Annotated in this window: 92 protein-coding genes (2 of these 92 running past the window's edge); 76 read left to right on the top strand and 16 right to left on the bottom strand. The window is 44.0% G+C overall.

The window, feature by feature from the left end:
* The 21 genes from ABIE26_RS13535 to ABIE26_RS13435 form a co-directional block, all read left to right on the top strand.
* On the top strand, positions 1–646 hold the 3' portion of the coding sequence (locus ABIE26_RS13535; protein ID WP_310142132.1) for a c-type cytochrome. It extends 644 nt beyond the left edge of the window; the window shows 646 of its 1,290 coding nt (coding positions 645–1,290); its start codon lies off the left edge, out of view; the stop codon is at positions 644–646.
* Between the two features lie 49 nt (positions 647–695).
* Entirely contained in the window at positions 696–3,776 is a 3,081-nt protein-coding gene (locus tag ABIE26_RS13530) for a TAT-variant-translocated molybdopterin oxidoreductase (RefSeq protein WP_310142133.1), read from the top strand.
* Between the two features lie 41 nt (positions 3,777–3,817).
* Entirely contained in the window at positions 3,818–5,290 is a 1,473-nt protein-coding gene (nrfD, locus tag ABIE26_RS13525) for an NrfD/PsrC family molybdoenzyme membrane anchor subunit (RefSeq protein ID WP_310142137.1), read from the top strand.
* Positions 5,291–5,292: 2 nt separating this feature from the next.
* Entirely contained in the window at positions 5,293–5,829 is a 537-nt protein-coding gene (locus ABIE26_RS13520) for a DUF3341 domain-containing protein (protein ID WP_012780469.1), read from the top strand.
* Positions 5,813–6,424 carry a c-type cytochrome gene (locus ABIE26_RS13515; RefSeq protein WP_235012506.1) on the top strand — a complete coding sequence of 204 codons (612 nt, stop codon included), beginning with the start codon at positions 5,813–5,815 and terminating at the stop codon, positions 6,422–6,424. The genes ABIE26_RS13520 and ABIE26_RS13515 overlap by 17 nt, the downstream gene beginning before the upstream one ends.
* A gap of 15 nt (positions 6,425–6,439) precedes the next feature.
* Positions 6,440–7,654: a quinol:cytochrome C oxidoreductase gene (locus tag ABIE26_RS13510; RefSeq protein ID WP_310142146.1), complete on the top strand. Its 1,215-nt coding sequence runs from the start codon at positions 6,440–6,442 to the stop codon at positions 7,652–7,654.
* A gap of 68 nt (positions 7,655–7,722) precedes the next feature.
* Positions 7,723–8,952 carry a cytochrome c oxidase subunit II gene (locus ABIE26_RS13505; protein ID WP_310142149.1) on the top strand — a complete coding sequence of 410 codons (1,230 nt, stop codon included), beginning with the start codon at positions 7,723–7,725 and terminating at the stop codon, positions 8,950–8,952.
* 20 nt (positions 8,953–8,972) lie between these two features.
* Positions 8,973–10,862: a cytochrome c oxidase subunit I gene (locus tag ABIE26_RS13500; RefSeq protein WP_310142151.1), complete on the top strand. Its 1,890-nt coding sequence runs from the start codon at positions 8,973–8,975 to the stop codon at positions 10,860–10,862.
* An 84-nt stretch (positions 10,863–10,946) separates the two neighbouring features.
* Positions 10,947–12,011: a COX15/CtaA family protein gene (locus ABIE26_RS13495; RefSeq protein ID WP_310142152.1), complete on the top strand. Its 1,065-nt coding sequence runs from the start codon at positions 10,947–10,949 to the stop codon at positions 12,009–12,011.
* A gap of 11 nt (positions 12,012–12,022) precedes the next feature.
* Positions 12,023–12,925, top strand: a complete 903-nt coding sequence (cyoE, locus tag ABIE26_RS13490; protein ID WP_310142153.1) for a heme o synthase — start codon at positions 12,023–12,025, stop codon at positions 12,923–12,925.
* Between the two features lie 2 nt (positions 12,926–12,927).
* Positions 12,928–13,518, top strand: coding sequence for a cytochrome c oxidase subunit 3 (locus ABIE26_RS13485; RefSeq protein WP_310142155.1), 591 nt, complete (start codon positions 12,928–12,930; stop codon positions 13,516–13,518).
* A gap of 30 nt (positions 13,519–13,548) precedes the next feature.
* A complete protein-coding gene (locus tag ABIE26_RS13480; RefSeq protein ID WP_310142156.1) occupies positions 13,549–14,256 on the top strand; it encodes a cytochrome c oxidase subunit 3 in 708 nt (235 codons plus the stop codon).
* Positions 14,257–14,275: 19 nt separating this feature from the next.
* The gene (locus tag ABIE26_RS13475) at positions 14,276–14,635 is read left to right on the top strand and encodes a cytochrome C oxidase subunit IV family protein (RefSeq protein ID WP_310142157.1); all 360 of its coding nucleotides are present in this window, start codon (positions 14,276–14,278) and stop codon (positions 14,633–14,635) included.
* Positions 14,635–15,342 (top strand): SCO family protein, encoded by a 708-nt coding sequence (locus ABIE26_RS13470; protein ID WP_310142158.1) that lies wholly within the window; start codon positions 14,635–14,637, stop codon positions 15,340–15,342. The genes ABIE26_RS13475 and ABIE26_RS13470 overlap by 1 nt, the downstream gene beginning before the upstream one ends.
* 12 nt (positions 15,343–15,354) lie before the next feature.
* Positions 15,355–15,891, top strand: a complete 537-nt coding sequence (locus ABIE26_RS13465; RefSeq protein WP_310142160.1) for a DUF420 domain-containing protein — start codon at positions 15,355–15,357, stop codon at positions 15,889–15,891.
* Between the two features lie 160 nt (positions 15,892–16,051).
* Complete coding sequence (locus ABIE26_RS13460; RefSeq protein ID WP_310142162.1) at positions 16,052–16,672, top strand: RNA polymerase sigma-70 factor; 621 nt, start codon at positions 16,052–16,054, stop codon at positions 16,670–16,672.
* 77 nt (positions 16,673–16,749) lie between these two features.
* Positions 16,750–17,979, top strand: a complete 1,230-nt coding sequence (locus tag ABIE26_RS13455; protein WP_310142164.1) for a FecR family protein — start codon at positions 16,750–16,752, stop codon at positions 17,977–17,979.
* Positions 17,980–18,245: 266 nt separating this feature from the next.
* Complete coding sequence (locus tag ABIE26_RS13450; protein WP_310142166.1) at positions 18,246–21,821, top strand: SusC/RagA family TonB-linked outer membrane protein; 3,576 nt, start codon at positions 18,246–18,248, stop codon at positions 21,819–21,821.
* 11 nt (positions 21,822–21,832) lie between these two features.
* Entirely contained in the window at positions 21,833–23,326 is a 1,494-nt protein-coding gene (locus ABIE26_RS13445) for a RagB/SusD family nutrient uptake outer membrane protein (protein ID WP_310142167.1), read from the top strand.
* Positions 23,327–23,337: 11 nt separating this feature from the next.
* Positions 23,338–24,702 (top strand): substrate import-associated zinc metallohydrolase lipoprotein, encoded by a 1,365-nt coding sequence (locus ABIE26_RS13440; RefSeq protein WP_310142168.1) that lies wholly within the window; start codon positions 23,338–23,340, stop codon positions 24,700–24,702.
* Between the two features lie 29 nt (positions 24,703–24,731).
* The gene (locus ABIE26_RS13435; protein WP_310142170.1) at positions 24,732–26,063 is read left to right on the top strand and encodes a DUF4302 domain-containing protein; all 1,332 of its coding nucleotides are present in this window, start codon (positions 24,732–24,734) and stop codon (positions 26,061–26,063) included.
* A gap of 72 nt (positions 26,064–26,135) precedes the next feature.
* Here the strand turns inward: ABIE26_RS13435 and ABIE26_RS13430 are convergent, their stop codons facing one another.
* Positions 26,136–27,215, bottom strand: coding sequence for a hypothetical protein (locus ABIE26_RS13430; protein ID WP_310142172.1), 1,080 nt, complete (start codon positions 27,213–27,215; stop codon positions 26,136–26,138).
* A 341-nt stretch (positions 27,216–27,556) separates the two neighbouring features.
* Here ABIE26_RS13430 and ABIE26_RS13425 point away from each other — a divergent pair, with 341 nt between their 5' ends.
* On the top strand, positions 27,557–27,973 hold the full coding sequence (locus tag ABIE26_RS13425; RefSeq protein WP_310142173.1) for a hypothetical protein: 417 nt from the start codon (positions 27,557–27,559) through the stop codon (positions 27,971–27,973).
* 63 nt (positions 27,974–28,036) lie between these two features.
* Here the strand turns inward: ABIE26_RS13425 and ABIE26_RS13420 are convergent, their stop codons facing one another.
* Entirely contained in the window at positions 28,037–28,261 is a 225-nt protein-coding gene (locus tag ABIE26_RS13420) for a DUF6266 family protein (RefSeq protein WP_310142175.1), read from the bottom strand.
* On the opposite strand from ABIE26_RS13420, the gene ABIE26_RS13415 reads away from it, so the two are divergent.
* Positions 28,245–28,820, top strand: a complete 576-nt coding sequence (locus ABIE26_RS13415) for a hypothetical protein (protein WP_310142176.1) — start codon at positions 28,245–28,247, stop codon at positions 28,818–28,820. The two genes, ABIE26_RS13420 and ABIE26_RS13415, sit on opposite strands and share 17 nt — an antisense overlap.
* Before the next feature lie 271 nt (positions 28,821–29,091).
* Here ABIE26_RS13415 and ABIE26_RS13410 read toward each other — a convergent pair whose 3' ends face one another.
* Positions 29,092–29,823 (bottom strand): hypothetical protein, encoded by a 732-nt coding sequence (locus tag ABIE26_RS13410; RefSeq protein WP_310142178.1) that lies wholly within the window; start codon positions 29,821–29,823, stop codon positions 29,092–29,094.
* 262 nt (positions 29,824–30,085) lie between these two features.
* Between ABIE26_RS13410 and ABIE26_RS13405 the strand changes: the two genes are divergently transcribed.
* The 7 genes from ABIE26_RS13405 (at position 30,086) to ABIE26_RS13375 (ending at position 41,016) form a co-directional block, all read left to right on the top strand.
* On the top strand, positions 30,086–31,081 hold the full coding sequence (locus ABIE26_RS13405) for a virulence protein RhuM/Fic/DOC family protein (protein WP_310142181.1): 996 nt from the start codon (positions 30,086–30,088) through the stop codon (positions 31,079–31,081).
* A 259-nt stretch (positions 31,082–31,340) separates the two neighbouring features.
* Positions 31,341–31,874 (top strand): RNA polymerase sigma-70 factor, encoded by a 534-nt coding sequence (locus tag ABIE26_RS13400; protein ID WP_310142183.1) that lies wholly within the window; start codon positions 31,341–31,343, stop codon positions 31,872–31,874.
* A 57-nt stretch (positions 31,875–31,931) separates the two neighbouring features.
* Positions 31,932–33,089 carry a FecR family protein gene (locus tag ABIE26_RS13395; RefSeq protein ID WP_310142184.1) on the top strand — a complete coding sequence of 386 codons (1,158 nt, stop codon included), beginning with the start codon at positions 31,932–31,934 and terminating at the stop codon, positions 33,087–33,089.
* A gap of 198 nt (positions 33,090–33,287) precedes the next feature.
* Positions 33,288–36,869: a SusC/RagA family TonB-linked outer membrane protein gene (locus ABIE26_RS13390; protein ID WP_310142185.1), complete on the top strand. Its 3,582-nt coding sequence runs from the start codon at positions 33,288–33,290 to the stop codon at positions 36,867–36,869.
* 11 nt (positions 36,870–36,880) lie between these two features.
* Complete coding sequence (locus tag ABIE26_RS13385; RefSeq protein ID WP_310142186.1) at positions 36,881–38,326, top strand: RagB/SusD family nutrient uptake outer membrane protein; 1,446 nt, start codon at positions 36,881–36,883, stop codon at positions 38,324–38,326.
* 18 nt (positions 38,327–38,344) lie between these two features.
* A complete protein-coding gene (locus ABIE26_RS13380) occupies positions 38,345–39,673 on the top strand; it encodes a zinc-binding metallopeptidase (RefSeq protein WP_310142187.1) in 1,329 nt (442 codons plus the stop codon).
* Between the two features lie 8 nt (positions 39,674–39,681).
* Positions 39,682–41,016, top strand: coding sequence for a DUF4302 domain-containing protein (locus ABIE26_RS13375; protein WP_310142188.1), 1,335 nt, complete (start codon positions 39,682–39,684; stop codon positions 41,014–41,016).
* An 84-nt stretch (positions 41,017–41,100) separates the two neighbouring features.
* Here ABIE26_RS13375 and ABIE26_RS13370 read toward each other — a convergent pair whose 3' ends face one another.
* Together ABIE26_RS13370 and ABIE26_RS13365 are read right to left on the bottom strand one after the other, a co-directional pair.
* Complete coding sequence (locus ABIE26_RS13370) at positions 41,101–41,826, bottom strand: hypothetical protein (protein WP_310142189.1); 726 nt, start codon at positions 41,824–41,826, stop codon at positions 41,101–41,103.
* An 87-nt stretch (positions 41,827–41,913) separates the two neighbouring features.
* On the bottom strand, positions 41,914–42,999 hold the full coding sequence (locus tag ABIE26_RS13365; protein ID WP_310142190.1) for a ligand-binding sensor domain-containing protein: 1,086 nt from the start codon (positions 42,997–42,999) through the stop codon (positions 41,914–41,916).
* A gap of 103 nt (positions 43,000–43,102) precedes the next feature.
* Between ABIE26_RS13365 and ABIE26_RS13360 the strand changes: the two genes are divergently transcribed.
* From ABIE26_RS13360 to ABIE26_RS13320, 9 genes are all read left to right on the top strand, one after another.
* The gene (locus tag ABIE26_RS13360) at positions 43,103–43,996 is read left to right on the top strand and encodes a winged helix-turn-helix domain-containing protein (protein ID WP_310142191.1); all 894 of its coding nucleotides are present in this window, start codon (positions 43,103–43,105) and stop codon (positions 43,994–43,996) included.
* Positions 43,997–44,043: 47 nt separating this feature from the next.
* Positions 44,044–44,952: a helix-turn-helix domain-containing protein gene (locus ABIE26_RS13355; protein ID WP_310142192.1), complete on the top strand. Its 909-nt coding sequence runs from the start codon at positions 44,044–44,046 to the stop codon at positions 44,950–44,952.
* An 82-nt stretch (positions 44,953–45,034) separates the two neighbouring features.
* Entirely contained in the window at positions 45,035–46,036 is a 1,002-nt protein-coding gene (locus tag ABIE26_RS13350; protein WP_310142193.1) for an aldo/keto reductase, read from the top strand.
* 163 nt (positions 46,037–46,199) lie between these two features.
* Positions 46,200–46,781, top strand: coding sequence for a YdeI/OmpD-associated family protein (locus ABIE26_RS13345; protein WP_310142194.1), 582 nt, complete (start codon positions 46,200–46,202; stop codon positions 46,779–46,781).
* 250 nt (positions 46,782–47,031) lie between these two features.
* Positions 47,032–47,427 carry a nuclear transport factor 2 family protein gene (locus ABIE26_RS13340; protein ID WP_310142195.1) on the top strand — a complete coding sequence of 132 codons (396 nt, stop codon included), beginning with the start codon at positions 47,032–47,034 and terminating at the stop codon, positions 47,425–47,427.
* A 936-nt stretch (positions 47,428–48,363) separates the two neighbouring features.
* Positions 48,364–49,641 carry a thioredoxin family protein gene (locus ABIE26_RS13335; protein WP_310142196.1) on the top strand — a complete coding sequence of 426 codons (1,278 nt, stop codon included), beginning with the start codon at positions 48,364–48,366 and terminating at the stop codon, positions 49,639–49,641.
* Between the two features lie 265 nt (positions 49,642–49,906).
* Positions 49,907–50,407, top strand: coding sequence for a hypothetical protein (locus tag ABIE26_RS13330; RefSeq protein ID WP_310142197.1), 501 nt, complete (start codon positions 49,907–49,909; stop codon positions 50,405–50,407).
* A 149-nt stretch (positions 50,408–50,556) separates the two neighbouring features.
* Entirely contained in the window at positions 50,557–51,279 is a 723-nt protein-coding gene (locus ABIE26_RS13325; protein ID WP_310142198.1) for a LytR/AlgR family response regulator transcription factor, read from the top strand.
* A gap of 89 nt (positions 51,280–51,368) precedes the next feature.
* On the top strand, positions 51,369–52,019 hold the full coding sequence (locus tag ABIE26_RS13320) for a cupin domain-containing protein (protein WP_310142199.1): 651 nt from the start codon (positions 51,369–51,371) through the stop codon (positions 52,017–52,019).
* Positions 52,020–52,144: 125 nt separating this feature from the next.
* Here the strand turns inward: ABIE26_RS13320 and ABIE26_RS13315 are convergent, their stop codons facing one another.
* The 4 genes from ABIE26_RS13315 to ABIE26_RS13300 form a co-directional block, all read right to left on the bottom strand.
* Complete coding sequence (locus tag ABIE26_RS13315) at positions 52,145–52,555, bottom strand: hypothetical protein (protein ID WP_310142200.1); 411 nt, start codon at positions 52,553–52,555, stop codon at positions 52,145–52,147.
* A gap of 66 nt (positions 52,556–52,621) precedes the next feature.
* Entirely contained in the window at positions 52,622–53,395 is a 774-nt protein-coding gene (locus ABIE26_RS13310) for a helix-turn-helix domain-containing protein (protein ID WP_310142201.1), read from the bottom strand.
* A gap of 126 nt (positions 53,396–53,521) precedes the next feature.
* Positions 53,522–54,184 (bottom strand): hypothetical protein, encoded by a 663-nt coding sequence (locus tag ABIE26_RS13305; protein WP_310142202.1) that lies wholly within the window; start codon positions 54,182–54,184, stop codon positions 53,522–53,524.
* On the bottom strand, positions 54,181–55,527 hold the full coding sequence (locus ABIE26_RS13300; protein WP_310142204.1) for a B12-binding domain-containing radical SAM protein: 1,347 nt from the start codon (positions 55,525–55,527) through the stop codon (positions 54,181–54,183). Before ABIE26_RS13300 ends, ABIE26_RS13305 begins: the two co-directional genes overlap by 4 nt.
* 176 nt (positions 55,528–55,703) lie before the next feature.
* Here ABIE26_RS13300 and ABIE26_RS13295 point away from each other — a divergent pair, with 176 nt between their 5' ends.
* The 14 genes from ABIE26_RS13295 (at position 55,704) to ABIE26_RS13230 (ending at position 74,409) form a co-directional block, all read left to right on the top strand.
* Entirely contained in the window at positions 55,704–55,958 is a 255-nt protein-coding gene (locus tag ABIE26_RS13295; RefSeq protein ID WP_084237957.1) for a hypothetical protein, read from the top strand.
* Positions 55,942–56,340, top strand: coding sequence for a DUF983 domain-containing protein (locus ABIE26_RS13290; protein WP_310142207.1), 399 nt, complete (start codon positions 55,942–55,944; stop codon positions 56,338–56,340). Before ABIE26_RS13295 ends, ABIE26_RS13290 begins: the two co-directional genes overlap by 17 nt.
* Positions 56,337–56,999 (top strand): DUF2461 domain-containing protein, encoded by a 663-nt coding sequence (locus ABIE26_RS13285; RefSeq protein ID WP_310142208.1) that lies wholly within the window; start codon positions 56,337–56,339, stop codon positions 56,997–56,999. Before ABIE26_RS13290 ends, ABIE26_RS13285 begins: the two co-directional genes overlap by 4 nt.
* An 81-nt stretch (positions 57,000–57,080) precedes the next feature.
* The gene (locus tag ABIE26_RS13280; protein WP_310142209.1) at positions 57,081–57,923 is read left to right on the top strand and encodes an OmpA/MotB family protein; all 843 of its coding nucleotides are present in this window, start codon (positions 57,081–57,083) and stop codon (positions 57,921–57,923) included.
* Between the two features lie 111 nt (positions 57,924–58,034).
* Positions 58,035–58,586: an RNA polymerase sigma factor gene (locus ABIE26_RS13275; protein WP_310142211.1), complete on the top strand. Its 552-nt coding sequence runs from the start codon at positions 58,035–58,037 to the stop codon at positions 58,584–58,586.
* Between the two features lie 58 nt (positions 58,587–58,644).
* A complete protein-coding gene (locus ABIE26_RS13270) occupies positions 58,645–59,766 on the top strand; it encodes a FecR family protein (RefSeq protein ID WP_310142212.1) in 1,122 nt (373 codons plus the stop codon).
* 182 nt (positions 59,767–59,948) lie between these two features.
* Complete coding sequence (locus ABIE26_RS13265; protein ID WP_310142213.1) at positions 59,949–63,254, top strand: TonB-dependent receptor; 3,306 nt, start codon at positions 59,949–59,951, stop codon at positions 63,252–63,254.
* Between the two features lie 11 nt (positions 63,255–63,265).
* Complete coding sequence (locus ABIE26_RS13260; protein WP_310142214.1) at positions 63,266–64,738, top strand: RagB/SusD family nutrient uptake outer membrane protein; 1,473 nt, start codon at positions 63,266–63,268, stop codon at positions 64,736–64,738.
* A 190-nt stretch (positions 64,739–64,928) separates the two neighbouring features.
* Positions 64,929–69,104 carry a Rid family hydrolase gene (locus ABIE26_RS13255; RefSeq protein WP_310142216.1) on the top strand — a complete coding sequence of 1,392 codons (4,176 nt, stop codon included), beginning with the start codon at positions 64,929–64,931 and terminating at the stop codon, positions 69,102–69,104.
* Between the two features lie 15 nt (positions 69,105–69,119).
* Positions 69,120–70,292, top strand: a complete 1,173-nt coding sequence (locus ABIE26_RS13250; protein WP_310142218.1) for a plastocyanin/azurin family copper-binding protein — start codon at positions 69,120–69,122, stop codon at positions 70,290–70,292.
* A 1-nt stretch (position 70,293) separates the two neighbouring features.
* Positions 70,294–71,814: a PQQ-dependent sugar dehydrogenase gene (locus ABIE26_RS13245; protein ID WP_310142219.1), complete on the top strand. Its 1,521-nt coding sequence runs from the start codon at positions 70,294–70,296 to the stop codon at positions 71,812–71,814.
* Entirely contained in the window at positions 71,801–72,622 is an 822-nt protein-coding gene (locus ABIE26_RS13240) for an amidohydrolase family protein (protein WP_310142221.1), read from the top strand. Before ABIE26_RS13245 ends, ABIE26_RS13240 begins: the two co-directional genes overlap by 14 nt.
* A gap of 16 nt (positions 72,623–72,638) precedes the next feature.
* Positions 72,639–73,613 carry an amidohydrolase family protein gene (locus ABIE26_RS13235; protein ID WP_310142223.1) on the top strand — a complete coding sequence of 325 codons (975 nt, stop codon included), beginning with the start codon at positions 72,639–72,641 and terminating at the stop codon, positions 73,611–73,613.
* Positions 73,603–74,409, top strand: a complete 807-nt coding sequence (locus ABIE26_RS13230) for an amidohydrolase family protein (protein WP_310142224.1) — start codon at positions 73,603–73,605, stop codon at positions 74,407–74,409. Before ABIE26_RS13235 ends, ABIE26_RS13230 begins: the two co-directional genes overlap by 11 nt.
* Before the next feature lie 3 nt (positions 74,410–74,412).
* Here the strand turns inward: ABIE26_RS13230 and ABIE26_RS13225 are convergent, their stop codons facing one another.
* The gene (locus tag ABIE26_RS13225) at positions 74,413–75,924 is read right to left on the bottom strand and encodes a hypothetical protein (RefSeq protein WP_310142225.1); all 1,512 of its coding nucleotides are present in this window, start codon (positions 75,922–75,924) and stop codon (positions 74,413–74,415) included.
* 398 nt (positions 75,925–76,322) lie between these two features.
* Between ABIE26_RS13225 and ABIE26_RS13220 the strand changes: the two genes are divergently transcribed.
* The 8 genes from ABIE26_RS13220 to ABIE26_RS13185 all read left to right on the top strand — a co-directional run bounded on the left by ABIE26_RS13220 (position 76,323) and on the right by ABIE26_RS13185 (position 88,065).
* On the top strand, positions 76,323–77,159 hold the full coding sequence (locus tag ABIE26_RS13220) for an N-acetylmuramic acid 6-phosphate etherase (protein WP_310142227.1): 837 nt from the start codon (positions 76,323–76,325) through the stop codon (positions 77,157–77,159).
* A 124-nt stretch (positions 77,160–77,283) separates the two neighbouring features.
* Entirely contained in the window at positions 77,284–79,422 is a 2,139-nt protein-coding gene (locus ABIE26_RS13215; RefSeq protein ID WP_310142228.1) for a hypothetical protein, read from the top strand.
* 160 nt (positions 79,423–79,582) lie between these two features.
* Positions 79,583–80,749, top strand: a complete 1,167-nt coding sequence (locus tag ABIE26_RS13210) for an alpha/beta hydrolase family protein (protein ID WP_310142230.1) — start codon at positions 79,583–79,585, stop codon at positions 80,747–80,749.
* A 75-nt stretch (positions 80,750–80,824) separates the two neighbouring features.
* The gene (locus tag ABIE26_RS13205; protein WP_310142232.1) at positions 80,825–84,022 is read left to right on the top strand and encodes a SusC/RagA family TonB-linked outer membrane protein; all 3,198 of its coding nucleotides are present in this window, start codon (positions 80,825–80,827) and stop codon (positions 84,020–84,022) included.
* Positions 84,023–84,042: 20 nt separating this feature from the next.
* Positions 84,043–85,881, top strand: coding sequence for a RagB/SusD family nutrient uptake outer membrane protein (locus tag ABIE26_RS13200; protein ID WP_310142233.1), 1,839 nt, complete (start codon positions 84,043–84,045; stop codon positions 85,879–85,881).
* Positions 85,882–85,902: 21 nt separating this feature from the next.
* Entirely contained in the window at positions 85,903–87,006 is a 1,104-nt protein-coding gene (locus ABIE26_RS13195) for a DUF5017 domain-containing protein (protein ID WP_310142234.1), read from the top strand.
* Positions 87,007–87,063: 57 nt separating this feature from the next.
* Positions 87,064–87,531 carry a hypothetical protein gene (locus ABIE26_RS13190; protein ID WP_310142235.1) on the top strand — a complete coding sequence of 156 codons (468 nt, stop codon included), beginning with the start codon at positions 87,064–87,066 and terminating at the stop codon, positions 87,529–87,531.
* A gap of 72 nt (positions 87,532–87,603) precedes the next feature.
* Positions 87,604–88,065 carry a hypothetical protein gene (locus ABIE26_RS13185; protein WP_310142236.1) on the top strand — a complete coding sequence of 154 codons (462 nt, stop codon included), beginning with the start codon at positions 87,604–87,606 and terminating at the stop codon, positions 88,063–88,065.
* A 110-nt stretch (positions 88,066–88,175) separates the two neighbouring features.
* On the opposite strand, the gene ABIE26_RS13180 is transcribed toward ABIE26_RS13185, so the two are convergent.
* Positions 88,176–88,814, bottom strand: a complete 639-nt coding sequence (locus ABIE26_RS13180; protein WP_310142237.1) for a DUF6266 family protein — start codon at positions 88,812–88,814, stop codon at positions 88,176–88,178.
* Between the two features lie 379 nt (positions 88,815–89,193).
* Between ABIE26_RS13180 and ABIE26_RS13175 the strand changes: the two genes are divergently transcribed.
* Positions 89,194–90,246 carry a Gfo/Idh/MocA family protein gene (locus ABIE26_RS13175; RefSeq protein ID WP_310142238.1) on the top strand — a complete coding sequence of 351 codons (1,053 nt, stop codon included), beginning with the start codon at positions 89,194–89,196 and terminating at the stop codon, positions 90,244–90,246.
* 34 nt (positions 90,247–90,280) lie between these two features.
* On the top strand, positions 90,281–91,762 hold the full coding sequence (locus tag ABIE26_RS13170; protein ID WP_310142239.1) for a sodium:solute symporter family protein: 1,482 nt from the start codon (positions 90,281–90,283) through the stop codon (positions 91,760–91,762).
* Between the two features lie 24 nt (positions 91,763–91,786).
* On the opposite strand, the gene ABIE26_RS13165 is transcribed toward ABIE26_RS13170, so the two are convergent.
* Positions 91,787–93,748 carry a hypothetical protein gene (locus tag ABIE26_RS13165; RefSeq protein ID WP_310142241.1) on the bottom strand — a complete coding sequence of 654 codons (1,962 nt, stop codon included), beginning with the start codon at positions 93,746–93,748 and terminating at the stop codon, positions 91,787–91,789.
* Between the two features lie 208 nt (positions 93,749–93,956).
* Here ABIE26_RS13165 and ABIE26_RS13160 point away from each other — a divergent pair, with 208 nt between their 5' ends.
* From ABIE26_RS13160 to nagA, 9 genes are read left to right on the top strand one after another with little or no spacing between them, the layout of a single operon-like run.
* Positions 93,957–95,324 (top strand): DegT/DnrJ/EryC1/StrS family aminotransferase, encoded by a 1,368-nt coding sequence (locus ABIE26_RS13160; protein WP_310142243.1) that lies wholly within the window; start codon positions 93,957–93,959, stop codon positions 95,322–95,324.
* Positions 95,324–96,706: a hypothetical protein gene (locus ABIE26_RS13155; protein WP_310142244.1), complete on the top strand. Its 1,383-nt coding sequence runs from the start codon at positions 95,324–95,326 to the stop codon at positions 96,704–96,706. Before ABIE26_RS13160 ends, ABIE26_RS13155 begins: the two co-directional genes overlap by 1 nt.
* A gap of 4 nt (positions 96,707–96,710) precedes the next feature.
* Positions 96,711–98,111 carry a DegT/DnrJ/EryC1/StrS family aminotransferase gene (locus tag ABIE26_RS13150; RefSeq protein WP_310142245.1) on the top strand — a complete coding sequence of 467 codons (1,401 nt, stop codon included), beginning with the start codon at positions 96,711–96,713 and terminating at the stop codon, positions 98,109–98,111.
* Complete coding sequence (locus tag ABIE26_RS13145; protein ID WP_310142247.1) at positions 98,111–99,478, top strand: neutral/alkaline non-lysosomal ceramidase N-terminal domain-containing protein; 1,368 nt, start codon at positions 98,111–98,113, stop codon at positions 99,476–99,478. Before ABIE26_RS13150 ends, ABIE26_RS13145 begins: the two co-directional genes overlap by 1 nt.
* A gap of 14 nt (positions 99,479–99,492) precedes the next feature.
* Complete coding sequence (locus tag ABIE26_RS13140; RefSeq protein WP_310142248.1) at positions 99,493–100,467, top strand: amidohydrolase family protein; 975 nt, start codon at positions 99,493–99,495, stop codon at positions 100,465–100,467.
* Between the two features lie 31 nt (positions 100,468–100,498).
* On the top strand, positions 100,499–101,788 hold the full coding sequence (locus ABIE26_RS13135; protein ID WP_310142249.1) for a hypothetical protein: 1,290 nt from the start codon (positions 100,499–100,501) through the stop codon (positions 101,786–101,788).
* A 12-nt stretch (positions 101,789–101,800) separates the two neighbouring features.
* Positions 101,801–103,948: a PVC-type heme-binding CxxCH protein gene (locus tag ABIE26_RS13130; RefSeq protein ID WP_310142250.1), complete on the top strand. Its 2,148-nt coding sequence runs from the start codon at positions 101,801–101,803 to the stop codon at positions 103,946–103,948.
* Positions 103,949–103,975: 27 nt separating this feature from the next.
* Positions 103,976–104,392 carry a hypothetical protein gene (locus ABIE26_RS13125; protein ID WP_310142252.1) on the top strand — a complete coding sequence of 139 codons (417 nt, stop codon included), beginning with the start codon at positions 103,976–103,978 and terminating at the stop codon, positions 104,390–104,392.
* A gap of 21 nt (positions 104,393–104,413) precedes the next feature.
* Positions 104,414–105,601 carry an N-acetylglucosamine-6-phosphate deacetylase gene (gene nagA / locus ABIE26_RS13120; protein WP_310142254.1) on the top strand — a complete coding sequence of 396 codons (1,188 nt, stop codon included), beginning with the start codon at positions 104,414–104,416 and terminating at the stop codon, positions 105,599–105,601.
* A gap of 12 nt (positions 105,602–105,613) precedes the next feature.
* Here nagA and rfbC read toward each other — a convergent pair whose 3' ends face one another.
* Genes rfbC through ABIE26_RS13105 form a run of 3 tightly spaced genes read right to left on the bottom strand, consistent with a single transcriptional unit; the run spans position 105,614 to position 108,299 of the window.
* On the bottom strand, positions 105,614–106,168 hold the full coding sequence (rfbC, locus tag ABIE26_RS13115; RefSeq protein WP_310142255.1) for a dTDP-4-dehydrorhamnose 3,5-epimerase: 555 nt from the start codon (positions 106,166–106,168) through the stop codon (positions 105,614–105,616).
* A gap of 4 nt (positions 106,169–106,172) precedes the next feature.
* Positions 106,173–106,475, bottom strand: a complete 303-nt coding sequence (locus tag ABIE26_RS13110) for a DUF4286 family protein (protein ID WP_084237928.1) — start codon at positions 106,473–106,475, stop codon at positions 106,173–106,175.
* A 15-nt stretch (positions 106,476–106,490) separates the two neighbouring features.
* The gene (locus ABIE26_RS13105; protein WP_310142256.1) at positions 106,491–108,299 is read right to left on the bottom strand and encodes a tetratricopeptide repeat protein; all 1,809 of its coding nucleotides are present in this window, start codon (positions 108,297–108,299) and stop codon (positions 106,491–106,493) included.
* Between the two features lie 64 nt (positions 108,300–108,363).
* On the opposite strand from ABIE26_RS13105, the gene ABIE26_RS13100 reads away from it, so the two are divergent.
* Positions 108,364–109,491: a PAS domain-containing protein gene (locus tag ABIE26_RS13100; RefSeq protein ID WP_310142258.1), complete on the top strand. Its 1,128-nt coding sequence runs from the start codon at positions 108,364–108,366 to the stop codon at positions 109,489–109,491.
* A 17-nt stretch (positions 109,492–109,508) separates the two neighbouring features.
* On the opposite strand, the gene ABIE26_RS13095 is transcribed toward ABIE26_RS13100, so the two are convergent.
* Positions 109,509–111,458, bottom strand: a complete 1,950-nt coding sequence (locus tag ABIE26_RS13095) for a tetratricopeptide repeat-containing sensor histidine kinase (RefSeq protein WP_310142260.1) — start codon at positions 111,456–111,458, stop codon at positions 109,509–109,511.
* 108 nt (positions 111,459–111,566) lie between these two features.
* Between ABIE26_RS13095 and ABIE26_RS13090 the strand changes: the two genes are divergently transcribed.
* The 3 genes in view from ABIE26_RS13090 to ABIE26_RS13080 are tightly spaced (at most 8 nt apart) and all read left to right on the top strand, a layout consistent with a single transcriptional unit that may run on beyond the window.
* Positions 111,567–113,483 carry a S9 family peptidase gene (locus ABIE26_RS13090; protein ID WP_310142262.1) on the top strand — a complete coding sequence of 639 codons (1,917 nt, stop codon included), beginning with the start codon at positions 111,567–111,569 and terminating at the stop codon, positions 113,481–113,483.
* Between the two features lie 8 nt (positions 113,484–113,491).
* Positions 113,492–115,159 (top strand): sensor histidine kinase, encoded by a 1,668-nt coding sequence (locus ABIE26_RS13085; protein WP_310142263.1) that lies wholly within the window; start codon positions 113,492–113,494, stop codon positions 115,157–115,159.
* Positions 115,160–115,163: 4 nt separating this feature from the next.
* A protein-coding gene (locus ABIE26_RS13080; protein ID WP_310142266.1) for a response regulator transcription factor crosses the window boundary here: on the top strand, positions 115,164–115,343 show its 5' portion. 510 nt of this gene lie beyond the right edge of the window; only the first 180 of its 690 coding nucleotides appear in the window; its start codon is at positions 115,164–115,166; its stop codon lies beyond the right edge, outside the window.

Here is a 115,343-nt window from a genome sequence, read left to right as displayed (position 1 = left end):
ATTTGGATGGATGGGCATGTGGAATACAGGTGTACACACAGGCTATCAGCCGGTTCAGCCGATCAAGTTCTCCCACGAACTGCATGCTGGTGTAAACCAGATCGACTGTCAATACTGCCACTCAGGCGCGTTTAAATCTAAAAATGCATCTATTCCTTCGGTTAACGTATGTATGAACTGTCACAAATCTGTACAAGCTACTGAAAAATACAACGGAGAGATTTCTCCTGAGATTCAGAAGATCTATACTGCTATAGGTTACGATCCGAATACCATGACTTACGATAAATCGAAAGAAAAACCAGTAGAGTGGGTACGTGTTCACAATTTGCCTGATTTTGCTTACTTCAATCACTCGCAGCACGTTGTTGTTGGTGAAGAGGCAATCAGAAAAGAGAAAGGTCTGCAGCCAAACGAGCCGGTATGTTTTGCATGTCATGGTCCGGTTGATACAATGGAGGAGATTTATCAGTACTCGCCGCTAACCATGAAATGGTGTGTGAACTGCCATAAGGATGCTGAGATTTCTGGTAAAAACAATGCCTTCTATGCTAAGGTGATCGAGACCCATGAGAAAATCAAAAAGGGCGAAAAGATCACACCAGCTGCATTGGGTGGTTTAGAGTGTGGTAAGTGCCACTATTAATAGTAGAGTTTAATAACAAAGAACGTTCGATAACAGTAATATAGCTTAAATGGAAAGCAATAAAAAATACTGGAAAGGCTTAGAAGAGTATAACAACACTCCGGATTTTGTTGAAAACAACAAGAACGAATTTGCTGAGCCCCTTCCAATAGAAGATGTTTTAAATGAAGCAGGGTTAAGTACAGTAACTCCACGCCGCGACTTTTTAAAGGCTTTAGGCTTTGGTTTAGGTGCGGTAACACTTGCGGCTTGTCAAACAGCCCCTGTACATAAGGCAATCCCTTATGTAATTAAACCTGAAGAGGTTGTGCCGGGTATCCCTAACTACTACGTGTCAAGTTTTAATGGTCAGCCTGTATTGGTTAAAACCAGGGAAGGAAGGCCGATCAAAATAGAGGCGAATACAAATGCTGGTACATTTAACTGTGGTACCGACGCACAGGCACAGGCTTCTGTACTTGATTTGTACGATGTGTCTAAATTAAGGTCACCTTTATTAAAAGAAAACGAAACTACCTGGGCCAAGGTAGATGAGTTTGTGAAAGGTGAGCTCAACAAAGCACAGGCTTCGGGAAAGAAAATCAGGATCGTTTCCTCTTCTGTAAACAGCCCTTCTACCAAAGCCGTTATTGCTGATTTTTCTGTTGCTTACCCAAATACGAAGCACGTACAATACGACGCAATTTCTTACACTGGTATCATTAAAGCAAATGAGAACAGCTTTGGAAGAGCAGTTGTTCCTAAGTATAAATTTGATAAGGCAGACCTGATTGTAAGTTTCGGGGCTGACTTTTTAGGTACCTGGATCAGTGGTGAGGAGTTTACTGCTCAATATGTATCCAACAGGGACCATAAATCTTTGAAAAACGGCAAAATGTCGCGTCACTTCCAGTTTGAGGCGGGCATGAGCTTAACAGGTACCAATGCAGATACCCGTGTTCCAATCAAGTTATCGGAAGAAGGACCTGCTTTGATTGCCCTGTACAATGCAATTACAGGAGCTGGTTTAGCTGGTGGTACATTGCCAAACAATGTAACAGCAGAGAAAGCGCTGAAACTGGTTGGTAAAGAACTGCTGCAAAACAAAGGAAAAGCTGTTGTGGTTTCAGGTTCGAACGATGTATCTACACAGATTCTTGTAAATGCCATTAACTCTGCTATCGGCAGCTACGGTACTACCATCGATTTGGACAATCCTTGCAAGCGTTATGCCGGCAATGATGCTGAGTTCGCAGAATTCATCAACGAGATGAACAGGGGCGAAGTTGCCGCTGTATTCTTCCTGGATAGCAATCCTGTTTATGATGTAACCAATACCAAGGCTTTTGCCGATGCCCTGGCAAAGGTTGCGCTGAAAGTGTCATTCGCTGATCGTAAAGACGAGACCGCTGCACTTTGCGATGTAGTTGCCATTAACCACAACTATTTAGAGTCGTGGGGAGATGCAAGTGCTTATGAAGGAACTTATTCTATCGTACAGCCAACCATTAACCCGGTATTCAATACCCGTCAGGCAGAAGAAAGCTTACTGATCTGGTCTGACAATGTAGTTAAAGAGTATTACCAGTATGTACGTAACAACTGGGAGAAAAGTATACTGCCTGCAGTAGGTGCTACCTGGAAAGATGTATTACAAAAAGGTGTGTTCTTTGCAGCTGAAAAACCAGCGGGAGCTTACACTTTCAGCCTTTCTCTGGCAGCTGTAGCACCATCGGTGCTGAACAACAGCAAAGCTTTGGCGAAAGACATCGAGTTACAGGTGTACGAAAGCATTCCGATGCGTGATGGTAAACATGCCAATAATGCATTCCTTCAGGAACTTCCTGATCCGGTTTCTAAAGTAACCTGGGATAACTATGTGGCTATTGCGCCGAAGTATGCAGAGAAATTGGGCTTTAAAGAGTTTGATATTGTTACTGTAAAAGCTGCGAATGGTTATAGCATTGATCTTCCATTACTGATCCAGCCGGGACAGGCAATCGGAACTGCATCTATTGCATTGGGTTATGGCCGTACCAAAGTAGGTAAAGCCGGAGACAATGTAGGTAAGAATGCTTATCCGTTTGTGACTTTCAGCAATGGTACTTTAAAATATGCAACTTCTGTTACTTTAACAGGAACAGGCAGAAGAGAAGAACTTGCCCAAACACAAACGCACTATTCTTTTGAAGGCAGAAATGTAATCCGCGAGGCTACATTTGCTGAATACAAAAAGAACCCTGCAGCTGGTTCGGGTAACGATCACGCTAAACATAAAACTTACGATTTATGGGATAAATTTGAGAAACCAGGTAACAACTGGGTAATGGCAATCGACCTGAATGCCTGTACCGGTTGCGGTTCTTGTATTGTAGCCTGTAACGTAGAAAACAACATTCCTGTTGTAGGTAAGGAAGAGGTTCGCAGACGCAGAGAGATGCACTGGATCCGTATCGACCGTTACTATAGCTTTAATCAGGACGGTGAGGCCCATGCAGAGCACGGTGCACACGCTGGCCATGGAAACGGAATCAATTCGGTCACAAAAGAAAAAGAGATTGCACACCTGGAGGAAAATCAGATGAACAATGTCTCGGTTGTACACCAACCTATGCTTTGTCAGCATTGCGACCACGCTCCTTGTGAGACTGTTTGTCCGGTACTGGCAACTGTGCACTCATCAGATGGTTTGAACCACATGGCTTATAACCGTTGCGTAGGTACACGTTATTGTGCAAACAACTGTCCGTATAAAGTACGTCGTTTTAACTGGTTCAACTACTGGAATGATTCGCGTTTTGATAACTACCTGAACAATGAGTTTACACAACTGGTACTTAACCCTGATGTAACTACACGTTCAAGAGGTGTTATGGAAAAATGCTCGATGTGTATCCAACGTATCCAGGCTGGTAAACTAACTGCGAAACTGGAGAAACGTCCGTTGAAAGATGGAGATATCAAGATGGCTTGTCAGCAGGCATGTTCTGCAAACGCAATCATCTTTGGTGATGGGAACGATCCGGAATCAGAAGTATCTAAAGCATTGCGTAGTGAGCGTATCTACTACGTTTTGGAAGAGATCAACGTACAGCCGGGTATAGGTTATATGACGAAAATTAGAAATACAGATACAACAGTACAAGCGTAAGGGCGTGAGAGCGCATAGCTGATATTAAAAGAAAATAAATTATGTCAGGACATAACGAATCAATATTAAGAGAACCACTAATCACCGGCAAGGATATCACGTATGCAAAAATTACGGATGATATTTTAATGCCTGTTGAGAATAAGCCAAACAAGGCATGGTGGATAGGGTTTACCGTTGCACTTTGTGGTGCCTTACTTTGGGTGGTAGCTGTAAGTTACACCTTCTGGTTTGGTATCGGTGCATGGGGATTAAATAAAACAGTTGGGTGGGCATGGGATATCACCGGCTTCGTATGGTGGGTAGGTATTGGTCACGCAGGAACGTTGATCTCTGCGGTACTGTTACTTTTCCGTCAGAACTGGCGTAACTCCATTAACCGTTCGGCAGAGGCGATGACGATCTTCGCGGTTATTTGTGCGGCAACCTATGTTGTTTCTCACATGGGCCGTCCTTGGCTGGCTTACTGGGTACTTCCATTGCCAAACCAGTTCGGATCATTATGGGTTAACTTTAACTCGCCGCTGGTATGGGATATGTTTGCGATCTCTACTTATTTCTCTGTATCACTATTGTTCTGGTATACAGGTTTGTTGCCTGATATCGCAACAATCCGTGACCGTGCAACCGGTACAAGAAGAAAAGTTTATTCTATCCTTTCATTCGGATGGGCTGGAAACGTAAAAACATGGCAGCGTTTTGAGGCCGTATCACTGATTCTGGCTGGTATCTCTACGCCACTGGTACTTTCGGTACACACGATTGTATCTATGGACTTTGCTACTTCGGTAATTCCGGGATGGCACACGACCATCTTCCCTCCATACTTTGTTGCAGGGGCGATCTTCTCTGGATTTGCTATGGTACTTACCCTATTGCTGGTAGCGCGTAAAGTATTGGGCCTTGAAAACTACATCACCATGTTCCATATTGAGTCGATGAACAAGATCATCATCTTAACTGGATCTATTGTAGGTGTGGCTTACTTAACAGAGTTCTTCATTGCCTGGTATTCAGGTTCTGAATATGAGCAATACGCATTTATCAACCGTTCTACCGGCCCTTACTGGTGGGCATACTGGATGATGATGACTTGTAACGTAATCTCTCCGCAATTGCTTTGGTTTAAAAAGATCCGTACCAGCATCGCTGCAACCTGGATATTGTCTATCGTTGTAAACATCGGTATGTGGTTTGAGCGTTTTGTGATCATCGTAACTTCATTACACCGTGATTATATTCCTTCTAGCTGGGCGATGTTCTATCCATCCTGGGTTGATGTGAGTGTTTTTGTAGGATCGATAGGCTTATTCTTTACTTTGTTCTTATTGTTCTTAAGGGTGTTGCCTTCAATTGCAATTGCAGAGGTGAAACTATTGCTGAAGAGTGCAAGTGAGCAGGCTAAACTGGAGCTGATTAAGGAAGGTCATCTGGATAAAGAACAGGTAGCAGAATACGTAGAGTCTTTAGACAAATTTGATAGTGTTAAACAAGAAGATTACGCAAAAATATAACAATGAATAATATCAAATATATTTTAGGCAGTTTTGGTGATCCTGATGAAATGATGCATGGCATCGAAAAACTGCAGGAGAACAACATTAAGATACATGATGTTTATACACCAATGCCTATTCACGGCATAGAAGCTAAATTAGGGGTTAAACGTTCACGGTTAGATATTGCTGCTTTCTTCTTTGGAATCACAGGAACCTGTACCATGCTTACGTTCGTATATTTTGCGGCAGCGTACGACTGGCCAATCAATATCGGTGGTAAGCCACACTTTGCTCTTCCGGATTTTATTCCGATTACATTTGAGCTAACTATATTGTTTTGTGCTTTTGGTTTGGTAGGCTCTTATTATGCATCAACACATTTATTCCCTGGAAGAGCACCAAGGGTGATGGACTTAAGGGCAACAGATGACAGGTTCATCATTGCAATTGATGCAAAAGAAAATACTGAGCACAGTAAGATTGATGATTTATTAAAGCAAGCAGGTGCTTTGGAAGTAAAGCATAATGAAAGGAAGTATGTTAGCTATGAATAGGAATAAAGTAGTTTTAGCCTCATTTTGTATTCTTGCGAGTGCTGTTGTTTTTACAGCATGTAAGGATAAAAGAAGTACAGGTTTAGAATACGCAAGAAATATGTATGATCCGATTGCTCCGAATCCAGACCAACCGGTTTCTACAACCAATGAACTTTTGAAAAGTTTTAAAGGGCAGACTGCTCAGACACCTCCGGCACATACCAGCCCGGTTGGATTTGAGAAATACGACTACCCTAATACCAAAGAAGGTTATGAGGCCGCAGGCGCAGCCTTGGTAAACCCACTTGAAGCTACAGAAAAAAACCTTGAAGCAGGTAAGCACTATTTCAAAGTATTTTGTTCTCCATGCCATGGAGAGAAAGGCGACGGACAAGGTCACCTGGTTAAAATCGAGAAAATTAGTGGAATCCCTTCCTATCATGGTGATGCAGCTTCTTCCCGTGGTGGTTTAATGAAAGACCTTACAGCGGGTAAAATTTATCATACCATTATGTATGGTTTAAATAATATGGGATCACATGCATCTCAGCTAACTCCCGACGAAAGATGGAAAGTAGTGATGTATGTTCAACAATTACAAAAAATACAATAGAAAAGCAGAATATAAATGGGAACTCACAATTATAATTTAACTGAGCAGTTTGAGTTTACAGGTAAAGCTAAAACTTTAAGCATCGTAGCTATTGTAATAGGTATCGCGGCGATTGCTTATGGTTTTTCCGGAAAGGAGCTTCATGAGCGTACTTTTGCCAACCTGTTGCTGATGGCTTATTACTTCGCATGCGTATGCATGTCTGGAGCATTTTTCCTTGCTGTTCAATTTGTAGCACAGGCAGGATGGTCTGCTTCTATACTACGTGTACCACAGGCAATGGCCAAAACCCTTCCAATAGCAGTAGTTATACTACTTGCCGTAATCGGAGCAGGCTTGTACACCCACAATTTATATCATCACTGGCATGCAGATGGATTAACTGATCCTAATAGCGCCAACTATGATAAACTGATAGATGGTAAATCGTCATTCCTGAATGTGCCTTTTTTCATGGCACGTCAGGTGATTTTCCTTGGAATTTACTCGATATTTGCTTGGCTTTTATCGAAGCTGTCTGCCAACGAGGATCTGGAAGGTGGTTTGAATTCTTACAGAAAGAGTTTCAAATACTCATGTATCTTCCTGGTAATATACGGTTTTACCACACCGGTATTTGCTTTTGATACCGTAATGTCATTGGAAGCACACTGGTTTTCTACCATGTTCGGATGGTATAACTTTGCGGCCATGTGGGTAAGCAGTCTGGCTACTATCGCCATTATCATTATTCTGCTGAAAAAAGCAGGTTACATGAGCTGGGTAAATAATAGCCACTTGCATAACTTAGGGCAGTTCATCTTCGGTTTCTCTATATTCTGGACTTACGTATGGTTTGCACAGTTCTTATTGATCTATTATGCGAACATGCCAGAAGAGACCGTATATTTTTATAAAAGGTTTGAGCATTATGAGTTCTGGTTTTACCTGAACCTGGTACTGAACTTTTTAGCTCCTGTATTGCTGTTGATGGACAGGGATAACAAAAGACAGGAGAATATTTTATTGACAGTATCAATTGTTGTTTTATGCGGTCACTGGGTAGATTATTATCAAATGATTATGCCTGGAACAGTTGCTGAGCATCATGCATTTGGCTTTATTGAGATTGGTATAGCGGTAGGTTTTGTAGGTTTGTTTACTTTTACGGTTTTAAATGCCTTAAGTAAAAAAGCATTAATAGCTAAAAACCATCCGTTTTTACAGGAGAGTTTAAACCACCATTTGTAATAAGTGGTTTTTATAAAGTATATAAAATAATAGTATAATAGAAGTACAGCGTTACTACTTTTAAGGAAATGAGTTTAAGAAAATTTATAAGTAACAAAACAATAGCGGCACTGGCAGTAATCATGACTGCATTTGCAAATACCAGCGCATTTGCACAAGCTGCAGCTGCTGAGACCGCTAAGAAGCCCGTAGATATGGGGCCGGTTTATAAATCGGCGATATTTTATGCCATGGCCTTCCTGTTGCTATGCTTGTTTGTAGCCATCATAGGAAAAGCATTAAAGGTATATGAATTGACCCGCGAGGCTCAGGACAAACCTAAAGGAATTAACTGGAATACAGTTAACGGTGTGTTATTCGCGCTGTTCCTTATTGTAGGACTATATGGTGTATATTGGGAATATACAGTTCATGGCAACATGATCCTTCCGGAAGCAGCATCTGAGCATGGTAAAAAGATCGATCAGATGTTCAATATCACATTGATCCTGACCACTATTGTTTTCATTGTTACGCACATTCTTTTATTTGCATTTTCTTATTTCTACAGACACAGCGGAAAAAGAAAAGCTTACTATTATCCACACAACAACACTATAGAGCGCGTGTGGACTATCATTCCTGCCTTAGTTTTAACGGTATTGGTATTGATGGGCTTTTTAACCTGGAGATCAATTTTCTATAAAATCGAAGACCCTAACAACAAGCCGATCAGCATTGAGGTAACTTCATCGCAATTTGCCTGGGCCATCCGTTATCCTGGAGCTGATGGTATCGTAGGAACAAAAAACTTTAAATTGATCAACTCTATCAATGCATTGGGGATCGATTTTAAAGATAAAAATACACTAGACGACCAGTCGGCAGATGAAATGGTTATTCCTGTGAATAAGCCGGTTCGTTTAATCCTGACCAGTAAAGATGTAATCCACAGTTTTTATATGCCGCATTTCAGGGTTCAGTTGAATACAGTTCCCGGTATGACCTCATACTTCGAGTTTACGCCAACAATCACTACAGAAGAGATGAAGGCCAAAACCAATGACCCTGCTTTCAAGTATTTGTTTTTATGTAACAAAATCTGCGGAGACGGTCACTATAAAATGCAGAAAGAAGTTAAGGTTGTTTCTATGGCCGAGTACGAGGCATGGGTGAAACAACAACCTGCCTATTTAACTGACGATTTAAGGAAGGAATTTAAACTGCCGGTAATAGCAGCACCTGTTACTGCTCCAGCAGATACAGCAGCAAAAGATACTTCTGCAGCTAAAACAAATCAATTGGCTTTAAAACATTAATAATACTGGAATAGCACATTATGTCAACTATATCATTACACGATACACACAACCACGATAGCCATGATGATCATGGACATCATAAAGAGACCTTCTTAACGAAGTACGTCTTTAGTCAGGATCACAAAATGATTGCGAAGCAGTTCCTGATAACAGGTATTATTATGGCTGTTATAGCAATGGGGCTGTCAATCTTATTCCGTTTGCAGTTAGCATGGCCAGATAAAGAATTCCCTCTTTTGGAGGCTTTCCTGGGCAAATGGGCTGAAGGTGGACGTATTAAGCCAGATTTTTATCTGGCGCTCGTAACCATTCACGGTACTATCATGGTATTTTTTGTACTGACTGCGGGTTTGAGTGGTACCTTTAGTAACTTATTAATCCCACTTCAGATAGGTGCAAGGGATATGGCCTCGCCATTCCTGAACATGCTTTCATACTGGTTCTTCTTTATGGCCTGTGTGATCATGATGGGGTCATTCTTTATCCAAACAGGACCGGCGAGTGCGGGATGGACAGTTTATCCTCCATTATCTGCTTTGCCTACTGCGATTAGCGGTTCCGGTTTAGGTATGACTTTATGGTTAATCAGTATGGTACTTTTTGTGGCCTCTTCATTAATGGGTGGTATCAACTATGTAAGTACAATTCTGAACATGCGTACAAAAGGTATGGACCTTTGGAAAATGCCTTTGACGATCTGGGCGTTCTTCCTGACTGCTGTATTGGGTATCTTGTCTTTCCCGGTTCTTGTAGCCGGTGTGGTATTGCTGATCTTCGACAGAAGTTTCGGAACGAGTTTCTACCTGTCGGATATCGTTATGGGTACCCAAGTATTGCCTAATGAGGGCGGATCTCCGATCCTTTGGCAACACTTATTCTGGTTCCTGGGACACCCTGAGGTATATATCGTAATTATGCCTGCAATGGGTCTGTCATCAGAGATCATGTCTGTGAATGCAAGAAAACCTATCTTCGGTTACCATGCAATGATTTATTCATTGATCGGTATTACGATCCTGTCGTTTATCGTTTGGGGACACCACATGTTTGTAACGGGTATGAACCCATTGCTGGGTGGTGTATTTATGATCACAACATTGATCATTGCTGTACCATCAGCGGTTAAGACTTTCAACTGGCTGGCTACATTGTGGAGAGGTAACATCAGGTTTACTCCCGCTATGCTGTTTGCTATCGGTATGGTTTCCTTCTTTATCTCTGGTGGTTTAACGGGTATCTTCCTGGGTAATGCCTCACTGGATATCAACTTACACGATACTTATTTTGTTGTGGCCCACTTCCACCTGGTAATGGGATCTGCAGCGATCTTTGGTATGCTAGCGGGTGTTTATCATTATTTCCCTAAAATGTTTGGAAGGATGATGAGCTCTAAATTGGGCTACCTGCACTTCTGGATTACTTTTGCTTGTGCTTACCTGGTGTTCTTCCCGCTGCACTTCTTAGGTTTGGATGGTGTTCCACGTCGATACTATGCATTTACCGAGTTTGAGTTTATGCACAAATGGGTTACAGTGAATATCCTAGTTACCTGGTCGGCCATTATTGCTGCCCTTGCACAGGTTGCTTTCCTGTTCAACTTCTTCTACTCTATCTTTAAAGGTAAAGTAGCGTCGCAGAATCCTTGGGGTGCCAATACTTTAGAGTGGACTACACCTGTTGAGCGTTTACACGGTAACTGGCCTGGTGAAATTCCAACTGTTTATCGTTGGCCGTATGATTACAGTAAACCTGGAGCGGAAGAGGATTTTATTCCTCAAACCATTCCTTTCTCACAAACAATGAGTTCAAACATGCCTCATGATTTCGAAGGCAACAGTGAGTCTGAGCGTATCCAAAGGGAATGGGAAGAAAAGAACCCATCTGTAGATGCGTCAAAATTAGACTAATACATAACATCTAATACTATGAGGTATCTGCAGTAGGTAAATACTTACATCAGATACCTCATTTTTTTTAATCTGACACATACCATGGTTCCTAAATCTGAAACGAGATTTATCAGGCTAAACCTTATCACTATTGTAGTTACCCTGCTGCTGATTTTGGCTGGTGGGATAGTACGTAGTACGGGCTCTGGTATGGGCTGTCCGGATTGGCCTAAGTGTTTTGATCAGTATATCCCCCCAACTTCAGTTACACAGCTTCCTCCTGATTATAAGGAGAAATATGTGGCCGAACGCGTAGCGAAAAACGAGCGTTTTGCAAAAACACTCGATAAAATGGGCAAGGGGCATCTTGCAGATAGCATCAGACATGATGAGTCTATCCTGGTTCCTGAAACTTTTAACGCGGCAAAAACCTGGACGGAATACATCAACAGGTTAATGGGGGCAACAACGGGTTTTCTTTTATTGGGTCTGGTGGTGTTTTCATTTGCTTATAAAGGAAAAGCTAAAAGAATTGTAGTATTGAGCCTGCTGAACCTGGTTGTTGTAGGTTTTCAGGCCTGGCTGGGTTCTATTGTGGTTTCTACCAATCTGATGCCCTGGATAGTTACAGTGCATATGTTGCTGGCGCTGGTGATATTGGGCATTTTGGTATATACCTATAATTATGCACAGCAATTGCACAAACAGGAAACAGTGATTATGGGTAAACTTGGATGGCTTAAGGCGTTAATCCTGGTGTCTATCATCCTGAGCGTGGCCCAGATTGTACTAGGTACTGAGGTACGGGAAGCTATTGATGCCATTTCAAAGCAAATGCTGTACAACGGAAGAAGCACCTGGGTTGCTAAAGTCGGCGATATGTTTTCTTACCACAGAGACCTTGCCATGCTGGTGCTGATTCTGAACATTATCATTTATAAAATTGTGAAAGATAAGTTTAGTGGCAAGGCTACAGCTTTGCGGGTGGGCAGCTCCATAGGTATTGTGCTGATCATTCAGATTGCTACGGGGTTATTGTTGTCTAACCTTGCGCTTCCGCCTTACGCACAGGCTATGCATATTTTATTTTCAACGCTTTTATTTAGTTTACAATATTATTTGTATTTGCTGGTTTACGGAACAAGTACATACAACCAAAGAGATTAATTATATATAAATTGAAACATTTTTTCGCTGATTTCTCTAAGCTCATCAAATTCAGGCTCACCTTTCTGGTGGTGTTCTCTGCGTCGATCACTTTCCTGATCGGACAGAAGGCACAGATCTACAGGGGAGAGCTGGAGGGAATCAACTGGATGAACTGGCTGATCCTGGTTGCCGGCGGATTTTTGGTGACAAGCGCAGCAAACTGCTTTAACGAAATTATAGAGAAAGATCTGGATAAACTGATGACCCGTACAAAGGACAGGCCAATGCCTGCCGGTAGGATGACTACAGGCCAGGGCCTTGTTTTAGGCCTGATCATGGGGATGCTGGGTACCTGGCTCTTGGGTAAACTGAACCTGGAGACCGGAATTTTATCCGTATTTTCTATCCTTTTATATGCCTTTGCCTATACACCTTTAAAACGCAAGTCGCCAATAGCGGTATTTGTAGGAGCTATTCCAGGGGCATTGCCGCCATTATTGGGCTACCTTGCAGCTTTTGGAAGTGCCAAACACTTTGTTCCGATGGACTATACCATAGCGGTTATTTTATTTTTGGTTCAGTTTGTATGGCAGTTCCCGCATTTTTGGGCTATTGCATGGGTTTTGGATGAGGACTATAGCAAAGCGGGTTTTCGGCTATTGCCTACAACAAAAAGGGATAAGGTAAGCGCTTTCATGACTTTTCTAAGTACGTTGGTCTTAATCCCTGTTAGTCTGCTGCCAACATTTTATGGCTTTGGAGGCTATTATGTTGGAGGGGTTTCACTACTTGCAAGCCTTGTTTTTGCCTGGCTTGGTTTTAAACTATGGGTAAAACTGGATTTGGCCAGTGCAAGGAAAGTGATGTTTTGCTCCTTCTTTTACCTGCCACTGGTGCAGTTGGTTTTATTATTCGATTTTATAGTTAAATAAAAATGGTACATACATTAAAAGAACAGGATTTGAAGATGGATGAGGGCTTTAATGCAAAGCCAAAGAAATTCGTCATTTGGCTATTTGTAGTTTCATCAACCATTATGTTTGGGGGCTTTACAAGTTACTATATTGTTTTTGCTGCATCAAAAGGCAAAGGACATGGCTTGGTACTGCCTGAGGTGTTTATGTACAGTACTGCTGTATTGATTTTAAGCAGCATCTGTCTTTTTATGGCTTCCAGAGCCTTAAAAGCTGGCAATCTGAGTGCCCAGAAATTATTACTGATGGCAACGTTTGTATTGGGCTGTGTTTTTGGTTACCTGCAGTTTGATGCATGGAGTGCTTTGTTCCATACAGGTGCAGCCATGGTAAACAATAATGCCGCCATTTCAATGATTTATATTGTATCGGGCATGCACCTGCTGCACATCTTTGCGGGTTTATGTATGGTATTGAATGCCCTGTTTGGGGCTTATAAAGAAATGTCTCTGGAGAAGCGCAAATACCGGATGGAAATCGCCTCTATATTTTGGCATTTTATAGATATATTATGGATATATCTGTATGTTTTTTTACTTTTGAACAGTTAGAATTTTTAACAAACTATTACTATTTACAAAATGAGTTCATTATCACAATTAGATCAGGTAAAAACCACTCCATGGAGCGGAGGCCGCTCGCCGTGGTCTGTAGAGTACGGCAAAATAATGATGTGGTTTTTCTTGGTTTCTGATGCATTCACATTTTCTTCATTATTGGTTTATTATGGTGCGCAGCGCTTTAGTAAATTCACCTGGCCAGATCCGGATTTGGTTTTCCAATCTGTACCAGGCTTAGCGGATGGCGGTTATCCACTTGTTTTTGTGGGTATCATGACCTTTATCCTGATTATGAGCTCTGTAACTATGGTATTGGCTGTTGAGGCCGGCCACAGAAGATCTAAGAAAGAAGTGATCTGGTGGATGGTGGCAACTATTATAGGTGGTTTTATGTTCCTTGGCTGTCAGGCTGCAGAGTGGACACACCTTTTCCATGAAGGTTTTGGCTGGGGTAAAATTCCACCAATGGAAACTCTACACCATTTGTTTACCGGAGAGGTGTCAACAGTATCTGCATTGCAGTTTTCTAACCTGTTCTTTACCATTACCGGTTTCCATGGTTTTCACGTATTTAGTGGTGTGATTATTAATATCATCATTTTATGTATGACCATTAATGGTACTTTTGAAAAACGCGGACATTACCTGATGATCGAAAAGGTTGGTTTATACTGGCACTTTGTAGACCTTGTTTGGGTATTCGTATTTACATTCTTCTATTTAGTTTAATTTTTCTCAATAAGATATTATGTCAGAATTACATACAGATCACGCTCACGGAGAACATGCACATGGCGAGCATGCCGGTTTAGACAAAAAGAAAATATGGCAGGTGTTTGGCATTCTGCTGGCCATTACGGTAGTTGAGTTTATCATTGCATTATGGGCTATCCCAGGTAAACACATGTCGCAGCACGTTGGCAATTACGTATACATTGTTTTAACGTTAATGAAAGCGTTTTACATCGTTGCCTATTTTATGCACCTTAAATATGAGAAAGTTGGACTGCAGCTTTGTGTATCGGTAGTTTTTATCTTTATTCTTTACTTTATTGTATTGATGCTTATTGAGGGCGGCTATTTGCATATTCATATGCCATTGGTTTAATGAAGGCAGCTTCAATAAAAAAAGTCTTAATCCTGGTCACCATTTTAGCGGTACCAGGATTTTTGTATAATTTACTGGTCGAGAAGGGGAAGAACCGTTATAAACCACTGCCAATTTTTGGCCCTAAAGTGGTAGCTTCAACTTTTCATTCTGTAAGAGGTAAGCAGGTTCCTGATACCATTTACCACAAAGTGGATAACTTTAAGCTGTTGAATCAGCAGGGGGACACTATAACTGCTAAAGCTTATGGCGGTAAGATTTTAGTATTGAGCTTATTTTACACATCCGGGAATACCGATGCGGTTAATTTCGCCAACCGGGCAATGAAAGCTTTGGAGCATACGTATCATAAAAATAACGTTATACGCTTTGCCAGCCTGAGCATTGATCCAACAGGGGATACACAGGAGGCCCTGGCCAAATATGCCAAAACTATTTCGGCGCAGGCGGATAAATGGAACCTGTTAACCGGGGATAGCGCCATGGTTTATAACCTCATCAATAAAGAACTATCTGTAGACGCCCATAAAGAGGTACTGAACGGTGAACCAAAATTTACATACAGCAATTTGTTTGTGCTGCTGGATTACCAGCATAGAATAAGGGGCTATTATGAGGCTACCAATCAGGAGGCGCTCACCAAACTGGATGATGAGATCAAGGTTTTGATAGCTGAAGAATTAAGAAACAACAACGACGGAAGATAAGCTGCAAGAATTATGACAACGAATAATAGTGCGATCGAGAAAAAATACAATAAATGGATTATTCTGCTCTCTATAGTAATACCACTGGCGGTGGCAGCACTGTTTATTGTTAAAATACCTAATGCCACGCCGCTACCTTTTTTACCACCTATTTATGCTACCATAAACGGCATTACCGCGGTTCTATTGGTAATAGCAGTAATGGCTGTTAAAAACGGAAAGCGTAAGCTGCACGAGAATTTAATGAAATGTGCAATCGGCTGCTCAGTGCTATTCCTGCTGATGTATATTGCCTACCACATGACCACGCCTTCTACCGTATTTGGAGGTGAAGGAAATATAAGATACGTTTATTACTTTATACTGTTAACGCATATTCTACTGTCTGTGGCCATTATACCTCTGGTGCTGATTACTTATGTCAGGGCATTGGCCGAGCGCTTTGACAGGCATAAAAAGATCGCTAAGATCACCTACCCGCTTTGGTTGTATGTGGCAGTTACCGGGGTAATTGTATACCTGATGATTTCGCCCTATTACATTTACTAAAGATAATTTCTTTTGGTGCCATCCTTTTTTTAATCAAATAATTTTTTAAAGTCCCTGTAACAGTTCTGCTTTTTTATTCCTCAGAATTGAGTTTTTGTGCTATAAGTCGTATTTTAGGCCTTAGTATTTAACCTCTTACCTATTCTAGTATTTACCAAATATGGGAATTCCTAAAAAATCAGACTCAATAATAACCGGCCAGGATCTGTTGCTGCTGATAGAACAAAGGGATACCGAAGCATTTACAGGATTTTATGTGGACAATTTTAAGAAACTGATCCTGGTTTCTGATAAATACGTACGCGATATTCCCATTGCGGAAGAGATTGTACAGAATATTTTTTTAAAGATATGGGAAGATAAACAGTTGCTGACTGATATATCATCTATTAAATCTTACCTGTACCGAAGTGTGATCAATGCATCCATAAACCATGTTAACAGGGAGCGGAGTCTTGAAAAACACCATCTTAAAATTGCCGAAAGCCTTACTGAGGAGGATCTTGACAGGATGGACGAACAGAATGAGCTGATTGTTTTGCTGTACAGGGAAATCGAGCTGCTGCCTGAAAAATGCCGGGAGGTCTTTAAGCTCAGCAGGCTGGAGGGGATAAAATATAAAGCCATTGCTTTGCAGCTAGGTATTTCTGAGAAGACCGTTGAAAACCATATGGGCCATGCGCTCAAGGTATTGAGGGGGCGTATTTTGGATCAGGCTAAAGGAGCCATCCCCATGGCCAAAGTAAGATATTTCTCTGTTCTGAGTGCTTTTTTATACTAAACCTTAAGCCAGGAATAATTTAATATTAAATAATTGTGTTTTTTTTCGAAAATGACTAGGGGTTTTTTGTCTGTCATTTGTCATCAGAAAAAAGAAAGCATACATTGGAAGGAAGTTCAACATTTCAGGAAACTATTTTAACGCATTTAAATGATCCGGAAAACCCTCTTTTGTTAGCGGAAGTAACCCGGATGAGACAGTTGTCGGCCGCCAACGAACAGGAATTTCAGGACATAAAGAAGATATGGGACCTTGCAGCCAGTACTGGCCGTTTGGAGGATTTGGATGAAGCGGAGTCTATCTCAAAATTAAAAGCAAAACTGGTATCGAATGTTCATACAAAAAGGAGAAGGATTTATACCTGGCTGGGTGCTGCTGCCGCTGTATTGGCAGTACTGACTTTGAGCATCTTATTGTGGCCTGATGCACAAAATAAAAAGACAGACTTACGTACGGCCAGAGTAAAAAAGGATATTGCGCCAGGCGGCAACCGGGCGGTGCTAAAGCTGGCGAACGGGACTGAAATTGTACTAGACGGGCATGCTACAGGTTTGCTGGCCAGCGAAGGCCATACAAAAATCAGTAAAACAAAAGATGGGATGTTAATTTATGACGCAGGCGGACAAACTACCGCAACTGCCGAAGTTGCAGATGAGCCGCGTATCAATACCCTGATTACCCCAAGCGGGGGGCAATACACGCTGATTTTACCCGACCGGAGTAAAGTCTGGTTAAATGCAGAATCGTCTATTTCTTATCCATCGGCCTTTACAGGAGCAGAAAGAAATGTTACCGTTGTGGGTGAAGCTTATTTTGAGGTTACGAAAGATAAACAGCACCCTTTCACAGTTAAAGCGGGAGCAGCAGAGGTCAGGGTACTGGGAACACATTTCAATATCATGTCGTACGCCAGTGAAGGGCAAACGCAAATCTCCCTGGCCGAAGGCTCTGTGCGTGTAGATCTGGGTAACGATTCCCGGATTTTATCTCCGGGACAGCAGGCCTTGATAAAAACAGGTGCCAACCGGATCATTTTAAGAGATGTCGACATTGACGAGGCTATTGACTGGAAGAACGGATTGTTTCAGTTCGATAATACACCTATAGATCAGGTAATGAGGCAGATCAGAAGGTGGTATAATGTTGATGTGGTATATCAGGGCGTTAAACCCGATATCTATTTCACCGGTATGGTGTCAAGAAGTAATAATGTTTCGAAAATACTGGAACTGATAGAAGAGGCCGGGGGGGTAAATTTCGAGATTGGTGACAAACAAATTATTGTAAAAACTAGCAAAAGGAGGTAACCATGACCAGATAAATACTTACGCCCATCCTAAAGGTTAATCTAAAATAACCTTCCCGGATTGCAGTCCGGAAAGGCTAAAAATCCTGCTTACGACAGGCCCATAGGGTTACCCTTTATTTAATCGTGAAATCAACTAAGACCTAAACCCTACATTTCAAATATATGAATGATTATCCACATTCAATAACGCGCGCTGTGGTGCGCGTCTTTTCCGGTACGTGCCGGGAAAGCACAGCCATTGCTATAAAAAAGCTCTTTCTGACAATGAAATTAACCGCTATTATTATCCTGGCGTTGACCTTCCAGGCAGCTGCATCCGGTTTTGCCCAGAAAGTCAGTATCTCCAAGCGGGATGCCAGCTTAAAAGAACTATTTAAAGAAATACGCCGGCAAACCGGTTACGACTTCATTTACAATAATGAGGTTATTGAACGTGCAGGAACCGTGAACGTTCAGGTAAAAAGCAAGGACCTATCTGAGGTGCTGAAAAACATATTCAGTTTAAAACGTCTTTCTTTCTCTATTGAAGATAAAAACATCATCGTTAAAGTAAAGGATGCTGTTGCCGAAAGAACCATTAACGGTAAAATTGTAGCCGATGAGGACGGACAGCCCTTACCTGGGGTGTCTGTTAAAGTTAAAGGCTCAACAAAATCTACCTCTACCAATGGAAACGGAGAGTTTTCCATAACTGTTAATGATGGGGATATTCTGGTCATATCTATGATTGGGTATACCACTCAGGAAGTTTCTACCAATGGGAAAAATACTGTAAATATTCGTTTGCGCCAGGACACCAAGGCCCTGTCGGAGGTGGTAGTTACAGGTTACCAGGAACTGAACAGAAAGCTCTTTACCGGTTCGGCAACCAAGCTTAAAGCGGTAGATGCACAAAGAAGCGGTATTCAGGATGTCAGCAGGATGCTGGAAGGCCAGGTGGCAGGGGTTTCTGTACAGAACGTTTCTGGTACCTTTGGTGCTGCACCTAAAATCCGTATACGTGGGGCCTCTTCGTTAAATGGCGATAATAAGCCACTGTGGGTAATAGACGGTATCATGCTTGAAGATCTGGTTAACATTTCTAACGAGCAGTTGTCCAGTGGTGATGCTGCCACATTGATCGGCTCGTCCGTTGCAGGTTTAAACCCAGATGATATTGAGAGTTTTGAGATCTTGCGCGATGCGGCTGCAACTGCTATGTATGGTGCAAGGGCGATGAACGGTGTAGTGGTGGTAACTACAAAAAAAGGTAGAAATACAGAAGGTAAGCCTGCGATATCGTATTCAGGAAACTTTACCACTTACCTGAAACCAAATTACAACCAGTTCGATATCATGAACTCTGCAGATCAGATGCAGGTTTATTTAGATATGGAAAACAAAGGCTGGTTAAGACATTCGGATGTATCTAAGGCAGCAAATGGCGGTGTATATCGCAAGATGTACGATCTGATGTATGATTACAATCCGGCTACAGCCCAGTTTGCTTTAAGAAACGATGCACCTAGTCGTTTGCAGTTCCTGAACCGTTATGCCAATGCCAATACAGATTGGTTTGATCAGTTGTTTCGTAATTCTTTGATGCAGGATCACTCCTTAAGTATCACTGCGGGAACAGCAAAATCCAAGTTTTATGCCTCAACCAGCTTTTTGCACGATAATGGCTGGACTGTGGGAGACGGAGTAAAGCGTTTTACAGGAAACATGCGTGGAAACTTTGACATTACAGACCGTTTACAAATTGAAATTTTAACCCAGGGATCGATTCGTGACCAACGTAGCCCTGGAACAGTGAATAAGGAAGACAATAATGTGCTGGGGCAGGTTGACAGGGACTTTGACATTAACCCTTTCAACTATGCATTAAGGGCGAGCAGGACACTTACCCCTTACGACCAAAACGGCAACAGAGAGTATTTTACCCAGAATTATGCGCCTTTTAATATTCTGCAGGAACTAGAGAACAACAGCATACAAACTACATTAATAGACCTGAAAATTCAAGGGGGCTTAAAATATAAGATTCTTGACGGGCTTAAATATTCATTTACCGGAGCTTACAGGTATGTAAAATCAGACAGGGAGCATAGCATTACCGAATATTCCAATGCAGCAAATGCTTACCGTGCCTATGGCAACAGTAATGTAATTGAAAACAATAAATTTTTATACAGGGACCCCTCTAAACCGGGCTCATTGCCAAGCATTGTATTACCAGAAGGCGGTTTTTATAATGTAACCTCAAATGGCCTGGTAAATTACTTCATGCGTCATGACATAGAGTACGACAAGATATTCAATGAAGACCACCTCTTCAACGTTCTGGGTGTAATAGAGATGCGGGCCAACGACAGGCAAGACCGTTTCAGTAACGGAATTGGCTATCAATTTGATAACGGAGGAATACCTTTTATCAATTCCGACTACTATAAGCAAGCCATTGAGGCAAATTCCTATCCTTACGGAATGGGACGGGGTTACGAGCGTTTTCTTTCATATGCTGTTAAAGCAGCCTATTCCTACAAAGGAAAATACAGTTTCAATGCAACCGGACGTTACGATGGCTCTAACCTGCTAGGTGAATCGCCAACTGCAAGATGGCTGCCTACCTGGAACGTATCAGGCGCCTGGAACATGCATGAAGAAGATTTCTTCAAAAAACAAAATATCCTGAGCAGGGCAACAATAAGGGCAACTTATGGCTTAACTGCCAGTACAGCCAATGCAAAGAACTCAAGCATGATCCTCAGGAACCAAACGGCCAGGAGAAAGGATGATGTTGATAAAGAATCTTCTATTTATATTGATGGTTTGGAAAACTCAGAACTGACCTGGGAGAAGACTTATGATACCAACCTTGGTTTCGATCTGGGATTTCTTAAAGAAAGATTTTCACTATCAGTGGATCTTTACAGACGAAACGGATTTGACTTGATTGGTTTGTTCCCGACTGCAGGTATTGGTGGTGAAGGGCTAAAAAATGCCAATTATGCAGATATGAAATCAAAAGGTATTGAGCTTACTTTAAACGCCAAGGTGATCAACAATACCCAGTTCAAATGGAACACCAATTTAAATTTTGGTTACCACAAAGGAGAAATCACCAGGCTAGACTATGATCCGGATATTTTTAAACTGGTTACCCCAACTGGTGGTTCAAGATTGGGCTATCCGCAAAGCGCCCTGTTCTCTATCGTATTTGATGGTTTGGATCACAATACTGGTGTGCCAACCTTTATTGATGAAAATGGCAACAGGAATGCGACAGAAGTTTATTTCCAAAGTAATAACTTACAGTATTTGAAATACGAAGGACAGGTTGATCCTAAATTTACAGGTGGTTTTTCTAATAAATTCACTTATAAAGACTTTACCTTATCTGCTCTAGTAACTTTTAGTGCTGGTAACAAAGTTAGGTTGAACCCGAATTTCAGTGACACCTATTCTGACCTTACTGCAACATCGAAGGATTTTCTAAACCGTTGGACCAAACCTGGTGATGAGCTGTATACCAACGTACCTTCAATTGCAGATAAATTTGTTATAGGTAATTTTGGAAGTACAGAAAAACCGTATAATGCTTACAATTATTCAACCGTTCGTGTAGCCGATGGAGGTTTTGCCAGGTTAAAACAAGTGATGCTTTTTTATCAGCTGCCTAAAGTGTGGGCTTCTGCTATAGGTGCCACCAATGCTTCTGTGGGTCTGGTAGGAAACAATGTTTGGTTAATTTATTCCGATAAACGTTTAAACGGTCAGGATCCTGAATTCTTTGGCACTGGTGGTGTAGCTATGCCAATCCCGCGTCAGTACACTTTATCGTTGAAGATTGGATTTTAATAATATAGAAGATGAAAGCAATAAGATTTATATATGTACTGATAGCCATAATGGTTTTTATGGCCTCAGGCTGCAAGAAATTTTTAGAAAAGACCCCCGATCTAAGGACGCAGCTAAACTCAAAAGAAAAAGTAGCACAGCTGCTGGTATCGGCTTATCCTAAAGCAGAGTGCCTGTCTTTTATGGAGAACGCTTCAGACAATGCCGAAGATAAGGGAGCACGAACAGATTATATCGGGGTTTCAACAGAACAATCATGGACCAAAGCCTACCTTTGGGAAGACTTTGAGAATGGAGGTGAGGTACCCGGTTCAACAGATACCTACTGGAATGAAACCTATTTAGCCATTGCTTCTGCAAATACAGCTTTACAATACATCAACGCTCATCCTGAACAGGCAGATTTGCTCCCGTACAAAGGAGAGGCGCTGTTGGCCAGGGCATACGCCCACTTCATGCTGGTAAGTTTATATGCCAATATTTATAAACCGGGGCAAGCCAATAGTGATCCTGGAGTGCCTTTTGTAACAGATCCTGAGGTTACTGTTTCCCCTCAATACAAAAGAGGTACAGTTGCCGAAGTTTATACAAAAATTGAAAAGGATTTGACCGAAGGCTTGCCATTGATCAATAATTCGGTTTACAAAACAGCGCCAAAGTATCATTTTAGTCAGAATTCTGCTAATGCTTTTGCCGCCAGGTTCTACTTGTTTAAAGGAGACCTTCCTAAGGTAATTGAATACACCAACAAAGTACTACTTACACCAGATCAGGCAAAAACGCTGCTAAGGCCGTGGAACACCAGCTATACCGCTATGATTGCTACTGCTTTGAAGGTACAGTTTACCAAGTCTTCAGAAAATTCGAGTTTATTGCTGGGCGAAGCGAATTCGGCCTGGGCAAGGCATTTTTATATCCGTTATGGCTTAGGAAAGATCATTACCAATACAGTTTTATTTGGTCCTAATGTTTCTGGAGGTACATACGCATATAAGGCTACACCTTACGTAGAGCCTTTCTGGGCAAGTAATAAGTTTGATGAGCTGTTTTTTGAAAATAAAATCGGGTCAGGATTTGGGCAGCCTTATATTATGGTTCCATTACTTACAGCAGATGAGCTGATCATGAACAGGGCAGAGGCTTATGCCTCGTCTGGCCAGTCAGACCTGGCCTTACAGGACATCAATACTTTTCTAAGTACCAGGATTACTGGTTACAATGCGGCCAACCATAATGTTACCTTAGCAAAGATCGCTTCCTTCTATGGCATTGCAGATCCCAAAGCGGGTTTAATCAAAACAATTCTTGATTTAAAAAGAGCGGAATTCGTTACCGAAGGCTTACGCTGGTTTGATATCCTCAGACATGATCTAACTGTAAAACACAATAAATTAGATGAAAATGGCGCCAGTACAACTGTTGAACTGAAGCCAGGGGATCCCCGTCGTGTTTTCCAATTACCGTTACCTGCGCAAAAAGCAGGATTGGCACTTAATCCTAGATAAACATAAAGATTATGAAAAAGATTTTTTTATACCTGATGTTGTTGTTAACAGTAGCGGTATCCTGTAAAAAGGAAAGTGCGCTGAATGTTGACATCACCAAGTCAAACCTGGATACCTATACAAAAGGTACGCTGGACAAATGGCTGGAAGATAATTTTTTAAATCCATATAACATGGAGATCCTGTACCGTTTCGACAGGTACCAGGCTAAAATTGATAAAGAAATAGCCCCGGTAATGGAGGATAAAGTCCAGCCACTTATGGAGGGTGTACAGCAGATCTTTATCCAGCCCTACCTTGACGTTACCAGTAAAGCATTTTTATTGCCTGTTTTACCTAAAGAGATCGCTTTATTTGGAAGCGGAGAGTACTCAGATGATCAGATCACACTGGGAACTGCAGATGCAGGAAGGCAGATCAACCTGTATGAGGTAAATAGTTATGATAAAAATGATGTGCTGAGTATTATGGGTACACAAGAGCGACCTGCAGCATTCCATACCATGCACCACGAGTTTGCGCACATTCTGCACCAGAATGTACCTGTTCCACCAGAATATGAAGCAATTTCATCCAATTATATCGGATCTTCATGGGTAGGTTCAGGTAATTCGGCCGCAACAGCGAAAAGTCTGGGCTTTATTACACGTTATGCCCGAAACAACAAGGACGAGGATTTTGCAGAAATGATATCGACTTTGCTGGTAGAAGGACAAGATCATTTTGATGCTTATGTAAATACTGCAACAGATGCTACAGCCATTACAAAACTGAGAAAAAAAGAACAGGTAGTGGTTGATTATTTTAAAGCTGCACATGGTATTGATTTCAGGAGATTACAGGCAAGGGTTAGAACAGCCATTGAAACTTATGCCCCAGTTGCTATTGTTCCTGTACCAACACGGTTGTCACAGGGCTCTTATAAAGGAGTAACTATAGATAAAAGTGCTGCCAGCCAAAGTTCAGCTTTCGTTACTGCTTATAACAGCGCCGTTACAAATGTTGGTGCAGTGAATGGTATACCTATCAACCCTACAGTCGAGCTTGTGTTTACAAATCCTGCAGTGAACCGGACAGATATGATTCTGAAATTTACCGGTAGTACTTTTGCCTTTTGGTATAATTTAACAGCCACGGTTACCACAGGGAACTCTGGTACAATAAGGTTGGTAGCGGCTCCGCAGGGGGCGGCAACTCAGTATGCAAACGGTACATTTATTCAGGCTCAAATGAAGCCTATACTTGACTATTTTACAACAAAAACTTTTCGGGCAAACTGGATAGAGGGTTTATTTCCTGGCTCCAGAAGTACCTTATTAGGATTTTTCGATACTTCAAATAGTCAGTTAGGCTTTTATGGTAATGTACAGAGATAACTTGTTGTGAACAGAAAATGAAATTACACATGAAAAAAATATTTATACTAGGCCTCTTCGCATTGTTGTCAATGCAGGCCTGTAAAAAAGATCAGGAACTGATCGACGGCAAACGGCCGGAAGAACGTGTTGCCGAAGACCTGGAAAAATACAGGAGCGAACTGATTAACAGTCCGAATGGTTGGGTAGCCTACCTGGGAACAACACTTGTTGGCGGAGGGTACAACTTCTATATGTCGTTTGATAAGGACAACAAAGTTATTATGCGTGCCGACTATAATAGCGACATTGCACTGGAGTCTGTTCAAAGCACGTATAGGGTAAAACAGGTGATGGCCCCGTCCATTATTTTTGATACCTATAGCTTGCTGCATCTGCTTCAGGATCCGGACCCTAATTTTTTCGAGGGGGATTTAGCTGTAGGATATGGTTCTGACTTTGAATTTGAGATACGCGAACAAGTTGGGGATACCATTAAACTTATCGGAAAAAAACGGAAAGCGCCATTGGTTTTAGTAAAAGCTACTGCAGATCAAAAAGCTTTTTATACCAGCGATGTTTTTTCTGATAACATTGATGAGATTACCAATTATCTGGCAGATAATCCCTTCACCTATGTTTTAGACCCAAAAGATAACAGTAAAAAAGTACAGGTTTCAATTAAACCTAATGTTAGGGCCAGAACTTTTTCTTTCATTTCAACTAATGGAGCTGATGCAGTAATTAACTCTGGTACTTTTTCCTTTTCCAGTACAGGGCTAAGGCTTAATAGTCCGATTAAAAACGGTGACGACGCTTATACGAGTGTAACCTGGGATAAGACTGTAAACAAGCTTTTCCTAATCTCAACTAAAGGCGCTAAGGTAGAGGTATTCGTTTCAAATACAGCTTTATTCCCGTTAGAGTTGTTGCTGGGGCCTGTTTTTTCTGCGGTCACTGTACCTAACGCAACAACCTATCCAGGTTGGTCAGCAAACTTCGCAAGCAGAAGGGCTGCGGCTGCAAATGCAATATTAACCGGACAATATGGGCTAAGGCTTGATTTGATGCAGTTCCTGTTTAATACAAAAGCAAATACCATGACCTTGAGTGCTGCAGTATACCAAGGTGCAAACGGATTCATTGCCGAATACTCTTACAATTATGTTAAAACTGCAGGGAATATATTTAAATTCAATTATGTTTCTTCAAATGGAAATGGTGGGCTAATTGTTACTGGAATGGCCCCGTTATTGGCTCAAAGGATCAATGTTGATCGTTTTAAGCTGGATTACTTTGTTAACCCGAATAATGGAGAAATTTTAGGTCAGTTTACCAGTATAGAACATCCTGATTTTACATTTTCAGGAGCTTTACAATAGAATGTAAAAAGGTTAGGTAATCCCGGATTACCTAACCTTTTATTCTACCCAAACCAAATTAGCTTATGGGTATTAATATCTCAATTTTACTAAAAGAGTTCGTTCTTTTAGTGTTGATCCAGCCACTGGGATACTTATAACACCATAAGACATTAAATCTTCCAGATAATATGTGGTTGTAAAACCATATTGAGTTAAAGAAAGTGTGCCCGCAGTTTTATTAAAAGAACTAGAATGATTATCAAGTGAATCTACTTCGAACGGCGGTTGCTGATTAAATTCGAGGACAACTATTCTATTTGCATTGCTATCAATTTGTATTCCTTTTAAAAATAGATCAGTTCGCAAACCACTAGAGAAATTTCCTGGGATTGCTGTCAATTTAACTATGGAATTTCCTGAACTAACGCTGGTTGTAAAGTAGTCGATGTAATCCTGTTCAGTGGCATATTGAAGTTGAATATCTTCAACAAACTTCTTGTGTTTTGGAGCGCACGCTGTTAGGCTCATTACAGTCAGCACGTGCGAAGCCCCCCATAATGCAGCGGCTGCAATTGTTACCGGACCACCGATGAAAAGGCCGGCTATACTTAACCCAACGCCTGCAATAGCTGCTGCACAGCCCCAGGATATCCCTTGATTAGTGAGTTCCAACATTATATAGTCAAACATGACCTGTTGTTCAAAGGCTGAAAAACCTACGTCATTCAGTTCTTGAAAGGGCCCAGGCTGAGTTGTAGTAGATAATGGGTTAGAGTTTGAATACGAGAGTTTTTTTATCTGCAACGGGAGTGTGTTTTTCAAATTAGAAATCCTTTGCAATGCGCCCTTTACAAATTGATCCTGAGTTTTCCCTTGCACTGAGGCTAAAATACTGGCTTTGCCCTTTTCAGTTATTTTGTTCTTCTTTACCAAGTCGCTTAAGATATCTTCTAAAGCTTTATTGCCATATAATAGCGCGCTCTTTTTTAAAGTACTTTGTACGTCAGCTTCTGTTACCCCCTTTTTTAGATGAGTAGACTTGTAGTTGTTTAAGGAAAGTGGTTCGCTGTTTTCAACTTCCGTATTCTTTTTACAAGCATAAAATACTGATGAACCAACGATCAGTATAAAGCATAAGGTTAAGAATTTTTTGAAATGATTTTTCTTCATGAGGTTAATTTTTGTTAAACGTTTCTATAAATTTTTTGGTGGGTAGGCAATTGGCAATTTCTTTTTTCCAGTAAAAGTTTTCTGGAAGGAAAGTTTAAAGACAGATTTTAACAAGACAGGAGTTTGAGGCATTAATCTAAGTTTGTGTGTGGATGAATAGATGATCTTAAGCAAAAAATTAATCAATTAATAATGTTTTACGTGAATGACCTTGTTCACTACGCGAATGGGGTCTCTTCCTACGTGAATGAATAATAAGCTTTGTATTCATGTCATAAGTAGCAGATAATTAGTTTAATAAATATTATATTTATGATAATATTTAACTAAAAACATAAAATATGAAAAAGCTCTTATTGTTTACGATGCTAACATTTGGATTAACTACTATTTTCAGTTTATCCTCATTTTCACAAAACCACCCACCACCAGATCCACCTCCTCCAACTACAGGACCCGTAGTGTCAGTCAGTGTTTTTACAGATTTATGTAGGGGCGAGCTCTTTTTTAACACCTATTCAGGTGAGTTTAGAAATGGAAACCTTTATTTTTTTTCAGGCGGTACAGCTACTATAACTTCAGTTGATGGCAATTTAATGGAAGTGTACCGAGGTGTCATAGGCCCGGATGGTACTTACCCCTGGGGGCAAAATTACTATTATCATTTTGAAGGCGTTCTTACATACAGATTCAGCTATTTAGGCCCAAGATATACATTAGACCTAGATGGTTCAAATAACACCTCAGCGCCATACTAATTAACTTTACAATAAACCAAAGAACCCCGCGGTTTATACCGCGGGTTCTTTGGTTATAAGATTTTAGCCTACCGCTATCTCCCCCAAATACACGCTCGTACTTACCATATCGTCTTCAGCATTTGTATACTGCATCCAGGCATGCACGGTGTCATCAGTAAACGTTTTAGGCAGCTGCATTACCGTTTCTTTATTCAGTCTTTGTGCAGCGTCTTTAAAGGTTACAAATTTCTCTTTCTGCGGATTGTAAATAATAAAAGTGGCCTTGTCATTGGCTTTACTGAACAAAGATTCCGGGCCGTTGTCCCATTTAGAGAGATTAAATATTCAATTATCCATTGAACAATATGTTGATCGATTCATTGTTTATATGTCCTTGTATTTTATTCCAGATGCTGATCAAAGTAAGACTGAAAAAAAATTGCAAACTAGTTTTGAAGAATTCCTTTTTAATGTAGGATATTACCCAATTTCAGAGTCCGTATTGAAAAATGGAAGGCTAGATACTTTAGCTGTCAATCAAAATCAAGTCTTTCTTTTTGAAATCAAACAATTTGATCTCGGTAGAACGAAGGAGGGAGTTAAGGATTTAAAAAAGAAGTTAAGAGGGGCCCAAATTCAAAGTAGTATTTATAGTGAGAGGTTGAGGTCTTTTCCTCGTTTAAGTAACCATATTTTTTTTCTCCTTTTTACTAATGAGAAAGTAATTTTAAAAGATAACATTAATAGGGTACCAAAGGACAATCTTGTTTTCGTGTTTAAAGTAATAACGCTTAATACAAATCACCCTTGGTCTGTTTTTGAGGAAATTATGATTGATGTAAACGACTTATTAAACACAAAGTAATAAAGACCTAACTTATTATAAACGCTGCCTAAGATAATGGTTCGTTTCAGAGGAGTTTAAGGTGTGGTGTCCCGTCACTATAAACTCAAACACCCCCCCCCTCCCGGCTTTAGCAAGGCAGCCAGTTCCGATCTGATAGTGTGCTTTAAGCAACCATAATATGCGTACCCCTTTAAGTGAATTCACGAAAATTTTACAGCAATTGTAATCAGAAAAATATATTGTCTGGTAAAATATTTTCAGAGAAATTCTAATTTTCATGGCTTTACGCTTATTTGAATACCGAATACATTTGAAATCCACCAGGATCAGCATCTACCAGCATTAAAGGCTGGTTAATATCTTTCCAATAGGGCACACAAACGCCAAGAAATTTGTCACGTGGATTTACCGAACCTGCCCATATTACTGGCGAATCCTGATGATATACCCGCACATCAGCATCTCTAAAATCTTCGTAAAAGCTACTATACCAGGTATTATTGGGCGTGAATTTTAAAAAATATATCGTATTATTCCAAAGGCGAAAAATCTTTCCTTTGAATATAGGTGCCTCAGTTTTTTTAAAAATTTGGGCATAGAATATAGCAATCATATCTCCTTTGGATACATATTGGTAAGTGCTTAAGGTAATTTTCCCTTCGCTATCCTTTGCCAATTGAAATGAATAAACATCTTTACCATCTCCGGCGATATCATATACGAGCTTATTGTTATTAAAAACAATTTTTTGTTTTGATTGTGATGTAACATTGAATAACCGGGTGGTAACTTCTGTGTCCCATCCATACTTAGTGAAATCGAATACCTGCAGTAGATTCTGAGGCAAATTAGGATAGTCATTCTGGTGCCTAAGTACAATGTAATAGTTTAAAAGCTCGTCACTACCTATTTCACCCGTTTTATCTGATACTGGTTCAAGGTTATCAACTTGTTTTTTACAGGCAGCGAGTACCAACAAGACACTGAATAACATAATTAAAGTGTTTATTGATTTTTTCATAATGGTAGTTTTAGGTAAACGTTCTTAAAATCGCTTGATCAAATTTATCTACCCTGAACCATGTGTTTTCAAACAATGATTGAGGGATACTTACCAATGAGTAAACCGGGGAATACAATGAGTAAACAAAAAAATGCTCGTTTTAAACTATACTAAATCTGCCTCCTGATATAGACCTCAGTCGAGGACTTTTCACTTTTTTACCAGCGAATACTGGTATTTGTATACAATGCATCATTGAAAATAATCTTTAAAAAAATCAATGATGCAAACAGAACAAATTATCATTTATCAGGCTGAAGACGGCACTGCAACAATCGATGTAAAACTCAAAAACGAAACTATTTGGTTAACCCAGTACGATTTAGCCGAGCTTTTTGAAACAGATCGAACTTCTCTTACAAAACACATCAAAAATATTTATAAAACAGAAGAATTAGACGAGGCTTCAACTTGTGCAAAAATTGCACAAGTTCAAACTGAAGGGACAAGAACTATTAAAAGAGATATTAATCACTACAATCTCGATTTGATCATTTCCGTCGGCTACCGTGTGAACTCCAAACGTGGCACCCAATTCCGTATCTGGGCCAATAAAATCCTTAAAGATTATCTCGTTAAAGGGTACTCTATTAACGAAAAGCGCTTAAAAGAGCAGGAGAAACAGTTAAAAGACCTTAAAAAGACGGTAACGCTTTTGAGCAATGTGCTGGAAAACAAAGAGCTAAATTCGGATGAAGCCACTGGGTTGTTAAGGGTAGTTACAGATTATGCCTATGCCTTGGACGTACTGGATAAGTACGACCACCAGGAACTTACTATTGAAGGCACCACCAGTCAGGAATTATTTCGCATTGATTATCCAGAAGCTATAAATGCGATTTATACGCTAAGAAACAAATACGGAGGCAGCTCCCTCTTCGGTAATGAAAAAGACCAGTCTTTTAAAGGATCTTTAGCGGCAATATATCAAACCTTCGCCGGAATAGACCTCTACCCAAGTGTTGAAGAAAAGGCAGGTAACCTGCTTTATTTTGTTGTAAAGAACCACTCCTTTTCAGATGGTAACAAAAGAATTGCGGCTTATTTGTTTGTTTGGTTCCTGGAACAGAATGGCTGCTTGTATAAGCCTGATGGTTCCAAACGGATTGCCGATAATGCTCTGGTTGCATTAACATTAATGATTGCAGAAAGCAAGTCAGATGATAAGGATATCATGGTAAAGGTAATTGTTAACTTAATAAATACTAATAATTAGCTTTAAACTTTTCAGGGGCATTGTTCTGGAGTATACAGTAAATGCCTCTAAAAAGTACATTTTGCCTCAAACAACCACCCATCTTCCGCCTTTCTTCGGACATTATCCCACCCTTGTTCCGAAAAAGTACCTTTTCCCCGAAGAAAGGCAGAACAAAGTCGAAACCAGGGCAGGCTAAAGCTGCGCTTTTGGTAAATCATTAAATTTCTATACCTTTATCAATAGAGAAACCTATTCTATTGTTAACTAATCTTTTGACATGGCAATCCAGTCAGATAAACTTTTATTTACCAGGTATTATAAAACCCTTTGCTATTTTGCGTTCCAAATGGTAAAGGACCAAAATCTGGCAGAAGATCTGGCGCAGGATGCATTTGTTAGCTATTTTCAGAATAAACCGGTAGTGGCAGATGATGAAAGGGCAATCAAAACCTTTTTATATTCTTCGATAAAGTTTGCCGTATATAACCTCAGCAGAAAAAACAAGACGGTAAAGAAATTCTGGGAGCGCAAGGGCTTTCAGGAATTTGATGAAACCGATTATGAGCACCAGATCATCAGGACCGAATTTATGCAGGCCATAAACGATGCACTGCAGAATTTACCGGAGGGCTGCCGCAAAATCATGTCCATGAGTTATCTGGAAGGACTTTCCAATGATGAGATTGCCGGACAGCTGGATTTAAGCATAAACACCATAAAAACACAGAAAAAGAGGGGTTTAAGTGTGCTTCGCGATAAGCTGCGGCCCGATTACCTAAGCCTTCTCCTGGCGGTATTTTTCCTCCGTTAAAAAAAATAAAATTTCTTGTCACCCCGATCCATGATTTCGGTTTCTTATTAACAGATTATGGATAGGAACACTTTTGATATCGCAAATATTCTGGCCAGAAAATACAGAAAGGAAACGCTTTCTGTAACAGAGGAACAAATGCTGAAGTCCTGGCTGGAATCAAATCCCCGGAACAGGCAATTGTTTGCGGAGCTGATGGCTAAAGAGGATACTATGGAAATGGCCTGGCTAGAGCAGATCGATGAAGACAATGCCTGGGAACGTATCACACAAAAGAGAAAATTTAACAGCAAAAAAGCCCTGAATTGGGCTGTAGCTGCTTCAATTGCCATCCTGCTGTCGTTCAGTTTGTACTTTGTACTGAATAACAGAAACCATAATTCTGATCAAAGGTTTGTAGAAAGCACAGACATAAAATACAAGAACGATATCCTTCCGGCCAATCTGGGGGCAAAGGTTATACTTGCCAGTGGTAAGGAAATCAAGGTTAGTGATGCCTTAAATGTTCCGGAAAATGAACAGCTTGCAGCCACTGCCCAGGATGAGAACCAGGCGGGTACTACACTGCTGAATACCCTGGTAGTTCCGGCCGCTAACTTCTTTAAACTCACTTTGGCCGATGGCACCCTGGTTTGGGTGAATTCGGGAAGCAGGCTTCAGTTCCCATCTCAGTTTAGCCATAAAGAGCGTAGGGTTTATTTAAGCGGAGAAGCCTATTTCGAGGTTTCCAAAGACCAGAAAAGACCGTTTTTTGTCGAAACAGGAGAGGTAAAAGTCAGGGTTTTGGGTACGCATTTTAATGTCTCGGCTTATAACAATAACAAGGTCAGAACGTCATTGGCCGAAGGTGCTGTCGAAGTTTCCGGAAACACCGGTTCAGTGGTTATTGCACCAGGTCAGAGTGCCGAATGGAGCAATGCAAACCTTAGTGTGGGCTCGGCAGACCTGCAGAAAGACCTGGCCTGGAAAAACAATGAATTTTACTTTAAAAGCGACAATATTGTCAATATAGCGCATCAGCTGAAGGTTTGGTATGATCTGGATATCACACTTTCTGAAAACCTTTCCCTGAAAGAAACCTACACTGGCGAAATCCGCAGGGATGTTCGCCTATCAGAGGTGTTAAGGATGCTGGAACTCGTAAGCGACCTTGATTTCAAACTCAATAAGAACCAATTATTAATCACTAACAAAAAAGCTAAACCTATGAAATAAACCTTACAAACTAACCAAAATAGCTGGTCAATAAAATAAAAACAGAGGTGCTGCTACACCCCTGTTTAGTTCATTAAGCTAAAGAAAAAATTTCTAGACCTTTTACATTAACTCAAAATCAAATGTATGAATAACTTATCATTTGGCAAAGGGAGCGCCTGTTCCCAGGGAACCCTCTTGCCAATAATTCTCCGGATTATGAAAATAACAACATTGTTATTGTTTGTTTTTATGACCTGTGTATATGGTAACGGAAGGGCGCAAAAAGTGTCCCTATCCCTACGCAATGCCAAACTTGAAGACGCTTTAAAAGAGATCAACAAACAGACCAGTTTTAGCTTCCTCTATAAGGATGCGCTGATCAGAGGAGCCAATCGTATAGATATCAACCTTGAAGATGTAAGCCTGCAGGATGCGCTGTCCAGATTGTTGGAAAATAATAAGATGACATTCAGGATCATCAACAAAACAATTATCATCAGTTTGGCATCAGAAAGGCCGGCAACACAGGGAAATGTTCAGCAAAACCAGGTCAAAGGTACAGTAAAGAATGCCGAAGGAGAGCCCCTTATAGGTGCCTCTATACTGGTTAAGGGTACCACTACTGGCGTTACTGCAAATGCCGAGGGCGAGTTTAGCATCAATGCGCCTGCAAATGCCACATTAATTGTGCGGTTCATTGGCTACAAAACAAAAGAAGTGCCGGTTGAGGGCCGTAAAAACATAGCGGTTGTGCTGGAGAGCGAAAGCAATACACTGAATGCGGTAAGTGTTGTGGCCACCGGATTCCAAAACATCAATAAGAAATTGTTTACAGGCGCAGCCACAACCATTAGCGGTACAGATGTAAAGCAGGATGGGGTAATAGACATTAGTCGTATGCTCGAAGGTAAAGTAGCCGGAGTTTCGGTACAAAATGTTTCAGGTACATTTGGTACAGCACCAAAGATCAGGGTGCGTGGGGCAACCTCAATTTCGGGAGAGAACAAACCCTTATGGGTTGTGGATGGGGTAGTGTTGGAAGACGTGGTTAACATTTCCAACGACCAGTTATCCAGCGGTGATGCTACTACAATCCTGGGCTCATCAGTAGCAGGTATCAATGCCGATGACATCGAAAGCTTTAACATTTTAAAGGATGCATCTGCTACAGCTTTATATGGTGCCAGGGCAATGAATGGGGTTGTAGTTATCACGACAAAAAAAGGGCGTGCAGGAAATACGAATGTGAGCTATAGTGGCAACTTCTCCTCTTTCCTTAAACCAACTTATAGCAGCTTCAACATCATGAATTCAGCCGATCAGATGTCACTGTATGCCGAGGTTTATCGCAAAGGTGGTTTATCGCCGAATATAGTAAATGGCGCTCATGGAGGTGTCTTCGCTAAAATGTACGAGCAAATCAATATGTTTGATGCTACTACAGGTCAGTTTGGCGTACAAAATACTCCTGAAGGCCGGGCCACATTCCTGAAACAATATGCAAATGCCAATACCGATTGGTTTGATGTGTTGTTCAAGAACTCTTTTGTACAGGAACATTCCATCAGCATCTCTTCCGGATCTGACAAGTCGCAGCATTATTTTTCTGTAGGCTATTACGATGACAATGGCTGGACCATAGGCGATAAGGCCAACCGCTACACCATGAACCTGAGGGGCAATTATAAACTGTCGGACAAACTATCGCTCGGCATCCTTGGAACGGGGGCTTTAAGAAAACAACAGGTTCCAGGTACACTGGGCAGGACCAGCAACGTAGTAGAAGGTAAATATACCCGCGACTTTGACATCAACCCTTTTAGTTATGCGCTCAATACCAGCCGTACCATCAGGGCATTCGATGAGAATGGCAATCGTGAGTTCTTCAAACGGAATTATGCCCCCTTCAATATTTTGCAGGAGCTGGAAAATAACTACATCGACCTGGATATGGCCGATGTAAAACTTCAGGGAGAACTGAACTACAAAATCCTTCCTCATTTTGAATTTAAATCGGTGGGCGCCCTTCGTTATGTAAAAACTACCAGGGAACATAAGATTACAGAGTACTCAAATATGGCAAACGCCTATCGTTATGCGCCAAACTCTACTATTGCAGATGCAAATGAATTTCTATATAACGATCCTGATCGTCCGGAAATCATTGATAAGGAGATTGTACTGCCTCAGGGTGGTTTTTATAACAGGAACGACGATAAGCTGATGAGTTATGATGTAAGGGCCCAGGTAGATTACAACCAAACCTTTGGCAAGCATGATATCAGCGGAATTATCGGTCACCAGACTAAGTTTGCAGACCGTCAAAACAGTTTCAATAACGGTTATGGTTACCAGTACGATAAGGGTGGCCGGCCATTTACAGATTACCGCATTATAAAAATGCTGCTGGAAGGTAATTACAACTATTACGGTATGGACCAGTATTTCGACCGCTTTTCGGCATTCTTTGCCAATGGTAGATACGCCTACAATTCAAAATACGTTATCAACGGAACTATAAGGTATGATGGGAGCAACCGTTTAGGGAAATCGGCCACAGCAAGATGGTTGCCTACCTGGACAATCAGTGCCGCATGGAATGCCGATGAGGAAGATTTTATCAAAAAAATTAACGCCATCAGTTTCCTGAAAATCAGGGGTACCTATGGCTTAACGGCCAGTATGGGCAGCGCTACCAATTCTTCTATAGTGCTTACCAACAGTACCACGCTGCGCCCGCGTTTATCAGAAGTTGAACCCAGAATTGTGCTTACAGATCTGGAAAATTCAGAACTCAGCTGGGAGAAACAGTACGAAACCAATTTGGGTTTTGATATCGGTGTGCTGAATAGCCGTTTAACCCTATCGGCAGATTTTTACAGACGTAATGGTTTCAACCTTATTGGCCCGGTCCGTACTTCAGGCATTGGTGGTGAAGCCACAAAAGACGCCAATTATGCAGACATGAGATCGGAAGGTGTCGATATCACCTTTGGGGCTACACCATTTAAAACATCAAATTTTAGCTGGACAACTAATTTTGTTTTCGGATACAACAAAAACAGGATCCTGAACTTAAAAAATCTTCCGAGGATTTATGACCTGATTATCCCCGAGGGTGGGCCTTATCAGGGCGGGGCGCAACGCGGGCTTTACTCTATCGATTTTAAAGGCCTGAATAAATTGGGGATACCTACTTTTATCAACGAGGATGGGCAGGTAACCAATAGTGTCTACGTTCAGAGTACCACTCCATTATACCTGAAATACGAAGGACCTGTTGATCCTCCTTACAACGGAGGTTTCAATAACACCTTTAAATACAAAGATTTTACCGTGTACTTTGGTATATCTTATCAGGCCGGAAACAAGATCAGGTTAAATAATGTATACTCATCCAGGTACTACGACAGCGATGCCATGCCAAGGGAGTTTTTAGACCGCTGGACACTACCGGGCGACGAAAACAACACAAATGTACCTTCCATCGCAGATTATCTGGTACGCAAAGACCTAAGCGGAATCTATCCCTACACTGCTTATAATTTTTCAACAGACCGCGTAGCCGATGGGTCATTTGTAAGGCTTAAGCAAATATCATTGATGTATAATCTTCCAGCCAAATTTGGAAAATCTATTGGTGTAAACAACGTATCCCTTAAGCTACAGGCCAACAACGTTTGGCTAATTTATGCTGATAAGAAGCTAAAAGGTCAGGATCCAGAGTTTTTTGGTTCCGGCGGTGTGGCACTTCCGGTGCCAAGACAAATTACCATGGCATTAAAAATTGGATTTTAATTAGAAATGAAATGAAAAAATACAGCATATATCTCTTTTTATTCCTTGCCTCAATTAGTATGGGCTGTAATAAATACCTTGATCAGGCTCCAGATCAAAGAACAACATTAAATACCCCGCAAAAGGTTTCTGAGCTGTTGGTTACCGCTTATCCCAGGGGGAATTATATTTTGTTGGCCGAGTCTATGTCAGATATCGCTGGCTTTACCGCTTTTACCGGTATAGATTTTCCTACAAATCAGGCGGGGTATTACTGGGCAGATGTGGAAGATACCCAGCAAGACAGCCCAACTTATTATTGGAACGCATGTTATGCCGCTATTGCGGCCGCCAATCAGGCACTGGATGCAATAGCTAAGAGTAAAGACCCACAAAATTACACCGCTCAAAAAGGCGAAGCCCTGGTGGCGCGTGCATATGCACACTTTATGCTGGTAACCCTTTATTCCAGAACATACGATCCGGCAACTGCCGATGCTGATCCGGGTATCCCGTATGTTACCGAGCCGGAAACCATAGTTTTTAAAAATTATGAGCGTAAAACAGTTGCTTACGTATACCAGCAGGTTGAAAAGGACCTGTTGGAAGGCATACCCCTGATTAGCGATAATTACACGGTACCCGCATACCACTTTACCCGCAAAGCAGCTTACGCTTTTGCTACCCGTTATTATTTGTTTAAGAAAGACGCAGCAAAAGTGATTGAATATGCCAATCTGGCCTTCCCGGCCAATAATTTTGCAGCGAATGTAAGGCCATGGAAATCCTATGTAAACTTTAACGTAGAGCAACTTGAAACCGCATATACCAATGCAGCAAATCCAGGTAATTTATTAATTGCAGAAACTGTTTCCAGGCTGGCCAGAAACTATAAGCGCCCTATCTATTCTATAACTCAAACCAGGTTAAACGTAATGCGTGCCCCTGTAGGAGTTAATCTGGATTCCTATAAGGTTTATTCCAACTCTTCTACATTTTACTACATCCTTAAATTTGTAGAACATTTTGTACGTACCAGTATCAATGCTACTACCGGAACCGGTTATACAATGGTGCCGCTACTTACAACAGAGGAAGTTTGGTTTAACCGTACCGAAGCCTATATCATGCAGGGTAAGTATACTGAAGCGCTCAATGACATGAATAACTTCATCAGGACCAGGGTTGGCACTTATGTTCCGGCTACGCATGGTTTAACTGAAACCAGGATAAAATCTTTCTACGAGGAAAAAACAACAGATACCAGGCAGGCCTATATCTACGCACTTCTGGATTTAAAAAAAGCTGAATTTTTACACGAAGGTATGCGCTGGATGGATATTTTAAGACACAAACTTTCTGTAGTACACGAAGACCCGGATGGCAAGGTCAATACGCTTGATCCGGATGACAAACGAAAACTATGGCAGTTGCCGGCTGAAGTAGCCTTGTCGGGCGTACAACAAAACCCGCGTTAACCTATAACTCTAACGAAGATGAAATATATATATATTCTAGCATTTGCAGCTCTGATCAGTATCGCATTGAGTTGTAAAAAATCAGAGAACCTGAACAGGGAAATTGTAGGCCTTGGTGGAGATACATGGGAGCAGGGAGAGCTTGATCAGTGGCTGTTCACTAATTTAACCCAGCCTTATAACATCAGTGTAAAATACAGATGGGATGGAACCGAGTACGATGTTTCTAAAACACTTATCCCGCCTAAAATAGAACGTGTAAGGCCCTTAATGGAAATGGTAAGATCGGCATGGATTGACCCTTATACCGCTGAGGTGGGAGAGAATTTTATTAAAAAGTATGCCCCTAAAAACTATGTTCTGGTTGGCAGTTTGCAATACAACACCGGCGGGTCTGTTACCCTTGGCGAGGCCGAGGGCGGCATAAAAGTAACCCTGTTTAATGTAAATAACTTCTCTAAAACGGAAAGGACCATTGCAAAAAGGGTCCTTAAAACAATCCATCATGAGTTTGCACATATTCTTCACCAAACCATAAATTACCAGAAAGAATTTCCTCAGGTAACACCGGCTGGTTATACTGCCGACTGGAACAATACCACCCTGGCCGAGGCCTATGCCGGGGGCTTTATTTCGCAGTATGCGCAGGCCGCTCCTAATGAAGACTTTGCAGAAATGACTTCTATTATGCTTACAGAAGGTAAAGCAGGTTACGAGGCCATTGTGAAAGGCATGACTGCCACTGCGCAAGCCTCTATCCGGTCTAAGGAAGATATGGTGGTAACTTATTTTAAACAAACGTATGGTATAGATTTTTATACCCTGCAAAATCGTGTACAGGCTGCCCTCAACGTAAATTCTCCATCGCAGCCTAGTACTTATCTTGGCTTTGGTACTACCTTTCCATACACAGCGTTAAACGGTATTGCAGGCGATGTGGCAGGCCAGTCGGCCGATTTTGTAAGCATATTTAATGCTGCAAAAACAGGCCTGGCCGCTTTAAGCAACAATGCCGGCAGGGTACTCCTTAATTTTTCATTGGTATATCCGGCAGCCAACCAGGTGATATTGCGGGTAAATTATAACAATGCAGCGGGCTCGCCATTTGTTGCCAACTTTACCTACAACATGACTACCGATGCAAACGGGGCCATTAGTTTAGTGCTTTCTGCAAGCGATGGCAACGCCGCTGTAATTGCACCAGGCATAACGGCATTAACAAATTATTTAACACAGAACAAGTTTGTTTACAAGTGGTATTACAGTACTGATTTCAAAGCCGAGTATATAGGCCTGCAGAAAGCAACTGATGCTAATTCGTACTTTTTTGGTGTTTATGGCAATTAATGACTAAGATGATGAAGAAAATATTATTTATAGCACTGGTGATAACTGGATTTATTGCCGGCTGCAAAAGGGATACAGATCCTATCTTTGACGATCCGGACACCCGTTTGGCTGCCGAACTGACCAAAGATCAGGCCGCGCTTTTATCAAGTGCCGATGGTTGGAAAGCCACCATTTATCCAAAGGGCGGAAAAGGCTTCTCCTACTATTTTAAATTTACGGCCGATGGTAAGGTAACCATGCTGTCAGATTTTAATACTACAGCAGCTACAGTACCGGTACAAAGTACCTATCGTTTAAAGGCCTTACAACGCCCTACCTTAATCTTTGATACCTATAACTATATCCACCTTGCTGCAGATCCTGATGCTGCTATAAGTGGTGGTAGTACCGGTACGGCTACAGGACTGGCATCTGATTTTGAATTTGCATTTACCGAATTCGCAGGAGATACCGTAAAGTTTGAAGGGACCTTCAACAAAAACCCAATGAAAATGATAAAGCTTTCGGCAGCCGAGGCCCAAAGCATTTTGGCAGGAGGGTTAAAGACAATGGTTGATGCAAATGCCGCTTATGTTTCGGCAAACAAAAATCCTTATATTCCATTTCCAGACGGCGTTAAGGGGGCAATTGCTATTGATGCTAATGTAAAAACGGTTAAGCTAAACTATGTAGACAGCAAAGAGGTAAGCCAGGCTCAATCTACCACATTTGCCTTTGGCATCAATAAGATCTATCTGAACAAGCCCTTAACCTACGGAAGCCTGGCAATTACCGAGATGACCTGGGACCCGGCAGCCAAAACATATTATATTATGGCCGGCACTACCAGGATCAATCTGTTAAATTCCCCTACGCCAATTACCCCGCTAACACTCATGTTTGGATTCCCCTCTAACTTTACTTACAGGAAGATTACGATCCCTTCGAGCGGTTTACCAACAGGGGTTACATCAGGTTTTAACACGGTATACAGTACCATGGTAAATTTATTCTTTACCAGTAGCTCAACCACGCCAAGGATAGTGAATACCTTAACCTGGACGTTAACCAGCAACAACACGTTAACCGTAGAGATCAATTACAATTCGGGTAGTTCTGTATTTCTTGCCAGCGCTTCGTTTACCTATGCCAGAGTAGGAGATACCTTTACGTTGAGTGCGCCGATTTACAATGGAAACTGGACCACAAGAACAAGAGAAACCTCGGGATTGCAGGCTTACCTGCTTTCCGGACCTTTCAAAATAGATTGGGTTACAACTACCAATATAAATAACACCAGCACATTGGGTGGTTTTTACAGAGTAGCAGATCCAGGCTCGTTTTTCTACGGAATTATGTAGAAGCTTATAAATGTAAAAAGGGAGGCTCCACACGGAACCTCCCTTTTTTATGCAATTTCATTTTTTGACCTTCAGGTACAGAGATTACAAAACCGCATTTTTCGAAACATAAATATAAGCAGGGCTCTGTGGAATTGCCGGCATGTAAACGCCTGCCTCCGAAAAACGACCGCCGGTAGCAATATACAATAGGTTATGCTTATCGATGTGAAGATTAAGTGGCTGCCTGTTTTCAATTGGCGGCGTAAATTTAGTAGTTGTCCCGGAAGCTGTTGTTTTTATAATATAGGTCTGGAGTACCCAATTGTTGCTTTTATCGCCATTTAAATCGGCCCCGGCGCGGTACTGAAGCTTAAATTGAGTTTGATCTGTGTTGCTTGCTTCGCCATTAACCATAAACATGTTTGGTCGGTGCGTAGGTACCCAGTTCTTACCCTTGTCGAGCGTGTAATAACTGCCGATTGCGGCATAATGTTTTTCAAATTTGGCATCATAAGATTCTCCCGACAGGGCAAAGATGGTATCTTTTACAGTAAGAAGGCCAGGAATGTGGTTCAGGCTTTTTGAAACGGGTGTTACCCTGGTCCCATTTTCGGTCACCAGGTAGATGTTGTACCTTCCCGCCACAACTAAAGTATCGGTTATACTGCCCGCAAGAGCTGAGGCTTCAGCTCCACCAGGGATTTGTATGCGCATCCATTCGCGTTCATTGTAATTGTTCTTGGGGTTTTCAACCGGGGTTGATGTTTTTTTGCAGGAAAATACAAACAGGGCAGCAAGCAATAAAATACAAATTTTGTTCATCATCATAGGAGTTAGTGTGTTTCAAAAATATAGAAATTTGGGCTGCTGCTGAATGTTTTATCGTAACATTAATGCCGCATCTACAAAACACAACTACATCTTCAGGCTAGTCGCTCCATCATAAAGATACACGCCATCTAAAGTGCCAAACCAGATATTCCCTTTGTCATCTTTTAAAATTCCGAAGATCATCGGTTTACTTGCTATTTCAGTTGCCCTTGGTTTTTTATTGGACAATGACTTTTCATCATAACGGGAAAGTGTCCATGCTGCGGTATTACCCCTACCACCAAAAGGCACCTTACTTAGGTCATTTGAACTATCTGAACTGGTCCAGATATCCCCCTTTTTGTCTTCGTAGATATAACCAACAAACTTCTGAGTAAAATTCGTAAATGTACCGCCATCGTAACGCCAAAGCCCATCATAACCTCCCAGCCAAATATTGCCTTTTTTATCTTTGATTATCGAACGCACATTTGTAAAAGGTTTGCCGTCTTTACGGGTTATGGTGGTAAATGTCTTTCCATCATAAACCCGGGTATAGCCCCTGGTACCAAACCAAATTTTTCCTGTTTTATCTTCAATAATAGCATTAACATCATTCTGCATCCAATTACCTTCCGGAATCTGTTGCTGATAGGCCGATACCTGGACCGAATCGACACCGGTAGGGGCTGGCGCGGTTGTTATTTTATAATTTCGAAAGGATTTTCCATCGTAACGGCTTGCTCCACTCTCAGTACCAAACCAGATATTACCGGTTTTATCTTCATAAACATGCGTAACCCGATCATTAGGAAGTCCATCCTTTGTTGTAAAATTTCGAAAAGACTTTCCATTGTAATAATAAACACCCGAACCAACAGAACTGAACCAAAAATTTCCCTTTCGATCTTCTAAGACAGAAAAAAAGCGGGCCGAACTCACCTTACTGGTAATATTGGCAAAAGACTTTCCATCATATTTAAAAACACCTTCCCATGAAGCAATCCAAATGTTACCACTTCTATCTTGCTTTATTGTACGAACAATGCTCTTGGGGCCCTGCAAAGGGCTTAAGTCTTTGGTTTTAACGCCATCCTGAACGTCATTTTTTTGCTGAGCCTGCACTGGGAAATAGATTGCCCCTGTCAGTATGATCAGCAGGCTGTAAAAAAGGTTTCTTTTATTTTTCATATCCTATTAGAATTTATTCAGCGAAATTACTTTGACATCTTTTCGTCTGGAGCATCAGGATTGTAAATAAAAATGTAAACTTTGTAAATAAAAACTTGACACTATGCTGGATAGCCAAAACCTCCTGTTTGGGAAACGCAAGTACCTGTTCGGATGGATACTCTTGCTTATCTCTGTAACCTGCGTGGCTTTTAGTATGACAGGCAGCGACGACTTTGTTATTGCCAGAAGAGAAGTTCTGCTCCGCAGGATTGGTCATGAAATACTTTTACAGTCGGGCGATAGCACATCAAGAGTCCTCCCGGTGAAAAAGATTGCTGAAAATGAATACCAAATCAGCTTTGAGAATGAACTTACCTTTTTGCCGGACTCCCTGGTAAATACTACAAGACGTTTGTTGGGCAAAGACCGGTTAACAAGTGATTATGTTGTTAACGTTTTGAAGTGCGGAAACTCCAGTGTAGCTTATGGATACGCTATATCCGAAAATAAAAAAGATGATGTTGTAGCTTGCATAGGAAGAAGGCAACCCAAAGCATGTTACCTGATCAATATTAAATTTAAACCTGCAGGAATAAGTATAGCAAAGAATGGATATCTGCTGGGGAGCCTGCCGTTTTTAGCGTTTGTTGGTTTTCTTTTTTTTAGATCTGTTAAGTCGCGGGGAGTTTTGACTAAGGGTCAGCATATAGATGATCCTGATCTGTTCACTTTGGGCTCGGTATTGTTCGATGCGAAGAATAGGAAGCTCCTGATAAATGGAAAGACAATAGACCTGACCGCAACGGAAGCCCGTGTATTGCACATTTTCGCCATGTCTCCCAACCAGACCATAGAGAGAAGCCGGTTACAAAAAGAGATCTGGGAGGATGAAGGTGTTATTGTGGGGCGTAGCCTGGATATGTTCATATCAAAGCTTAGAAAAAAACTGGAACTTGATTCGAATACCAGAATTGTTGTGATACGTGGCAAGGGATATAAGCTTGAAACTAGCTAATCTAGGTTGGCAAACATTTTTCCGTTTGAATTTTATAACTTGGTGCTATGAAAGCAACGGAGAGTGTAACAGATTTTTACAATAGGCTGGCCAGCCAGGGGGCTACAAATTTACCTGTTAGCCCTACGGGGATCGGGCATTTCAATGTTTTCAGCAGGGATTCCTGTACGGCGGTATCGCCCTATAGCCGACGCGATTTTTATAAAGCATCGCTCATCATTGGCCGAGGAAAACTGTATTATGCAGATAAATGGATCCAGATAGACCGTCCGGCCATGCTTTTTTCGAACCCTGTTGTGCCTTATTCCTGGGAGCCCGAATCAGCCGAGCAGGCTGGCTGGTACTGCCTTTTTACCGAAGAGTTTATTCAGCATAGCGAAAGAACCGAAAGTTTGCGCGATTCTCCGCTTTTCAGAATCGGCAGCTGTCCTATTTTTTTTCCCGATGAATGCCAGTTGAAAGAAATTTCGGCCATTTTTCAAAAGATGATCACAGAGATCAACTCCGTTTATCCACACAAGTACGATGTGCTGCGCAGTTACCTGCATTTATTGATTCATGAAGCGATGAAATCTAACCCTGCCCAGGATTTTGGTGCCTATACCAATGCCTCTGAAAGGGTTGCGGGGCTTTTCATGGAATTGCTGGAAAGACAATTCCCTGTCGATTCACCGGCTACCGGCCTAAAGCTGAAAAGCCCTGTTGATTACGCCCGGGCATTATCTGTGCACATTAACCACCTCAACCGCTCCGTAAAAGAAGTAACCGGTAAAACCACTACTAAGCATATAGCCGCAAGGATTACCAAAGAAGCAAGGGCCCTGCTGCTGCATACCGATTGGAACATCTCCGATATCGCCTATGGGCTCGGTTTTGAGTATCCGTCTTATTTTACCAATTTTTTCAGAAAGCATACAGGCTTGTCGCCAAACGGGCTGCGCACTGGCAATGTTTGAATTTTATAACAATCTGTTTGATTGTTATAACCTAGGCCCTTCCTTCCCGATCTACATTTGCATAGAACAAAATACTCTTGTTATGAAATATAGAAACCTTGGAAAAACTAATGAAAAATTATCTGCCATAGGGCTGGGTTGCATGGGCATGAGCTTTGCTTATGGCCCGGCTGATGAAAAAGAAAGCATTGCCACATTGGAAAAAGCTTTAGACCTGGGCATCAATTTCTGGGACACGGCCGATATGTACGGCAATGGTGCCAATGAAGAACTGATCTCCAAAGTGCTGGTGCCTAACCGCGATAAGGTATTTATTGCCACCAAGTTCGGTTTTCGTTTTAAAGATGGAAAAACCGGCCCAAGTGGTACGGCAAGCACTTATTTCGACGGCTCACCGGCCTGGATCAAAGTAGCGGTAGAGCAGAGCCTTAAACGCCTTAAAATTGATACCATCGATTTGTACTACGCCCATAGGGTAGACCCCAATATCCCAATAGAAGATACCGTAGGCGCTATGGCCAACCTGGTGAAAGAAGGCAAAGTGCGCTACCTGGGCCTTAGCGAGGCATCACCTGCTTCCATCATCAAAGCCAATGCAGTACATCCAATAACTGCCCTGCAAAGCGAATATTCACTGCTTACCCGCGATGTGGAAGCCCAGATTTTGCAAACGGTGCGCCAATTGGGAATCAGCCTTGTACCTTATTCTCCGTTGGCAAGGGGCTTGTTCTCTAACTCCCTTGATCTGGAAAGCCTTGCCGATGATGATTTCAGAAGAACCTTGCCGCGCAACCAGGGCGAGCATGCGGAAAACAACGCAAAACTGGTAGCAGAATTTTCATTTCTGGCCAAAGACAAATCCTGCACGCCGGCACAACTGGCACTGGCATGGGTATTGGCACAGGGCAATGATATTATTCCTATCCCTGGCACCAAAAAAAGAAAGTACCTGGAAGAAAATGCCGGTGCTGTTGACATCGCATTATCCGACACAGAGCTCAAAGCAATTGAAAATATACTTGCTAAATATCCAAATGTAGGTGCCCGTTACAGCGAAGGGGCGATGGCACTGGTTAACCACTAACCTTACCATTGCAGCAAACCTTCCAGCCTCAGCTGCCTGCGCACCCATCTAAAGGTATTCGGTTTCATGCGCAGGTAGCTGACTGCGTATTTATTAAAGTTTTTGTTAGGTTTATGTTATACTTGCAGTCCCTACACAAACACTTTTACTCGGGTATATAGCAATGAAGGAAAAAGAAGTAGAAATATTTTATCCGGAGAGTCCGGCCGACTGGGATAAGTGGTTAAAGAAAAACCATCTTACCAAACAGTCTGTATGGCTGGTTTGCTATAACAAAAAGTCCGGTAAAAAATCGATAACATGGACGGAGTCTGTAGAAGTTGCTTTATGCTATGGCTGGATAGACAGCAAGAAAATAAAGATTGACGAGGAAAGGACGCATCAGTTTTTCAGCAAACGAAAAGCCAATGGCACCTGGTCAAAAATAAACAAAGTTAAAGTGGCCGAGCTTATCGAAAAAGGTTTGATGACCGAAGCCGGGCATCAAAGCATTGCTATTGCAAAAGAAAATGGCTCCTGGACAATTTTAGACTCCGTTGAGGAGTTGGTTGTTCCTGAAGATCTGGGAGCCGGGCTAAAAAACAATTCAGTAGCCAGGGAATTCTTTGAAGGTCTTAGCAAGTCTGCTAAAAAGGCGATGCTGCAATGGCTGGTACTGGCCAAAAGACCAGAAACCAGGCAACAACGCGTTGCTGAAATTGTAGAATGTGCAGCGCAAAAACTAAAACCGAAACACCTTCGGTAAAGCTCTGCCTTTTTGGCGTTCTGGAGTTTACTTTTGCGCAGCTATTCAATAGGTTTTACTGGCTTTGGAATTTCCCTTACTTCTACTTTTCCTCCGTATAAAAGAACCTGAGCCGATTAGACAAGATTCCTGATTTTCTGGATAAAAGGGTATTTCAGAAGCTATTTAAAATTGCGGAAATGAGTAAAATGACTAAAGAAGAACGTGAATTGTAAGCTGTTTTCTTAGATTTGTTGGAAAAACTACACGCATGACCACACTACAATCGGCTGAAAATTTCCTTGCTGCCATGGGACAAAGGGACCTGGAAACAATAGTTGGTTTATTTGCCCAGAATGTTGATTGGTATATTCCTGGTGATGAAAAGGTGGCACCCTGGCTTGGAAGACGTTTGGATAGAAATGGTGTGAGGGATTTTTTCTCTACACTGTGGCTCTCCGTCGAACCGCTTTCAGCAAATGTGGAACATTTGTTTGTTGAAGATGATAAGGCGGTGATGATCGGTGAGTTCTCTACCAGGATGCTGGCAACGGGCAAGGTGGTTGACTCGATGTTTCATATCCATATGACTTTTGAAGATGGACTGATCATAAGATACCGTCTTTTGGAGGATAGTTTGGCGGTACAACGGGCGCTATCTTTGTAGATTCACTATCGTGTTTGACATGAATATTGAAGTTTGATTTCGAAAAAATGTAAACTTCCGGGCAACAAACATTTATTGGTAGGGACCTGGTTTTTCCTGGTGAAACAGTAGACGCAGAAATAAGAATAATTGCCCTGGGATATTTTGCGAACAAATTAACCGAAGGGATGAAGTTTGAAAAGATAAAAGGCATTGAACCTTGCTTTGCATTAGAATTTGCAATGGTAATTCAATGTAACTTCATTGTGTCATTGCTTATCAAATTATTTGTTTATTTTTAAGCTAACAAAACCTTTAACTATGCTCTTATTAACGCTATCCAAAAAAGAAAATGCCGTTGGTGTACTTCATGCGCTGGTAAAAAAACTAAATGTCCGTATAATTCTGGACACTATTAACGCCACATGCAGAGCATCCGGACTATCCGGGTTTGTTGGCCTCTGGCGATTGCCCGCCGGGTGAGAAATTCCTAAAGAGTTTGTATACAAATTGGCTCTCGGTTGCAAACGAAGCCAGCTAACCAAGCATTATGTTGTAAAACTAATGCAGCGTAAATAACCAACGCTGAATCCGGTTATAAAATCCAAAAACTTGTATGACAATTATGAAAAATTTTAAAATGCTCAATAAGGCAGAAATGAAAAATGTAAAAGGAGGAGAAATGTGTCCTCCGGGCTATTGCCAAAGTTCTGATGGTTCGTGCTTCCCCGTTGATGAAGAGGGAGGTTGTTCTGGAGAATCTTCAGCCCCTAAGCGCTATAAATGTTGCCCAGAAGGACAGCCGAATAGTCCACAATGCAGTGATTGTGTAGTAGTACCTGCTGGACATACTGCAACATGTACGCTTGGTGTGGTAACACCTTGCTAAAAATTGTAAGAGGATGTTTTTATCAACATCCTCTTACTGAATTCTAGCTTTAATCATACTATAAATTTATGAAACCCTCATTGTTTTTCCTCTTATTCTTCTTCACCTTTAATCTTAAGGCTCAAAAGCATACTGGTGTTAATTTCGAAAATGGACTTAGCTGGATGCAAATAAAAGAAAAGGCAAAAAAAGAGAATAAATATATTTTCTTAGACGGTTATACGACATGGTGCGTGCCATGTAAACAAATGGATACTAACATTTTCCCTCAGCAGAAAGTTGCTGATTTTTTTAATCAAAACTTTATAAATGTTGCTGTACAATTTGATGTAACGAAAAACGATGGTAAAAATACAAGAGCGTGGTATGAAGATGCTAAAGCGATATCAAAAACCTATAAAATTGATTCCTACCCGACCTATTTATTTTTTAACCCTCAAGGCATTCTTGTTCATTCCATAAAGGGGGGAGATGTTGATGCTGATAGCTTTTTGATGAAAGCAAAAAAAGCATTAGATCCAAAATCTCAATATTTAAATCTTAAACGTCAATACACAGAAGGTAAAAGAGATACTGCATTTATTCTAATGTTAATTAATAGTGCAAGTGAAGTTCGGGACGATCAATCTAAAGCTGAATACATAAATGCATATTTAGCCGTTCAAAAAAACTTGTTAACAAAGCAAAACCTAAAATTTGTTGCTCAAGGAACCACCAAAAGTTCTGACATAGGATTTAATATTTTACTTAATTATCCCAAACAGATCGATTCTGTGGTTGGTAAGGGAGATAGGATTCGCATTTTAAATACAATAGCATTTGATGAGATTATACTACCCAGGATCAGGATTGATGGAAAAAAGACTGTCTATGGTGGTGGGATGGTTGTATATTCAGGAGAGATGAATAAAGATGTTGACTGGACTGTGATAAAGCAAGAACTAGATCTGAAGTATCCTTATTTATCAGACGAAATAATATTGAAAGCAAAACCTGAATACTATAGGGCACTTAATGACTGGGAGCGGTTTTGTCAATCTGTATCTTTACACACTATTGGTAAAGAGCCGAACGTAGCTGCAATAAATAGGTATGCAAATGAAGTGTTTTTGTTCTGTGATGATCTAAAATATATTACAGAGGCAATTAAATGGTCCAAACTAATATTGTCAAACGAAAACAGCAAGAATTCAATGTATTTGGCGACTTACAGTCATTTATTGTACAAGTTTGGACAAAAAGATTTAGCAATAAATATCATGCAGGAAGTTCTAAAACTAGAGCCAAACAATGACAGATTTATAGGAGAACTACGAAAAATGAAAATGGGTGAAATGATTTGGTGAAAAATTTAGATTTTACATCCAGATATTCCCGGGGTTAAACAACCTGGCATCCCTAGGCTTGGTTAGCTACATTCAAGGCCTCCCGTTTCTCCTACACCTTAAAAAAATTTATTGAAGCAAGTCGTTAGCAGACGTATCACCCTGCTCATCCTATAGACCTGTTCGCTCATTAGTAAGCATATTTCAATCATTGCCTGAAAACGTGAGATTCAGGATGAATAAATTTGGGTAGGCAATTCAAAAGAACATTTTAAAAAACATCGCTATGAAAAAAATAACAAACATTTTCGCAAAAACGCTCATCATATTTTCTGTTGTATTTGTGTTTAGTGCTTGCAAAAAAGATAAAGCCGATGCTGACAATAATGCTGAAAAAAATAGCTACACCTACCAAAACGGCGGAAATCCCGTAACGGTTAAACTGGAAAAATCAGATTTTGAAATAGACGGCAAAGACATCACGCTACGATTTCTGGGTATTACTGCTCCGGGTGTTAGTAGAAAGATCCATGTTGTTCTAAAATACACCGGAACACCAACCCAAATGCCGGTAGGAATTTTTACCAAGAGTAGTGCAAATATTGCTTTTGACGGTGCTGTAATGTATTATGGTAAGGGTGATTTAAGCTATTTGGTAAATGGAATCGACCGAAAAATTTCCATTGAAAAAAACGGCGACAATACCTACGCTATCAATTTTGAATTTACTACAGGTATGGGCTTGGTTACTGGTAATTACACAGGTGAGGTTAGCAAATTGAACTAGTATCAATGTTACGGGTTCTTGTTACGAAGCAGGACATGACGGTTGGAAGGGAAAATGGAGAAAGACCCTATAAGCTTTGTTCTTTATCAGGGCTTAATTTAGTGTTCAGTACATCAAAAAAATAACGGAATTTAATTAAAAAGCCGATTATGTTAAAAGCAGTAATATTAGATGATGAGGTTAAGGGTAGTAAATTGCTCAGCCAGAAGTTAGAGTTCTTTGAAGATGAGTTGCAGGTTGTCGGCATTTTTAATCAGTCGGCCAAGGCATTAAATGCCGTTATTGAACTGAGACCTGATGTTCTTTTTTTAGATGTAGAAATGCCAGGAATTAATGGTTTCCAGTTTTTAGAGCGTTTGGGCAGTTTCGATTTTGAAGTCATTTTTACTACGGCCTATGACAGTTATACACTTGAAGCACTTCGCTTAAGTGCCGTTGACTATCTGCTTAAACCAATTGATGAAGAAGAACTCGAAACCGCAATTACCCGATTAAGAAAACGAGTAGCAGAAAAATCCAATTACAAGGCCCTGAAAAAGGAAAAGATCAATAGCAATCGCCTAGCCCTAACTACTGCCGAGGGCGTATATGTTGTTGATAAGACCAATATTATCAGAGTTGAAGCCATGAGCAATTATAGCGTCTTCATATTGGCAGGAAGTAAAAAAATCGTAGTGTCCAAAACCCTAAAAGAATATGAACAGATATTGGACGATGAGTTTTTTACACGGATCAGCCGTTCGGTGATTATCAATTTAGCCTGTGTAGTTAAATATCGCAAGGGCGATGGAGGGACTTTAGAGCTTTCTGACGGCTCAGAGGTAGAAGTATCCGTTCAGAAGAAGGACATCTTACTCCAAAAGCTCTTTTAAGTACCATAATCAATAAAAGCCAACTAAATCGGACCCACGAAAACAACGAAGAATATTTAAAAAAAATAACAAGCTTAAAAAAGTAAATTATGAAGATAAAGAAAACATCCCGACGTGAAGCAATGCAGCAAATGGGTTTATTGGCTGCGGCACTGTGTAGTCTTCCTTTAGCTTCATGTGGTACCCCAGGTAAGGAATCAGCAGTTGATGCAGCGACAACCATTGCTCCAATACCCTTTTTAATTCCTCCAAATGCATCGCTTGAAGTTGGGCCTCTTGGTAGTAATATGAGGACATTGATTCGTAGCGCACAGACTAATACACAATTTTCTTGTGTAGAGGCCATTTTGGCTCCTAAGAAAATTGCAGGTTCTCCCCATAAACATGACCGCCTGGATGAACTGATGTATGTTTTGGAAGGAACAGCTTCGGTCTTAATGGACGATAAAGTGGTCACAGTTCCTGTTGGAAGCTGGCATTTAAGACCCAGAGGGATTGTTCATGTAGTATGGAATTCGGGGAATGAAAATTTACGACTGATTGACATGTATTTTAATCAAAATTTTGAAGATTATTTAGAAGAATTATATCATAAGATTATACCCGAGGTTATTGAACGTAAAATATCTTTCGAAGATCCAGGAATTGCAAAACGTGTAGCTGAATTGGACAAAAAATTTGGGCTTACTTACTATCCCGAACAAAGTCAAGCAATAGTCGAAAAATACGGATTAAGCTAAGAAATAATTTGTCAGGAAAACAATCAAGCTATCGTTGCCGGCAAATATCAATTGTACCTGCCAGCAGAACAACAGTTAATTGACGAAATCAACAAAGAGATCAAAAACCGAAATGAGTAAAACAACTATTCAATGGGTTTTACGGGCTTTGGAATTTCCCTTACTTCTACTTTTCCACCGTATAACAGAACCGGGCAGGCTTTTGCAAGCGCCAAAGCCTGTTCCATGCTATCTGCGCGGAGAACAATATTACTTACCACTTTAAGGTTGTCCGATAAAACCGTTTCTTTTTTCAGGGATTTCTCATTCCCCGTTACCGTATAACTTTCGCCCGGAAAGGCAAAACTTAGCACATAAACACCATCTGCTTTCCATTTTTCAATTAATTTGTCCCAGAGCGGCCCGGCCGATTTTACCTGTTCGGTAGAGTAGGTGTCGGGTACTCTTACCAATAAACTGTACTGTTTCTGTGCATAAGTTTTTCCACTGATGAGGGCCATGCAAATCACAACTGCTGCTGATAAACCTGTTTTCATTTGTCTTAATTTTTTAATACAAATATCAATCTGCAGCCTACGCAATCATTGTAAAAAATCATTGATTTACCAATAGAGGCCTGAGTTGAAAAATTCTGTTGGGGCCTGGCCGGTGAAAAGTTTGAAGTCTTTATTGAAGTGGGGCTGATCGTAGTAGCCGTGCTCAAATGCAATATCAGTAAAGGAGCCGGAGCCAGGATTTTGGCCAATGATAGCTTTTAGTTTTATGATGGAAGAAAATTGTTTTGGTGTAGCTCCAACTGCTCTTCTGAACCGTTTTTCAAAAGCATCATTGCTGATATATAAACTCTTGGCCAATTCCTTGATCCTGATTATCCCATTGCTGGAATGAATTTTATTGATGGCTTCCAAAACAAGCTTATCCGGTTTATTGTAGAACAATTTGTCGCATAAAAACTGCTCTACAATGGCTATTTTTGCCAGGTTGTCCGGGGCTTCGCTTAAACGCTCTTCCACAATTGAAATTTCTGATCCCGGAAAAAAGTTGTCTAATGAGATGCTTTGCTCAAATAACCCATGAAGCGGAGGTTTGAAAAACGCCGGCAACCCTGTTTCTTCAAACTGTACAATTAAAGCCGATGTTTGAGCTGCATAATTGAAAAGTCTTACAGATTTTCGCAAACCCGAAAAGGTTGCGGCAGGTAAAGTTGTTTTCCACCCCTCGGTGATAGACGAAATTTGACCCTTAAAGCGAAATGCAAGCGCAAATGAAGTATCTGGCACAACCCTGTTGGTCTGCTCATCTCCACTTTCAATGATTTTATACGCCTTAATAAATGGCCTTAATGGCACAGCAGGCATATACGTCTCCATCTTCATTGTTTTCTGTTGCCTTTTAATTTGTTTGATACGCTAAGTTAATGAATCCGGCTCAGGCACAACTAGAAAAAAACTTAAATTGGTGGTAGTAGTATTAAACATTCACTGACTTTAGTAACAGGCGTCTTAATTTTTTTGTCTTCTATGTATTCCAACTCCATAGGCTATGAGCAGGGGTACGGTTAAGATCATAGAAAGTCCGGTTAAAAGCATAAGTATCATATACGATGCATCGTGAGGGGAGGGGTTTCTAACCCCTCCCATTATTGCAAAAACAACTCTGTGCAGGTTTAAAACTGTAAGGGTGGAAATAATTAAACAAATGGGCATTAGGGTAACCGTCAGGATATTTCCTATACTGAGCCTTGTGAAGTGTTTCAGGAAATAGTAAAGCAATGAAAGTCTCCAGGTCGCTACGATTGCAAGAAACCAAACATTCATAGCGTTTGCAGATGGCATGGAAAAAAAACGCTCTACGGGTATGGCGTAAAATATCGCCGGGAAAGAGGTCAGCGAAATAAAGGTCAGTACTGTAAAATAGCTCCAATTTTTTACCCGAAAAGGAATCAATATAACCCAGATAAAGGCCGCCAGAACAAAAATGTAAATTACAGAACCTAAGCCCAGATGCTGTAATAAACTTGCACCGCCATCGTCCCAATAACGTCCCATACCAACTATCCAGGTGCCAATCAGACCTGCAATAAAATGGGTTTTGTTAAAATTTAACATTTCTTCCCTGGTTAATTTGAAACTTAACAGGCGGATAATGGTTTTGAATAGGTTCATATGGTTAAAGCGTTTATCTTGTTTTTAAGTGTTTGCCTGAATTTATTTTTTCTTTCTTTTACAGCCTCGACAGCGTATATGTCCGACATCAACTCCTGGAAACTGTTTTCTAATTCTTGTACGGAAAAATTCTTTGGAATGAAGTTAACGTCAAATAATGTGCATTTATCCCAGTAATTTTCAGTTAGCAATCTGTTTTCCTGTTTGAGCTGTTTGTAGAGGTTGGTTCCGGGAAAAGGGGTGAGCAGTGTGATCTGAACTTCAGATAAATTGCTGGCTTTAATAAATTGTTCAGTCTCTTTAAATGTATCTTTTGTATCGGTATCGAATCCAAGTATAAAACAACCATTTACAGAAATGCCATAAGATTGAATTTTGTCGATAGATTTTAGATAATTGTCAAATTGTTTGTACTTCCAGTCGTTTCTATCAACCCCCTTTAGTCCCTTTGCCTTCGAGGTTTCAAGGCCGATCAATACCTGCGCACAATTTGCTTTGGCAAGCAGCTCCAGCAATTCATCATCATATGCAACTGAAATATCGGTTTCTGTAAACCATTTCATTTTGTAATTGGCAAAAAGCCTTAATAGTTCCTTCGACCAGACTTTGTCTACAAAGGTGTTGTCATCGGCCAACTCAATAAATGGACGTTCCCAAACTTCAAATATTTTATGAATTTCTCTTTCAATTTGAGCGATCGGCTTCTTTTTATAAGCACTTATGGTACGTGATGCTGCGCAAAAATTGCAATGCAGCGGACAACCCCTTGTTGTCTGTATGGTTAGCCTGTTGTATTTTGAAATATCGAGAAGTTCATATTTTGGGACTTTTGTAGCATTAAAATGAAATGTGTAGTCGGCGTTTGATAGCGAACTGTAAAAGGGCTTCAGCTTATTTTGTTCGTAATCCGAAAGGAGTTTTTGCCAAATGATTTCTCCTTCGCCCTGAATCACACTGTCGGCAAAATTCATGGCTTCGTTTGGTAAGGCAGAAACGTGCAATCCTCCGATCACGACTTTGATCCCTTGTGCCCTGAATTTACCCGCTAATGAATAGGTCTCATTAATTCTTGCAGTTAGCGATGAAAAGGCAATTATATCGGGCTCTGCATTTATGATTTCATCTATTTCTGAAGCTGTATAGCTGTCCAGTTCTTTATAGATAACCTGCCAGTGATCTGGAGTATAGGCGGCAAGCGTCAGCAGGCCCAGACTTGGAAGACTTGCGATCACTTTACTCCTGTCTACAAATCCCGGTAGGGTCAGGCCCAACTCCAGAAGCTTTTTGTTGTATACCCTTACCCCGCTCATCGAAACCAATATAACTTTAAATGGCCTTATCATAGTTTGGGTGCTTTATTGTAGGTTTTTTGTCCAAATAAGATTAAAAGCTAATTTAAACAAAAGCGTAACATAAAGCACTCATCGTCGCCCTTTCTTCGGGCGGGCCCTGCAAGCTTGCGCCGAAGTCCGTGCCCATCCATATCTCAACCTCAACAAAATTCCTTATATTTGCGGCTATGAAAAGGATCGCATTTGTTTTCATTTTTACATTGCTATCGGCAATTGCGGTGAGCAACACGGCCAGCGCGCAATGTGCCATGTGTAGCGTTAACGCAGAGCAAAGCGTTAAAAATGGCAATACCCAGGGAAAAGGACTAAATAACGGAATTTTATACCTGCTGGCCATTCCTTATCTGCTGATTACCGGTGTTGGGATATTATGGTATGTTAAATACCGCAAAAAGACAATCGGCTATGGGCAAAACATCTAAGCTTTACGCCATCGTAAATGGCAAATGCCCGCAATGCCGTCGTGGCAACATCTTTACCGGCAGCCTATACGGTTTCAACATCCAGCGTACCAACGAGGTATGCCCGCATTGCGGACAGCGCTTTGAAATAGAGCCAGGTTATTTTTATGCTGCAATGTATGTGAGTTATGCCATGAATTGTGCGGAGATGATCACACTTGCAGTAGCTACTTATGTCCTTTCAGGGGGAAATCTCGAGTTCGAATCCTTTTGGCTGTACATTACTGTAATTTTTACAGGATGTTTACTTTTGGCCCCCTTTAATTATCGCTATTCACGGGTGATTTTACTACATTGGCTTTCTCCAAAAATAAAGTACAACGCCTATTACGATAAGCCATGATTAAGTCAGAAACACTTGCTTTTATTGCTGATGTAGCAAAAAATAACAACAGGGAATGGTTTGCTGAAAACAAAGAAAGGTATGAACTAGCCAAAGCAGATGTGCTGGCCCTGATTGAGCAGCTCATACCCAAACTTGCTGCTGTAGATCCAAAGTTTGCTATAGATACCCCGGCAAAAAAATGCCTGTTGCGTATTTACCGTGATGTAAGATTCAGTAAAAATAAAGACCCCTATAAAAACAACTTTGGGATTTCCTTTAACATTAAAGGGAGTGATATCCATAGTGCAGGTTATTACCTGCACATACAACCAGGCGAGTGTTTCTTCGCGGCCGGGTTCTGGATGCCCGAAGCTGCAGTGCTGAAAAAGATCAGGGAAGAAATAGATTACAATACTTCCGAGTTCCTGGAAATTGTTAACGATAAAAACTTCAAACGTCTTTATCAATTGAGCAGGGAAGATACCCTTAAAACAGCGCCGAAGGGTTACCCTGCAGACCATCCCCAGATTGAATTCCTGAAGCTGAAAAGTTTTATTGCTATCTATCCTTTAAAAGACGAGGACTTCTTAAAACCAGGAATCGTGGATAAGTTGAAAACTGCTTTTGAAAGTGTATATCCCTTTATCCTATTTTTGAGGAAAGCTGTTGATCAGTAACACAAATGAACCTAATGATCTGGCTGCCTTCTGAAAAAAGGGAGTATGCAGGTCTATAATCCTTAAAACCCAATAACACTAATGAAAAAAATCAGTTTGTTTTTATTTGTTGCATTGCTGGCCAGTGCATTTACTTCCTGTGTGGTACTGTCGCCCAAAAAGTATAAAGCCCTGCTGGCCAAACAGGATTCTTTAAACAATGGCTGGACCCAATCACAGCTCATGAACGAGAACCTGGAAAGCCTGATCGCCAAATTGAGGAAAGATACGACCGGACTAAGCAGTGCGTTGAACGACATGAAGAACAAGTACTCGGAGATGGACAACAATTACTCCAAATTGCGCAGCAACAGTTCTAACGAGATCAATAAACTATCGGCCGATCTGAAGAAACGCGAGCAGCGTTTGAAAGAAGTGGAGGAGATCCTGCGAAAACGCGATGAGGCCACCAACAAACTTAAAGAAAAACTGCAACAGGCCCTGCTTGGCTTTACCAAGAGCGGTTTAACGGTTGAGATCAAAAACGGTAAGGTATATGTTTCTTTAACAGATAAACTGTTGTTCCCATCAGGAAGTATCATTATTGATGAAAAAGGCAAGCAGGCCTTAACCCAGCTGGCAGATGTACTGAAGCAACAACCGGAGATTAACATCGCGGTTGAAGGACATACCGATTCGCAGAAAATCACCAACCTTGGGCAGATCAAAGACAATTGGGACCTGAGCGTACTCCGCTCTACATCGGTAGTGAGGTTCCTTACCGAAATATGCAAAGTGCAGCCAGTGCGCATGACCGCAACCGGGAAAGGCGAATACCAGCCTTTAGGTCCAAATACCAATGCCGAAAACCGCAGCAAGAACAGAAGGATTGAAATTGTACTTTCACCAAAACTGGACGAATTGTACGACCTGATTAAGCAGTAACCCTTTAAAACCTTTGCAATGAGTTGCCTAAAAGTGTAAAATGCTTTTAGTCAACTCATTTTTGTTTTATAGCATTTGTTTTTTTATATTCGGGTACGTAACCAATATCTGATGCCTAAACCTGTTTATACCAACCTGACCGACCGGCAGCTGCTCGATTTATTACAGCAGGGCAATGAAGCTGCACTGGCCGAAATTTATGGGCGGTATTGGTCCAAATTGTACCTGCAGGCCTATAATGTGATCCGCGACAGGCAAATCGCCGAAGATATTGTTCAGGAGGTTATTGTTCAGCTCTGGATGAAACGTTCGGTAAACGAAATTGCTTCTTTAAATGCCTGGTTCTATACCTGTGTCAAATACCAGGTTTTTAAAGCGCTCCCGATAGCCAGGGCCAAAATAAATACTATAGAAGCCCCGATGGCTTTTGTATCAGATACGGACAGCCTGCTGATGACCAAAGATTTCCAGCGGCAGCTGGATGAGGCGGTGGCCAAACTCCCTGCCAAATGCAGGGATGTTTTTAATTTAAGCAGAAAAGATCATCTTTCGACCAAAGAAGTTGCCGTACGCCTCGGCATATCGCCAAAAACTGTAGAAAATCAGCTTACCATTGCGCTTCGGCGGATCCGCTTTGCGCTGGAGCGAACATCCCCGCTTTAATTTTTTTTATTCCCTTTTGGGGGTAAGCGGTTGTATCTGGTACTTACAGTTTATAACCATGGACAGAAAAGAATTTGAACATCTTGCAGCGCAGTTCCTGAAGGGCAAGCTCAGTACCCAAGAAGAGCGGCGCTTATTTGAGCATTATGATGCCCTGCAGCAAGAGGAGCGCAGTTGGGACGAAAGTGCCATGGGCGTAAAAGATGAAGTACAAAATGTAGTATACGGCAAGGTTTTACAGGAATTAGCGGAGTATAGGGAACCCGATCAATACCGCAAAAGCAGGAATATCTTTTTAAGCTGGAAAGCAGCGGCCGCACTTATTGCCATAGTTTCGGTTGCTGCGTTATTTTTTTATGTAAGAACCCCTGCAGAAAAACCATTAAAAAAGGAGGAAGCTCCGGCGCTTGTTCAGGATATTGGTCCGGGCAGCAATAAGGCTGTCTTAACACTTGCAGATGGTTCGCAGGTTGCACTGGATAGTGCAGGGCCGGAGGCTGTTTACCATATGAAAGCAGCTGCGCCAGCAGCGGCAAATGAACAGTCCGCATACAACACCATCAGTACCCCGCTTAGCGGGCAATACCAGCTGGTGCTTGCCGATGGGAGTAAGGTCTGGCTCAATGCAAACTCTTCCATCCGCTTCCCTATAGCCTTTAGCCAGACCGAACGAAGCGTAGCCATAAAAGGAGAAGTTTATTTTGAAATCGCAAAGGATAAAAAACGGCCGTTCAAAGTGCAATCAGGCACACAGCAGCTGGAGGTACTGGGTACGCATTTTAATGTGAATGCCTATGATGATGAAGCCGAGATTAAAACAACGCTGCTCGAGGGGATGGTAAGGGTAAGCGCGCGTGGCCATACAACGATACTGAAACCCGGGCAGCAGGCCCGTTTGTCGGGCAGTACCGGCCAGATGGATGTGGTTAAGGTAGACATTGAAGAGGCGGTATCCTGGAAGAACGGCTATTTCATTTTTGACAATGAAGAGATCCACAGTGTAATGCGAAAAATATCGCGCTGGTACGGGGTGGAAGTAGTTTATGCCAATGCACAGATCAGCGAAAATTTTGGAGGTACCATATCGAAGTTTGAAAATGTATCACAGGTACTCAAAATACTGGAAGCAACAGGAACCATTCACTTTAAAATTGAAGGGAGGAAAATTATAGTTATGTAAACCTGCCAGAACATACAATGGAGGTAAAAAACCAGGAGCGGGTCGAGCGCTCCCGGAAGCTTTGAGCCCATTGATTGATAAACAAGCAATATTCACCACTCAAATTATTCAAATGTATGAAATTTAATCTATTACACTTGCCTGGTGCAGGCTGCCCGGTATTTTATAAATTTCTTTTAGTAATGAAGCTGACATTGATTTTACTCTTAACGGCCCTGATGCATGTACATGCTGCTGGTTACGCCCAAAAAATTACTTTGGTAAGCAAAAATGTGCCACTTACCGAGGTTTTAAAGGAGATCAGGAAGCAAAGCGGCTATAGTTTTGTGTACAATCAGAAGAGTTTAAAAAGCGCCAGAAATGTAAACCTGAATGTTAAAGACCTGGATATACACGAGGTTTTGCAGCTGTGTTTTAAGGAACAGCCCTTTACTTATGAGGTACTGATGAAAACCGTAATCATTAAGGAATTCAAAGGGGAAAAGCCCTTGCTGCAGCAGGCCGATATTAAGGTTACAGGTACAGTTACAGATATAAAGGGAATAAGCATCCCCGGTGTAAGTGTTAGGGTAAAAGGGCGCAATGCAGGAATATCTACCGATATATCCGGGAAATATGCCATTAATGCACCTGAAAATGGAACGCTGGTGTTTTCTTTTGTGGGCTATGCTACCCAGGAAGTTGCCGTAAACAACCAGACCATCATTAATGTAAAACTGCGAGAAGATTCCACGGCTTTGGAAGAACTGGTAGTGGTGGGTTATGGTACCGTCAAGAAGAGCTCACTTACGGCTGCCATTTCGAAAATTGAAAACAAGAACCTGGACCAGATCCCGGCAGGGCGTTTTGAAACCGCGGTGGTTGGGCGCATGGCAGGGATCAATATTTCAACCACGCGTGCAAGACCAGGCGAAGCCCCCATAATCCGTATCAGGGGAGCCTCATCACTGGATGCGGGAAATGAGCCGTTGATCGTAATAGATGGTTTCCCGGGGGGAAGTCTGGACAACGTGAACATGAACGATGTAGCGTCCATGGAAGTATTAAAGGATGCTTCTTCGGCTGCCATTTATGGTTCACGTGGCTCGGGCGGAGTAATCATTATCACCACAAAAAAAGGAAAAGCAGGTAAGCCGCAATTGAACTTTAATGCTTACACTGGTATGGCCAAAGCTGTAGGTCATGACGACTGGATCAGCGGGCAGGAATATTATGATTATGTGCTACGCTACCAGAACAGGGAGTATGTTTGGGCTGGAGGTGATCCAACCATCCCGGTATGGGGCGATGCAAGACGACCTGCGGCCTACCAGGTGAACCCTGTGATCAAAGAAGGCAACGTAAACTGGCAGGATGAAGTACTGGAAACTGCACCCATACAAAACTATAACCTCTCTGTTTCGGGGGGGAGCGATAATGCCAAATATTATGTTTCCGGTACATTTAAAGATGAAAGGGGAACCATCAGAAATACAGCTTATACCAGTTATGCCGTTCGTGCCAATGTAGACCTTAAAATAAACAACACACTCAATATGGGCTTTATGCTGAGTCCCAATTATAACAACCGCAGGAACCTGGGGCTGGGTATTGAAGCTATGGTTAAGTACCCTCCTTTTGTAGCGGTTAAAAATCCGGATGGCACCTATCCCAAAGCCCGCGATTACTGGGGCATTGTGGTTACAGGCGGGCTGAACCCTATGGCCGTGCTGGATGCCACTAAAAATTATACCAATGCCATGAACAACGTTGGTGAAATCTATGTTGGCCTGGACATTTTGAAAGGGCTGAAACTAAGATCCTCAGTAGGCGCCAACATTACCTATACCACCAATGAAGTGTACCAAAGTGCCTTTGGAAATGCTACCAATGCAGCAACCGGATCGGCGGCCGATACCAGGAATTTTAACCTGATCAACGAGAACGTATTGAGCTATAACAAGAGCTTTAGCGGCGGGCATAGCCTGAGCGGTATACTGGGTGCTTCTTTCCAGAAATCAAAGACACGTGCTACTGCTATGGGTATCGTTGCCGGCAGTTTTAGCAATGATGTGATAGAAACACTGAACTATGCAGTGATTTCGCCAACACTTACACGCACCAGCAAAACAAGCTGGGGGCTTGCATCTTATTTCGGCAGGATCAATTACGATTTTAAGGAGAAGTACCTGCTGGCCGCCTCTATGCGTACCGATGGCAGTTCCAGGTTTGCCCCGAACAACAAATGGGGCTTCTTCCCTTCGGCTTCCGTAGCCTGGCGCGTTTCCAAAGAAGATTTTTTTAAAGAGAACAAACTGGTCAGTAATTTAAAACTGCGTGCCAGCTATGGGGTTACGGGTAATTTTAACATCCCTGATTTTGGTTACCTGGGTGGGATAAGCGATGTGTATTATGCGCCAAACGGCGTGCTTACCAAGGGGCAGGCCCAAACTACTTTTGGCAATAAGGACCTGAGGTGGGAAGAAAACCGGAGTTATGATGTGGGAATGGAGCTTGGTCTATTTCGTGATCGGATAAATATAGTTTTTGACTATTACAATAAAAATACCAGTGATTTATTGTACCTGGAATCCATACCGGCAACCACAGGTTTCATTACCTCCCTTAGAAATACCGGGGAAGTAAACAACAGGGGGATAGAGTTGGAGGTCAACACCAAAAACCTAACCGGGGCCTTTAAATGGGAAACCTCTTTTAACCTTACCCGTAACCGCAACAAGGTGGTCAGCCTGGGTGGGGTAAATGAACGCATCAATACCGATACCTTTGGCATGAGCTGGATCCTGCGCGTTGGAGAGCCCATGTTCTCCTATTACGGCTTTAAATCCATAGGGGTATTGCAGGATGCAAATGACGTGGCAAATTCGCCGATACTGGCGGGTTCGCTGCCAGGAAATACCAAATACGAGGATGTGGTTAAAGATGGGACCATCAACTCATCCGACAGGGTAATTCTGGGCAGTTTTCATCCCAAGCTGTTTATGGGCATGGTCAATGATTTTTCCTGGAAGAATTTCGATTTGAGTATTGTAATGCAGGCTTCCCTGGGGGCCAAAATGTATAATTTTGAAAACGAATATTACCAGGGTGCCCTTGCCGGTGCCATGCGCCGCTCTCTGGTAGAAACCCAATGGTGGTCGGCCGCCGAGCCTGGCGATGGCAGAATGCCTGGTGCTGCTTTAAGCAAACTAACCTGGCAGGCCAATTCTGATGTGTATATAGAAGATGCCTCGTTTTTAGCAGTAAGGAACCTGAACCTGGGCTATACCCTTCCAAAGGCTATTGCCCAGAAACTGCGCATGCAAAGTTTCCGCATCTATACCTCTATCAGCAATCCGTTTATGCTTACCAAAAAAGGTTTTCATGGTTACAATCCCGAAGGTTATACGATGGGAGAGATTGGAGGCCTAACCAGCAAGCCCGGTTATAACGGCGGCTCCGAACCTATAAACAGAATCTATACCCTGGGTTTGAATGTAAACTTTTAAAGCCACACATCATGAAAAGAAATACATATATAAAAATGCTCGCGGTATTGCTTACGTTAACCATCACCGCCTGCAATAAAGACCTTACCGAAATTAAGCCTGATTCTGTGCTGACTACGACCGATTATTACAAAACAGCGAAAGATCTTGACCTGGCCGTAATTGGTATATACAGCAGTTACCAAAGCCGAAAACCAACGGACTACATTTTGCTGGAACTGCCGACAGATAACCTTTACAGAACAACCTATACCTTATCGGCCGGAGCCGATGACGTAGACAATATGGCCATCACCTCGGCAAACCAGCTCTTTGCTACTTTCTGGGAAGCCAGCTACAGCGGCATATTCAGGGCCAATGTGGTGCTGGCCAATATTGATAACCCTGAGGATTATAAGGCAAAGCAGAAAGAACAGCTTATCGGTGAGGCCAAATTTATGCGGGCACTTTTTTATTTTGATATGGTGCGGCTGTTTGGCGGCGTACCCAAAGTAACTACATTGCTGGAAATAAACGAAGCCAAATCTACACCCAGGGCAAGCAAGGAAGAGATCTACAGCCTGATCATCAGTGACCTTAAAGATGCCCTGGCTACCTTGCCTGCAAAAGCAGATATGCCAAAGGGACGGGTGAGCAATGGGGTAGCTGCCGCCTTGCTGGGCAAAGTGTATGTTTACCTGAAGGACTGGCCAAATGCCAAAACCTACCTGGATATGGTGGCCGGTTATGGTTATGCCCTGCAAACTGATTTTGCTGCGCTCTGGAAACTGGAAAATGAAGACAATGCCGAACTGATTTTCGCCATCAAATACATAGAAGGCACAAACGGCCATGCCCTGAGCAGCGCATTTCTGCCTTTTGGTGGTAAAACCGGCATCGCCTCATCGGGCCTCGAATCTGTATTCCCTTCCTGGGATTTGCACAAACTTTTTGAAGTGGGTGATACACGAAAGGCCGCTTCCATTACAGAATTTTATAAAACACCAACACCGGCCAATTCACCTACAGTATGGTTTCCGCATGTGAGCAAGTATGAGGTGAAACACCTGCTGAATTCATCGGGAATAGACCTGCCTGTTTTGCGCTATGCAGATGTCATTTTGCTGCTGGCAGAAGTGCAGTACGGCTTAAACCGGCCAGATCTGGCGCTTGCAGAACTCAATAAGATCCGTAGCCGCGCCTTTGGCAATGCAACTAAAAACTATACCCTGGCCGATATTGCAACGGCTGATGCCTTTACCGATAAGATTTTGCTGGAAAGGCGACTGGAGTTTGCCTTTGAAAACGAAAGGTGGTTTGACCTGGTGCGGACCGGAAGGTTATTGACCGAACTGGCTTTTGAAGAACGGGGGTATAACCCGACTACACAGACTGCACTGAAATTTACCCTGCAGCCCAAACCGAATTATGTACTTTTTCCGATACCGCAACGGCAGATTGAAGTATATAACCCGGGCATACTGGCGCAAAATCAGGATTACTGAAAATACAGGACATGAGCTGTACAAGTACAAATTTGTACAGCTCCTTTAAATAAAGGGTAATTTTATGTGGTTACGTACACATTATATGTTTGACTATGTTTATGGCAAAAGAAAAAACGCAAATCATGAGGGATTTTAAAATTATATGATTATTTTCGGTAACGTTAACGGAGTTTAATGCACACACCAAATGAAACCGAATTTCAAACTGATTTACCTGTTCATGACAGCCGGGCTGTTGTGGACTACCGGGCTATATGCCAACCGGATATACGGCGGTTTTTATACTGAAGGTAAGATCGCCAATTTAAGGGCCAACTGCGAGCGTTACGAATGGGCACGAAAGCAACGCGATGCCGTTGTTTCAAGGGCTGCAAAATGGCTGGCAAAATCTGATGAAGCGTTATGGGAGATGGTGCCTGGTCAGGACCTGCCCCGCTGCATTGATGTGACCTTCGACCGACTTACCAAAGGGCCGAAATTCCTGGGCTGCCTGAAATGTGGCCACAAAATTTCCCGCCATGGCAACTATCCCTATAACCCCGATTTTGAAAAACAACCCTGGAAACTGACCTGTCCGTCTTGCCAGGCTGTTTTTCCAACCAACGATTTCGGGAAGTACTACAAAACTGCCATTGATGAGCGGGGCCTTTTTAACCCTGCAAAAGGGGATAAGCGTTTGCTGTATAATACGGCACATCCAGATCCTCAGGACCCCCTGCATAAGTACGGGGTAGACGATGGTTTTGGCTATGTCAATGCCGAAGGGCGCAGTTATAAGTTTGTTGGTTATTATGCCTGGAAATACTGGGACGAGATAGGAGATGGTTTGCGGATGCTTGCAGATGCCTTTTTGTATACCGGCGATAAGCGCTACGCCGCCAAGGCTGCTATACTACTGGACAGGATTGCCGACGTATATCCCGATATGGACTGGAAACCTTATGCCGACAGGGGCTGGTACCATTCAGACGGTGGGCGGAACATGGGCAAAATTGAAGGCTCAATATGGGAAACAAACGTAGTGCAGAATTTTGCTGATGCCTACGATAAGATATTGAGCGGCACGGTTGACCAGCCCGGCCTCTATGCATTTTTGCTCGGGCAATCTAAAAAATATAAACTCGGAAAGGCAAAGGGAACACGCGGGCTTTTTGTAAAGAATGTAGACGATGGCATCCTGCGTACAGGATTTAAAGCTGTTCTATCGCGCCAGGTTTATGGCAACCAGGGTATGCACCAGCTTAGTGCGGCCAAATGTGCCATTGCTTTGAACAGTAGCCCCGAAACATCTGAATGGCTAGACTGGATTTTTGCGCCGGGAGGGGGTGATATTCCGGGACTCATGATCCGTAACTTTGATCGCGACGGCACATCAGACGAAGGCGCCCCGGGCTATGCCTTTATGTGGGGTAACCTGGTGGCTAAACTGGCACAAACACTGGCGGGTTATCCGGCTTACACCAAACACCATATTTACCGCGATCTTCCACAGTTCAGCGCAACCTTCATGACAGCCTACCGCATGGCAGTGCTGGGTGTTGCCGTCCCGAATATTGGTGACTCCGGCTCAACCGGACTGGTTTCCAAAGGTGCCGTCAGCGCCGATTTCATTGCCCTGGGCTATGCACAAACCCGCGATCCTGAAATGGCGCTGGCCGCTTATCGTGCAAATGGAAACACTGCAAAGGGACTTGGTCTTGATATTTTCGCAGAAAACCCCGAATTGCTGGGGCAGGAGATTGAGCGTGCTGCCCGGCAGGCAGCAGCAGTCCCGAACAGGGGTAATTTGATGAGCGGCTTCGGCCTGGCCACACTCGAGGCCGGAACAGGGATGAAAGGCACGGCTATAGCCAGTAATTACGGCCGGACCATCAAACATGCACATCCCGATCTGCTCAATTTCGATCTCTTCGCCTTTGGCAAATGGATGGCGCCAGACCACGGTTATCCCGAATATGCAACCCGCTGGCCAAGCAATAATGAATGGACGGGAAGCACCATTTCGCACAACCTGGTTTATGTGAACAAACAACCGCAGAAAGAGGGTTGGGGCGGACATACCCGTCTCTTTAAACAATTGAAAGGTTTTGGTGCCTTCGAGCTGGACGGCAGCAGTGCATACCCGTCAATAAAGGGATATACACGCACAATGTTGCTGATTGGCGGGACGCCTGATAAGGCCGGGGGTACCGACAGTAATGCTTATGTGCTCGATATATTCAGGGTAACCGGAGGTGCTGACCATGTGTACAGTTTTCATGGCCCTCCGGGTATAGTGACTACAGCCGGACTGGAGCTGAAAAAGCAGGAGAAGGGCAGCTATGCTGGTGAAGATGTGCCTAAGGGAGTTTTGGCCGGAAATACGCCTATAGGATATGCCCATCTGTACAATGTGCAAAGGGACAATCAGCCACCAGGGCAATTTATGATTGACTGGAAAGTAGACCCTTCCTACCGGGGCATGAAAGCTGGAGAGGATACGCACCTGCGCATGCATGCGCTAAGCGCTGTGCAGGATGTGACGCTTGCCGATGGTGATCCGCCCCAGAACAAGCCGGGCAACCCCAAAACCCTAGGCTATGTATTGATGCACCGGCAGGGCGAAAACCTGAACAGCAATTTTGTTTCGGTACTGGAGCCTTACCAGCACAACCCTTTCCTGAAATCCCTGAAAAGACTGGACGATGGGAAGGACAATAAGGTGGCTTTAAAGATAGAACTGCTGAACGGTGAGGTAGATTATGTCTTGTATAACCCGGATGGAGGAACACCCTTCCGGCTGGATAACGGTATGCTGCTGAACGGCAGCCTGGGCTATATCAAAGAAAAGGCTGGAAAACCTGTTAAAGGAATTTTAATAGATGGCACCCTGCTGAAATATCATCAGCTGGAGCTTAAATCCGAAGGTGCTTTTACAGGCAAAGTTGTAAAGATGAACAAGGGTCTGGGGGGTGGTGGATGGCTGCTGGTAGATACCGCATTGCCTGCTGATGGCAGTCTGACCGGAGAGCAACTCCTGATAGCAACCAAAGGCAACCGGGATGCCTCCTATACCATAAAAAACATTACAAGGGAAGGGAATTTAACCCGCGTTTATTGTGGGCCAATAACTTTTGTGAGCGATTATAGTGCAGCCGGTGGGAAAGACGATGCCGGGCAGGCAGAGCGCCGGTATACCTACGACTTCGACGAAGGTGCCACATTTAAAGTGTCTTCACATACCCAATGGGAACCCAATCCTCCCGCAACCAAATCAAAACAAACTATGCAGTACATCGGTAATTCCAAATATACAGGCGGTGCGCTCGCCGTAGTGGCAGGTAAAGCCCCACTGGCACATACTACACAACTGCTGCCTGCAGATAAGAACGGAAAAATTGTTGGCAAAGCTAACCCGGGCCTACAACTGAAACAGCTTTTCGAAAATGCAGACCTGGCCTTAAAAACAGGTGGCTCCGGCCTGGACCGGGCAGTTAAGCTCAACGTTTGCGTGGCCGATAACAAACTAGTTCCTGAACTCAGGAAATACATTAGCAATCGTTTTAAAGCCGGAAAAAGACCCGCTGTAAGTCTGGTAACCGGAGATATCATCCCTTCCGAAGCACTTTTTGCAATTGACGCCATCGGTGTTTCTGATTTATCTGCAGCTCCCCCTCACCAGTCCCTGGTTGCCGTTTTGCCAGGGGCTGGTGTTGCATATGTGTCTGGTCAGGCCGCAAACGGGGAGATTGCCGGGGCGGCCCGGGCAACCCTGAAACAGCTGGATTCTACCCTGCAATACCTGGGCCTGAAAAAGAGCGATGTGGTGCAGGTGAAGTCTTTCATTTGCCCTGCTGCAGATATTGACCTGGTAAAAAAGGAGATGGCTGCTTTTTTTGAAGGCTATACCCTTCCGCCTACGGTATATATAGAATGGACCAGCAAAAAGCCGCTGATAGAAATTGAGCTGATTGCGGCGGTGCCGCCAGCTTTAAACAAACCGCAAACACCGCTGGATTTCATTACACCGGCCGGGATGACAGCATCGCCGGTATACGCAAAGGTTACACGCATCAATTATGGCAGTAAGGTATACCTCTCCTCACTGTATGGCGAAACCGGTAAGGAGATAGAAAATGAAACAGCAGCTATTTTTAAGGAGATGTCTGGCATTTTAACCAAGGCCGGGACTGATTTTGATCACCTGGTCAAGGCCACCTATTATGTGGTGACCGATAGTGCCAGCAACGATCTGAATATCATCCGTCCGAAATATTACAAGCCTGAAAGTCCACCCGCGGCATCAAAGGCAAAAGTGAAAGGTGTAGGCATACAAGGCAAGGAGCTTTGTATTGATATGATTGGTGTGGTTAAGGAAAAATAACGTAAACAGAAGCATATGTTTTTAGCCAAAAGAATACTCGTGTTGCTCTTGTTTGTACTGCCGGTAAAATATGGCCTGGGGCAATCGGCAGCCACGCCGCCAACGGTAATCGAACTGAAAGTGCTTCCCGGTCTGCAGTACGATGTGGCGCGCTTTACCGTAAAACCCGGAGCGGCGGTAAAACTGAATTTTACCAATACCGACGACATGAGCCACAATCTGCTCATTACCAAACCCGGGGCCAGGGTAAATGTGGTCAATGCGGCTTTGGCATTGGAAGAGAAAGGGCCTGCAATGAATTACGTTCCCAAATCGGCCGACGTGCTTTGGTCTATCCCTGTGGTTTCCCCCGATCAGACCAGATCGCTCAGCTTTAAAGCGCCCTCAAAAGCCGGAGCCTACCCCTATGTATGCACGTTCCCGGGTCATGGCTTTGTGATGTACGGTGTGATGTATGTGAGCCCCGATGGAAAAATGCCCGACCTAAAAACGGACCCGAATATTCCGCCTTCAAGGCAGGAGGATCAGGTAGCTGCGGCAGGTTCGCACGATATGCACAATCAGCACGATATGCATAAAATGCCGGAGCCTAAAAAAGTGACAGCAAGTCATCCCTACACTCCCGTTGCGCCATATCTGTACCGCATTTTCATGGAAGATGCCGGACCCGCTGCCATAGCCGTAAGCCTGCCCCAGGAATTGTCGTACTGCTGGGACGCAGGTTTATGTCGCTTAAGGTATGCCTGGAAGGGTGGTTTTGTAGACAACACGGGCATCTGGAAAGGCCATGCGGATGCCGTAGCCAAAATTGTTGGTACCATCTTTTACCGCGAAATAACAACCAGTCCATTGCGCATCGGCAAAGCCGATGAGATCCCGGTTACAGATTACAAGGGTTATCGCCTGATCAACAAATACCCCGAATTTCATTACACCCTCAATGGCACAGATGTATACGAGCTGATTTTGCCTAAGGCGGACGGGAAAGGTCTGATCCGTAAGTTCCGCATCCCCGATGCGCGTAAAACCGTTTGGCTGGCCTGTGCAGTTAATAATGAATCAGAAACTTACGAGGCCTCTTCCGGCGTTTGGGAAAAGGACAAGCTCAAACTGAGTCCGCAGCAGGCCCGCGACTTTTCGGTCACCATTACCAGCTATCCATTGGTTTACAATAAAAAAAGACGTTGATATGAGATCAGTAAGCATTAACAGGGCTGCGGTCCTATTGCTGTTTTTGGCAAGTGTTTTTTCTGTGAAAGGACAGGAAGCCTATACCGTGGAAACCATAACCATGCCCGAGGGGCTGACCAGCGAAACAGGAGGTATTGATTTTCTGCCCGATGGCCGTCTGGTGGCCTGTTTTATCCGTGGGGAAGTGATGATCTACGACCCGGCAGCAAAACATTGGAGCATATTTGCCGATGGCCTGCACGAACCGCTGGGCATTATGGCAGTCAGCAATGCTGAACTGGTGGTAATGCAGCGCCCTGAACTCACGCGTGTTAAAGATACCGATGGAGACGGCAGGGCCGATGTGTATGAAAAGCTGACCGATGATTTTGGTCTTTCCGGAAATTATCACGAATTCAATTATGGTCCGGCAAGGGATAAAAAAGGCAATCTTTTCATAGCGCTCAATACCGCTTCGCCGGGCGGCTCGGTAAACCAGGAGCTGCGGGGCAGATTTAATCCGTTTGGTCGCGATCTTCAGCAGGGGCTTTATGAAATGTACTCCGTTGTCCCCTACAGGGGGTGGGTGATGAAACTAACACCAGATGGCAAGCTGCATCCCTATGCTTCGGGCATGCGCTCGCCCAACGGTCTCGGTTTCGACCTGGAGGGCAATTTGTTTGTAACCGATAACCAGAGCGACTGGGTAGAGACCAGCACCCTGTACCATGTAGAGGAAGGCAAATTTTACGGTCACCCCGCCAGCCTGGTCTGGAACAAAGACTGGAAAGGCAAGAGCCCATTGGCCCTGCCTGTAAAGGAACTGGATGCCATGCGTACCAAAGCCGCTGTACTGTTCCCGCAGGGCATTATGGCCAACTCCCCTTCACAGCCACTTTGCGATGCTACAGGAGGCAAGTTTGGCCCCTTTGCGGGGCAGTTGTTTGTAGGGGAGATGAACCGTGACAGGATTGTACGGGTGATGCTCGAAAAAGTGCAGGGCCAGCTGCAGGGTGCCTGCATCCCATTTTTAGACGGACACGGCTTAAGGAAAGGGAATAATCGTTTGGCTTTTGCGCCCGATGGCAGCCTCTGGACAGGCCAGATTGCTTATGGATGGAGCGGCGATATTGGCATTCAACGCATTGTGTTTAATGCCAGGGCCCCGATGGATGTGTATACCATGAAGCTCAGCCACGATGGCTTCGAACTTACCTTTACCCAACCTGTAAACAAAGCGGAAGCATCAAATCCTGACAACTATAAGTTCAGGCATTATTTCTACAAATACCAGCGAAAAGTAAAACATGAGGGGGCAGACAACACCATGCAGCAAGACCTGCAGGAGGTTCCGGTTACCGGCATCAGCATTTCAGCCGATCAGAAAAAAGTGTCCCTGAAACTGGGCGCCCTGAAACCTGGTTATGTTTACGAACTGAAACTTGGGGGCATCACTTCAAACGAGGGTACACCATTGGCCAATAAGCTGATCTGCTATACCCTCAATAAACTATTAAACCCTGCGGATGGCAACAGGTAAAGACATATTAACGGAAGCTTTAAAGTACAGGAAGATTGACGCCTATGCCAATGCATATGCACAGGACGCGCAGGCAAAGGCCCAGATGGATTATGCAGATCGCCTGGGTATAGAGAAACTTTTTATTGCCCTACCTGTAGCCAAAAAGATGGCTGACAAGCCTGAGGAAATTAAGGCGTATAACGACCTGGTGCTGAATGCCATGAAAAGGTATCCCGGCAGGTTAATAGGCCAGGTTACCATCCATCCCGCTTTTCCCAAGGAAGCAGCCGAAGAAATTAAGCGCTGCATAGACCAGGGCATGACCGGCATGAAGCTTTACAACCAGGTAAAAATCAATGATCCGCTGTTTTATCCGGTTATAGAACAGTTCATCCCTTATCAGATGATCATTCATGTACATGGCGAAAGCCAGCTGGGCGTGGGCGGCTACCGCATGAAATATGATGTGCAGACTACCCCCGGTATCTCTTTGCCCGAAGATTTTGTAGACATCGCCATAAGATATCCCGAGGCCATGTTTCAGTATGCGCATATTGGCGGGGGCAGCGACTGGGAATATGCCTGCAAGGCTTTTAGAAAATACCTTAATATTTATGTAGATACAGGAGGAAGCAATAATGAAGAAAACATGATAGATTTTGCTGTAAGAACCCTGGGCGAGGACCGCGTCTTTTTTGGATGCGACGGTTCTTATTTTCAGGGCATTGGTAAAGTAATTTCATCCGTACTGGATGAAGCCCGGAAAAGGAAGGTATTTTTTGAGAACTACAACAATATCCTCCGCAAATCGGGCAGGAATTTTTAACCTAAACAAAAACACAATGGACCGAAGAAAATTTTTTGCCAGTACCGGGCTTTCGGCAGCTGGCTTACTGGTAAGCAAAAGCCTTTTTGGATTTGATCCTGAAGGGAGACAGGAGCAGCTGGCCGCAAATGGCCTACCACCCAGGTACGACATCGTAAAGGAGATGCTGAAATACCCCAAAATAGATGCACACGTACACTGCGACCTGGGGAACAGCAATCCCGAAGCGCAGAAGAAGTTTGCCGAGATCCTGATCGATTATGCCGAGCGTTTCAATATCCGTAAGCTGGTGCTTTCAAAACCGGTAACCCGGCTCATCAAGGGCATCCCCGATGCCAGCCCGGAAGCCTTTATTGAACACAATAACATCATTCTGGGCTTGATGAAACTACATCCCGACCGCATTACGGGCAGCTTTACCTTTAACCCCATCCACCTCAAAGCTTCGCTTGAAGAGATCAAGCGTTGTGTAGACCTGGGTATGGTAGGGGCCAAAACCTATTACCAGACTAAAATCAGCGACCCCTCATTCTATCCCATTGTAGAGAAAATGATCGATCTTAAAATGATCATCCATACCCATGCAGAAACACAGCTTGGTGTGGGTGGCTACCGCATGAAATACAATGGCAACAAGCCTAAAAATGTGTCGATCCCGGAAGATTTTGTGGCCATTGCGGCAAGGTACCCGGAAGCCATGTTCCAGCATGCGCACATAGGCGGCGGGGGCGATTGGGAGTACATGTGCAAAGCCTTAAAAAACAGCCCGAATGTTTATGTCGACACTTCCGGCAGCAACAACGAAGAGCACATGATCGATTTTGCGCTGGAGCAGCTGGGCGAAGACCGCCTGCTTTTCGGCTCGGACAACTGCTATTACCAGAGTGTGGGCAAAGTGCTGGCCTCAAACCTGACTGAAGTACAGCGCAAAAAACTATTCTTTGACAACTTTAACAACATCTTAAAAAAAGGAGGCAATCATGTTGATTGATATCAATGCTTACGTAGGCCACTGGCCATTTCAACAGCTGAAACACAATACCTGCGCAGGCTTACTGGAAAGAATGAACAAATTTGGGGTAGACATTTCGGTGATCAGCAACCTGAACGGCATCTTTTATAAAAATACACAGTCAGGCAACGAAGAACTGATCCAGGAGATCCGGTCGAATAAAAAATTCCATGACCGCTTTATCCCTTTCGCAGTCATTAACCCGATTTATGCCGGGTGGAAGGACGACCTGGATACCTGCGTTAAAAAGATGGGTTTTAAAGGTGTGCGCATCTATCCCAAATACCACGACTTTGACATTGCAGACCCTGCCTGCATCGAACTGGTTAAGCGTGTCCGCGACCACGGCCTGCCTGTGGCTTTCAATTTCAGGATGGTAGACAGCAGGCAGCGTTCCTGGATGGATATTGATTATATAGTTGGCACCCCTAAACCGGAATGGAACATGAAAAGCATATTGCCCATTATAAAGGCAGTGCCTGATGCCAAATATATGATCCTTAATTTTTGTAACAATGCGGCCCTGAATGAAGAAGAAATGGCCCTGGTAAAAAAGCCCAATGTCATTATCGACAATTCGGGGAGGGCCATCACCAATATGGCCGATTTCATTAAAACTTATGGCAGGGACAAGTTTGCTTTTGGCACCCATGCGCCTATCCTGGATTACCTTACCGCACAGCTCAGGATAGAATCCATGCGCCCTGATGAGGCCGACGAGGCAACCAGGGAATTGTTAAGGTCGGGTAACGCCAAAAAATTCCTTGGTATTTAAGGGTCAGTTGCCCTGCTTAAGTTTACGCTCCCATTTTAACAGTGCTGCGCATATCGCCAGACTTTCCTCGCCCCGGTTCAGGTAAGTCTGGCGTATGGCTTTATAAACCTCAGGGTTAACATGCGCCAGGTCTGCCCAGCCATGCAGCGCCTGGAAGTATGCAGGATATTCTGTGCCTCCATCTACTTTGCGCCGCACGCTTTTACGGTCGGGCGTTAGAACATTAACCAGCAATGTATTTGCAAAGCGTTTCACATCCTGCTGGTCAAAAACGATCCCGGCCTGCTGGGCTGCAACAATCATGGCAATGTCCAAAGCACCATGAGAGATGTCTTCTACATTGGCTGCTCCCTTAAAGTATTTTACATTCTGCGAAAGCTGGTCTTCCGGCAGCCAGCCCTTGGTGGTCATGGGTTCATACCAGTAATTCCAGATGTACAGATCAGATTTCGCATGGTACTGGAGTCTGTTTTTCAGCAGCTGACACATCTTTTTAGACCTGTCCAGATAGGCTTGTTTGCCCGTTAACCGGTATAGGGCAAGCTCGGCACATACATGTTTCCCCAGGAAGTTGAAAGGCGCCCCTACATTGTCGGCCGGAAAAGATTCGCCCCTTTCGCAGGTTAAATAATAGCCCTCATTATTGCCCGGCCCGTTTCGCCATAACCTGGCTGCGGCATCGGTGTAAGATTCTTCGGCAGCTTTAATGAAACGTGCTGTGGCGGGTTGTAAATGTTTAAGTGCGGGCTGGGCCTTAACCAGTTCGGCACAGCGCAGCAGGGGTGTATAAATGATGCCGATATAACCCATGTAAGCCAGGGGGATGGGTTGGAGCGTCATGTTTTGGACTACCGGCAGCGTTGTGCCGTCAACCTTTACAGCGATCAGATTGGAGCGATCTGTATAGGTTCCTGCTTTTGTGGAATAAGGGGCCATAGGGTCGTTAACTACTTTTTCAACAAAACGTTCGTCGGCCGGATCCATGCTCAGGTTGCTAAAGGTTTCTTCTCGGTTCCAGAATTCGTTCCTTAGCTGAAGTGTAAACCTTCCGGTTCTTCCGGGTTCATGTGCAACTTCTACATGGGTAAGCTGGTTGTTGGAATAGGGGGTAGAGCGGATGCTGATGATGGCTTTGCCATGTTGATCCTTGAGATCACCTTTGGCCACCACATATTTATAGCCCATGCTCCATGCCGGCCTGCTTTTTCCGGATCCGTCCGTCACACCACGTTTATCATCCCGGTGCGACAACAGGCGGTCGCCCCTTCGGGCCAGCGCTTCCAGGTACCTGGGGTCCTCTGTTGCCTCATACATATCTACCAGGGTGCTTAGGGTGGCGGCTTCATGCCAGGCAATGCTGCTGGCATCGGGCATGCGTTCCCAGGGGTCTCTTTCAGATACCCTGGATAAGAGGTAATCAGCGCGGCTGCGCGAAATTTCTATCCCTGCTCCCCGCTCCGGCTGTGCGCACCAGCTAAGGCATACAGCTGTCATTAAAATTCCAATGGTGTTCATGTGGTTTGGTTTAAGGTTAATGAGATCAATTCATTACAAAGGAAATACCCCCGGATAAACAAATATAACGATTTAAATAAAAATCGGTAACGTACACATAAACTTCATTTTGCAGGTCAACGGCGCAACAAATGATTTACTGGCGGCCCCTCCATATACTTTTAAAAGCTTTCCTGTTTCAGCAAGCACCTTAAGGTTTTCAGTTTATGTCTTTCTTCTTTTTGCATTGGTGTTCTGGCGTAAAAGTATAAAATCCATATCAATGTAAGCAGACCCTACTTTTTGAATAGATAAGGTTTATTTTTGCGGTTTTCATGCGGTTTTATTTGTTAAAAACTTGCGTAATATAATTTTGCGTTTATATTTGTATTTAAAACCGAACAAAAAACGCAATACATATGACATCAATTACAGAGCAATCGTCCCTGTACGATCAATTGGAAAACAGGTCAGTCGAAGAACTGACAGGTTACATTAACCAGGAAGATGAAAAAGTAGCCGCAGCAATAAAAGCTGTTCTTCCGGATATAAATAAGCTGATTACAGCAATAGTGGACAAACTAAAGGCCGGCGGGCGGATGTTTTATTTAGGCGCAGGAAGTGGTGGGCGGTTATCTGTCCTGGACGTGATCGAGCTTCCTACGACTTATGGTCTGCCCAAAGGGACATATAATTCCATTCTTGCCGGAGGAATTGATCGCCTGGCTGATGCGCTGGAAGAAAAAGAGGATGACCTGAATGAGGGCTGGGATGCCTTGCTGAAGGCAGGGATCAACCCGGGCGATATTGTTGTTGGTATTTCAGCAAGCGGAACCACACCCTTTGTATTGGAAGCCCTGAAGAAATGCAGGGCAGCAAATGTTACCACAGGCTGCATTGTCAGTAATCCTGCTACTCCAATAGCTGAACAGGCTGATTATCCGGTAGTGGTCATAACAGGGCCTGAATTTATTACCGGTAGCACAAGAATGAAGTGCGGCACTGCACAGAAAATGCTGTTTGATATGATCTCTACTACGGTAATGATCAGACTTGGACGGGTTGAAGGGAATTCCATGGTAAATGTTAAACTGATCAATGATAAAATTCTGGATCGGGCGGTAAAAATCCTGATGCAAAAAGCAGGGATTGAAGACTATGCCGAAGCTAAATCAATTCTGCTTGCACATGGATCGGTTAAAGCTGCAATGGATAAATTAAACAGTTATGGCCGGGCAACAAAAAAAAATAATTAAATTTCGGTAACGTACACAATTGTTCTTATATTAGTATCATGAGCTTCAGCGCAAGGATGTACGGGTAGTATCTGAAAATTTTTATTGAATTGGTTCCTCCTTTTAAATCATATAAACAACATCAATGAAACACACTAATGATCGCAGGGATTTTATCAAAAAGATGTCGTTAAGCGGCCTCGGACTGGTGCTGGCAGATGGCTTTTCTGCAGTTCATGCCCATAGCCCAGAGCCTGCCATTGCCGATCCCCGAAAACTGATCCTATCGAATAACCAGGGGCCTTCCGTACCTTTTGTGCCGCGCCGTACCGCCAGCTGGTGGGTAACCATCGAAGACCTGCAGTGGTCGCAGAAAAAGGTGGTAGACAGGATCAAACGCAGGGCTGCTGCTTTTGCGGAGGCTAAAATAGATATGGCCATTCATTATGGCTGGCACATCCGTTTCGATTTTTCCAATTATTTCGGTCAGCTGCATGGTTATATGGCCAATGTATGCGACGAACTGCATAAATACGACATAAAATTTATGGACCATTATTCCTGCAACCATGTGGAAAGGCCACGCGGACAGGAAGAATTCCGTAAGCTGCACCGCGGACAGCGGCATCATGTGCTGTTGTTTCACGATCCTAAAGCCGCTGAGTTTGCGCAGTATGAGGGCCATTTCTTTAAAGACATCTGCGAAGTGGATATCCGCGATGGGAGCAGGGGCTATGCGCGGCAGTACCAGATGGAAACCTTTTGTCACAACAATCCCGGTTTCCTGGATATGCACGCCAAATACCTGGAAAGACTTTTTAAAGAAGTGCCCCTGGATGGGATAGAAGTAGATGACATGTGCGATTATTCGGGCCTTACCACCTGCGGTTGTAAGTATTGCCGCGACCGTTTCAAGAAAGACTATGGTCATGAAATACCAAAATTCGGGGAAAAAGAATTCTGGGGCGATGTAAGCAAACCGATGCTGCAATGGGGCAATTATGAAAATCCGGCTTTCCGGGATTGGCTGAGGATGAAAACCGATGTGATTGTTGACCATGTAAAAATGGTAAAGGGTATTGCCGGTGATAAACCTTTGATGTCCTGCTGCTCCAGTACGGGGCCTATTGTACTGAATGGCATTTCGCTCGACCTGGAAAAAATGGCGCCGTACCTCGACTTTTTTATGCTCGAAAACGTAGGTACCAATATAAAGAGTGTAGACTGGCTAAAGATGGATGCCGAGGCCCTGAACCAAAAAGACATAGCCGACAAGCGCGGTAATGCACCGGCAATGGCACTGAGTTATACCATTTATGAAAAAGGAGGCTACCTGGGCTGGGCATTGAGCCGCTTCTGGGGAGTAGCCAACTGGAGCAGTACCCACAACCAGCGCCTGGAGGAAGACCCTGCCGATGCCATGGAAATGGAAGATGTGATCAGGCCTTCCAATTTATGGGAGGTAAAACATAACGACCTTAATCCCCGCGACGGTAAAGACCTGGTGGAGGTAAGGGTAGTGAACAATAAACTTTGCAAAGACAATGGCTGGCGCGGAGCAGATGGTCTGGAGCATTGGGACCATGCCAAGGCCTGGTCAAAAAAGCTGGTCGAAAATAGTATAGGTTACCGTTTTGTGCGGTACGAAGAACTTGCTGATGCTGCGGCATTGAAAAAGGAAAGTACCCCCTTGGTGCTGGACGGTGTAGGGTGTGTGTCCGAACAGCAGTTTAAAGCAATTCAATCTTATCTGGCTGCTGGTGGCAAGGCATGGATGTCCCTTCCCTTTGGGACGCACGACGAAAAGGGCTTTAAGCGTGCAAACCCGTTATCCGATCAGCTGGTGAAAGCAAAGTATAAAAACCTGCACCTGGTAGATCCGGTCACCAAATCGGATGTGCTCGGAAAGATGCTGGCTGAAGGCAAGCTGCAACCTGTTTTACGCCAGGTTTCGGGCGAAAAGGGCTGGGTAGCCCGGGTTAGGAGCTATAAAGGTAAGCCCGTTATCCATCTAATGAACACTGCATTAACCGGTATTCCGCATCCTACAATTAAAGACAATGCGGGGATCAGCATCCTTGCAGATATAGGTTCAAAAATTCAGAACAATGCATTGCAGTTTAAAATCAATACAGCTCAGTTTAAACTATCGGACTTGAAAGTGATGAGCCCTGAACTGGGAGATGAACGGCGGAAAGTCGCTATCCGGAAAGCTGAAAAAGGCTATGCGGTTTTGGATTTCGACTTAAACAAAGTGAAAGTTTATGCAGAAATACTGGGCTAAATAAGCAAAAGTCCAATAAAATATTTATTTACAAAGTTTTAATGATAAAATAATGTGATTTAGGTTTGTTTTTTTAAAACTTTGATGTATATTAGGGTACGTAACCGTAAAATGCAAAATGCTGATTATCTGGTTATTTGTACAGGGGAATAAAATTGTTATGATAAAGATGACTGATCTGACCAAACGGCTTCTTATTACAATATCAATACTCATTCTTTGCGGAGGAAACAGCATCGCTGTACCAAAGCTGATGGCGCCTGTTTTAACTGTATTAAACCCGAAAGACAGCCTGCTTTATTTAACCGGTAAATCCGGAAAAACAACCGTCGTCAGGAACCTTTCCGACTGGCAGCTCAAGCGTAAACAAATTATTGAAGGCATGGAGCAGGCCATGGGCAAATTGCCCGACCGTAACCATCTGCCTGCTTTAAATGTACAGGTAATCGATAGCCTTGCAGAGCCAGACCATGTCCGCTATACCATTCGTTTTACCGTAGCGCCTGATGAAATATTACCTGCATATTTATATATACCGCGACAGCGGAGGAAAGCGCAAAAACTCCCCGCAATGCTGGTGCTGCACGGTACAAGTGCGCTGGGTAAGGGGGCAGTCAGTGGCATCGATCCCAAACCGAATAGGGCCTACGCCAAAGAACTGGCTCAAAGGGGCTATGTGGTCATTGCCCCCGATTATCCCAGTTTCGGGGATTTAAAGGACTACGATTTTGAAAAAGACCGGTACCAATCGGGAACCATGAAAGCCATTTTTAACCACATGCGCTGTATAGACCTGCTGCAATCCAGGAAGGATGTTGATCCCAACCATATCGGTGTGATCGGACATTCCCTGGGTGGACATAATGCCATTTTTGTCGGGGCATTTGACGAGCGGGTCAAAGTGACCGTTTCCAGCTGTGGCTGGACCTTAATGGAGCATTACAATGCCGGGGACGAGGTCACTAAAAAACATGGAGGAAAGCTGGGGCCATGGGCACAGACCCGCTACATGCCTTTAATCAGGGATAAATACCAGCTGGACGCTGCTAAAGTACCCTTTAATTTTGATGGGGCCATAGCGGCCCTGGCTCCAAGGCCTTTTTTCTCCAATTCCCCAACCGGAGATGCGAATTTTGATGTAAATGGGGTAAAAGAGGGGGTGGCAGGTATAGCTGAGGTTTACCGTCTTTTTAAGGCGGGCGATAAGCTCCAGGTGAGGTACCCCGATGCCGGGCATGACTTCCCTCCGGAAACGAGACAGGAAGCGTATAAGTTTATAGATGCTGCACTTGATCACCGGGCGGTAACTGATAAACTGCTCTTTTAATTTTTTATTGCTAAATATCGGGTACGCACACGATAATGTATAATAACCACAAAACTTAAAATTAAACCACATAACATGCTGAAAATTTACTTTAACACCAAAAGTCCATGGCAAATCCCCAAATGGGGTTTGCTCCTGGTCGTTTTACTTGCCGCACTAGTCCCGGGGCAGGTATTCGCTCAAGATTTAAAAACAATTAAAGGTGCAGTTGTCGAAGCGTCTAACGGGCAGCCAATCCCGGGGGTTAGCGTAAAGATAAAAGGAAGCACCAAAGCTGTGTCGACCAGTAACCAGGGGCAATACAGCATCCAGGCAAAAAGCACCGATGTACTGGTGTTTACTTTTGTGGGATCTAAAACACAGGAACTTACGGTAGGCACGAGAACTACGATTAGTGTGAGGTTGGAGGCGGATGAGCAGTCGCTGAATGAAACGGTAATTATAGGCTATGGCTCTGCTAAAAAAAAGGACCTGACCGGTGCCGTGGGGGTAGTTAACCTCAAAGATTTGAACCAGGCGCCAGTAGGTACCTTTGCAGAAGCCCTTGCCGGTCGCGTGGCAGGTGTACAGGTTGCTGCAAGCGATGGTCAGCCTGGTGGAGGGATTAATATTGTAATCAGGGGAGTTGGCTCATTAACACAAAGTACTGCCCCATTGTTTGTAATAGATGGTTTTCCGGTTGAAGACCTTGACCCAGCTACTATAAATCCTGATGACATTGAATCCATGACGATCCTGAAAGACGCATCCTCTACAGCGATCTATGGTGCAAGGGGATCTAATGGCGTAGTTGTAATCACTACAAAAAGAGGAAAAATAGGAAAGCCGGTATTTGGTTTTAATACTTCGTATGGAGTGCAACTGGAGCCAAAGCCAATTGAAGTGATGAGCCCCTATGAGTTTGTTAAATACCAGAATGAGCTAAATCCTACACAGGCAAGTGTAAGGGCATATTTTGCTTACGATCCTGTTTTGGGAAGAAATAAAACACCCGAAGATTATATAGGAGTAAAAGGGGTAGACTTTCAGGATCTGGCTATACAAACCGGCCTGATCAGTAAAAATAACCTGAGTTTGAGGGGAGGAACCGAGCAAACAAAGTACTCCGTATCCGGATCGTTCTTCGATCAGCGCGGAGTTATTATCAAAACCGGCTACAACAGCTATAACGGAAATCTGAAGTTAGACCAGACGATAAGTAAAAGGTTTACAGCTGGTTTAACCGTTAATTACAGTGGGGTCAAACAAAATGGGAAAATTCTTAACCAGGGTTCTGTAGGTGCATCAAACCCTACAGGATTTATTTTGCCAAGGGCATGGATGTACCGCCCTATTTCTGCCTTTATAGAACAGGATTTAGTAGAAGAAGATGCAGATGACCTTGCCGTAACTGCTTCTGATATCAGGATAAACCCCATTAGAGACCTGGAAAATCAGCATGAAGTTAACCTGACGAATCTTTTTGAAGCCAATGGTTCCCTAAATTATATCCTTAATGACCACATTACATTAAAAAGTACTGCAGGTATCCGTCACAACAAGGTTGTTGCAGAAAGGTTTTATAACAGCAGAACAACCCAGGGAAGAACAAATATAACCAATTCAAACGGGGTGAATGGGTCTATTTTAACTACCAATCAGAATTATTTTTCAAACTCCAATACCATTAATTATGAAAAGACCTTCAATAAAGACCATACTATAAAGGGATTAGGATTATTTGAATTGAACAGCATTAGCCTTTCGCTAAATGGTTATAGTGGAAGAAACCTGCCCAATGAAGTACTCGGAATGGAAGGACTGGACCAGGGGACAATTTATAATCCAAGAATATCATCGAGTTTACAGACCATGGTATCTTACGGTTCCAGATGGGATTACAGTTACAAATCAAAATATATAGTCACAGCAGCAATAAGAATTGATGGTTCTTCTAAATTTAATAATAAATGGGGGTATTTCCCTGCAGGTGCAGTAGCATGGAATATGCATAAAGAAGGCTTCTTTGCAAAAGCGCTGCCTTTTGTATCTACATCAAAACTTAGGATGAGTTATGGAAGCAATGGGAATAACAGGGTAGGAGACTTCGCTAAAAATGCACAATTGCAGCAAACCCTGGATGGTTATTCCTTTAACAATGGCATGCCGGTAGGGCAAGTAAATATTTCAAATGTTGGGAATAGGGATTTGCGCTGGGAAAAAGCCACCATTATGGATCTGGGACTCGAATTGGGAGTGCTGAAAGACCGCTTTACCATGGAGCTTGGCCTATACAGAAAAATAAATGACGATCTGTTATTAGACGCAGAGCTGCCGCCAACTACCGGTTTTGCACGGGCAAATAAAAATGTGGGTAAACTACAAAATGATGGTATTGAAATTACCTTAAACGGAGACATCATCAGGTCTGAGCATTTTACCTGGCAAAGTAATTTTAACATCAGCTTCAACAAAAACAAGATCATGGAATTGGAAGTGGGCAAAAGGGCACTTTTTACAAATGCTTCATATGTTAGCCAATTCTCTAAGCCTTTATATATGGCCGAAATTGGAAGACCCGCAGGTATGATGATCGGCTATATTTGGGAAGGTAATTACCAGTATAGTGATTTTGACGAAACGGCGCCAGGCGTGTACGTATTAAAACCAACGGTAGCCAGTAGTCAGGGCAACAGGACCACAGCTGTTACCCCTGGCGAAATAAAATACAGAGATCTGAATGGAGACGGTATTATGACAGAAGCTGATATGACTTTCATTGGTCGTGGACAGCCAATCCATACTGGTGGATTCAGCAATAATTTTAATTATAAAGGATTTGGGCTAAATGTGTTCTTCCAGTGGTCTTATGGAAATGATCTATACAATGCAAACCGCTTGCTGCTGGAAGGGAACAGCAATGGTTATGCGCTGATCAATCAATTTGCCAGTTATGCCAACCGCTGGTCACCAGAAAACCAGACCAATGCCAATTACAAAACACGCGGACAAGGCCCTATAGGCTTCCATTCATCCAGGGTGGTTGAAGATGGTTCCTACTTAAGGTTAAAGACATTATCCTTAAATTATTCTATCCCTGCCAAGTATCTTAGAAGTTTATATTTAAGTAGTTTAACCCTAAACCTGGCGGCGCAGAATCTGATCACCTGGACCAAATATACCGGAATGGATCCAGAGGTCTCAACCCGTAACTCTATACTTACGCCAGGATATGACTATTCTTCCTATCCGCAAGCACGTACCATTGTATTTGGTTTGAAAGCTTCTTTTTAAACCTATTAATTCTAACTAAAATGAAAATAAAATATTATATCGTATTATTTCTTCTGTTGAGCCTGGGCTCATGTAAGAAATACCTGGAAACAGAACCGGCTGATTTTATTGATCCTAAAGACTATTATGAGACCGAAGAGCATTTAAGATTTGCCCGGGCAGGCGTTTACCATATTTTAGGAACTTCCGGTTTATGGGGCAGTAATGCTAACTACCTGTTTGCATGGCAGGGAGATGAAGGTTACTATAACAGGCCAACTCCGCCAACCGGGCCGATGTTTTATAACTATTCTACTGGTGATGCCTATAACAATAACCTTTGGAGTACCCTGTACAATGGGATCAACCGTGCAAATGTGGTACTGGCCAACCTGGATAAAAATCCTGGAATCAGCCAGGCCGTTCGGGATGTAATCCGCGGTGAGATGTATTTTTTAAGAGGATATTTTTATTCCGTACTTGCTACCAATTATGGAGGTGTGCCCTTAAAATTGACGGCTACAAGCTCTATTGTTGAGGTGGACATTGCCCGGTCTACATTAAAAGAAACTTACGATCAGGTTGTGAAAGATATGGAAGCTGCAGAACCGCTGGTTCCGGGTATTACTTCTCTTGGTTATGGCGGTGCAATCAGCAAATCTGCTGTGCGTGGTATGCTGGCGCGCGTTAATTTATATATGGCCGGCGAGCCGCTCAAGGATAAAACCAGATATACTGAGGTAATTAAATGGAGTAAGAAGGTAATTGACGATGCTGAAGCTGCCCATGCTTTAAATCCAAGTTACTCACAGATATTTATCAACCTGGTTGCGGATAAATACGATATCAAAGAAAGCATTTGGGAGGCAGAATTTTGGGGTAATGGTACGGATGCCAGTCTCAATGAAACAACCAATATGGGTTATATAAATGGACCTTCTTCTGTTGCCAGCTCAGCCAATGGCACGGCTGTGGCCTATTTCAATATTACTTCTAAATTTTACAATGCATTTGAGCCGGGCGATAACCGAAAGTGGTGGAGTACTGTGCATTTTGGCTACCCGGCAGTAGCTACCAGCCCTAAAACAATGTCGGCTTTACCAGCTAATGAGGGCGTTAAAGCCCAAATGAAACCAGGGAAATGGAGAAGGGAGTTTGAAGTGGTTGCACCGAAAACAACGGTTACTCCTACTAACGTGCCGCTTCTACGCTTTGCAGATATATTGCTAATGTATGCAGAGGCAGATAACGAAGTGAATGGTACACCTAGCGCAACTGCGATAGAGTATGTAAACCGGGTAAGAAAAAGATCCTGGTCTACCGGCGTTAAATCTGTAACGGTTACCAATGGGGGGGCTGGTTATACCACTGCGCCAACGGTAACTTTTTCTGCAGGTGTAGGGGGGGCAACAGCTACGGGAACTGCTGTAATTTCAGGCGGAAGGGTAACCGCTATAAACCTGTCACGCGATCTGACTGCTGTTTTATTTAACGTAGAAGGTAAATACACTTCAGTGCCAACGGTTACGATTACCGGTGGCGGTGGAACAGGTGCTACAGCAACAGCTGCCATCAACCTGCTTACCGATGCAGAATTGACGCCTGCACAAACTGCTTCCAAAGCAGCATTTCTTGAGGTTATTCAGAATGAGCGGTTCCGGGAACTGAATTATGAAGGCTTAAGAAAAGCAGATTTGTTGCGCTGGGGAATATTTTTTCCGGTAATGCAGGATATTGCAGACAGGTTAGCTATTGAAGTTCCAACAACTCCTTTCTTCTCTCAGATATTCAGAAATGTTGAAAGGAAACACCAGTTCATGCCGATACCCAGCTCAGAAACGTCTACAAATCAATTGATGGTCCAAAATCCGTTTTGGTAGTTAATTTAAAGAAATTAAAATATGAGACTTAGATATTATAGTATGGTAGCCGGGATGCTTTTGTTGGTGTCCTGCTCTAAAGAATTAAAGGTGTCCTCTGCCCCTGATTTTGAAGTAACACTTGATAAAACTTCTTATAAGGTGGGAGACGAGGTATTTTTCAACATCAAAGGTGGAGCCGCTGACGAAATTTCTTTTTATTCGGGAGAGATTAATAAGCAATACGCCTATAAAGAAGGCAGAACTATTGATATATCAGCGGCCTCCCTTACCATGGAACTCCAAAACAGTGTGCAGCTTGGTGCTCAGGTCAACCAGTTGGCAATTATGTATTCGACGGATTTTAACGGAGATTATTCAAGCGTTGCTGCCCTAAAGAAAGCAACCTGGACTGACATCACCAGCAGGTGGCCGTTAGCGACTAATGCTACATTTGTACCTGTTGTTCCTGCCCTTCCCGCATCCCAGGATATCTCCCGAGACATTTCAGCGCTTAAGGTGCCTGGCAAACCACTTTATATCGGCTTTAGATACCTTACAAAGTCACAGGCTGCCAATGGTATCGCCCGCCAATGGTTTGTCCAGGGATTTGCCATTAAAAGCAAGGTGCAATATGATGGAACATCGCCCATTGTATTGGCTAATCAGGCTAATGCAGGTTTCAGGATAGTTGATGACAATAAGGTAAACGATGCCCGGGCGCTTTCATTGGTGACAACCAGTAGGATTACTCTCCAGGGCAATTTGTACAGGCACCCAGGGTTGGCTATCTACAATCCGGATGATCCGATGTACGACCCAAAAAATCCAAAATATGATCCCCGAGATCCTGGATTTGATGCCAATGCTGTATTCCCTAAATTTGTTCCATTTGATCCTTCCAGCCCTTATAACGATCCTGAAGTAGAACATTGGGCAATAAGTAAGGCTATCGACATCGATAGAATTTCCATTGAGCCAGATTACCCTGAATCGATAAAACTTTACAACAATCAGCCGTTGAAACAGCATAAGTACATCTATACAACACCAGGTACTTATAAAGTGGTGTTCGTTGCGGCAAACCGTACAATTGATGAAACCAAATCTGTAGTCAGAGAAATCACAGTAACGATTACACCGTAAGATAGGGAAAGGCTCCGCCCGGTCAAATGAAGCCATCATCATAAACCATTTTAAACAATGAAAAAGAACAATTTAATCAACAGATCAGGTTTGCTTATCAAATCTTTTGCATTAGGCCTATTTCTAATGATTGCCAGCGCAACAAGCAGTTTCGCCCAATACATCCAGATTGAAGTAAGGTATGACGGAGTGGCATCCAGTGATCCTCTTCCCTGGGTATTGGAAATGAAGGCTTATGCGGATGCGGCCTGTACCATACCGACCACATATAGCGGCAATGTTAAATTTAAAACCGGATCAATGGTATTTTATAACAGTTGTGCGATAGAGCAACAATGGACTACAGACGACACGATGACAATAGCTGATTTCAACAGCGCAACTTATTTATATTATGGCAGGCATGAGAACCTAAGGTATGCCGACTGTGGTCATATTGAAGACAACTATGACTATTTCATGGGAGTTATAGTTGAACCTTCTTCTGGATACCAGGTTGCAACTCAAGATGTAATATTCCCATAAAAAACCATCTTGATTTTTGACATGAATAAAACCTGATAGCTTCGTTACAATTAAAAAAACAAATTACAACAGATGAAAAATTTAATCAGTAAATCAAAATTTCTTTTAAAGTCAACGCTTTTAGCACTTGCTTTACTATTTGTCAATGCAGTAACTACACATGCGCAAACAGTATATGTTCAGTTGGGTTTTACTCCCGGTAGCTGGTCTCCTACTTACACTGGCTATAGTACCCATGTTCTGTTTTGGCAGGATGCTGAAGCTACTATTCCAGCCTCAGATCCCTACGTTAATCTTAACATTAAGTATGTATCGCGTACAAATTGTGGTACTAAGTACGACCAGAATTTTACAGGAAGTGCCGCTCAGATTGAAGGAGATGCTTTCGGACAGGCATATTGGGCTGAAGATTATGATTACATCACCCATGAAACTACAACCACTACTGCCTGGTACGAGTTAAGGCCAGGTACCGGATATCAGATCGCTAACGAACCCTACCTGCTTGGAGGTCCAGCTGATTATTGTCCTTAAACTTTATGCATTTTAAGCAAAAGCATATCATATAATCTGTTCATGAAATACCTTTCGGGTGCATCCGGAGTAGTCCTTATAATCCCGGCCTTTTTAAGGTCGGGATTTTTTCAAACCACCTCAACCAGCCCTAAATACTCATTGGTAGAAGCAACTTCCCTGCCTTCCGAATAGAAACTGAGGTAACAGTGTACTTCGTGTCCTTTAAATGTTTCAGGAAGAATGAGCCGTGCTATTTTTTCGGACCTTAAGGCCGCATTTTCCAGCTTACAGAATTGTTGTGCTATCGGATCATACACTACTACGGTCACCTGGTCTGTGGCCGAACGCAGAGGGCTATAGCGGCCATTTTCCCACATGAAATCTATTGCATTACCTGTTGCCGCAACCGCCTCTGCTCCCCAGGCGCCTAGCAACTCACCCTTACTGAACAGCAATTGATCAAACGCTATACTTTGGTCAGGATAAACTCCTGCAACTGCATGCAGCATATTGTTGGATAAAGCATCGTTCATCGGGGTGTACTTTTTGATGTTTTGAAAACAACGCTCAATGATGTCATCCAGCCCCAGTAAAAAGCCCCTGAACATGGCCATCTTGTTTTGTTGTGCCAATTGCGCTGGAGTTGCAGGTTTATTGCTCGTTTCAGGTAAACTCCGCATGTAATCAATGCCCCGCCAGCTGGCACCAACCACGGTGCCCACTTTCCCTGAGAATCCACCAAGGATTCCTTTTTTTATTCTTCCCATATTTTTATAAATAATTTGTTGTTAGTTACTTGCAATATACAAATTATATACTTATTTTTTAAGTCGGGCGTTGTTCGGGGTTGGTAGTCTTATCCGCTGGGTATGGTGGGTAGCTCGGCCTCACATGATACACACATTCCACACACTTTCTTCACAAAAAGGTACCTGTTTGTGGGTTTGGTGTGAAGGATGTGTGAACCAGGTGTGAAGAAACCCTAAGCTTGTGAAGAAACAGATCTTTTTCCGGTCCTAAGCATAAAAAACTTTTATTTAAATATTCGCTAGTGTTTCTGACTAAAAAATTATACTTTAGTAGCAGCAACGTGTACGTTACCGAAAAGCGTAACGTACGCTAAACCAGATTTAAAACCGCCCTTAAATGGAACACAGAACAATTGGTTTTGGAATAATAGGAACAGGTGCCATAGCCGGTATTCATGCGCAGGCCATCAAGGCCATTAAAAACGCAAAATTGCTGGGCGCCTATAGCTTAACAAAAGCCAAAGTAGATGAATTTGCAAAACAATACGATTGTACAGCTTATTATTCGCTGGATGAATTGCTGCAAACAAAAGAACTGGATATCGTTTGCATCTGTACTCCATCCGGCGCGCACCTGGAACCCGCATTGAAGGCAATTGAAGCCGGTAAACACTGCCTGATTGAAAAACCAATAGAAGTAACACTGGAAAAGACCGATAAGATCATCGCGGCGGCCAGGCAAAAAAATGTAGCAATAGCTGTAGTCTTCCCAACCCGCTTTTACCAGGGTAGCCTGGATTTGAAAAAGGCGATAGACGCTGGCCGTTTCGGGCAGTTGACCCTGGGCAGTGCTTATGTAAAATGGAGCCGTACACCAGAATATTACGCTTCCAACAAGTGGCGGGGTACCTGGGAGCTGGACGGAGGCGGGGCACTCATGAACCAGGCCATCCACAATGTGGATATGCTGCAATGGTGCATGGGGCCTGTTGAATCTGTAATGGCCATTGCAGGGAATGCCAAACACAAAAACATAGAAGTGGAAGACACCCTGGTGGCCATTTTAAAGTTTGCCAACGGGGGCATGGGCACCATTGAGTGCTCTACCGCGGTTTATCCGGGTACCTATAAAAAAATCGAAGTTATGGGCACTGCAGGTACAGTGGTGATGGAAGACAACGACATTATCCAGTGGCAGTTCAAAGATCAGACAGCGCAGGACGAACAGATCAACGCAGCCCCTGGCAGCCACAATTCCAGTGGCGGGGTATCCGATCCAAAGGCCATTAGCTATGCCGGGCACCAGAAACAAATCGAAAATATGATAGCTGCCATTTATAACAATGGCAAATTGCTCATCGATGGGGCAGAAGGCCGTAAATCCGTAGAGATCGTTCTGGCCATTTACAAAAGCGCGCAAACCGGCCAGCAGGTAAAACTTCTACTCTAGCCCTCAGATCAGCCACAAATAAAACCAAACACAAATGGAAAAAATTGATTACATCGTACTGGCCGCATACTTTCTGCTTCTCGTTTTGATGGGGATATGGGGCTATACCAAAATTAAATCTTCGGCTGATTTTTATACTGCCGGCGGCAAACTGCCCTGGTGGTTGTCGGGGATTTCGCACCACGTTTCAGGTTATAGCGGTGCCGTTTTTGTGGCCTATGCGGCTATTGCCTATAATTATGGCTTTACACTTTACATGTGGTGGGCCTTAAGTATTGCCATTGCCATGGTGGGTACCGTATTGTTTATTGCGCCCCGTTGGGCAAGGCTCCGCTCTAAGGCCGGCATACAGTCGCCCACCGAATACCTGGCCACCCGTTATAACCTGCCTACACAACAGGTAATGGCATGGAGCGGGGTGATCATTAAAATATTTGATGTAGGGGCAAAATGGGCAGCCATTGGCATCCTGCTGAATGCTTTTACAGGTCTGCCTCTGGGCACCGGGATTTTAACCGCCGGGCTGGTGAGTATGCTCTACATTACCATGGGCGGCCTATGGGCCGATGTGGTGAACGATCTGGCTTCTTTTCTGATCCAGTTTACCGCAGGGATCATCATGATGGTGATGGTACTGGCACAATTGGGCGATGGCTTTAACGGTATATTTACCATGTGGGACAGGTTGCCTGCCGCACATGGGCAGCTGTACAATGGCCCCTATACTCCCGCTTTTGCCATTTCCTTTACGGTGATCTGTTTTTTCAGTTTTAGTGGTGGCACCTGGCACCTGGCTACCCGGTTCATTTCATCGCCATCGGGTACCGAAGCCCGTAAGGCCGCTACACTTTCCATGCTGATGTACCTGATCTGGCCGCTGATCCTGTTTTTTCCGATGTTTGCGGCGCCGATCTTTATCAAAGACCTCGCCGATCCTACCCAGTCTTATGCCATGATGGCCATGAAATTCCTGCCGCACGGATTGATCGGGTTATTGCTGGCTTCTATGTTTGGGAATACCCTGGCCATGACAGCGGCTGATGCCAATACCATTTCTGCAGTTATTACCAGGGATATCCTTCCGGTATTGTATAAAAAACTGAGATCTTTTGACCAGAAGAAAATGCTGGTCATAGCCAGGCTTACCACCTTTCTTTTTATCGTAACTACGTTGATCATCGCCTTTCAGTCCAAATCTTTTGGCGGCGTGTTCGGTCTCATCATTACCTGGTTTTCTGCCCTGGTTGGGCCAACAGCCATCCCAATGATCCTGGGTTTGCTGCCCGCATTTAAGCACAGCGACAGCCGGGCAGCCTTATTGTCTATTTTTGGAGGGCTGATCACTTTTGCGGTAATGAAATCGTTTATGACGGTAAGTTTAACCGCAGAACTGGCTTCGCCGATTGTTACGTCTATGATCATTTACATCGGCTGCGGGCTGCTCTTCCGGACCAAAGTTAAACCGGAAGTAGAAGCGCTGCTCAATTCTTTAAAAGAAGATGGGGTTGAGGCATAAATTATGCCTCAACCCCATCGGAAATTACAATTTGTAACTCATTAAATGAGAGCCGCTCACGAAGAATATCCGTCCACTGGCATAATCCCCGCCCGCTTTAATGGTTGAAGGTGCAGTAGCAATCAGCGTCAAAGCATAACTTTGCGGATCGATCTGTACGATGGCTCCCTTATTAAAAAGCATGTACATTTCACCTTTTGGCCCTTCCACAAAAATCCTGGGGCATTGTTCGGCTGTAGTACGGCCGTAGGTAGGTAGCAGGTCTTCCTGGTGGAGCACTTTGCGTTTTACCGGGTCAAATACAAAGAATAGCTTTTTGTCGGCAATGCCATATACCAGGCCATTGGGCATCAGGCGCATCTCGCTGTATTCCTGCGTTCCGGGGAACAGTACAGTTTGCCATTCTATCTTCTTGCTGGCTATATCCATAAGGTAAACTACAGCTTCTTTGGCTTTTTTTTCTCCGCCGGTTCCTGGGGTAGTGGTACTGCCGCAAAGCAATTTGCCATTCTTTAAAGGTACAATGCTCATGGTCGATTGGTTTTTAACCACCTGCTCGTCGGTAAGCAGTACCCTGTCTTTAGTCTTATTGTTCCAGAAAAGCAGCCCTCCGCCGGTTGCTCCGTACTGAGGTGTGCCGCTCATGATCAATGTATGCCCATCGGGATGTGCCACCAGGCGGAATGGACGTATGATGGTGGGGTAAACAGTAGTTAAATGAACCGGATTGCTGGCTTTGTCTTTCGCGGCAATACCTTTCCAGGGCTGATATGGATTCCATTCTATGAGGTGGCCACCGCTGTAAACCCCGAAAAACACCTTATTGTCCTGATTGGCTAAGGCATTAAACTGCCCTATGGCATAGCGGTTGATCCATTTGTCCTGTTTCAGATTGTAGTTAAAGAAGCGCATCGGGAACGCTGTGCCGCCGGTGATGGTACCATCGGGCGCAGTACCTACACCCATTACTATGGCGCCATCGCTGGAGTAATTGAAGTTTACTTCCGTTGTTTTGCCGGTTTTTGGGTTGCTGGTAACCAATACCCGGTTTACCAGGTCAAGTTCTTTGATCTGGCTGCCATCCGGGAAGGTCTTATGGAAAAGATTTTGCGTGTTGGTGATTACCGGTTTCAGCGTTTGGGTATTGTATTTTTCGCTTTTTCGGCCTTCCCCTTTATACAGTTCATAATATACGGGATCTTTATCGCCCGGTACTTGTCCGTATACTTTGCCGTTCAGGTCGCGGTATACCAGGCCCATGCCCAGTTTACGTTCGTTTTGGGGTACTATGCTTTTGGTTTCGGCCGTTTGAGGATTAAAGGCAAAGAGCTGACAGGCGGCATTGCCCAGTCCGAAATAGATCCAGCCTGCGTCATCGGCGGCCATTGTTTTCTGATACTGATACCAGTTTTCTTTGTTTACAGACTTATAATCTTTAAATGCCCGGCTGCCCGGATCAAAGCACACCAATCCGCTGTTGGGATAGGTTACCGCCCAGATCTTACCGGCATCATCTTCGGTCATGGCCATGGCCATTTGGGGCATGGCTTTGCTGACAAAGGTAAATTTCCTTTTTACCGGGTCGAACTCCACAAAGTGATCGCGGTACATGGTGTAAAACTTGTTGCCGGATGAAAGGATAGAGGAGTAGGGGGTATCCTGTTTGGGATCAAAAGGAACAGGGAACTCCTCGCTTTTCCCGGTTTGGGCATCAATCATCAGCAGGGCATAGCCGCCCCGGTGGTCAAACAGCCAGATCAGCACCACATTGCGGCCTTCGCCGTCTACTGTTGCAACCACCCCGCGGTGATTGCTGATGGGCGAGGCCACACCATGATCGTAAAAGCCCGAACCCAGCGCTTTTGTTTTGGTTGCTACAGTAAAGCCACTCTTGTCGGGCAATGTTGTAATGCTCACGGGCTGCTGCGCATAAACAGCCGAAATGAGCAGCAGACCGGCGGATAGTAATAATTGTAGTGGTTTCATTTTGGTTTGTGTTTTATGGTTACGTACACGTAAATATAAGTATACTGATTATTAAAGTAGTATGAATCTGATAAAATGTTAAATTCAGCACAAATTATTTCAATTTTATATTTTTTTGTTTCAAAAGATTTCATACCTTAGATATAATTCGGGTACGTACACTTAAATCGTACCGGCTTTACAAAACCTGGCAACCAAAACCAATGAGATGAAAAAATCAGACTTTTCCAGAAGAAATTTTATTGCGGCTGTAACTACAACTTCAATTGCGGCCGCTTTTTCCAATGTCATTTCTGCGCAGGGCCATCTGCGGATAAAAGACAACGGGAAACTGGCCATTCTGGGCGGCACACCTGTCCGGAGCAAAGCATGGATCAGCTGGCCTAATGTACTGGCCGATGAGAAGGTAATTGCATCTATTGTAAATACCACCAAAAGCGGTAAATGGAGCCGTATCCAGAACCTGGCAAATGGCACGGTAGCCACTTTTGAGAAAGACTTTGCCAGCCTGCTTGGGGTAAGGTTTTGCGTTGGCACAGGTTCCGGAACACAGGCCCTGAGTACCTGTGTGGAAGCGCTGGGTATTGGTCCGGGCGACGAGGTGATTACCTCTCCCTATACCGATTTCGGTACCATCTCTGCCATCATAGGCAGCAGGGCTTTGCCGGTTATGGCCGATCTGGACCCTAAATCGTACCAGCTCGACCCGGCCGACGTAGAAAGAAAGATCAACAAAAATACGAAGGCCATTATGCCGGTGCACATGATGGGTATGCCCTGCGATATGGAACGTATCATGGCCATCGCTAAAAAACATAAGCTATTTGTTATAGAAGATGCCTGTCAGGCCAATTTTGCCCGCTACCAGGGCAAACAGATCGGCAGTATCGGCGATCTGGGCTGTTTCAGCTTCCAGGCCAGTAAGCAGATCTCCTGTGGAGAAGGCGGTGCGGTGATCGGCAACGACGAAGCTTTAATGGATAAGGTCTATACCGTACAGAATCATGGAACTGATCGCAAAGGAAAGAACGTCACCATAGGGCCTAAATACAGGATGAACGAGTTTGAAGGCGCTATTTTGCTGGGGCAGCTGCCGGGTGCCAAAGATCGTTTCGCCCGTCGCAACGAGAATGCGGCCTACCTCAGTTCCAGGCTGAAAGATTTCCCGGGACTGGTACCCCAGAAACAATACCAGGGAACAGAAAGCAGTGGCTACTACTTATATGCCATGAGTTACCATAAGGAGCATTTTAACAATGCAGACCGCAGTAAGTTCCTGAAAGCAATAGGTGCCGAGGGGGTTCCTTTGAGTCCGTATATTAAAGGTTTGCACACCGAACCCTGGGTAGAGCATATCTTGGGTTTAAAGGAATACAAGACCATGTACAGTGCCGAAAGGCTGCAACGCTTTAAGCAGGATGCCGCCCATATGCCCAATACCGATCTGGTTGGCCAGGAAATGATTGTACTGGGTGGTTCTGCCCAGCTTCTGGGCACAAAGTCGGATATGGACGATGTGATCAGTGCCATCATGAAAGTTTACGATAACCGCGATAAATTAAACACCATTCCATAATGCAGGCAAAGAAGATCATCATACTGTGCCTCCTGCTGGGCTGCTTTGCTTTGGACATCAAGGCCGATGTTGTTCCGGTTGATTCACTGAAACACCAGGCGGCAGGCTTAAGCCTGAGCACCTTTGATGTGGATGCTACACCACCTGTAGGTTCGCATCTGACCTATGATCCTATGGTCAATTCCTGGGATCTGGGCTTAAGGGCCAAGGGTTTTGTATTGCTGGGAGCGGGTAAACCCATTGTGGTTTGTTCGGTAGACTGGATAGGGATTTCTAACGACAGTCAGGACGAGTTTAAAAAAGCCATTGCCAATGCTGCCGGCACTACGCCCGACCGCGTGGCGGTCCATGCCATTCACCAGCACGATGCACCCACATCTGATTTTGGTGCAGAGAAGATCCTGCTGGCTGCCGGTATCAATCCCCGCAGTTTCGAAGGGGCTTTCTCTCGCGAACTCATCCGCCGCCTGGATATAGCGGTTAAAAATTCATTGCCACAGGCACAGCCCGTTACCCATCTGGGGCTGGGCACAGCCAGGGTATATAAGGTATCTTCCAACCGCCGCATCATTGGCGCCGATGGTCTGGTAAAGGCCAGCCGTACATCGGCCACCAAAGATTCGGCCATACGTGCGGAGCCGGAAGGCCTGATCGACCCTATGGTTTCCCTCATCAGTTTCTGGAACAAAGACAAGCCGGTAGCTGTACTCAGTTATTATGCTACGCATCCGCAAAGTTATTACCGTACCGGCGTGGCCAATCCCGATTTTCCGGGTATCGCGCGTTTTATGCGTCAGCTGGCCGTACCAGAGGCATTGCACATTCATTTTAACGGGGCAGGGGGCAACATCACCGCAGGTAAATACAACGATGGCGCTAAAATTAACCGGATGATCCTGGCGCAAAGACTGGCCGATGGCATGAAGCGTGCCTGGGACTCTACCAAAAAAGAACCGATTAACGCAGCGCAGGTACACTGGGCCATCGCACCCATCAGCATCCCTTTAAAAGCAGATGTGGGCACTATGGAACAGAAGATGCGTACCGAAACACCGGTATTCCTGGCCAATAACATGTCTAAACTGGTGCTGCTGCGCAGGCAGCAGGCAGGAAAAAAGATAGATGTAAGCTGCCTTACACTGGGCGGTGCCCGTATCCTGCATTTACCGGGAGAACCTTTTATTGAGTACCAGCTGGCCGCCAAGGCTTACCGCAAAGACCTGTTCGTGGCGGTGGCGGGCTATGGCGATTACGGGCCGGGCTATATCTGTAACGAGGAAGGTTATCAGCAAGGCGGATATGAAGCAGGTCAGGCATCGGCAGCTAACCCCGAAATTGAAAAAGTATTGATGAACGCTATACACAAACTGCTAAAAAACTAACACAATGAACCACACACAAAGAAACAATTCAGAAGCCCGGCGCAGCTTCCTCAAGTCGGCCGGGGTTTTTGCAGCAGGCATGATGCTCAGTCCATCATTGTCGGCCGCAAACAATAGTAATGCAAGCACTGCCCTGGCTGTTTCCGGCAAACCGGCCATTATGGGCGGCACTCCGGTACGGACTGCAGGCTGGCCTAAATGGCCGATATGGAACCCGGCAACCGACGAGAAACGGGTTACCGAAGTATTGCGCAGCGGGGTTTGGTCGCGTGCAAATGTATCTACCGAGTTCGAAACGGCATGGGCCAAAACCCTGGGGGTAAAACGCAGCTTAACGGTAGTTAATGGAACCAACGCACTCATTGTAGCGCTTAACCAGTTTGATATTGGCGCGGGCGACGAGGTCATTGTTCCGCCCTATACCTTTATTGCTACCATCTCGGCTGTCCTGCTCAACGGCGCAATCCCTGTTTTTGTGGATGTAGACCGGGAGACTTTTCAGATAGATCCAGATAAGATAGAAGCTAAGATCACGCCGCGCACAAAGGCCATCATTCCTGTTCATATTTTAGGCCTGCCCTGCGATATGGACCGCATAATGGCCATCGCTAAGAAACATAAACTGGTTGTACTGGAAGATGCCTGCCAGGCCCACCTTGCAGAATACGACGGCAAAAAGCTGGGCACCATAGGTGATGCCGGATGTTTCAGTTTTCAGAACTCCAAAAATCTGCCCATAGGCGAAGCAGGGGCTATTGTGAGCAATAGCGATGTGTTTATCGATAAATGTTTCTCTTACCAGCAGTATGGCTATCCCTTTGGCACCGCTGCCGGAGGTATAGGGATTGGCAGTACGGTGCTGGGCACCAAGGTACGTACCTCGGAATATGCATCGGCCATAGGTCTTTCTTTGCTGCCGCGGCTGGAGCAGGAAACCGCTACGCGCAACGAAAACGCAGCCTACCTGAAATCTAAGATTGAAAAAATACCGGGCATTATACCCTATAAATTATATCCTAAGGCAAACCGCTGTGCTTTTCACCTCTTTCCGTTCAGGTACCAGAAGCAGGCCTTTAAAGGGCTGTCGCGGGCCGCTTTCCTGAAAGCGTTACGGGCAGAAGGTGTGCCTTGCTCCAGTGGTTATACCCCGCTGATGGACATGTCGTTCATTAAAGAAGCTTTTGAGTCCAAAAACTTCAAAAAGATGTATACCGCGCAGGAACTGGATTACAGCAAATGGGCAGCGCAGAACAAATGCCCAAACAACGACATCCTTTGCAATGAAGAAGCGGTTTGGTTGTACCAGAATATGTTGCTGGGCACCAAGGCAGACATGGACGATATTGCCAATGCCATTGCTAAAATTCATAAGAATGCCGATCAGTTAAATAAAGCCGGGAAGTGATGAAAAAAACAATTCAGATTTTAACTTCCCTTTGCTTTATCTTTTTGAGTACAGTGCAGGCGCAGCAGGCCGACTGGAAGGCCGGTGTGGCACGTATGGTGATTACACCTAAGCAGCACATGGCCATGGCGGGTTTTGCGGTGCGTACGCATCCATCAGAAGGTAAGCTGCACGATTTATGGGCGAAGGCCCTGGCTTTACAGGATGCCAGCGGCAAAAAGGTGGTACTGGTGACCAGCGATCTGCTGGGCCTGCCCAAAGCGGTGTCCGACCAGATCAGGGACCGCATCCAGAGTAAGTACGGTATCACACGCGATCAGATCATATTGAACAGCTCGCATACGCATTCCGGCCCGGTTTTGCAGAACGCCTTATCTGACATCTACCTCCTGGATGCAGCGCAGCTGGAACAGGTTAAGCAATACTCGCGCGCACTGGAAGATTATATCGTAAAACTGGTAGGTGATGCCCTGGGTAAGATGGAGCCAGCAGAGGTTTATGCCCAGAACGGGGTTACCCGTTTCCAGGTAAACCGCCGTAACAATCCCGTAGCTACCCTTACCAAGGTTACGGAATTGCAGGGGCCTAACGATTTTGCCGTGCCGGTGCTGAAAGTGCTCAACAAAAAAGGCGAACTGAAGGCCATTACCTTCGGTTATGCCTGTCATCCTACTGTACTGGAAATTTACCAGTGGTCGGGCGATTATGCCGGTTTTGCACAGCTGGAACTGGAAAAAGCACATCCTGGTGCTACAGCAATGTTTTTTCAGGGGGCGGGGGCCGATCAGAACCCGCTGCCAAGACATACCATTCCCCTGGCCAAACAATACGGCCGTGAACTTGCTGCGGCGGTAGACCGTGTACTGGAAGAAGACATGCGCAAGCTACCTGCCGCCATTACTACGGCCTATTCGGAAGTGAACCTGCCTATGGCCCCGTTACCTTCAAAAGAAGAGCTTTCCAAAATCAGCCAGACTGCACCAGTAGCCTACCAGAAGCGCTGGGCCGAACGCATACTGAGCAAACTGCAGAATGGCGAACAGCTGTCGCGCCTGTACCCTTACCCCGTACAGGTATGGACACTGGGCGGCCTGCCATTGGTGAGCCTGGGCGGTGAGCTGACCATAGAGTATTCCATCAAGATCAAGCAGATGCTGGGTCAGGATGCCTTTGTGCTGGGCTATTGCAATGATGTAATGACCTATATCCCGTCCTGCTCCATATTACAGGAGGGCGGATATGAAGGTGATGCTGCCAGAATGGTATACGGGCTGCCTGCAAAATGGGATGCCACCATCGAAACCAAAATATTAACCGAAGTGATCGCACAATGCGAAAAAGCAGGTGCGCTTAAGATTGTTAAATAAAAAATGCAACAAACATGGATCCTAAAACCCCTAAATCCCCAATATCCCTGTCCCGGCGCCAGTTCATTGCCGGGACAAGTTTGTTGCTCAGCGCAACGGCCCTGAGACTGAATGCCAGTCCGGTTTCGCTGCTCTTTGCCGAGCCGATCATCGATATCCATCAGCATACCGATTATATGGGCCGGACCAACGACATGCTGGTGGCACACCAGCGGGCCATGGGCGTTACCAAAACCATACTTTTGCCATCAGGCAGGCCTGTAAACCAAGCCTCTACCCACTTTGGTAAAGGCAATGGCCTGCAGGCCAAAGCTACAGGAAATGCCATATGTCAGGCCCTGGCCAAAAAATACCCTAAGGAGTTTTTGTATGGTGCCAATGAGGTGCCCGACATTCCGGAGGCCATCCAGGAGATAGAAAGGTACCTGAAAATGGGGGCCTGTGTAATCGGGGAATCCAAATTCGGAGTGGAATGCGATTCGCCCGAAATGCAGAAGATCTACGAGCTGGCCCAGGCCTATAATGTGCCGGTATTGATGCACTGGCAATATGAAATGTACAATTACGGCCTGGACCGTTTCCATACCATGCTCGAGAAATACCCTAAGGTAAATTTCATTGGCCATTCTCAAACCTGGTGGGCGAATATTGATAAGAACCATACCGATCAGTCGGTATTGTACCCGAAAACAAAGGTGACACGGGGCGGCATTACCGAACAGCTGCTGAGCAATTATGACAATATTTATGGGGACTTTTCAGCCGGTTCCGGACTGGGCTCCCTTACCCGCGATGAAGACCATGCCCGATGGTTTCTGGAAAAACACCAGGACAGGCTGCTTTTTGGCAGCGATTGTACCGACATCACCGGGCATATCGACAATTGTTTTGGCGCCAAGCTGATCGATGCCATCAAAAGGCTATCACCAAGTAAAAAAATAGAAAGAAAAATTTTATACCACAATGCTAAAAAGCTGTTCCGTCTGTAAGGCAAAAACAGCATACGATACGAATCTGATAATGAGCAATACCTTAACTGCAAAACAATACTACTCTGGCTTTGAGCTGGCACACGATACCTATAATGCAATATCGGCCGCCAGTGATGGCCGCATTTATTATGTCCTCTCCTCCGAATCCTATGACATCGGCGGCAAAATTTATGTGTACGATCCTGAAACAGATGCTACGGCACTGCTGGCCGACCTGACCGAAGTTTGCGGTGAAAAAGACAGCAAGGCCATTCCGCAGGGCAAGAGCCATGTGCGTTTTTATGAAAGCAATGGCAAGCTGTATTTTGTAACCCATGTTGGGGTTTACGATATGGTAAACGATATGGAAACGCTCCATAAGGTGGCCCCTGCCGGTTACCAGCTTTACCCGGGGGGGCACATCCTATCGTACGATCTGGCTTCGGGCAAGTTTGAGGACCTGGCCATAGCTCCTGAAGGCGAAGGGCTGCTGACCATGGCCATTGACAAGGACAGGGGGCATATCTATGCGCTTACCTGGCCCCTGGGCTATCTGCTGCACTACGATATGACTACCGGTAAACTCAGCAATATCGGCCTCACCTGCGGCCGCGGAGAAGGCGGAACTGTGGGGCTGGATTATCGGGTGATCTGCCGCTCTATGTTTGTTGATCCGGCCAGCGGAACCTTATACCTTTCTACTGCGGAGGGCGATATCCTGACATACCAGCCGGGCGATAGCACGTTTGGCAAGCTGGATGAGGTTGACCTGCGCCTGGATTACTTCGGCAGTTACGATGCCACCCGTCCGGGCAGTATGGGCTACAACTGGCGCAAGATCTTCTGGTACGAGCCGCAGCAGATAGCTTATGGCGTACACGGCAATTCGGGTTACCTGTTTAAGTTTGATCCGCGTAAACAGCAGATCGAAATTGTAGACAGGATTGCTTCCCTGCCTTCGCAGAAAAGCGGCATGTTTGATCAGTTCAGTTACGGTTACCTGGGCTTTCAGCCGGGGCCGGATGGCAAAACCATTTATTACCTTACCGGCGGTCCAATTTATGTGGACGGCAAGCGCTTAAAAGGCAAGGATGCCATTGCCAAGGGAGCGGCCAAAGGGCTGGAGAACCTGCATCTGGTGACCTATGACCTCTCCAACAGGAAATATACCGACCATGGGGCCATTTTTTATGCAGACGGCAGCAGGCCAACCTATGTCAACTCCATTACCATGGATACCGATGGAAATGTATATACCCTGGCCAGGTTTATGCACAATGGTCATGAAATACAGGATCTCATTAAAATAGACAATCCATTTAAACACACAAACCAATAAAATATTTAAGCAATGAAACGAACCAACCTAACCCGAAACCTGTTGCTGATTGCCGCTTTTGCAGTGGTATGCAGTTCATGCGCAAAGAAAAAGAAATATGAGGATTCCCGTACGCCTGAAGAATCTATAGAGACATTCGATATCCTGGATGGCTTTAAAGCCGAAGTATTTGCTTCGGAGCCGCAGGTTAAAGATCCTGTAGAGCTTACTTTTGATGAAGACGGCAATGCCTATTCCATTGAAATGGGCGATTACCCTTATAAAGCGGTACGCGGACAGGGTAAGGGCATCATCCGCAAACTGATTGACAAAGATGGCGACGGCAGGATAGATACTTCTGTGGTTTTTGCCGAGAAACTGGAAAGTGGTACCAGTATATTGCCCTGGGAGGGTGGTTTGCTGGTTACAGCTGCGCCCGATCTGCTGTTCCTGAAAGATACAACCGGCGACAACCGGGCAGATATCCGTGAGGTACTGTTTACCGGCTTTTTTCAGGACAACTCCGAGGCCCAGATCACCAGCTTAAGGTATGGGGTGGACAACTGGATTTATGCCAATAACGGCGGTCAGGCTGGTGAAATTACCTTCAGTCGCAAACCGGATGCACCTGCCCTGCAGATCAAAGGGGGCGATTTCCGCTTTAGATTAGACAAAGGCTTGTTTGAGGTAGAGTCGGGCGCCGGGCAGTACGGCCTGGATATGGACGACCTGGGACACCGCTTTTATACCAACAACTCCAGGCATATTTCCAACTCGCCTATAGCGGCCAGGTACCTGAAACGCCATGAGCATATGAACTTTAAATCGGTAGTCAATATTTACGCTGCCGAGCCCATCATGTACCAGGCTACGCCTGCGCCATGGTGGCGTGCCGAGCGGACCAAAGCCCGTAACGAAAATTTCCAGAAAGAGAAACTGGACAGGGTAGAATATGCCGAAGGCCGTTTTACAGGTGCTTCCGGAGGTACCATTTATGCCGGGGATACCTATCCGAAATCATTCTATGGTTCTCATTTTATTGGCGATGTGGCGGGCAGTCTGGTACACCGCGATATTATAGAACTGAGCAACGAGGGGCCTTTCTTTGCTGCCAAACGCAGTGCCGAGGAGCAGAAGCGCGAATTTATTGCCGCTACCGATACCTGGTTCAGGCCATGTAACTTTACCCTGGGTTACGATGGTAACCTTTATATGATAGACATGTACCGCCAGCACATCGAAACCCCGGTGTCCATCCCTGATTCTTTAAAGATGGACATGGATTTCGACAGGGGTAACGATTTTGGCCGTATTTACCGTATTGTGTACAACAAGGCCACACCTAAAAAGGTATTGCCACCACACATGACCAAACAGTTTACACAGGAACTGATCCCTTACCTGGGCCATGCCAACCGCTGGTGGCGTTTAACCGCCCAGCGGGTTATTATACAGCGTAAAGACAAAGGTGCTGTGCCGGCATTGACCAAACTGTTCAATAACGATAAAAATCCTATTACCAGACTGCATGCGCTGTATACATTGGAAGGATTGGATGCTTTAACTGCCGAAATGGTTACCAAAGCTTTAACGGATGCCGATGCCGGATTAAGGGAGCATGGGGCCATCCTGGCCGAACGTTACCAAAACGATGCTGCACTTTCGAGTTTGCTGGTTAAGGCCATCAACGACCCGGTAGGCCTGGTTGCGATGCAGGCTAGCCTGAGCGCAGGTCAATTACCGGCTGCACAGGTAGTGCCGTCTTTTGCGGGCGTAGTAGAAAAGAAATATAAAGACCTTTGGTTTACCACTGCCGTGTTGAGTTCTGATCCGGGTTCTTCATTTGACCTGCTGGGGCAGCTGGCCAAAAACGGCACTTTCTTTAACGGAACCGATTCGGCCAAGCTGGCCTTCATGAAGAACATTTCTATCATCATTGGCTCGCGGAAATCGGTAGCTGAAGTGGGTAAACTCATGGAGTTCCTGGCTTCACCGGCTGTTAAGGCCGATGCAAAATGGGTACAATCGGGCCTGAGTGGCCTGGCTACCGGCTTAAAAAAATCTAAAAATAAAACGGCGGCTCCTGCATTGTTAAATACCGCTAAGAAACTGGAGGGCAGTGCTGCCGATGAAAACAAAAAGGGTTGGCAGGACATTGCCGAAGCCCTGAAAGCAAGCTGATCCCATACTTATTTAAAACATAAACACATGAACACTCAAGATCATTCACGCAGGTTGTTCCTGCAAAAACTCCTCTCGGCCGGACTGGTTGTGGTTGCCGGAGGGGCAGCGCTAAGCAGCTGCAATAGTGACGTACCTAAAGAAAATACAACAAACGCAGGCAATACGCCTAAAGCGGCAGCACCTGATACGGCTGGTAAGGCTGCATCAGGTGGTACAGATGACTTTAAATGCGGGGATTACAGTGGTGTGAGCCCCGAAGAGCTGGCCAAGCGTAAAAAGCTGGGCTACGAAGAAAAGGCTTCCGATCCTGAACGCGAGTGTATAAAGTGTAACCTTTTTATCCCTAAAGGAGCGGAGAAAGATTGTGGCGGCTGTATCCTGTTCAAGGGCCCTGTGAACAAAGGCGGTTCATGTACTTATTGGGTAGAGCAGGTTTCCTAAATACGCTAAAACATCAGATTAATGCTTCAAAACCAATATAAAATTATCAACGCAAGGATCATTACACCTTACCGGATAATTGAGCGCGGCACATTAATTATAAAGGGAGATACAATAACCGCAGTAAGCGAACAGGATATAGCAGCTCCGGGTGCTATAGAGATTGACGCCAAAGGTTGTTATGTGGCTCCTGGCTTTATAGACATACACATTCATGGCGGGGGCGGACACGATTTTATGGATGGCAGTGAAACCGCCTTTCTTAAGATTGCCGAGACCCACGCCAGGTATGGCACCACGGCGATGGTGCCCACCACGCTTACCAGTACCCGAGAGGAACTGTTAAACACACTGGACATCTATAAACAGGCTCACCGGAAGAACCTGATGGGTGCCCAATTTCTGGGCATGCACCTGGAGGGACCTTATTTTGCAGCAGATCAGCGTGGCGCCCAGGACGCCCGCTTTATCCGCAATCCTGATCCGGAGGAGTATAAGGCTATCCTTGCGCACACCGATATCATCAGGCGCTGGAGTGCAGCACCGGAACTGCCTGGGGCCATCACCTTTGGCCGCTTTTTAAGGAGCAAGGGCATCATCGCGGCCATAGCGCATACCGATGCCATTTATGAAGAAGCATTGGAAGCATTTGAAAATGGTTATACACTGGCTACACACCTTTATTCCTGCATGTCAGGCGTTACCCGTCGGAATGCTTACCGCTATGCAGGAGTGATTGAGAGTGCTTACCTGATTGACGAGATGGATGTGGAGATCATTGCCGATGGGATCCATCTACCCGCCGCCCTGCTGCAGCTGGTGTACAAAATAAAGGGGGCCTCAAAAACAGCGCTGATCACCGACGCCATGCGTGGGGCCGGTATGCCGCCCGGCGAAAGTATCCTGGGCAACATCCATACTGGCATGAAAGTAATTGTAGAGGACGGGGTAGCCAAGCTGCCCGACAGGAGCGCTTTTGCAGGCAGTGTGGCTACGACCGACCGTCTGCTGCGGACGATGGTTCAGCTGGCACATGTGCCTTTGATTGAAGCTGTGCAGATGCTGACCGCTACACCGGCAAAAATTATGGGGGTTGCAGACCGGACTGGCTCCTTAATAGAAGGGAAACAAGCCGATGTCGTTATTTTTGACGGGGAAATTTCTATTCAGACTACCATGGTAAAAGGAAACCTGGTGTATACGAAATAAAAAAAAGCCCGTTTAAAACGGGCTTTTAAAATCTTTAAATGATGAAAGTATAAGGTCTTTTTCAGAAAGGATCAGCTCCTGTTCTGAAATTTCCCTGTTCCAGTTGATGTTCAGGTCGGGGTCGTTCCACATCACACCGATTTCGGAAGCTTTATCGTAATAATTGGTGACCTTATAAGTAAAAATGGTTTCATCCTCCAGGGTCAGGAAACCGTGTAAAAAGCCCGGGGGTACCCATAGCTGTTTGTGGTTCTCTCCGCTCAGTTCGATACTGAAATGCTGCCCGTAAGTAGCTGAGGCTTTTCTGATGTCGACTGCAACATCCAGTACTGCGCCTTTCAGTACACGTACCAGTTTGCCTTGCTCAAAAGGCATGTTTTGCGCATGCATACCTCTTAAGGCGCCTTTTTGCGAAAAAGACTGGTTGTCCTGCACAAAATTGCCTGTTATCCCGGCTTCGGCCAGGATCCTGGCGTTATAGCTTTCATAAAAATAGCCCCGGTTGTCTTTCCATACCTTAGGCTCAATCACCAAAAGTCCGGCTATAGGTGTTTCTGTAATCTGCATAATTTTAAGCTATATATTCCATTAAAGTGCGGAAGGCCACAAATTGATTTTCGAAATGTTCATTGATTTCTGCCTGCAATGCCGGGGCAAAATTCTCCTGGTAATCCAGGTAATCGGCCATATGCTCGGCCACATACTGGGCACAATAGGTTATGCCTTCATTTGGTGAATCTAAAACCCTGAGCAGACGGTTGGAAATAAATTTTCCGGTGGCCATTACATTCGGGATATGGACGTCCTGCATCCATTTCAGCCATTTGTCGGCCACTGCTTCGTCAATTATTATGGTTACGTTGTATAATAGCATGGAGCAAAGATAATACTAAGTCCCAATATTATCTCCCCGAAGTTTCCTGAAACGTTTACGCGCCTCACTGGTATACATGCTGCCGGGGTAATCGTTGATCAGTTTCTGGTAGATGCTTTTTGCCTGCTCGTTATCTTTGAGGTTATTCTCATACAAATCGGCGAGGGTAAACAGGGCGTCATCTGTCCAGATGCTGTTGTTTTGTTTTTCGGTCAGCGTTTTCAGTGCAGTTATGGCGCTGGGAATATCATTGTTTTTGATGTAGATCCTGGACCGGGCCATTAAGATATCATCCGTAAGGCTATTGTTTGGAAATGCAATGGCAATGCTGTCGAGCTTGGCCAGGGCTTGTGCCGGCTGGTTCCTGAACTGCAGCATTTCGGCATCAGCATACATTTTAAGGGCGCTGCTGTCTGTTTTTGATTGCAGGTTATCCGAGATCAGCAAGCTCAGGTTAAGGGCGTCGTTGGCAATCAATTGCGATGTAGAAGCTTTCAGCACGTCGGCCTGCGATTTGGCATAGTTAAAATTGCCCTGATAAAAAGAAAGCCGGGCGGCCCTGTATTTTGCTTCATTGCCGATGTCCTGGTTCTCAAATTGTTTGGCCACCTGTTCATAGATCAGAAAAGCTTCCCAGGGCTGCTGCGTCAAAATATAGATGTCGCCCAGGTCGAGCTTCACCTGGCCGGTTTCGGCAGCAGAAATTCCGGGCGTTTTGAGCAATTCTTCCAGGGTTTTTTCGGCTTTAGGCAGTTCGTTAAGATAATAGGCCTGCAAATTGGCCAGTTTGGTAAGGGCAAAAAGGGTCTGCCTGCTTTTCCCATATTCATCGATAATGGCCTGATATGCTGAGGCCAGATCGGCGATAGTGTTTTTATCAAACTTACCGGCAATCACCAGCTGGTACTTGGCGTTGATCATTTCAACCTTTGCCGGCAGGTACCAGGGGTTTTCTTTGCCTTTGGTCAGTAAATACTCATAAGCCTTGATGGCGGTAGGATAGGCTTTGTTGTCTAAAAAAGTATTAGCCGTATTAAATAAAATAGCGCCATCGTCTTTTATCCGCTTGTCCTGCGCAATGAGCTGCCGTAAGGCCATTTCATATTCCTGCTGCTGCAGGTATTGCCAGATGAGCAGTTTGGTATAGATTTCAGTCTGCGGTTCTTTCTGGATCTTTTTGAGCAGCGCCGATTGCAGGATCTGGTAATCGGCATTGTCCTCAAACACAGACGAAAGCACGCTTTCGGCCTGTGGAAGGAGCTGCGGGAGTTGGGGCAGTGCATTCAGGTATTCCTGTACCAGCATGTTTTTGTCTTTTTTGTAGCGGTAAATGCTCAGCAGCTCGTACGTAAAGGGCTGATCGTTGTTCAGGAGCTTACGGCCCTGTAAAAAAGCAGATATAGCCAGGTCGTAAGCCTGGAAACCGTAAAAATGATTGGCGATTTCCCTGATCTTAAATTCATCTGCCGGTAAATTGGCGATTACCTGCATATACATTTTATTGGCCGCTTCAGTCTGGCCTTTGTCCTGATAAATCCTGGCCAGCGCAATGCCATACTGGAGACTTTTAGGGTTTTGTCTGATCTGTTTTCTGGCAAGTTTCTCTGCTTCATCAAACTTTTTAAGTTTCAGCAGGGAGTTGAAATAGAGTTCAAAATAAGCGTCACTTTTGGTGTTGTTAAATAGTTTTTCCAGCAGTACAGCGGCCTGCTGAAACTGGCCCTGCTGGTAATATTGGTAAGCCAGTGCATCGTCTACATTATCTTGCGCCCAGCAGAGTAATTTTATCAGGCACAATAAAACAGTTACAGCTAATTTCTTCATTTTCAAACTAAGATCGGGAATTTAGCGAATAAAATAGTAAATTCATTTTTCTAATTCATGCGCTATGCCAACAATGGATGGAATGCCCGATCTGGAACAGCTGGAAAGAGAAGTTCTGGAGTTAAATTCAAAATCCGAGGTTTTAGTCACCCAGGTATTGTTTTACTATGTTCTGGGTATTGAAGCGCTGTTTCCCGAGATGCATTGTTCTATCATGAAAGTTAAAAACGGCAGGTTGTATGGCTGGGTTGCGCCCTCCTTGCCCAAAGATTATCTGGAACAGATTGAAGGGATCAAGATTGATGACAACATGGGCTCCTGCGGTACGGCAGCCTTTTTAAAGCAAACGGTGATTGTGGCCGATATTGGACAGGATGAAAAATGGGATGGCTATCAGGAAATTGCCCTGAAGCACAACCTGCTGGCCTGCTGGTCGAGACCTATCATTAATTCCGCCGGTAAGGTTATGGCTACTTTTGGGATGTACTACGGCAAGGTGAAAGTACCCAATGAAGAAGAAATAAAAATAGTGGAAAGGGCCAGTTCCTTACTGCAGGTTATCCTGGAAAGCAGGCAATATGCCGAGGCGCTGAAATCCAGCAATGAGTTGTATGATTACGTGAACAAAGCAACCAATGATGCCATATATGACTGGGATATTGTTGGTAATAACCTGGAATGGGGCGGAGCTTTTTTCAGGGTTTTAGGCTACCAGCCTGATGACGGGCGGTTTCCTATTGAAAGGTGGGTAGAAATGATTCACCAGGAGGATGTTGATCCGGTTACAAGGAGCCTGCGGGATGCTTTACGGGATCCTGATAAAACCAACTGGACAGCCCAGTACCGGTTTAAACGGGGCGACGAAAGTTATGCATTTATAGAAGAAAACGGATACATTTTGAGGAATGCGGATGGCGAGGCCATCCGGATGGTGGGGACGATGCGCGACATCACCGAACGCATCAATTACATTCATACTATTGAACAGCAGAACCATAGGCTCAAAGATATTGCCTGGGCACAAACCCACCTGGTGAGGGCACCCCTGGCCCGCATTATGGGGCTGGTTCAGCTACTCCGGGAGCCGGAAAGCGAAAATGTAGACGAACAGCAGGTCATTGCTTTTTTACATGATTCTGCAAAGGAACTGGACAGTGTGATCAAGGGGATTATCGAAAAAAGCCTGAGCTGAGCTGCAAGAAAATTTGCTCAGACATCAAGTTCTATATTGATCACTGTGCCTTCAGCAGGTTTTGAATGGAGTTGAATGCTGCCATTCAGGTGTGCTACCCGGTTTTTAATGTTGCTGATTCCCATGCCGGCAATTGGTGCAGTGCTGTCAAAGCCCCTGCCATTGTCTTCAACGGTAAGGTAAAACCTCTGCTGGTTTTGGCTGCATTGAAATAGAATTGAGGTGGCATGGGCATGTTTGATCACATTGGCCAGGATTTCCTGTGCAATCCTGTAAATGGTAATCTGTGCATTTAAAGGGATGGTTTTTTGCAGGTTTATGGCTTCAAAGTGCAGGCTCAGGTTGTTGCGCATAACCGATTCACAAAGTTCCTTTAAGGCTGCTTCAAGTCCGTAAAGCAGTAAGGTTTGCGGCATCATATTGCGGGCAATGTGCCTCAGTTCAGTTACCGAGCCGTCCAATTGGGCAACGATCTGCTGCAATTCAGCATCCTGTGTTTTTGTTTTTGCCCAGGCCGATAAACTGAGCTTAATGCCGGCCAGCATGCTGCCCAATCCATCATGCAGGTCTTTTGCCAGCCTGTTCCTTTCACTTTCTTCTGCATCTAACATGGCCTTTACCAACTCTATTTGCTGTTTCTGCTCTAACTCAGTTACTTTTTGGCTGGCAATTTTTTTCTGGCTTTTGTAGTAGAAATAGATAAAGAACACCAGGATAAAAAGGAACAGACATGCACCGGCGAGCAGCCAGTTGTAAAGGCGGTTATTTTTGAGGGTCAGCAGGGCATGTTTTTTCTCTGCGCTAAGCAATGCAATCTTTTTCTGCTTTTCAGCAGTCTGGTATTTAATTTCCAGTTCATTGATGTCGGTTTTTATCCGGGACTCACTGGTGCTGTCCAGCAATAGCAATGCTTTATCAGACCATTCGTAGGCTTTACGAAAATCGCCAAGTTTGCTATAGGTTCCGGCCAATTCATAATACTGTCTTATCCGGTTACTTGCAAAAGGGAGGGTTGGTTGCTGAAGGATATCTAACAGCACTTGTTTTGCATTTTCGTATTTGCCTTGCCTGGAATAGGTTTTGTATTTTTCAAATAAAAGGCTTTCTACGCTGTAAGATTTGTTTTTCTGTTTAGCAAGTGCAATGCCCTTGTCGAAACTAAGCTGTGCCTCGTTGTAAAGCCCCATGCGGTCAAAATACATGCCCTCCAGCTGATAACAATCTATGGTAAAAACAGAAGCCGGGTAAGGATCCAGCAGCGCCTTTGCCTGATCGAGCATGGCTTTGGACGAAGGGAATTTCTTTTGAAGGATGTAATTTTTTGCTGCACGCATATAGGTGTCTGCAAGTACCGAAGGATAAGGCGACGGCTTTAAAAGGGGAATGGCCTTTAAAAAATATTCTTCCGCTTTATCGTAATGCAGGGTATTGGTAAAAACAAGCCCGATATTCAGGTAACAATTACCCACCATGCCCATATCTCCTGCCTGTTGCGCTAATGGGATGCAACGGGTCAGCAGAATATCCATAAACTTTTTTTCCTGGTCTTCATGCTGCAATAAAGAACCATAACCCAGCCATGCCCTGGCCCGGTATTGGTAGGCTTCTGGTAGGCTGAACCTGGCCAGTAAACTGTCAGACTTCATATACATCCGTTTTGCCAGCGGTTTGTTGGTTTCCCAAAAGTAAGCCGCTGTAAAGTAGTTGCTGAGTGCCTGGAGATAAGGATTGTTTTTACTTAGCGCTTTTCCTTTAATGAGGTATTGCCAGGATTTAGCCGTATCCAAATCAGACCAGTAGTAGGAGAGTGTAAAATTTGCCCTGGCTTTAACCGCAGCATCTGCATTACCGTTTAACAAGCCGTTTAAGCTGTCGGTAAATTTCTTTTCATCCAATGGAGGGGTTTGTGCAGCAACATCAAGACTAATGCCCAGTAAAAATGTGATAAAACAAATCAGGCGGATCATAAGACAAGATAACAAAAGTAAGTAACAATTAGGCTTTAAAGTAACAATATTGGTGTATTGCCTTGGTACAAAGGGCATGTTGCGTAGCTTTGTAAGCTAATCAGTGATATGACCGGATTTAAAAGATATTTCAAGCTCTTTTTTGCGTTTTCCTTTGCGCTCAGTTTTGCGTTTTTATGGCCTGCCTGCCAGCCGCAAAAGGAGACAAGGGTAATCCCTGTTGACGATTTTTTTAAATCGCAGCAAAAGATCGCATACAGATTGTCTCCTGATGGCAAACACCTTTCTTACCTTAAACTGCAAGGAAAAGACCAGAACCTCTATATTGAAAATGTTGAAGGCGGAAAAGGCAAAAGTATTACGCGCCTGAAGAACAAGAGCATCGTATTTTATTTTTGGGTAAGCAACAACGAACTGATCTATTACAAAGAAATTGATGCCGCTAAACGCCAATCCGATATCTTCATCATTGATAAAGACGGGAACAACGAGCGACAGTTACTGAATAACGATAAAAGCCGCTTAAAGGTAATTGAAGATCAGCTGATCGACGATAAATACCTGCTGGTTTCGTCCAATAAAAGAGATTCGACGGTTTTTGATGTTTATCGCTTAAATGTGCGGAACGGAGAGATGGAGATGGCCGCCAGGAACCCGGGAAATATTGTCGACTGGCGTACGGATTCGGAAGGAAAGCTGCGCCTGGCAGTGAGCAGTGACGGGGTGAATTCAACCATACTTTACAGGGAAAATGAAAGCCAGGCCTTTAAAAAGGTATTAGCCAGTAATTTTAAAGACACCTTCCATCCCGTGGCTTTTGACCACCAGCGGCCAAATGTAATTTATGCCATATCTGATGTGAACCGGGATAAAACCGCTTTGGTAGAAGTCGATTGCAATACCGGAAAAGAACTAAAGAATATTTTTTGTAACGATACACTGAACATTACCGATGCCCAATATTCAAAGAAAAAACAAAAGCTTTCTTTTGTGGTGTATGAAACCTGGAAAAAGGAGAAGCACTTTCTGGACGACTCTGTGAAGCAGCTTTACAGCAATCTGGATAAGCTGTTACCGAAAACCGAGACCAGGATATTTGATATGGATGAGGCGGAGAGTGTGTTTATACTCCGGACCTTTACTGACCGTAACCCGGGTTCTTATTACCTGTATTTTGCCAATACCGGCAAGCTGAGAAAGCTGAGTGATTTTAATGCTTCCCTTCATGAAAATGAGCTCTGCGAAATGAAACCGGTAAGCTATAGTTCACGTGATGGTCTCAGGATTCATGGTTACCTTACCTTGCCCTTGAATAAGGCTGCACAAAACCTGCCTGTAGTGGTATTGCCGCATGATGCTGCGGCCCAGAGAAACCTCTGGGGTTATAACCCCGAAGTTCAGTTCCTGGCCAACAGGGGGTATGCAGTATTTCAGGTGAACTACAGGGGTTCCTCCGGTTATGGGAAAACATTTGCTGCAGCTGGTTTTAAAGAGTGGGGCGGGAAAATCCAGGACGACATTGACGATGGTGTGAAATGGCTGATCGGTAAAAAAATTGCCGATCCTAAAAGAATTGCTCTATATGGAAGTGGTTTTGGTGGTTATATTGCTTTAAACGGACTGTACCTAAGCAAGGGCATGTACACCTGTGCAGCCTCAAATTCTGGGGTTATCAATCTGCTTACCTATCTCAAATCTATCCCTCCATACCAAAAACCTAACCTGCAAATGTATTACGAGGTTATTGGCAATCCGGTAAAGGATATGGACAGGATGAGGCAGGTATCGCCGCTGTTCCAGACCGATAAGATCAATGCCCCGGTGCTGCTGGCCGAAAATATCAACGACCCGAACAACAATTCAGGCGAGGCCATACAGTTTGTAAAAAACCTCAAGAAAAGAAATGTCAGCATCACATACCTGGAAACCGATGGAGACGTGATCTTTGGCAGAAACCCCGATGTGAGGCATAAATTTTATACCGCCCTGGAAGAATTTTTAGAAGTTAACCTGAAAAGGAAGTAAATTCACGCATGGCTTCAGAAAAAAGAGACGGTTACCGTAAGAATTTTTCGTTGATACTTACCTTCATCGTGCTGATGTCTGTGCTGTTCCTGCTTTCTCTTGGGCTGGCTTACCGGTTCAGTACAAAATACATCGAAAACGAGTTTGTTTCCGAAAAAGTAAACGTACTGGAAGAGAGTATTAAACCGTATAACGATTTCTTTCAGAAAAAGCTGCCAGAGGTTTCTTTTTATAACGGATACCTGGATTCTGCCACAGCGGCCAGCTTTGTTGATACGGTTTTACTGGAATATCCTTTTGTTTCAAAGGTTGTTTTTTATGATTCCGAAGTGAGCAATACTCCCGTTAGCGATGGCCTGAATATAGGGAAATTCTCCTTTGGCCCTAAAAACATCTACCAGTTTGGCAGCCTGGTACCTCTGGATTCTGTACAGCTCTTTTCCAGGAACAATACCCGTAATTTTATTGTAGGCGATGATTTTAATGCATTAGGACTAAAACTGGTGTCTTACATTGAGAGCCTGGATACTACACGTGTGCCCGGACAGGACGAGCTGTTCAGCAATTTCAGTAATGTGCGTTCCAACAAAATCACCTACCTGAATATTCCAAGGCTGGAAGACCTGAAGGCTTATAAACACATGATGCGAAACCGCCTGGAAGCCAATCCTGTTTACCAGCAGGATATGCTTTCCTTTCAGCTCGATCCTTATAAAATAAAGATCATGAATACCCGGCCGCTATTGTACCAGTACATTAAAATTGAGCCGCTTACTTACGATCCGCTGGATACTACCGAGGTATACCTGAGCACAGAGATTACACTGCCGGGGCCATTTTCGGATTATAAGCTTTATTTCATCTCCTCAAAATCTTTCATAGAAAAGGAGGTTTTCAGCTATTTTTTACCAATAGCACTTGCATTGCTCTTGTTTTATGGCATCGTTGTGCTGGTGGCTTTTCTCATCTACCGTAACCTGAACATCAACCAGAAGATGTTTAAGCTGCAATACGACTTTGTAAACAACCTGACGCATGAATTCAAGACACCCGTCAGCGTCATAAAGATTGCGGGGAACAACATCAAAAGTGCTACGGTGCTGACAGACCGGGAGTTGAAACTATATGGTAAGATCCTGGACGAAGAGGCCGATAAGCTGAACGGGCTGATGAATAAGCTGCTGGCATTTACACAGATAGAAAATAAGTCAATAGCCTTGAACCGCGATGAGATCAGGATCGTTGATTTTATGGAAAGTACCGTTGAGGCACACCGCTTAAAGCACCCCGACTTTGATTTCACCTACGAAATCTCAGGATTCAAAACTTTTGTTACCGATCCGGTGCTGCTGGGCAGCCTGTTCGATAACCTGGCCGAAAATGCTTATAAATATTCACCTGCAGAGCGGAAAAAATTGCACATCAGTGCAAGACTGATCAAAGGAAAAGTAGTGTTCAGGTTTGCCGATCAGGGCATCGGTATCCCCGCCTCAGAAATTAATAATATATTTAAGAAGTTTTTCCGCATCCAGAACCAGTACAACCAGAACGGTAGTGTGGGCCTGGGTTTGGCTTTCTGTAAGGAACTGGTTAACTTTATGAAGGGCGAAATTACAGTGAGGAGTAAGGTGAACAAAGGAACAGAATTTAAAATTGTACTACCATATAATGATTAATACTATGTCGAAAGGAGTTAAAATACTGATTGTTGAGGACGATGAAAATTTACGTTTTTTAGTGGTACATCGTTTAAAGGCCGAAGGATATGAGGTTTCGGAAGTGGGCGATGGGGAAGCTGCGGAAAAGCTCATCTTATCGGAAAAACCTGATATTGTTTTGTTAGACTGGATGTTGCCCGGA

This window comes from Pedobacter africanus (assembly GCF_040548825.1).
Taxonomy (GTDB): domain Bacteria; phylum Bacteroidota; class Bacteroidia; order Sphingobacteriales; family Sphingobacteriaceae; genus Pedobacter; species Pedobacter africanus_A.
This window is presented reverse-complemented; position numbering and strand designations above follow the sequence as displayed.

Excerpts from the sequence above, each read along its gene's own strand:
- ABIE26_RS13150 (WP_310142245.1), top strand. The coding sequence starts at position 96,711 with ATGAACCACACACAAAGAAACAATTCAGAAGCCCGGCGCAGCTTCCTC.
- ABIE26_RS13220 (WP_310142227.1), top strand. The coding sequence starts at position 76,323 with ATGACATCAATTACAGAGCAATCGTCCCTGTACGATCAATTGGAAAAC.
- ABIE26_RS13505 (WP_310142149.1), top strand. The coding sequence starts at position 7,723 with ATGAGTTTAAGAAAATTTATAAGTAACAAAACAATAGCGGCACTGGCA.
- ABIE26_RS13385 (WP_310142186.1), top strand. The coding sequence starts at position 36,881 with ATGAAAAAATACAGCATATATCTCTTTTTATTCCTTGCCTCAATTAGT.
- ABIE26_RS13335 (WP_310142196.1), top strand. The coding sequence starts at position 48,364 with ATGAAACCCTCATTGTTTTTCCTCTTATTCTTCTTCACCTTTAATCTT.
- ABIE26_RS13225 (WP_310142225.1), bottom strand. The coding sequence starts at position 75,924 with ATGAACACCATTGGAATTTTAATGACAGCTGTATGCCTTAGCTGGTGC.
- ABIE26_RS13520 (WP_012780469.1), top strand. The coding sequence starts at position 5,293 with ATGAATAATATCAAATATATTTTAGGCAGTTTTGGTGATCCTGATGAA.
- ABIE26_RS13450 (WP_310142166.1), top strand. The coding sequence starts at position 18,246 with ATGAAATTAACCGCTATTATTATCCTGGCGTTGACCTTCCAGGCAGCT.
- ABIE26_RS13155 (WP_310142244.1), top strand. The coding sequence starts at position 95,324 with ATGCAGGCAAAGAAGATCATCATACTGTGCCTCCTGCTGGGCTGCTTT.
- ABIE26_RS13125 (WP_310142252.1), top strand. The coding sequence starts at position 103,976 with ATGAACACTCAAGATCATTCACGCAGGTTGTTCCTGCAAAAACTCCTC.
- ABIE26_RS13170 (WP_310142239.1), top strand. The coding sequence starts at position 90,281 with ATGGAAAAAATTGATTACATCGTACTGGCCGCATACTTTCTGCTTCTC.
- ABIE26_RS13245 (WP_310142219.1), top strand. The coding sequence starts at position 70,294 with ATGAGATCAGTAAGCATTAACAGGGCTGCGGTCCTATTGCTGTTTTTG.
- ABIE26_RS13330 (WP_310142197.1), top strand. The coding sequence starts at position 49,907 with ATGAAAAAAATAACAAACATTTTCGCAAAAACGCTCATCATATTTTCT.
- ABIE26_RS13295 (WP_084237957.1), top strand. The coding sequence starts at position 55,704 with ATGAAAAGGATCGCATTTGTTTTCATTTTTACATTGCTATCGGCAATT.
- ABIE26_RS13325 (WP_310142198.1), top strand. The coding sequence starts at position 50,557 with ATGTTAAAAGCAGTAATATTAGATGATGAGGTTAAGGGTAGTAAATTG.
- ABIE26_RS13435 (WP_310142170.1), top strand. The coding sequence starts at position 24,732 with ATGAAAAAAATATTTATACTAGGCCTCTTCGCATTGTTGTCAATGCAG.
- ABIE26_RS13300 (WP_310142204.1), bottom strand. The coding sequence starts at position 55,527 with ATGATAAGGCCATTTAAAGTTATATTGGTTTCGATGAGCGGGGTAAGG.
- ABIE26_RS13270 (WP_310142212.1), top strand. The coding sequence starts at position 58,645 with ATGGACAGAAAAGAATTTGAACATCTTGCAGCGCAGTTCCTGAAGGGC.
- ABIE26_RS13280 (WP_310142209.1), top strand. The coding sequence starts at position 57,081 with ATGAAAAAAATCAGTTTGTTTTTATTTGTTGCATTGCTGGCCAGTGCA.
- ABIE26_RS13260 (WP_310142214.1), top strand. The coding sequence starts at position 63,266 with ATGAAAAGAAATACATATATAAAAATGCTCGCGGTATTGCTTACGTTA.
- ABIE26_RS13165 (WP_310142241.1), bottom strand. The coding sequence starts at position 93,748 with ATGAAACCACTACAATTATTACTATCCGCCGGTCTGCTGCTCATTTCG.
- ABIE26_RS13100 (WP_310142258.1), top strand. The coding sequence starts at position 108,364 with ATGCCAACAATGGATGGAATGCCCGATCTGGAACAGCTGGAAAGAGAA.
- ABIE26_RS13485 (WP_310142155.1), top strand. The coding sequence starts at position 12,928 with ATGGTACATACATTAAAAGAACAGGATTTGAAGATGGATGAGGGCTTT.
- ABIE26_RS13380 (WP_310142187.1), top strand. The coding sequence starts at position 38,345 with ATGAAATATATATATATTCTAGCATTTGCAGCTCTGATCAGTATCGCA.
- ABIE26_RS13375 (WP_310142188.1), top strand. The coding sequence starts at position 39,682 with ATGATGAAGAAAATATTATTTATAGCACTGGTGATAACTGGATTTATT.
- ABIE26_RS13355 (WP_310142192.1), top strand. The coding sequence starts at position 44,044 with ATGAAAGCAACGGAGAGTGTAACAGATTTTTACAATAGGCTGGCCAGC.
- ABIE26_RS13210 (WP_310142230.1), top strand. The coding sequence starts at position 79,583 with ATGATAAAGATGACTGATCTGACCAAACGGCTTCTTATTACAATATCA.
- ABIE26_RS13345 (WP_310142194.1), top strand. The coding sequence starts at position 46,200 with ATGAAGGAAAAAGAAGTAGAAATATTTTATCCGGAGAGTCCGGCCGAC.
- ABIE26_RS13465 (WP_310142160.1), top strand. The coding sequence starts at position 15,355 with ATGACAACGAATAATAGTGCGATCGAGAAAAAATACAATAAATGGATT.
- ABIE26_RS13405 (WP_310142181.1), top strand. The coding sequence starts at position 30,086 with ATGATGCAAACAGAACAAATTATCATTTATCAGGCTGAAGACGGCACT.
- ABIE26_RS13390 (WP_310142185.1), top strand. The coding sequence starts at position 33,288 with ATGAAAATAACAACATTGTTATTGTTTGTTTTTATGACCTGTGTATAT.
- ABIE26_RS13510 (WP_310142146.1), top strand. The coding sequence starts at position 6,440 with ATGGGAACTCACAATTATAATTTAACTGAGCAGTTTGAGTTTACAGGT.
- nagA (WP_310142254.1), top strand. The coding sequence starts at position 104,414 with ATGCTTCAAAACCAATATAAAATTATCAACGCAAGGATCATTACACCT.
- ABIE26_RS13265 (WP_310142213.1), top strand. The coding sequence starts at position 59,949 with ATGAAGCTGACATTGATTTTACTCTTAACGGCCCTGATGCATGTACAT.
- ABIE26_RS13215 (WP_310142228.1), top strand. The coding sequence starts at position 77,284 with ATGAAACACACTAATGATCGCAGGGATTTTATCAAAAAGATGTCGTTA.
- ABIE26_RS13095 (WP_310142260.1), bottom strand. The coding sequence starts at position 111,458 with ATGATCCGCCTGATTTGTTTTATCACATTTTTACTGGGCATTAGTCTT.
- ABIE26_RS13105 (WP_310142256.1), bottom strand. The coding sequence starts at position 108,299 with ATGAAGAAATTAGCTGTAACTGTTTTATTGTGCCTGATAAAATTACTC.
- ABIE26_RS13135 (WP_310142249.1), top strand. The coding sequence starts at position 100,499 with ATGAGCAATACCTTAACTGCAAAACAATACTACTCTGGCTTTGAGCTG.
- ABIE26_RS13480 (WP_310142156.1), top strand. The coding sequence starts at position 13,549 with ATGAGTTCATTATCACAATTAGATCAGGTAAAAACCACTCCATGGAGC.
- ABIE26_RS13160 (WP_310142243.1), top strand. The coding sequence starts at position 93,957 with ATGAAAAAATCAGACTTTTCCAGAAGAAATTTTATTGCGGCTGTAACT.
- ABIE26_RS13190 (WP_310142235.1), top strand. The coding sequence starts at position 87,064 with ATGAAAAAGAACAATTTAATCAACAGATCAGGTTTGCTTATCAAATCT.
- ABIE26_RS13530 (WP_310142133.1), top strand. The coding sequence starts at position 696 with ATGGAAAGCAATAAAAAATACTGGAAAGGCTTAGAAGAGTATAACAAC.
- ABIE26_RS13400 (WP_310142183.1), top strand. The coding sequence starts at position 31,341 with ATGGCAATCCAGTCAGATAAACTTTTATTTACCAGGTATTATAAAACC.
- ABIE26_RS13365 (WP_310142190.1), bottom strand. The coding sequence starts at position 42,999 with ATGAAAAATAAAAGAAACCTTTTTTACAGCCTGCTGATCATACTGACA.
- ABIE26_RS13185 (WP_310142236.1), top strand. The coding sequence starts at position 87,604 with ATGAAAAATTTAATCAGTAAATCAAAATTTCTTTTAAAGTCAACGCTT.
- ABIE26_RS13370 (WP_310142189.1), bottom strand. The coding sequence starts at position 41,826 with ATGATGATGAACAAAATTTGTATTTTATTGCTTGCTGCCCTGTTTGTA.
- ABIE26_RS13470 (WP_310142158.1), top strand. The coding sequence starts at position 14,635 with ATGAAGGCAGCTTCAATAAAAAAAGTCTTAATCCTGGTCACCATTTTA.
- ABIE26_RS13395 (WP_310142184.1), top strand. The coding sequence starts at position 31,932 with ATGGATAGGAACACTTTTGATATCGCAAATATTCTGGCCAGAAAATAC.
- ABIE26_RS13320 (WP_310142199.1), top strand. The coding sequence starts at position 51,369 with ATGAAGATAAAGAAAACATCCCGACGTGAAGCAATGCAGCAAATGGGT.
- ABIE26_RS13305 (WP_310142202.1), bottom strand. The coding sequence starts at position 54,184 with ATGAACCTATTCAAAACCATTATCCGCCTGTTAAGTTTCAAATTAACC.
- ABIE26_RS13290 (WP_310142207.1), top strand. The coding sequence starts at position 55,942 with ATGGGCAAAACATCTAAGCTTTACGCCATCGTAAATGGCAAATGCCCG.
- ABIE26_RS13090 (WP_310142262.1), top strand. The coding sequence starts at position 111,567 with ATGACCGGATTTAAAAGATATTTCAAGCTCTTTTTTGCGTTTTCCTTT.
- ABIE26_RS13195 (WP_310142234.1), top strand. The coding sequence starts at position 85,903 with ATGAGACTTAGATATTATAGTATGGTAGCCGGGATGCTTTTGTTGGTG.
- ABIE26_RS13310 (WP_310142201.1), bottom strand. The coding sequence starts at position 53,395 with ATGAAGATGGAGACGTATATGCCTGCTGTGCCATTAAGGCCATTTATT.
- ABIE26_RS13180 (WP_310142237.1), bottom strand. The coding sequence starts at position 88,814 with ATGGGAAGAATAAAAAAAGGAATCCTTGGTGGATTCTCAGGGAAAGTG.
- ABIE26_RS13410 (WP_310142178.1), bottom strand. The coding sequence starts at position 29,823 with ATGAAAAAATCAATAAACACTTTAATTATGTTATTCAGTGTCTTGTTG.
- ABIE26_RS13460 (WP_310142162.1), top strand. The coding sequence starts at position 16,052 with ATGGGAATTCCTAAAAAATCAGACTCAATAATAACCGGCCAGGATCTG.
- ABIE26_RS13445 (WP_310142167.1), top strand. The coding sequence starts at position 21,833 with ATGAAAGCAATAAGATTTATATATGTACTGATAGCCATAATGGTTTTT.
- ABIE26_RS13130 (WP_310142250.1), top strand. The coding sequence starts at position 101,801 with ATGAAACGAACCAACCTAACCCGAAACCTGTTGCTGATTGCCGCTTTT.
- ABIE26_RS13250 (WP_310142218.1), top strand. The coding sequence starts at position 69,120 with ATGTTTTTAGCCAAAAGAATACTCGTGTTGCTCTTGTTTGTACTGCCG.
- ABIE26_RS13440 (WP_310142168.1), top strand. The coding sequence starts at position 23,338 with ATGAAAAAGATTTTTTTATACCTGATGTTGTTGTTAACAGTAGCGGTA.
- ABIE26_RS13175 (WP_310142238.1), top strand. The coding sequence starts at position 89,194 with ATGGAACACAGAACAATTGGTTTTGGAATAATAGGAACAGGTGCCATA.
- ABIE26_RS13495 (WP_310142152.1), top strand. The coding sequence starts at position 10,947 with ATGGTTCCTAAATCTGAAACGAGATTTATCAGGCTAAACCTTATCACT.
- ABIE26_RS13255 (WP_310142216.1), top strand. The coding sequence starts at position 64,929 with ATGAAACCGAATTTCAAACTGATTTACCTGTTCATGACAGCCGGGCTG.
- ABIE26_RS13110 (WP_084237928.1), bottom strand. The coding sequence starts at position 106,475 with ATGCTATTATACAACGTAACCATAATAATTGACGAAGCAGTGGCCGAC.
- ABIE26_RS13205 (WP_310142232.1), top strand. The coding sequence starts at position 80,825 with ATGCTGAAAATTTACTTTAACACCAAAAGTCCATGGCAAATCCCCAAA.
- ABIE26_RS13235 (WP_310142223.1), top strand. The coding sequence starts at position 72,639 with ATGGACCGAAGAAAATTTTTTGCCAGTACCGGGCTTTCGGCAGCTGGC.
- ABIE26_RS13500 (WP_310142151.1), top strand. The coding sequence starts at position 8,973 with ATGTCAACTATATCATTACACGATACACACAACCACGATAGCCATGAT.
- ABIE26_RS13475 (WP_310142157.1), top strand. The coding sequence starts at position 14,276 with ATGTCAGAATTACATACAGATCACGCTCACGGAGAACATGCACATGGC.
- ABIE26_RS13340 (WP_310142195.1), top strand. The coding sequence starts at position 47,032 with ATGACCACACTACAATCGGCTGAAAATTTCCTTGCTGCCATGGGACAA.
- ABIE26_RS13085 (WP_310142263.1), top strand. The coding sequence starts at position 113,492 with ATGGCTTCAGAAAAAAGAGACGGTTACCGTAAGAATTTTTCGTTGATA.
- ABIE26_RS13145 (WP_310142247.1), top strand. The coding sequence starts at position 98,111 with ATGAAAAAAACAATTCAGATTTTAACTTCCCTTTGCTTTATCTTTTTG.
- ABIE26_RS13515 (WP_235012506.1), top strand. The coding sequence starts at position 5,813 with ATGTTAGCTATGAATAGGAATAAAGTAGTTTTAGCCTCATTTTGTATT.
- ABIE26_RS13240 (WP_310142221.1), top strand. The coding sequence starts at position 71,801 with ATGGCAACAGGTAAAGACATATTAACGGAAGCTTTAAAGTACAGGAAG.
- ABIE26_RS13200 (WP_310142233.1), top strand. The coding sequence starts at position 84,043 with ATGAAAATAAAATATTATATCGTATTATTTCTTCTGTTGAGCCTGGGC.
- ABIE26_RS13140 (WP_310142248.1), top strand. The coding sequence starts at position 99,493 with ATGGATCCTAAAACCCCTAAATCCCCAATATCCCTGTCCCGGCGCCAG.
- ABIE26_RS13360 (WP_310142191.1), top strand. The coding sequence starts at position 43,103 with ATGCTGGATAGCCAAAACCTCCTGTTTGGGAAACGCAAGTACCTGTTC.
- nrfD (WP_310142137.1), top strand. The coding sequence starts at position 3,818 with ATGTCAGGACATAACGAATCAATATTAAGAGAACCACTAATCACCGGC.
- rfbC (WP_310142255.1), bottom strand. The coding sequence starts at position 106,168 with ATGCAGATTACAGAAACACCTATAGCCGGACTTTTGGTGATTGAGCCT.
- ABIE26_RS13275 (WP_310142211.1), top strand. The coding sequence starts at position 58,035 with ATGCCTAAACCTGTTTATACCAACCTGACCGACCGGCAGCTGCTCGAT.
- ABIE26_RS13315 (WP_310142200.1), bottom strand. The coding sequence starts at position 52,555 with ATGAAAACAGGTTTATCAGCAGCAGTTGTGATTTGCATGGCCCTCATC.
- ABIE26_RS13425 (WP_310142173.1), top strand. The coding sequence starts at position 27,557 with ATGAAAAAGCTCTTATTGTTTACGATGCTAACATTTGGATTAACTACT.
- ABIE26_RS13430 (WP_310142172.1), bottom strand. The coding sequence starts at position 27,215 with ATGAAGAAAAATCATTTCAAAAAATTCTTAACCTTATGCTTTATACTG.
- ABIE26_RS13230 (WP_310142224.1), top strand. The coding sequence starts at position 73,603 with ATGTTGATTGATATCAATGCTTACGTAGGCCACTGGCCATTTCAACAG.
- ABIE26_RS13350 (WP_310142193.1), top strand. The coding sequence starts at position 45,035 with ATGAAATATAGAAACCTTGGAAAAACTAATGAAAAATTATCTGCCATA.
- ABIE26_RS13285 (WP_310142208.1), top strand. The coding sequence starts at position 56,337 with ATGATTAAGTCAGAAACACTTGCTTTTATTGCTGATGTAGCAAAAAAT.